Here is a 115343-nt window from a genome sequence, read left to right as displayed (position 1 = left end):
GGCGCATCCCGTTCGTGGCCAGCTTCGCCTTGGTGGGACTGGGTTTCTGGGTCCGCAGGCAGATGCCGGAGACCCCGGAGTTCGAGCGGGCGGCGCGGGAGGCCAGCTCCCGCAAGAAGACCCAGCCGCTGCGCTCGCTGATCCGCTCCGACTGGCGCGGGCTGGCCGTGGTGCTCGCGATCACCGTCGGCTACAACGGCGTCAGCTACGTGTTCAAGACCTTCTCGCTGTCCTACCTGACCGAGTTCCGCGACGTCCCGGCCAACATCGGCTCGTTCGGCATCACGCTGGCCAGCGCCTGCGCCATCATCACGGTGCCGATCGCAGGCCGCCTCTGCGACCGGGTGGGGGCGAAGACCGTCGTGCTGGTGGGCGCGGTGGCCACCGCCGCGCTGGCCTTCCCGTTCTTCTGGATGCTCGACTCCGGGCGCAGCGCGCTGATCTGGACCGCGCTGGTGCTGGCCACCGGCGTCGTGGTGCCCGCCATGCTCAGCGCCCAGGGCGCGTTCCTCGCCCAGCAGTTCCCGACCGCGACCCGCGCGTCCGGCCTGGGCACCGGGCGCGAGGTCGGCGGCGCGTTCTCCGGCGGCCTGGCGCCGCTGGCCGCGCTCGCCCTGGTCACCGCGACCCCCGGCAACGGCACCTGGGCGGTGTCGCTGATGTTCGTCGCCGGGGCCGCCTTCATCGGGGTGGGCGCGCTGTTCGACCAGGCCAAGCGGCTCGCCGCGGTCGCCGAACGACCGGTCCCCGAGCGGACCTGACCGGCTCCGGGCGCGACGGCGGCGGTAGGTTCGTCGGGGAAACTCGTGACGACGATGGGGATCGCAGTGCCACCTGCTGGAGCAGCCAAAGCGCACCGCACGGTCTCGCGGGTCACCACGATCCTCGAGCTGGCGGCGGCGAGCCGGTCCGGGGTGCGGTTGGCCGAGCTGGCCACCGCGCTGGACGCCCCGCGCTCGTCGGTGCACGGCCTGGTCAAGGGCCTGGTCGCCACCGGCTACCTGCGCGAGGAGGGCGGTGCCTACCGGATCGGCCCGGCGATCAACTCGCTGCTGGCCGCCGCACCGCCGACCGTCGCCGAAGCCGCCCGCCCGGTGATGGAGCGGCTGCACCGCCAGTTCGACGAGACCGTCATGCTGGCCGCCCCGGTCGGGGACTCGGTCGTCTACACCGACACGATCGAGTCCACCGAACCGATCCGCTACTCGGCCCCGCTGCGCACCCGCCGCCCGATGCACCCGACCAGCTCCGGCAAGTGCATCCTGGCCTTCGGCACCGAGCGGTTCCGCGAGTCCTACCTGACCGGCCACCTGCCCGATGCGGCCCTGCGCGACCAGATCCGCCGCCAGCTCGAAGAGGTCGCCGAAGCCGGGGTGGCGATCAACCGCGGCGAAACCGTCCCGGACCGCAGCGGGGTCGGGGCGCCGATCTTCGAGAAGGGCAAGGTGGTGGCGGCGATCGCGGTGGCGGGCCCCAGCAACCGCCTGGCCGACGAGATCACCGAGATCGCGGAGGCGACGAAGGCCGCGGCCCACGAGATCACCGCGTACCTCGCAGGCCGGATCTGACCCAGACCCCAGCTCAACCCGCCCGGCACGTGGAACCACAGTTTCAGTTGAAACTGCGAATCACCGTGGGCGAGAACCGCAGTTTCAACTGAAACCGTGGTCCAGCCGCCGGGATCTGCGTTCTGCGGCGGGTGCGGCGAAGTAGGTTGGCGGGGAATGGACTCCGATCTTTTCGTTCGGCGGAGGTCAGATGGTGGACACCTCGGCTCGGTTGCGCGTGGGGGTCCTCGAGCCGCTAGAGGTGGTTTCGGGCGGGGTTGGCGTCCGGATCGGTGGGAAGCGGTTGCGGGCCGTCATCCGCCGGCTCGCGCTGAACGCCGGACGGCAGGTTTCGGGCTTCAGCGCACCGCCGATGTTGCCGAACGCGGCGACCGGATCGGCGAAGTACGTGATCCCGCCCCGGCTGATGGCCAGGTCGAAGTGCGCGGCGGGGAAAGCGTGCGCGGCCCGGCGCGCGGCGGGGCGGGTGGTCTTCCCGGTGCCGCAGCCGACGTCCGGCACCCGGTGCCCGCGCTCGATCTCCGCCACCTCGAACAGCGTCCCGGTGCTGTCGTCCAGCACCCGGTCGTAGCGGTGCCGGTTGTCCGCCCAGTGCTGGCCCTCGTAGCCGTTCCAGGCCTCGGCCTGGTGCTCGTTCGCGATCTGCATGCGCGCAGGCTGCCGCCCCGCGCACACAACCCGCACACACCGTCGTGTAGATGTTTGTGCATGGCACGACCAGCGCTGATGGTGGGCATCGATGTGGGCACGACCGCCGTGAAGGTGGCCGCCTTCGAACTGGACGGGACCCCCGTCGCGGCGCACACCACCGCCTACCCGATCCACCGCCCGCGCCCGGGTTGGGCCGAGCAGGACCCCGTGGACTGGTGGCGCGGCTGCGGCGAAGGCATCCGCGCGGTGCTCGCCGGGCTGGACGCGAGCGCGGTGCGCTCGGTCGGCGTGGTCAGCCAGGTCAACACCCACGTGTTCGTCGACGACGAGCTGCGCCCGCTCGCCCCGGCGATCATCTGGCAGGACCAGCGCTGCGCCGAGGTCGCGCGGGAGCTGGACGCCCGGCTGACCCCGGCGGACAAGGAGCGCATCTGGGGCGGTCCGATCGTGCTCGACGCGTCGTTCGCGGGTTCCCGCGCGGAGTGGTTCGCCCGCGCCGAGCCCGAGCTGTGGGCGCGGACGCGCTGGGTGCTGAGCCCGAAGGACTTCGTGATCGCCAAGCTGACCGGGCGGATCGCCACCGACCAGCTGTCCGCGGTCCGCGTCGCCGGTCCGACCGGCTACCTCCGGGAAGCGGTCGAGCTGGTGGACGGACTGCCCGGCAAGCTGCCGGAGATCGCCGCGCCCGAGGTCGTGCTCGGGCCAGCGACGGAGCTCGGTGCCGACGTCGTCGTGGGCACGATGGACGCCTACGGCGCGGTGTTCGGCACCCGCACCACCGAGCCGGGGCGCGGCATGGTGTCGTGCGGAACGTCGCTGGTGGTGGCGGGTGCGTCCGCCGAGGCGGTGCCGACGCCGGAGGTCGTGACCTTCCCGCCCAAGGACGGGCTTTTCGTGCACGCCGGGCCCACCCAGGCCGCCGGTGACGCCCTGCGCTGGTGGTGCCGCGCTTCCGGGCTGGACGTCCAGCAGGTGCTGGCCTTGGCCGGAGCGGGCGAGCCCGGCGTGGTCTTCACCCCGCACCTGATGGGCGAGCGGGCTCCGCTGTGGGACTCCGAGGTGCGCGGGAGCTTCTTCGGGCTCAGCTCAGCGACCTCGCAGGCGGACCTGTCCCGCGCGGTCCTGCAGGGCGTGGCGATGTCCGCCCGCCACGTGCTGGACCCGGTGGAACGCGCGTGCGGGTTCGCGCTGCCGTCGTTGGCCTTCTCCGGCGGCGGCGCCCGCAGCGACCTGTGGACCCAGATCCACGCCGACGTGCTGCAACGCCCGATCGAACGCCTGCGGATCCACGACAGCGCGGTCCTGGGCGCGGCCCTGCTGGGCGCGGTCGGCACCGGCGCCTACCCGGACATCGCGACCGCGGCCGCGGCGACCGTCGCGGTGGACCGGGTCTTCACCCCGGCCGCCGACGCCGACCGCTTGAACCCGCTGTTCGAGGCCTACCGCGAGTCCCACGAGGCCCTGCGCGGCATCCACGCCCACCTCGCCACCTGGCGCAGCGCAGAAACTTGCTGATCGCGCATTTTTGCGCGGCACGCAACTTCTAGCTACGGTGGTCGCCGTGACCACCGAGCGACCGGGCCTGCGCGAGCGCAAGAAGCAGGAGACCCGCGACGCGCTGAGCTGGGCGACCATCCGCTTGGTGGTGGAGCGCGGACTCGACGCGGTGCGGGTGGAGGACATCGCCGCCGAGGTCGGTGTTTCGCCGCGCACCTTCAACAACTACTTCGCCAGCAAGGGCGAGGCGATAGCCGCGCGCCACCTGGAACGGGCGCGCCAGATCGCGGTGGAGCTGCGCGCCCGGCCCGAGTCCGAACCGCTGTGGGAGGCCATCACCAACGCCGCGCTGGCGCGCTTCGGGCTGGCGGAGGGCACCGGCGAGCACGAACCGGAGCGGCAGTGGGTCGACGGCGTCCGGCTGATGGTCTCGGAACCGGCGCTGCAGGGCGAGTTCTTCAAGGCCGGGGCGGCGGCCGAAGCCGAGTTCGCCGCGGCCGTCGCCGAGCGCACCGGCGCCGACGCCGAGCGCGACCTGTACCCGCGGCTGGTCGCCGCCGCGGTCGGGGCCGCGATGACGACGGCCATCGGGCACTGGCTGCGGGCCGCCGACCCCACCCCGATCGCTCCGCTGCTGCGCGACGCGCTCGACCAGCTCGCCGCCGGGCTCCCCGTGCCCTGACCCGTCCTTTCCTTCCACCGCAGGGGAGAGCTCCATGTCGGAAGATGTCGTCATCGCAGGTGGCGGACCCAACGGGCTGATGCTCGCCGTCGAGCTCGGCCTGGCCGGGGTCCGCGCCCTGGTGCTGGAGCGGGAGCCGGAGCTCGTGCCCCGGAACCGCGCCAACGGCCTGATCGGTCAGGTGGTGCGCCTGCTCGATCGGCGCGGCCTGCACCAACGCCTCAGCGGGAGCCCGGAACCGCCGAGCCCGGCGCCGACCTTCGTGTTCGGCGGATTCCCGCTCCCCCTGGGCGAACTCGACGACAACCCGCTCTACGTGCTGGGAGTGCCGCAGCACGAGGTCGAGCAAGTCCTCGAGGAGCGCGCGATCGAGCTGGGCGCCGAGATCCGCCGCGGCCACGAGCTCACCGGTCTCTCGCAGGACGGCGACGCGGTCACCGCCCGGATCAGCGGGCCGACCGGCGACTACCGGCTGGAGGCCCGGTTCCTGGTCGGCGCGGACGGCGGGCGGAGCACCGCGCGCAAGCTGCTCGGCATCGGTTTTCCGGGAGTGTCCCGGGAGAACGTGGTCTCCCGGTTGGCGCACGTGACCGTGCCCCGGGAACTGCTCGACGAGCGGACCGGGGGCCTCGACCTGCCAGGTGCGGGTCTCGTCCCGCCCTTCGTCCACCACCGGACCGAGCGCGGGGTGTTCGCCTTCGCCCCGTTCCCCGACCGGCCGTGGGTGGTGTCCACGATGGAGTGGGATCCGGACGCCGACGACTGGTCGCCGATGACGCTGGACGAGCTGCGCGCGAGCGCGCGCCGGGTGCTCGGCACCGACGTCCCGCTCCGGCCGCCGACCGGCGACGGCCACCTGCGCCGCTTGATCGGCGGCAACACCCGGCTGGCCGAGCGCTACCGCGACCGCCGGGTGCTGCTGGTCGGCGACGCCGCCCACGTCCACTCGGCGATCGGCGGGCCGGGGCTGAACCTGGGCCTGCAGGACGCGGTGAACCTGGGCTGGAAGCTCGCCGCGGAACTGCACGGCTGGGCCCCGCCCGGCCTGCTGGACACCTACGAGTCGGAGCGCCGCCCGGTCGCCGAGCGCGTGGTCATGCACACCCAGGCCCAGTCCGCGCTGCTCTCCCCCGGACCCGAGATCACCGCGCTGCGCGAGCTGTTCGGCGAACTCCTGCAGAACCCCCACAACGTCCAGCACATCGCGGACACCATGTCCGGCGCGGACGTCCGCTACGACCTCGGCGGTGCACACCCGCTGGTCGGCGGTTGGGCACCTGACCTGGACCTCGACGTGGACGGGCGGGCGCGCCGCCTCGCCGACCTGACCGCGAGCGCCCGACCGCTGCTGCTGGACACGACGGCCACGCTGGCCGCGGCGGCTTCCGGCTGGACGGACCGCGTGGACGTCGTCGCGGTCCGAGCCGACGCACCCGCGATGCTCCTGCGCCCGGACGGCTACGTGGTCTGGGCGGCCGACGCCGACCCGGACCCCGCCGCCCTCCGCGAAGCCCTGACCAGGTGGTTCGGCGTCAGCCGCGGATCTTGACGTTCTCGATCTCCACCGGGAGGGCCGGTTCGCCGTCGCCCGGGTCGCCGTTCTCACCGGGGACGATGCCGCCCGCCACGATCGCGTCCAGGACCTCCATGCCGCGCACCACGCGGCCCAGGACCGTGTACGCGGGCTTGATGTTGGCGTGCGAGTGGACGATGAAGAACTGGCTGCCGTTGGTGTCCGGGCCCTGGTTGCCCATCGCGATCGTGCCGCGCGGGTAGGTCTCGGCGCCGGTCACCTCGTCGGCGAACCGGTAGCCGGGGCCGCCCTTCTCCACCGACCAGATGTCGCCGCACTGCAGCACGCCCAGCCGCTCGGAGTTGGTCAGCCGCCAGCAGCGGGACCGGTCGTAGAAGTCGCTGCGCGCCAGGTGCACGAGGTTGTGCACCGCGCACGGCGCGTTCTCGCGGTCCAGCTCCACCACGATGTCGCCGTGGTTGGTCTCGATCTTCGCCCGGACCGTGCCCCTGGTCTTCGCCTCGGGCTTGGGCAGGGCCACCTCGCGGGCCGCCGGGTTCTCCGGGGTCGGGATGTACTCGCACGTCGTGCGGTGCGGCGGTCGCGGCGACTCGGCGTGCGCGACGGCGACGGGGGTGGCGGCGAGGACCACCGCGAGGATTCCAGCGAACCAGCGCAACTTCATGCGACGAACCTAATCACCCGAGCGGACCCGCCACACCGGCGAACGGAGGAGTCAGCGCAGCACCGAGACGTCCAGTTCCGGGCGGAAGCGGTACGGGCGGTGCTGGAGCAGGTCGCCGAAGCGCTTGCGCAGCCGCGACATCTCCGCCCGGACCGTGACCGTGCGCGTCGGATCGGCGAACAGGTGCTCGGCGAGGTCGGCGGCGCTGCAGCCCGCCGGGCGCTCGGCGAGGCACGCGAGGACGTCGGCGTGCCGGGCGCTGACCTGGTAGGACCAGCTGCCCGAGGCGCGGTGCACGGACAGCTGCGGCCGCGCGCCCCGGAGGTCGAGCACCACCCGTGCGGATGCCGCGGTCCCGAGCCCGCCCGGGCGCAGCAGCACGCCTTCGGGCAGCGGCTCCAGCACGCAGTCGCCGAACGCGGGCACCCACACCCGCTGGGAGTCGAGCTGCGCGGGCAGCGCGACGCGGTCGATCGGCGGCAGCCCGGTCGACGCGGCGACCCAGCCGTTGCGGTCGACGACCAGCGCCTGCCCGGGCATCCGCGCGAGCAGCGGCGCGGCGATGGCCCGCAGGCGGTCCAGCTGGTCGCGGTGCGCCTCGCGCAACCGGGCTTCGGCCATCTCCGCGACCGCGCTGACCAGCGCGAGCATGCTCGGGTGGGCGGTGTCCCGCGGGCCGCTGATGTCGACCGCGCCAAGCAGCCGACCGTCGCGGGGATCGTGCACGGGTGCGGCGGCGCAGGTCCAGAGGTGGTGCGTGCCCACGTAGTGCTCGGTGGCGTGGACGTGCAGCGGACGGCCCTCGACGAGCGCGGTGCCGATCGCGTTGGTCCCGACCGAGCCCTCGCCCCAGCTGGCGCCCTCGACGAACCCGAGCCGGTCGGCGCGGCGCAGCACCGCCCGGTTTCCCTCGCGCCACAACAACCTGCCGTCGCTGTCGACCACGACCACGATGTGCCCGGCGCTGTCGGCCGCGGGCAGCAGACCGGTGCGCAGCGTCCGCACCGGGTCACCGGCCAGGCCGCACCGCTGGCGGCGCCGCTCCACCTCGGTCAGCGGAACCGGGTCGACGTCCCGCCCGCGGTCGGGGTCGAGCCCGTGGCCGCGCACCCGTTGCCAGGAGTCGATGATCGGCGATCGGACCGGGACCGGTGGGCGCTGGCCGGACAGGACGGCGTCCCGCGCCGAAGCCAGCGCGCGCGTGTAGCGCTGCCGGTCCGCTGGTTCCGGCACCGCTTCGTCGAGGTGCTCGGGCCGCATCGCCGCCCCCCTGGCTCTCCCGGGTGGACCATGTGAGCGCCACCACGATACGGGGCCGAAGGCTCTGCCGGAATCACCGTGCCTCGGGTGGGGGGTGTGGTGGGGGTTGGTGCCGGGGGATCGGTGGTGATAGTCGGGTGGGGTTGGTGGGGAGAGGTGCCGTTGCGTGGGGGGGTTGCGTTGGGTTCAAAGCGGTAGGGGGTCGCCTTGGGGGATGCAATTTCAATCGAAATTGGCGCCGTCACCTTCTCGACGGAACCTCCAGTGGCGACATACGCCAATTTCAATCGAAATCGCAGCCCTCACCACCCCTCCGACGGCGGTGATATCGGGCGGGTACCGGGGGCCGTTCCGAACCAACGTCAGAGACACAACGCCCCACGAAGAACACAGGAAACCCACCACCACCCCTCCGACGGCAGTCATACCGGGTAGGTACCGCGCTGGCGTTCCGAGCCACGGCCGCAGACACAACGCGCGTCGAGGAGCACAGGAAACCCGTCACCGCCCCTCGGATGGCTGTGGTGCAGCTGTGGGGTGGTCAGGCTGTCTTTCGGGGTTGGGTTTGGTGGGGTGTTGGGGGGTTCTGGGGTTCGAGGGTTCTGGCTTGCCAGAGGGCTTCGGCCGGGGGTTGGTTCCAGCGGGCCAGGCCCAGCACCGCGTAGGTCTCGTCCAGGGTTCGGTAGGTCTCTTCCAGGAGGGTTGCCGCTAGTGCGCAGGTGAGGGACTCCGGGGCCGGGTGCAGGGCCGTCGGCGGGGCGGTCGTGCCTCGGGGTTGCGCCGGTCTTATCGGGTTCTGGTCCCGGACTGCCACCCTCACCACCCCCTGGTCTTCCGACTCGTGCCGACCGGATGTCGGCATCGCTTCTGATCTGCACGGTAGCCGCGAACGGGTGCCGAGGTCAACGGTCAAGTGACTCCAAGATAGCTCAGTTCAGCGCCCACGATGGCGTCTTTACCTGCGTAGATTCTCCATAAGTGAATACTCGGTAGATATCACGGACGGCTGATCGAGCGTGGCGCGAAGCTCGATCAGCTGGGGGCGGCCGTCGCGGCAGTACCTCCGCCGCGCGGCAGCTGCGCTCGGGCTTGTTCTAGCGCACAACGCGGGCGGGGAACTTCGTCGTTCACCACAACCTCTGCGCGCCGACCGCGGCCGTACCGTTCCCGGCAACACCGAGTTCAGCGAAGGGACGAGCCGTGTCGCTGCAGACCGCGCAACGTCGGACCAATCCGCAGGAGCAGGGCCGGTCGGAGGTGGAGGTCCCGCGGCAGCCCGGCGAACCGCACGACGAGGACCACCTCGTCCGCGGTTACGACTAGGGCGGTTTCGCGCGGAATCGCCACGAACCTCTTCCAGCGCAACGACATCTGCGCTGCTGGGCGGACTGCCCGTGCTGGGAGGCACCGACCGTCCGGCCGGATTCCCCTTGCGGGGAAAGCGGTCCGGCATGTGGGACGGCCCCATCGCGGGCCGTCGTCCGCGTAGCATCCCCCGCCGTGGCTCCGAGATCAGTGCTCCTGGTGGCTCGTCGGCACGTCGACACGTGCCGGATCACCAGCGCCGCGTGTCGCGCGTGACGCCCCGCGACACCCGCTCCCGCACCTCGAGGAACCACGCATGTCTTCGCAGCACGCCCCCGAAATCGAAACCGCAGGCCTGGCCCAGGGCCTGAAACGCAGGCACATGAGCCTGATCGCCCTCGGCGGGGTGATCGGCGCCGGGCTGTTCGTCGGCAGCGGCGTGGTGATCCGCTCCACCGGCCCGGCGGCGGTGATCTCGTTCCTCGTCGCCGGTGCGCTGACCGTGCTGATCATGCGGATGCTGGCCGAGATGACCGTGGCCCGCCCCGCGCTCGGCTCGTTCTACGCCTACGCCCGCGAAGCCCTGGGCGAGCGCGCCGGTTTCGCGGTCGGCTGGATGTACTGGTACTTCTTCGTGATCGTGGTGGCCGTCGAAGCCGTCGCCGGGGGCAAGCTGGTGCAGCTGTGGCTGCCGGAGGTGCCGCTGTGGGTGATCAGCCTGGTGCTGCTGACCTCGCTGACCCTGACCAACCTCGTGTCGGCGCGCTCCTACGGCGAGTTCGAGTACTGGTTCTCGTCCATCAAGGTCGCCGCGATCGTGGTCTTCCTGTTCCTCGGCGCACTGGCCGTCACGGGCCTGTGGCCGAGCGCGCCGGGCGGGCTGGGCAACCTCACCGCGCACGGCGGGTTCGCCCCGCACGGAGTCGGGGCCGTGCTGGTCGCGGTGGTGCCCTGCGTCGCGTTCTACACCGGGGCCGAGATCGTCACCATCGCCGCCGCCGAGTCGGCCGAACCGCGCCGCGCGGTGGCCAACGCGATGCGCTCGATCATCCTGCGGGTGGTCGCCTTCTACGTGCTCTCGGTGCTGGTGGTGGTCGCGCTGGTGCCGTGGAACTCCCCGGAGATCGAGGTCAGCCCGTACGCGGCGGTGCTGCAGGCGCTGCACGTCCCGGGCGCCAGCACGATCATGAACGCCATCGTGCTCACCGCCGTGCTGTCCTGCCTGAACTCCGCGCTCTACACCTCCTCGCGCATGCTGTTCGCGCTGACCCAGCGGGGCGATGCGCCGAGCGGGCTCACCAAGCTCAGCCGCAGCGGGGTGCCGCGCCGCGCGCTGCTGGCCGGGACCGTCGTCGGCTACCTGTCGGTGATCGCCGCGTACGTCTCCCCCGACCTGATCTTCGCGTTCCTGGTCAACTCCTACGGCGCGGTGGCGCTGTTCGTGTACCTGGTCATCGCGATCTCCCAGGTGCGGCTGCGGCGCCGGGTGGACGCCGCGCAGCTGCCGCTCAAGATGTGGCTGTTCCCGTGGCTGAGCTACCTGACCATCGCGCTGATGCTCGTGGTGATCGCGGCGATGGCCGTCCTGCCGGACACGCGGTCGCAGTTCTGGCTGAGCCTGGTCACCCTGGTGGTGGTGCTCGTCGGCTACGAGGTCCGCCGGCGCCGGGCACCGGGAACAACGCAGCCGACCGGAGGTGTTGAGCAACCATGACTTCCACGTTCGCAGTCACGTGGGACTACCGGTGCCCGTTCGCCCGCAACGCGCACGAGCACCTGCTCACCGGCCTGGCCGCAGGCGCCGACTGGCAGGTCCGCTACCTGCCGTTCTCGCTCGGCCAGGCGCACGTCGAGGAGGGGCAGCCCAGCGTCTGGGACGAACCCGGGCAGGACAGCGGGATCACCGCGCTGCAGGCGGGCGTCGTGGTCCGCGACGAGTACCCGGAGCAGTTCCCGGCCGTGCACCGCGCGCTGTTCGCGGCCCGCCACGACGACGGCCTGCACCTGGAGGACCGGTCGGTGGTGGCCCGCGTCCTCACCGACCACGACGTCCCGGCCGACGCGGTGTTCGAGCACATCGACAACGGCTCCGCGCTGGCGAAGGTCCGGGCCGAGCACGAGCAGTTCGTGGCCTCCCACGACGTCTGGGGCGTGCCGACCTTCATCGCCGACGACCAGGCGGTCTTCGTGCGCCTCATGAACCGCGCCCCGCTCGGCGCCGACCCGCAGCCGTCGATCGAAGCGGTGGAGCGGGTGGTGGACCTGCTGACCGGCTGGCCGGACCTCAACGAGTTCAAGCACACGGCGATCCCCCGCTGACTCAGAAGCCCAGGTGGAACCGCAGCAGCCGCGACTGCTCCGGACCGAGAACCGCTTCGACAGCGGTGAGCAGCGCGGACAGCTCGGCCGCGCGTGGTCCGCACGGGAACGCGTAGGTCGTTGCGGCGTCGCGCGCGAGCCAGTTGGCGAGGTCCGCCCGCGCGTCGGCGCGGACCTCCTGCGCCGGGTCGTCGATCAGGAGCAGGTCGACGTCGATCCGCGTCCACGTGCCGTGTGCGCGGAGCAGGCGGCCGACGGCTCTTCGGACGTGACGCGGGTTCCTCGGGTGGAGCCGAGGTCGCAGTGCTTGCTCGTCGAGAGTTCCCGCTTGTGGGAGCAGGGAGATCACGACCTGTCGGGCCACCGACGACACCGGGTCGGTGAGCAGCGGCAGAAGCATGTCCGGTGAGGTCCGGCCGAGTCGGCGCAGCGCGCGGACCGCTTCGGCGCGACCGCGCGACGACGGGTGGGCCAGCTGCGGTCGGAGCAGGTCGGCGTCCGCGCTGGATCCGGTTTCGCCGAGACCTGCGATCGCCGACGGGGTGGGGTTCTCGCTCAGCAGCACGCGGTAGTGCGCTGCCGGGTCCGTGCCTGCACGGTGCACGATGGCCTGCGCGGTCGCGCGCACGAGCGCGCTGCGGTCGACGAGTGCGTCGATGGCCGGATCGACGGCACCGTTCGTGCCCAGGACTCGTACTGCCTCTGCACGAACCGCGGCGGTTCCGCTGGCGAGGAGCCTGCGGGGAACATCGCCGTTGCCGCGCCGGATGGCGGCCTCCGCGCACATGATTCGGATCGGCAGGTCGCTGTCCGTGCGGGCTGCGCGCACCAGCTGGTCTACGTCGAGCCGGTTCGCGGCCAGGGCGATGCGGTGCGCGGTTCTCCTGGTGATCCTGTCCGGCGAGGCAAGCGCAGTGGTCAGGGCTCGGGGTGGGCCGTCTCGGAGGAGAGCTTCGATCGCTTCGGCGAGCCAGCCGCCGGATTGCCTTGCGCGGAGGGCGAAAGCGACCGGGGCCAAGTGGGTGACCGCGTCGGCTGGGGCGCGGTCGAAGCGGTGCCTGCAGGCCTGGCGGGTGCGGTCGCGGACGGCAGGTACCCAGTCCGCTGCGCGCAGGGCCAGCACGGGTAGCGCGACGGTGTCGTCGCGTTCGGAGATCGCGGCCACCGCTGCTTCTCGGACGAAGCCGTCCGGGTGGCAGGCCGCGAGCAGGAGGTCCAGCGGGCCTGGGGTGGCGAGAAGGCGGCGGATGACGGTGTTGGTCCACCGGGGCTCGTACCAGCGGATTCGTCGGGCGGCGGCGTCCAGCGCGAGCCACGTGCGGGGTCGGGCGGAGAGGAGGGCTCGTGCGGTGTGGGCGTTCAGGTCGGCGTTTCCGCCGGAGCTGACCGCGAGCAGCAGTGCTGGTAGGTCGTCGGCGCGTCCGCGTTCGGCATCGGCGACGGAGCGGTGGATCTGTTCCGGGGTGGGCGGCGACGGCGTTTCGGGTACCGAGGACGACCAGCGGTCGAGGCGCGTGCGCAGGCGCCTGATCAGACCGTCGGCGATCGTGCCCATCGTTCCCCCTCTGCCTTGCTCGATCTTGCCCGTGCGGGTCTTTGCGGGCACCTGGTTTTCGGGGAGTTCTGGCGGTATCAATGCCGTGCATTCGGTGGCGGTACCGGGTGGGGGTTCGGAGGAGAGGTGCGGTGGGGTTCGGGGTTGCGTTGGGGTTCGAAGCGGTGGGTGGTTGCGTTGGGGTGCCGCAATTTCCATCGAAATTGCGCCGTTGTCGACGGGGCCTGCGGTGGCGAGGTGGGCAATTTCAATCGAAATTGCGGTCGTCGGCACCGGGGGTTCGGTGGTGGCGTGATCCGTCCGGGGGCAGTGCCGGGTTTCGGGGTCAGCGCTTGGTTCTGCGGGTTGGGGTGGCCGTGGTGGGGTCTTCCGGCCAGGGGTGTTTCGGGTAGCGGCCTCGGAGTTCTGCTCGGACTTGGTGGTAGCCGTTGCGCCAGAAGGAGTTCAGGTCCGAGGTGACCGCTGCTGGGCGGCCTGCCGGGGAGAGCAGGTGCAGCACGAGGGGGACTCGGCCTTCTGCGATGCGCGGGGCTTCGGTCCAGCCGAAGACCTCTTGGAGCTTGACCGGGAGGACCGGTTGGTCGGTGTAGTCGACCTTGATCCGGGAGCCGGAGGGGACCTCGATGCGGTCCGGGGCCAGTTCGTCCAGTCGTCCGGCCAGCGACCAGGGCAGCAGGCGGCGCAGGGCGGTGGCCGCCGGGATCCGCAGGTCCGCGCGGCGGCGGGCGCTGCTGAGCTCGGGTTCCAGCCAGCTGTCCACTTGGGACAGCAGGGATTCGTCGTCGGTGGCTGGCCAGGGGTCGCCGAGCGCGCTGTGCAGGAAGCCGAGGCGTTGGCGCAGCCGCCGGGCGTCGTCGCTCCAGTCCAGCAGCTCCAGGCCTTCCGCGCGCAGGCCGTCCAGCAGCGCGCGGCGCACCTCGGCCGGGTCGGGGTCGCGGATCTGCCGCTGTGCCAACGTGATCGCGCCGAGCCGTTCGACGCGGACCGCTCGCACGTCGCCGTCCACCCAGCCGATCTCGTCGGTGGTGCCGACCAGCGCGGGCGCTGCGGTTCGGGCCAGCTCCTCGTCCGCCGGAGCGGCCAGGCGAACCGTGCCGTGGGCGCTGCCGGGCGATCGGTCGGCGACCGCGATGGCGAGCCACTCCGAACCGCGCACGCTCGCGTTCGGCGGCAGCTGCACCGCAGTCCCCGAAGCCATCAGGTACACCGGGGACTCCGCGTCGCGGCGCCGCGCCAGGCGTTCCGGCTGTGCGAGGGCGACGACCAGCGCGGCATCACCGTTGCCGGGGTGCGACGGCACCAGCGACCGGAGCCTGCGGACCTCGCTGCGCCACCGGTCGCTGCCCGGCCCGCCGCGCCGCAGCCCGGCGAGCGCGGTGGTCACGTCGATGTCGTTGGTCAGCGCGTCGTTGTCGAGCAGCGCGACCACCTCGGCCGCGATGTCGGTGCCCGCCCGCTCGGCCCCGTCGAGCAGCGCGCGGGCCAGTCGCGGGTGCAGGCCGAGCTCGGCCATCCGGCGGCCCCGGTCGGTCACCGCCCCGGACCCGTCCAGGGCGCCGAGGCCGCGCAGGACCTCCCGCCCGGCGGCGAGCGCACCTGTCGGCGGCTCGTCCCACCACTCCAGCGCGGAACCGTCCGGGGTGCCCCAGCACGCCAGCTCCAGCGCCAGACGGGTCAGCTCGGCGGTGCGGATCTCCGGCTCCGGGTAGGCCGGGAGCGTGCTGTGCTCGTGCTCCGGCCAGCAGCGGTACACCACGCCCGGCCCCTGCCGCCCGGCGCGACCGGCGCGCTGGTCGGCGACCGCCGCCGACACCCGCACCGTGGCCAGGCCGGACAGCCCGCGCCGGTTGTCCACCCGCGACACCCGGGCCAACCCGGAATCGACCACCGCCCGCACGCCCGGCACCGTCAAGCTCGACTCGGCGACCGCCGTCGCCAGCACCACCCGGCGCCGGTCGCCCGCACGCAGCGCCGAATCCTGTTGCGCGCGGGGCAGTCTCCCGTGCAGCGGCAGGACGTCCACATCGGACCCGGCCAGCTGCCCGGCGACCCGGCGGATCTCGGCGGCGCCGGGCAGGAAGGCCAGCACATCGCCGTCCTGCTCCGCGAGGGCCGTGCGCACCGCCCGCGCCACGCAGGCCTCGATCCGCTCACCGCGGTTCGGCGGCACGTGCGCGGTGCGCACCGGGTGCGTCCGCACGTGCGCTTCCAGCACCGGGGCGTCCCCGAGGAGTTCGGCGATCCGCCCGGCGGCGACCGTCGCCGAAGTCGCCAGCAGCCGGAGGTCCGGGCGCAGCCCGTCGCGCGCGTCGAGCAGCAGCGAGAGCAGCAGGTCGGCGTCCAGGTGCCGCTCGTGGCACTCGTCGAGCATCACCACGTCGACACCGGGCAGCTCGGGATCGCCCTGCAAGCGCCGCACCAGCAGACCCGAGGTGACCACCTCGACCACCGTGCGCTTGCTCCGGCGGCGATCACCGCGCACCGAGTAGCCCACGCGCTGCCCCACGTCCTCGCCGAGCAGCGCCGCCATCCGCTCCGCCGCGGCGCGCGCGGCCAACCGGCGGGGCTCGGCGACCACGACCCGCAAGCCCTGCTCGGCCAGCGCGAGCGGAACCAGCGTCGTCTTCCCCGTGCCGGGCGGAGCGACCAGCACCGCAGTACCGCGCTCGGCCAGCGCCCCGGTGACGTCGTCGAGCACCGCCCGCACCGGCAGCTCGGGAAGCCCCCGCTCCATCACAGCTCCGAACTCCTCGTACCCCGCGCCGGAGGGTGCGGTCAGACGATCTCGTCGTCCTCGGGGACCCGGGTGTAGATCGTCTCGCCGCGCAGGACCGTGCGCAGGCAGCGCGGCATCGGCGCCTGCGGCGAGAGGTCCGGCAGCGGCGGCACCCCGGAGCGCGGGTCGGTCGACCAGCGCTGCACCCGCGAGTCCGGCGCCGCCACGACGAGCTCCCCGGCGTCCCACACCGCGTAGGTCGCGGGCGCCCCGGGCACGAGCGTTCCGGTCACACCGTCGTCCACGCCCGCAGCTCGCCAACCCCCGCGCGTGTGCGCGGTGAACGCGGCGCGCGGCGAGATGCCGAAACCGTCGGTGCGGTGGTGCACAGCGGCCTGCACGGCGCGCCACGGATCCACCGGGGTCACCGGAGCGTCCGAGCCGAACGCGAGCAGCGCGCCGCTCGCGGCCAGCTTCGAGAACGGGTTGAGCAAAGTGCCGCGCGGCACGCCGAGGCGGCGCGCGTACATCGCGGCGGAGCCGCCCCAGGCCGCGTCGAACGCGGGCTGCACCGACGCCACGACGCCGTACTGGCCCAGCTCGGCGGCCTGCTGCTCGTCCACCATCTCCAGGTGCTCCAGCCGGTGGCGCAGGCTCGCCAGCGCCGGAACGCCGACCACCTCGGCGGCCTTGCGGAAGCCCGCGCAGACCTCGGCCACCCCGGCGTCGCCGATGACGTGGAACCCGGCCTGCAGACCGGCCCGGGTGCACTCGACCAAGTGCTCGGCCACCGCGTTCGCGTCCAGGTAGAGCACACCGGACGTGCTCGGGTCGTCGACGTAGGGCTCGCGCAGCGCCGCGGTGCGCGAACCGACCGCACCGTCGACGAACAGGTCACCGGCCAGGCCGCGCACCCCGAGCTCCGCCGCGCGGTCCACCGCGCCGAGCTCGCCCCAGTAGCCGATGACCTCGGGAACCCCGCCCTGCGCCGAGAGCGCCAGCAGGTCGGCCAGGTCGTCGGCCCCGGAGATGTCCGGCCCGCCGCACTCGTGCACGCTGGCCACGCCCTGCGACGCGGCGTGGCGGAGGAACGCCAGCTGGGCCTCCTTGCGCTGCCCGGAACCGAGGCACTCCCGCGCGGCCCGGCGCACGTGGTGGTGCGCCACGCGCGTCAGCGGACCGGAGTCGCTCCAGCCCTCCGCGCCCCGCGCCAGCGGCGTGCGGTCCACCAGCGCGGTGGACACCAGCGCGGAGTGCACGTCGATCCGGGACAGGTACACCGGTGCACCCGCTGCGGCCCGGTCGATCTCCTCCCGCGTGGGCGGGCGGCGCTCCGGCCACCAGGTCTCGTCCCAGCCGTGCCCCCACACCAGCGCGCCCGGGTACTCGGCCACGTGGTCGCGCAGCGCGTGCAGGAACTCGGTCAGCGAGGCGCAGCCGGTCAGGTCCAGTCCGTTGAGCAGCAGGCCGGTGGAGGTCGCGTGCACGTGCGCGTCGACGAACGCCGGTGCGACGAACGCCCCCTCCAGGTCCACCACCTCGGCGTCGGGGTGCAGCGCGCGGCCGACCTCGTCCGAGCCGAGCCAGGAGATGGTGCCATCGGTCACGGCCATCGCCGTGGCGGCGGCGTCGACGGGCGAGTGGATTCGTCCGCCGAGCAGCAACGTGGTCTCGGACATGTCCTTCGTGCTTCCCCGTCTCGGGTTTCGCTGCGGTGCTGACCGGCGCGCGGCGCCGCCGGAATGGGCTGGTTCGGGCGAGCTTACCCGCCACCGCGAAGCTCCCGACGGACCGCCGACCCGATCAGCCCCGCGGCTGCTCGTCCGACCGTTCTGCCTGCGCAGACCGCTGTGGCGGCAGCAGCCTAGGCCCGTCGTCGGGAGTGCGCACGTCGTCCTCGGTGACCGAGACCACCTCTCCGTCGATCACATCGCTGCCCGGCGCGGCGGCACCCCGCTCCCGGTACACCCGCTGGGTGTGCAACCACACCTGGTCCTGCATCTCCTTCGACCGCCGCTCCGCCGCGCGCACCATCCGCTTGCGCAGCACCGACCGGACCGGCGGGAACAGCAGCAGCAGGCCCGCGACGTCGCTGATCAGGCCCGGGAGGATGATCAGGATGCCCGCGGCGGCGATGAGCACGCCGTCGGAGATCTCCCGGTCCGGCGACCGCCGCAGCCTTGCGGCCTCCCGGAACTCCAGCATCGTGCGGCGCCCCTCGCGGCGCAGCAGCCAGGAGCCCAGCACCGCACCGGCCACCAGCAGGCCGAGGGTGGGCAGCACCCCGATCGCCTGGCCGAGCCCGACCAGCACGGCGATCTCGGCCACCACGGCGAGCAGGAGCACAACGAAGATCGGCACGGCGGAGGCCCTCCTGTCGACTGCAGTCACCGGGTACAACGAACCAGACCCGACAAATGCTCCCGCACCGGGCAGAGGTGATGGAGATCCTCCCCCGCGGGCCCCATAGAATTCGTCCCGATGCGGGCGCACAGAACGAAAACACTCCTCTTCGTGGTCGTCAGCGGGGTGCTGGCGCTCGCGCTGCTGATCAGCGACCAGTACCTGCCCGGGCTCCCGCTGCAGCCCAAGCAGCTCCCGTCCGCGGTGGTCACCATGGGCGACAGCACGCTGTCCGGCGAGGGCGGCGGCGACTACCTGGCGGGCACCAACGGCGAGCGCGGGAACTGGTGCCACCGCTCCGCCGCGGCCCCGATCAACCAGCTCCGCCTGCCGCCCGAGGTGACCCGCATCAACCTGGCCTGCTCGGGCGCGGGCGCGGAGGTCGTCGGCGCCGACCCGGAACCCGGCCACGCGGAGGGCTCGCAGTCCGCGCAGCTGGCCGAGCTGGCCAAGCGCTACCGCATCACCGACGTCGTGGTGCAGGTCGGCGCGAACGACGACGTGGGCTTCACCGACGTGGTCAACCAGTGCGTGGAGGCCTGGGTGCGCCGCGCCGAGGAGGGGTGCGCCGGACCGCTGCGCGCCGACTGGCCGAAGCGCATCGAGCGGATGAAGCCGAAGGTGCGCAGCGCGCTCGAGGACGTCCGCGCCGCGATGGACAGCGCCGGGTACACCCCGAGCAGCTACTCGCTGGTCGTGCAGTCCTACGCCTCCCCGGTGGGCCCCGAGATCCGCCCGGAGCTGCAGAACCTGTCCGGCTGCCCGTTCCTGACCAGCGACCTGCAGTGGATCCGGGACACCGGGGTGCCCCAGCTGTCGGACGGCCTGCACGAGGTCGCGAAGCAGACGGGCGCGCGCTTCCTCGACTTATCCCGCGCGGGCTTAGGCCGCGAAGCCTGCACCGGAGATCCGAGGACGGGCGAGGGCGAGTGGTTCACCCGCCTCTCGGTGGACTGGGCGAGCCTGCAGGACGAGAGCCGCGCCGCGCACGCGATGCAGGAGTCCTACCACGCGAACGCCGCGGGCCACCGCCAGCTGGGCCGCTGCCTGAGCGAGTTCCTCAGCACCGAAGAACCCACGGCGGCCTGCCTCCCGGACGCCCAGGGCAACCTCCACCCGGTCCCCGACCACGTCGCCGCCCTCCGCGCCAACCCATGACCCCGACCGGCATTCAGCTCCCCGCACCGCCCCGGAGCCCCGAGGCGCACCCAGACGCGAAGGCCCGGCGGAAGGTGCGGAACCCCGGCACCACCGCAGTTTCAGTGAGGTTTTTCCAACCTCGTTCTGCGTGGCGGTGCCGGTAGCGGAACCTCAGCGCCCGCCTGGACTCCGGGGTCCCTGACTGATGTATGCCAAATACACGGCGTCAGGGCCGTCCTCGCCAGGCGAACGCTGAGAACCCGCGGCGGTGCAAGCTGCGAGGGTGGGTTATGCGCCTAGCGGCGCATGCGACACCTGCCGACCGGTGCCGGTCGCCCTTCGCAGCTGCGGTCCACGGACAGGATGAAAAAGGCTCAACGGAAACTGCGATCCCCACCCACGCCGAACCGCAGTTTCAATTGAAACTGCGGTTCGCCCGACGTCCCCCAGCCGCATCCGACCACCACGTGATCCCGCGCGGGGACCGGTACCAGTCGCTCCGCCCTGGCAGGGCTGTCGGGGCACGACATGCCGGTGTGCGTCGGGGGATTCCGGTCAGATCGCCGGGGGGCGGTTCTCGAACGGGGTGGACAGGACCACCGTCGTGCGGGTGGAGACCTTCGCCGCCTCGCGGATCTGGCGGAGCAGTTCTTCCAGCCCCAGCGGGGAGGCCACCCGGACCTGGAGGATGTAGGACTCGTCGCCGGCCACCGAGTAGCACGACTCGATCTGCGGCAGGTGCTCCAGGCGCTGCGGGTAGTCGTCCGGGGCCGCCGGGTCGATCGGGGTCAGCGAGATGAACGCGGTCAGCGGCAACCCGATCTGGTCACCGTCCACTTTGGCCGTGTAGCCCTGCAGCGCACCGCGCTGCTCCAGCCGCCGAACCCGCTGGTGCACCGCGGAAACGCTCAACCCGACGCGTTCGGCCAGGTCGGTGAAGCTGCAGCGGCCGTCGCGGGCCAGCTCGCGCAGGATGGCCCGGTCGGTCGCCTCCAGCACGGCCGGAGTTGCGGTTCGGTCGCTCACGCCGGCAGCACCACCAACTCGTGCGGCTGGTTGTTCACGCTCTCCACCCCGTCCTCGGTGACGATGACGATGTCCTCGATCCGCGCACCCCAGCGGCCCGGCTGGTAGATGCCCGGCTCGACGCTGAAGGCCATGCCCGCCTCCAGCTCGATCGCGTTGCCGCCGACGACGTAGGGCTCCTCGTGCACGTCGAGCCCGATGCCGTGGCCGGTGCGGTGCACGAAGAACTCGCCGAACCCGGCGGCGGCGATCGGCTCGCGGGCGGCGGCGTCGATGGACTCGGCGGTCGCGCCCGGCCGCACGGCCTGCACCGCGGCTCGCTGCGCGGCCTCCAGCACCGCGTAGGTCTCGCGGACGTCGGCCTGCGCGGGTTCGCCGACCGCGTAGGTGCGGGTGCAGTCGGAGTTGTAGCCCTCCGGGATCGGGCCGCCGATGTCCACCACGACCACGTCGCCGCGCTCGATCACCCGGTCCGAGACGTCGTGGTGCGGGCTGGCGCCGTTGGGACCGGAGCCGACGATGACGAACGCCGCCTCGGTGTGGCCCTCCTCGATGATCGCGGCGGTGAGGTCGGCGCCGACCTCGGCCTCGGTGCGGCCCGGCTTGAGGAACTCGGCCATCCGGTTGTGCACCCGGTCGATGGCGGCCCCGGCCTTGCGCAGCGCCTCGATCTCGGCGGCGTCCTTGCGCATCCGCAGCTCCCGCAGCACGCGGTTGGCGAGCACCTGCTCGGCGTCGGGCAGCGCGCTGCGCAGCGGCAGGACGTGCAGGGCGGGCATGGCGTCGGCGACCGCCAGCCGGTTCGGCTTCCCGCCGCGCCGCGCCAGGTCGGCCACCAAGGCGTGCGGGTCCTGGCCGTCGACCCAGGTGACGACCTCGATGCCGAGCTCGGCCAGCGGGATGTCGGCGAAGCCGAGCTCCTCCAGCTTCGGCAGCACCAGCGCGGGGCGGCCGTCGGCGGGCAGCACCAGGCAGGTGAGCCGCTCGTGCGACTCCCCACCGGCACCCAGGAGGTAGCGCAGGTCGGAACCGGGCGTGATCAGCAGCGCGTCGAGGTCAGCCGCGGCTGCGGTTTCGGCCGCCCGGGTCAGGCGGGCGGCGAGCACGGACGGATCCTGCTTGAACGAGTCGGTGGCCATAGCTCCCCAGCCTAATCCGGAGGTGAAGTCCCGCCGCCCGGACGGTCCGGCCCGTGCGCACCTGGGTCCGGGTGATGCGATTTCAATGGAAATCGAATGTCCGATTTCCATTGAAATCGCGGGTCACCCCACCGCAGCAGCGCGACCGCCGTGGCGAACGCCGACACCCCGGTCGACAGCCACAGCAGGGCGACCGGCCTCACGGCTTCGAGCGCGGGAAGGCCTGGAACTGCACGACGACCTGCTCGTCACCGTCCTCGGGCGGGCGACGGTACTCGGCGAGCAGTTCGTGCAGCCGCCGGGTCAGCTCGCCGAGCTCGTCGGGCCGGAGCGAGAGCAGGGTGTCCGACAGGGAAGCCGCCCCGGTCCACTCCGCGGACCACTGGTGCCGTTCGGCCAGGAACGCCGTGCTCTGCCGGTAGTGCGCGCTGGCGACCTCGTACAGGTACGACGCGAGCGGTCCCTGCTCGTCCGGGCCGAAGTCCCCGGTGGTGACCACGGTGTGCTCGTGCACGGCGCGCCACCAGCGTTCGCGGCGGTTGCCCCGCTCGGCGTCCTCCTCGACGAACCCGTGCTCGGCGAGCTGCCGGAGGTGCCAGCTCGTCGTCCCGCTGCTCTCCCCCACCCGCGCGGCCAGCTGGGTCGCCGTCGCGGGCCCGTCGCTGCGCAGCAGGCCCAGCAGCTGCACCCGCAGCGGGTGCGCCAATCCGCGCAGGCTCTTGGCGTCCAACTTCCGGTCCATGCGGGCACGGTACGACCGCCAAGAACCCTTTGCAAAGAGTTCTTGGCGGTCGAACCTCACGGGATCAGGTCGAAGACCTCCACCTCGACCTGGGCGTTGCCGCCGTCGGCGAACAGGTGCACCCGGTCGCTGCCCCGGTCCGGGAACACCAGGTCGGTCAGCACCGCCCGGCCGCCCGCGGCGAAGACCTCCACCCCGGAGCGGTCCGCGATGATGCGCAGCGGCAGGCGGTCGCCGGTCAGCGCCAGCGGCGTGGTGTGGCGGGCCGGGAACGCCGGGCTGACGTGCGCGGTGCCGGACCCGGTGCGGTCGACGAACAGCTCCTGCGCCGCGACGTCGTAGCCGATCCGGGTGCGGTGACCGCCACCGGCGAAGACGTCCACGCCGAACGACCGGGCCGCACCCGGCCGGAAGTCCGCGACGACGTCCAGCGAGGTCCCGGAGAACTCCGGGCTCCGCCCGATCATCCCGTGCCAGGCGCGCCGGTTCGACCGCACCGCGGCGAGTTCGCCGACCGGTTGCTGCACCAGCCGCACCCCGTCGCCGGTGTCGGTGAGGCCGAGCTGCCTCGGTGTGGTCATCGAACCCCGCCACGGGTCGGTGGGGATCTCCTTCGCGTAGTCCCAGTTGCTCATCCAGCCCAGCCACAGACGACGCCCGTCCGGCACGTCCGAGAACGACTGGGGCGCGTAGAAGTCCGCACCGCGGTCCACCCAGCGGATCTCGTCCGGCGCGCCGTCGCTGGTGAAGGTGGTGCCGTCGAAGTCGCCGAGGAAGTACTGCGTCGCCGAGCCCCCGGCCGGTCCGCCCGGGTTGATGCTCACGATCAGCACCCACTTCGTGCGCGCGGGATCGCCGTCGACCGGGAGCTCGAAGAGGTCCGGGCACTCCCACACCCCGCCGTGCGAACCGTGCTCGGCGCCGAACTCGCTGAGCAGCTCCCAGTCGCGCAGGTTCGGCGAGCCGTAGACGTGGATGCGGTCCCCGACCGCCAGCAGCAGCACCCAGCGGCCGGTCGGCGCGTGCCAGAACACCTTGGGGTCTCGGAAGTCGTGGACCCCGGGGTTCGGGATCACCGGGTTGCCCGCGTACTTGGTCCAGGTGCGCCCGCGGTCGCTGCTGTGCGCGAGGCACTGCTGCTGGGTGTCGCCCGCGCTGGTGTAGATCGCCACCAATCCCGGCTGCCCGCCGAAGAACCCGCTCGTGTCGTGGTGGTCGACCACCGCGCTGCCGGAGTAGATCTCGCCGAGCTCGTCGGGTTCCAGGGCCACCGGGAGTTCCTGCCAGCGCACCAGGTCGGGGCTCACCGCGTGGCCCCAGGACATGTTGCCCCACTGATCGCCATACGGGTTGTGCTGGAAGAACAGGTGGTATTCGCCCTGGAAGTGCACCAGGCCGTTGGGGTCGTTGATCCAGTTGCGGGCGGGTGCGAATCGCACCCCCGGACGCCACTGCGGCGTCTCGGCCGCCGAGGCGGCGGGGCCGGTGAGGGCGTGCAGTGCGCCGAGGCCGAGCACCGCGCCGGACGCGGCGAGGAAACGACGGCGCGGTAACGGGTGGGGACGGTCATCTGGTGTGCTCACTGGCGCTCCTCCTGCTCCGTTGCATGGACCGTCGTGGGCAGCCGCCCCGCGGCGAGGCGGGGCGGCTGGTGAACTCAGGCCGGGGTCTTGTCCAGGTCCTGCTCCAGGAGGGCGGCGAGTTCGGCCAGGGCCGCCTCGTCGGGGCCGGAGAGCTCGACCTCCTCGCCGTGCTGGGCGCCGAGGGACATCAGGCCCAGGACGCTGGCCGCGTCGACCGGGGCACCGGCTTCGCCGTCGACGACCTTGGCGATGGTCACCGGGTGGGTCTGCGCGGCGGCGGCTTGGGCGAGCAGGGCGGCCGGGCGGGCGTGGAGGCCGACCGAGGCGGCGATGCGGACTCGTCGTTGCATCTCGTCGTTCCTTTCGAGCGGGGTCAGGCCGGGACGGCGGTCTTCTCGGGTGCGGCTTCGGCGGTTTCGGGGCGGCGGCCGATCTGCTTGGCGAACAGGACCGCGATCGCGGCGACCACGACCCCGGCGGCGATCGCGCCCAGGTACGGCAGCGCGTTGCCCACCAGCGGCAGGACGAAGGCGCCGCCGTGCGGCGCGCGCAGGGTCGCGCCGAAGGTCATCGACAGCGCCCCGGTGGTCGCCGAGCCGAGCACGATGGACGGGATCACCCGCAGCGGATCGCCCGCGGCGAACGGGATCGCGCCCTCGGTGATGAACGAGGCGCCGAGCAGCCAGGCGGTGCGGCCGCTGGCCCGCTCCGCCGGGGTGAACAGCTTGCCGCGCACCGCGGACGCCAGCGCCAGGGCCAGCGGCGGCACCATCCCGGCGGCCATCACCGCGGCCATGATCTCCAGCGAGGCCGTGGTGGCGATGCTCAGCCCGCCGACCGCGAAGGTGTAGGCGACCTTGTTGATCGGCCCGCCCATGTCGAAGGCGATCATCGCGCCGAGCAGCGCGCCCAGCAGCGCCGCGTTGGCCCCGGACAGCCCGGTCAGCCAGGCGGTCAGCGCGGCCATGACCAGCGCGATCGGCTTGCCGATGACCACGAACATCAGCACCCCGACGATCAGCGTGCCCAGCAGCGGCAGCACCACCACCGGCATGATCCCGGCGATGCCGCGCGGCACCTTGACCTTCTTGAGCGCGAAGAGCACCGCACCGGCCAGCAGACCGGCGATCAGCCCGCCGAGGAAGCCCGCGCCGACGGTCACCGCGATCGCGCCGCCGACGAAACCGGGCGCGATCGCGGGCCGGTCGGCGATGGCGAAGGCGATGAACCCGGCCAGCACCGGCACCAGGAACTCGAAGGCGGTGGAGCCGACCTGGTTGAACAGCGCCGCCCAGCTGACCAGGCTCGCCGCGTCGAACTGCTCGGTGACCGGCGGCGCCTCGGTGATCTGGTAGCCGCCGAGCGCGAAGCTCAGCGCGATCAGCAGACCGCCCGCGGCCACGAACGGGATCATGTAGCTGACGCCGGTCATCAGCCACTGCCGCAGCCGGGTGCCGAACCCGGCCCCGGCGACGACCTTGCTGCCGAGCTCCGGCTCGTCCGCGGCGGGCTCGGGTGCGGCGGCGGGCTGCTGCTCGGCGGCGTCCGCAGCGCGCTGCAGGAGCCCGGCCGCGTCGTTGATCGCCTGCTTGACCGAGGCCTCGACGACCGGTTTGCCCGCGAAGCGGTCCCGGTCTCGCACGCCCACGTCGGCGGCCAGGATCACCGCGTCGGCGGCCTGGATGTCCTCAGTGGACAGCGGGGTGGAACCGGCCGAACCCTGGGTCTCCACCAGCATTTCGTGCCCGGCGTCCTTGGCGGCCTGCTCCAGGGCCTCGGCCGCCATGTAGGTGTGCGCGATGCCCGTCGGGCAGGCGGTGACGGCTACGTACTTCACGGCGCGACCTCCCCGCGCACGTACTCGGCCAGCTGCGCCGGGTCGGTGGCGTCGCGGAGGTTCTGCTTGAACTCCGCGCGCACCAGGCGGCGGGCCAGCGCGGCGAGCACCGTCATGTGGTCGGCGCCGCCGCCCTCCGGGGCGGCGATCAGGAAGATGAGGTCGGCGGGGCCGTCCTCGGCGCCGAAGTCGACGCCGGTCGCGCTGCGGCCGAAGGCCAACGTCGGCGCGGTCACCGCGGCGGAGCGGCAGTGCGGGATGCCGATGCCGCCCTCCAGGCCGGTCGGCATCTGCTGCTCGCGGGCTTCGATGTCGGCCAGGAACTGCTCGACGTCGGTGACGCGCCCGGCGGCGGCCAGCCGCTCGGCCAGGCTTCGCACCACGGTCTTGCGGTCGGTGCCCGCCAGGTCCAGGTCGACGAGTTCGGGGGTGATCAGTTCGGTAGTCATGCCGCCACTCCGCTGAGGCTCACTGAGTTGTCCACTGCGCCCACCCGCACCCGCTGCGGGTGGACGTCGTCCGGTGCGGGCATCCGGCTGCCGGCCAGGCCGACCGCCGCCCCGCCGTAGGCGACCGCGACGCGCAACGCGTCGGGGCCGCTGCCGCCCGCCCGCAGGAAGCCGGCGAGCATCGCGTCACCTGCGCCGACGGTGCTCAGCACCGCCGACACCTCGCTGGTGGCGTGCCAGGTGCCGGACTCCGCGACCAGCACCGCGCCCAGCTGCCCGAGGCTGACCAGCACGGCACCGACGCCACCGGCGCGCAGCCGGTCCGCGACGTCCAGCACGTCGCCGAGGTCGCGCAGCGGGGTCCCGGCCAGCTCCGCGAGTTCGGCGAGGTTCGGTTTGACCAGGTCCGGCCCTGCCTTGCAGGCCAGCTCCAGGGGTTGCCCGGAGCTGTCGACGGCCACCTTCGCCCCGGCGCGGCGGGCCGCGGCGGCGATGCGGGCGTGCAGGTCGTCCGGGCATCCGGCGGGCAGGCTGCCGCAGGTCACCAGCCACTCGGCGCGACCGGCCAGCTCGGCGACCGCCCGCTCCAGCGCGGCGACCTCGGCCGCGGTGAGCTCCGGGCCCGGTTCGTTGAACTTGCTGGTGGTGCCGTCGGATTCGACCACCGCGATGTTGCTGCGGGTCGGCGCCTGCACCGGCACCTCCACCACCGGCACCGCTTCCGGGGCCAGCAGCTCGGCCAGGCGCGCGCCGTCGGCGCCGCCGGAGGGCAGCACGGCCAGCGTCGGCACGTCCGCCGCGGCCAGCGCGCGGGCGACGTTGACGCCCTTGCCGCCCGGGTCCAGCCGGGTCCGGACGGCGCGGTGCACGGCACCGGGCCGCAGCCGGTCCACCTGCACGGTGCGGTCCAGGCTGGGGTTGGGGGTCACGGTCACGATCACGCCAGCACCACTTCCGCTTCGACCTGCTCGAGCTCGTCGAGCGCCGCCTCGTCGAGGCCGTCGTCGGTGACCACCACGTCGATCTCGGCGAGCTCGGCGAACCGGCTGAACTGGTCGTCGCCGTACTTGCTGTGATCGGCCAGCAGGACGCGCTTGCGGCTGGCCGCCACCATCGCCGCCTTGACCGCCGACTCGGCCGGGTCCGGGGTGGTGCAGCCGCGCACCGCGGAGAACCCGTTGGTGCCGAAGAAGCCGATGTCCACGGTGAGCCCGCGCAGCACGTCCAACGCCCAGGATTCCACCGTCGCCAGCGTGGTGCCGCGGATCCGGCCGCCGAGGATGTGCACGTTGTAGTTGTTGCGGGTGGCCAGCTGGGTGGCCACCGTCAGCGAGTTGGTCACCACGGTCAGCTCGCGGTCGGCGGGCAGCAGACCGGCCAGCCGGGAGGTGGTGGTGCCCGCGTCGAGCAGCACCGTGCCCCGGCTGGGCACCAGGTCCAGCGCGGCGCGCGCGATGCGCTCCTTCTCCGCGGCGTTGGTCTGGTCGCGCAACGAGACGCCGGGTTCGAAGTCCAGCCGCTCGACCGGGATCGCGCCGCCGTAGACGCGCCGGACCAGGCCCTGGCGTTCGAGCGCGGCCAGATCGCGGCGGATCGTCTCGGGTGCCACCTCGAACTCGGCCGCCGCGGCGGTGACGTCGATGCGCCCGTCGCGTCGTGCCCGCTGCGCCAGCAGCTGTTGGCGCTCCGCCCCGTACATGCCCGTTGTCCTCCGGTTAATGTTTGGTGTTGCCTGATTGTGCCCTGTGTTGCCATATTGTCAAGCCTCTGGGAACGCCGGGAAAACTTCGGCCACGACGAGGAGTGCGCATGTCCACCAGCACCTTGCCCGCGAGCACGCACCGCGGTGTCGGCGTCAGCCCTGGTCGGGCGGCCGGCCCGGTGGTGTGGGTTCATGACCGGTTGCCCGATCCGCTGCCCGGTCCGGCACCGGCCGACCCGGCGGCCGAAGCCGCCCGCATCCGCCCCGCCGCCGAGGCCGTGTCGCAGCGCCTGATCGCGCGTGCCGCCGCAGCCGACGGCGCGGCGCGGGAGGTGCTGGAGATGACCGCGACGATGGCCACCGACCCGTCGCTGCTCGGCAAGGCGGAGCAGGCCGTCACCGAGCGGGGGCTGCCCGCACCGCGGGCGGTCTTCGAAGCGGCGGGCGAGTTCGCGGAGCTGCTGGCCGCGACCGGCGGCTACCTGGCCGAGCGGGCGCGCGACGTGCTCGACGTGCGGGACCGCCTGGTCGCCGAGCTGACCGGCACCGAACCGCCCGGCGTCCCGGCGCTGACCGGCCCGAGCGTGCTGGTGGCGCGCGATCTGGCCCCGGCCGACACGGCGGACCTGGACCCGCAGCTGGTGCTGGCGCTGGTGACCGAGGAGGGCGGCCCCACCAGCCACACCGCGATCCTGGCGCGCTCGCTGGGAATTCCGGCGGTGGTGGCCGCGCGCGGCGTGCTGGCGGCCGAGGCCGCGGGGGCGCGGGTCGACGGCGCGGCGGGCACCGTCGAGCTGCTCGACCGGGCGGTGGAGCCGGAAGCGGCGACCCGCGACCGGGCGGAGTGGAACGGCGTCGGCGCCACCGCGGACGGGCACCGGGTCAAGCTGCTGGCCAACATCGGCTCGGCCGCCGACGCCCGAGCCGGGATCGCCGCGGACGCGGAAGGATCGGGCCTGTTCCGCACGGAGTTCTGCTTCCTGGACGCGGCAGCAGAACCCGACGTCGAAGCGCAGCGCAACGCCTACGCGTCGGTGCTGGAACCGTTCGCGGGCAAGCCAGTGGTGGTGCGCACGCTCGACGCCGGGGCGGACAAACCGCTGCCGTTCCTGACGATCGGCGAAGAGCCCAACCCGGCGCTGGGGGTGCGCGGCCTCCGCGTGGCCTTCGACCGGCCCGACCTGCTCGACCGCCAGCTCACCGCGATCGCCGCTGCCGCAGCGGAAACCGGCGCCGAGGTGTCGGTCATGGCGCCGATGGTCGCGACCGCCGCGGAAGCGGCGTGGTTCGCCGAACGCGCCCGCGCCGCGGGGATCGACCGGGTCGGCGTGATGGTGGAGACCCCGGCGGCGGCGTTGACGGCGGACGCGCTCCTCGAAGCGGTCGACTTCGTCAGCATCGGCACCAACGACCTCGCGCAGTACACCTTCGCGGCGGACCGCATGATCGGCGCGCTCGCCACCCTCAACGACCCGTGGCAACCGGCACTGCTGCGCCTGATCGCCCACCTGGCACGAGCGGGCCAAGAGCGCGACAAGCCGGTCGGCGTCTGCGGCGAAGCCGCGGCCGACCCCCAACTCGCCGGCGTCCTGACCGGCCTCGGCGTCACAAGCCTGTCCATGAACCCCGCAGCCCTACCCGCAGTCGGCGCCGCCCTGGCCCAACGCACGCTGGCGGATTGGCAGCAAGCAGCGCAAAGTGCCCTGTCCGCAACGGATCCCACCGAAGCACGCCGCGCAGCCGGGCGGGACTGACACTCGTGAGCGGCGATGGTCGCCCGCACGACCATCGCCGCTCACGACCACGGCCGTCCGATGAGCGGTGTCGACTGCAATTTCGGACTCTTGCGTTGTGCTCGTGGGTGTGCCGGGTATGACGGCAGGAATCGGTCACCCTTACGTGCCGAAGCATGCGGTTTTGGCAGTGAGCGAGACTTGACCTTAGGATCCTCGGCTCCCTCCGGAGGCGGATCCACCTTGTGGTCGGGCGCGATTTCCCACCAAATCAGCACCGTCCCCGACGAAACCTCCAGCTGGCACCGCAGCCGATTTCGAGAGAAATCTCTGCACTCACCACCAGAACGACGGCCGTGCGACCAACATCCTCGCTCCGCCACCGCAGCTCACCGTCGTCCGCGCCCTGCATCACGACCTCGGGCGCAGCGGTGAGGGTCGCGATTTCGATTGAAATTGGCGCACCTCGCCACCGCAGGCTCCGTCAAAAACCGCAACGCAGCCAATTTCGATTGAAATTGCATCACCCAACGCAACCACCCACAGCTTTGAACCCAAACCCAACCCACACCCCACCGCACCAATCCTCCCCAACCCAACCCGGATATCACCACCGATCCCCCAGTCCTCCACTCGATCGGCCGGGAGACCCGGTTCGAGGAGCTGCCCCCGGAACAGGGGTGGGCCGAGCTGCTGCGGCAGCTGCCCGAGGACGTCGTCGACATGCTCCTCGGCTACTGGGCCGAAGCCGTCGACCAGGCAGCGGGCGGCCGACCACGCCGCGGACTTCCGCTGAGCGGGGGCCGTCGCGGACCCGCCGAGCCGGACCGCCGGATGTCGCCGGGACGTGACAAGCTGGGGCGGTGACTGGTCCTCTGATGCTCGTCGACTCGGCCGGGTTGTGGTTCCGCTCGTTCTACGCCCTGCCCGACTCGCTGACCGCGCCGGACGGGACGCCGGTGAACTCCGTGCGCGGCTTCTGCGACATGCTCGCCAAGCTGATCACCGACCGGCGCCCGGCCCGCCTGGTCGCCTGCCTGGACAACGACTGGCGCCCGCAGTTCCGGGTCGACGCGCTGCCGTCCTACAAGGCGCACCGCGTGGCCGAGGAGGCCCCGGACGCCGAGGAGGTGCCGGACGCGCTGTCCCCGCAGGTCCCGGTGATCCTCGAAGTGCTCGACGCGGCGGGCGTGGCCACCGCCGAAGCCGAGGGCTACGAAGCCGACGACGTCATCGGCACGCTGGCCGCGCGGGAGGACCGGGACCCGGTGGAGGTCGTCACCGGCGACCGCGACCTGTTCCAGCTGGTGCGCTCCGCGCCCTCCCCGGTGCGGGTGATCTACATCGGCGCGGGCCTGGCCAAGGCGCAGGACTACGGTCCCGCCGAGCTGGCCGAGAAGTACGCGCTCTCCCCGGACCGCGCCGGGGACGACTACGCCGACATGGCGGTGCTGCGCGGCGACCCGTCGGACGGCCTGCCCGGGGTGGCGGGCATCGGCGAGAAGACGGCCGCGAAGCTGATCACCCAGTTCGGCTCCCTGGAGGCGCTGCTGGCGGCGGCCGAGACCGGCGCCACCGGCCTGACCCCGCGGGTGCGCGGCAAGCTCGCCGACGCCGCGGACTACCTCGCCGCGGCACCGTCGGTGGTCCGCGTGGTGCGGGACGCACCGGTGGTCGCCGACCGCCCGGACCCGATGCCGAAGTCCGAAGTGGACGTCGACCGGCTGCGCGAGCTGCAGCGGACCTGGGGCCTGGGCGCCAGCATCGACCGCCTCATCACCGCGCTCGAGCTCTGAACCGCCGATGGCCGAGCAATACCTGCGCTCGGTGGAGCGGACGCTGGCCGTGCTGCGGGCGTTCACACCGGAGCAGCCGGAGATGACGCTGACCGAGGTGGCCCAGGCGAGCGGGCTGGACCGGGCCGGGGCCCGGCGGATCCTGCTCACCCTGGTCCACCTCGGCTACGTGCGGCACGACGAGCGGCACTTCGCGCTGACGCCGCAGGTGCTGGAGTTCGGCCACGCGTACCTGTCGAGCCGGTCGCTGCCGCAGATCGCCGAACCGCACCTGCGGCGGCTCACCCGGGAGCTGCGCGAGATGACCGCGCTGGCCGTGCTGGACGGCGCCGAGATCTGCTACGTGGCGCAGGTCCCGAGCCCGAAGCTGCTGTCGGTGACGATCCCGGTCGGCACCCGCTTCCCGGCGCACGCCACCTCGATGGGCAAGGTGCTGCTGGCCGCCATGCCGCCGGAGCTGCTGGAGGTGCGGCTGCGGGCGGCGGAGCTCAAGCCGCTGACCCCGCACACCGTCACCACCCGCGAGGGCCTGCTCGCCGACCTCGCCGAGATCCGCAAGCAGGGCTTCGCGATCTCCGACAGCGAGCTGGAGGAAGGCCTGCGCGGGGTCGCCGCACCGGTGCGCGACGCGGACGGGAAGGTCGTCGCCGCGGTCAACGTCTCGCTGGACGCGCACCGCGCTTCCGAGGAAGGCGTGCGGCGGGAGATCGTGCCGCTGCTGGTGACGACCGCGGCCCGTATCGAAGTCGATCTGCGGCTCAAGCCCGGCGGCCACCAGGGCTGAGAACTCACCGCCGATCAATTCCGCTTCGTTTCTCGATCCAGCGGAATTCCCGCCGCGCGAGAAGTTCGCCCAGCGACCGCCGGTGTCGCCGCGCGAACGGACCGCGATCCACCGGGACCCGTCGACCCCGCCCGCCCGCTCCCCCGCAGAACCCCGCGTTTCCCCTCGTCAACGGGCATCTGCGGCGACCGCGGAACCGATCCGATCAGCACGCCCGAACCTACTCGTGTCGTGCATCACAAACATTTCCGCCCGGTTTCGCGCCTACGATCCCCGTCACACATGGCCCAGTGATCCCCTTTTTCGATTCCCGAACGGGGACGCCAGCGGAAGGCGGGTGGAGATGACCGGCAGGATCCGGAACCGGCAGTTCGCCGCGAAAGTCGTCGAGGCCGCGGAAGCCGTCGAGCTGATCGAGCCGGGCGCCAACATCGGCATGAGCGGGTTCACCGGCGCCGGGTACCCCAAGGAGGTGCCGGGCGCGCTGGCCAAGCGGGTCGCCGAGGCGCACTCGCGGGGCCTGCCGATGAAGTTCGGCCTGTGGACCGGCGCATCCACCGCGCCGGAGCTGGACGGGGCGCTGGCCGACGTGGAGGGCATCGACCTGCGGCTGCCGTACCAGTCCGACCCGGTCACCCGGGAGAAGATCAACAGCGGTCGGATGGACTACACCGACATCCACCTCTCGCACGTCGCGCAGCGCGTGTGGCAGGGCGCCTTCGGCGAGCTCGACGTCGCCGTGGTGGAGGTCAGCGGCATCACCGAGGACGGCCGCCTGATCCCGTCCTCCTCGGTGGGCAACAACAAGACCTGGCTGGAGCGGGCCGACCAGGTGATCCTCGAGGTCAACTCGTGGCAGAGCGAGCACCTGGAGGGCATGCACGACATCTACTACGGCACCGCGCTGCCGCCCCGGCGCGTCCCCATCCCGATCACCGGCCCGGCCGACCGGATCGGCACGCCGTACCTGGAGTGCCCGCCGGAGAAGGTGATCGCGGTCGTGGAGACCGAATCCCCCGACCGCAACACGGTTTTCACGCCCCCGGACGAGACCTCCGAGCGGATCGCCGGGCACGTGCTGGACTTCCTGGCCGCGGAGGTGCGCGCCGGTCGGCTGCCCCGCGAGCTGCTCCCGCTGCAGTCCGGGGTGGGCAACGTGGCCAACGCGGTCCTGGCCGGGCTCGACGCCGGGCCGTTCGACGGGCTGACCGCCTACACCGAGGTGATCCAGGACGGCATGCTGCAGCTGATCGAGTCGGGGAAGCTGCGGACGGCCTCCGCGACGGCGTTCTCGCTCAGCCCCGCCGCGATCGACCGGTTCAACCGCGACGCCGCCGCGTACCGGGACCGGATCCTGCTGCGCCCGCAGGAGATCAGCAACCACCCCGAGGTGGTGCGCCGGCTCGGCTGCCTGGCGATGAACGGCATCGTGGAGGCCGACATCTACGGCAACATCAACTCGACGCACCTGATGGGCAGCCGGATCCAGAACGGCATCGGCGGCTCGGGCGACTTCGCGCGCAACGCGCACGTGTCGATCTTCGTCACGCCCTCGGTCGCCAAGGGCGGCGCGATCTCGGCGATCGTGCCGATGGTCTCGCACGTCGACCACACCGAGCACGACGTGGACGTCATCGTGACCGAGCAGGGGCTGGCCGACCTGCGCGGCCTGTCGCCCCGGAAACGGGCCGAGCGGATCATCGCCACCTGCGCCCACCCCGACTTCCGCCCCGCGCTGCAGGACTACTACGACCGGGCGCTGCAGTCGTCGTTCGGCCTGCACACCCCGCACCTGCTGGGCGAGGCGCTGTCCTGGCACCAGCGCTACGTCGAGGAGGGCTCGATGTAGCGGTCCAGCTCCACCGGGTCGTGCGCGCAGAAGACCTCGATCTGGTCGCGGTGGGCGGTGAGCAGGTCGCGCAGCCGCTCCTGGGTGCGCCGCCGCAGCGCGCCGTCGACCTGCACGTGGTTCTCGAAGAAGCGCAACCCCGGCGGGCAGTGCGGTTGCTCGGCCATCTCGCCGTGGTGGAAGTACGCGTCCCCGGCGTTGAGCAGCCACTTCCCGTCGGGGCGCCGCACCGCGACCCCGGTGTGGCCGCGGGTGTGGCCGGGCAGCGGCACGAGCAGGATGTCCGGCGGCAGGCCGGGCAGGTCGCGCACCGCTTCGAAGCCGAACCACCGCTCCCCGCCGGCACTTCCGTGCACCCTCCACTTCGGACCGTGCCGGAACTGGTGGTGCAGGTACCGGTCCTGCGCCAGGTCGCGCCGCATCGCCTGGTACTCCACGTCGTGGACGTGCACCTCGGCGTTCGGGAAGTCCGGCAGCCCGCCCGCGTGGTCGAGGTCCAGGTGGGTCGGCACGACGTGCCGCACGTCCTCCGCCCGGAACCCGAGCCGTTCCAGCTGGGACACCGCGGTTTCCGCGACGTCGAGCACCGGGCGACCCACCCGCAGCCGCCGCTTCATCAGCTTCGCGTGCGTGGTGACGTCGGGGACGCCCATGCCGGTGTCGACGAGCACCAGCCCCTGCTCGGTCTCGACGAGCAGGCAGTGGCAGACCATGCGCGCGGTGCCGAACCGGCTGCCGCCCTCGTTGACCAGCCGTCCGCCGAACGGCCGCAGCGTCCCGCAGTTCAGGTGGTGGATCCGCATCAGTTCGCCTCCGTCCGCGCGGCTTCCAGCAACGCGGTCAGTTGTTCGCCGGTCGTGCGCAGGGGCGCGACGTCCCGCCGCACCTTGCACAGCAGCAGCGCGCCTTCGATCAGCGACAGGGCGACGACGGCCAGCTCGTCGGCCCGAGCCTCCGTGATCCCCCAGCCGCGGAACCGCTCGGCCAGCTGCTCCTGCCACAGCCCGTAGGCCCCGCCGCACGCGGACCGCACCTCCGGGCTCTCCGCGCTGGCCTCCAGCGCGACCGTGGCCACCGGGCAGCCGCGGCGGAAGTCCGACTCGACCAGCGCCCGCTCGAAGTGCCCGACGATCGCCGCGACCGCCTCGCGCGGCTCGGCCACGTCCGCCAGCACCAGCGCCAGCAGCTCCCCCACCTGCCGCCCGGACGCGGCGACCGCCTCGGCGGCGAGCTGCTGCTTGCCGCCGGGGAAGTGGAAGTACAGCGACCCCCGCGGGGCCGCGGACTCCGAGAGCACCTGGTTGACGCCGGTGCCGTGGTAGCCCTGCTGGTTGAACAGCTCCATCGCGGTCTCGAGCATCTGCTGCCGCGTGCGCGCACCCTTCTTCACACCAAAAATATGACAGTCGGTCTACTTATTTTCAACCCCTGGTCGTCCGCGCGGCCGTGAGTGCGCAACACCGTTGCGCACTCACGGCCGCGGTCAGAACCCGGTGCCGCACCAAGGGGTTTCGAGGGTGGCGAACAACCGGTCCGCCGCGGCCACCGCCGCCGGGTCGCGCACCTCGATGCGCCCCGCCGCCACCAGCGTCGACGCCAGCTGGTCGCCCAGGTACAGCGCGGCGAGCGCCGACACGTCGAGGCGCAGCTGCGGCTCGTCCGCCGAGCGCTCGACGCCGTCCGGCCCGATGCGGTAGCCGCCTTCGTTGTCCGGCAGGAACGCGTCGCGCACCTCGACCACCACCGGCTCCGCCGCGCCGTAGGTCCGGGCCCGCAGCGCGGCGAGCACGTCCACCAGGCGCACCCACAGGTCGTCCTCGACCTCGGTCACCCGGCACTGGCGGCGGTCGGTCACCCACCACTCCAGCGGCTCGTCCAGCGGCCGCACGTGCCCCACCACGCGGTCCACCAGGTCCACGCCGAGCAGGAACCGCCACAGCTGCGCCACCGCGGTGGCATCGGCGCCCTTGAGGTCGTGGACGTCCAGCGCGGTCCCGCGCTCGCCGTGGTTCGGCCCGTACACGGCGAACCCGTCGTCCACCCCGTCCTCGCCGGTGTGCACCGCCACCAGGACGTCCTCGCCGAGGTACTGCCAGAACCCCGACCACCACGGCTCGTCCCGGCCGATCCACCCCGCCCGGTCGACCGCGCAGCGCCGGTAGATCTCCGGCAGCAGCGGATCGGCCGCCTTCCGGTCCAGCACCCGCACCTGCCCGCCCCGCGGCGCGTCGTCGCGGAACGCCACCCGCGCGCGCTCCAGCTCCACCTTCCGGTGGCGGGAGGCCACGCCGTAGCCGAACCGCTCGTAGATCGTCGCCTCCGAGGCGTGCAGCATCGCCACCGGCTCACCGCGCTGCCGCACGTCGTCGAACTGGACCCGCATCAGCTCGCGGAGCACGCCGCGCCGGGTCCGGTCCGCGCGGACGCCGACGCCGGTCACCGCGCCAGCGGCGACCCGCCCGCCGGGCACCGCGAGCTCGTTGCTCGTGGCCCGGGCCGTGCCGACCAGCTCACCGCCGTCGAACGCGCCCAGCACGCGCCCGACCTCCAGGCACCCGCGGACGCGCGCCCAGTCCTCGTCGTTCGCGGGTTTGCGCAGCAGGGCCCGGCGGAACAGGTCCTGCGAAGCTCGGAACTCGGACTCGGCCAGCGCGCGCACGTCGATCACGGCGCGATTCTCCCGGTCGCCCGCACTCCGGGGCGACCGGTTTTTCTCACCGGGGGTGGCCGACCTCGTACACGCCCTTGTCGGTCTTGACCGTGACGGTCACCGACTTGGTCTCCGACCCGATCCGCACCTGGCAGTCGAACCGGTTGCCGACCTGCACCGCCTGCCCGCCCGGGCAGGACACCGAACCGACCCCGGCCAGCCCGTAGGAACCCTTCAGCGTCTGCTCCACGCCCTTCTCGACGCTGGTCGCGTCGAACACCGAGCGCACGAACCAGCCCGGCACCACGAACCCGAGCACCAGCACCGCGGCCACCACGACCACGCCGGCCCCGCTGAGCACCCACGGCAGCGCGGAGCGCTTCTTCTTCGGCGGCGGGCCGAAGCCGCCCGGCGGCGGGAACTGCCCACCGGGCTGCTGGTACTGCGGGGCGGGCTGCTGGTACTGCTGCTGGCCGTAGCCGTACTGCTGCTGCGGAGGCGGTGGCTGCGGCGGATAACCGGGCTGCGGCGGGTAGCCCGGTCCGCCCTGCGGCATCCCGGTGTTCGGGGGCAGCTGCCCCCAGTGGGGATAACCCCCTGGCGGCGGGCCGTAGGGGGACGACATCAGCACCTCCGGACGATGTTGCACACGGCCATCACGGCATCGCGAAGAGATCCAACCACAACCGCCCAACCCTCCGAATCGGCCGTGCGGTCGTCACGCATCGGCGAACCCGACCAAAGTCCCCCGCGGAACCCGCAACAGACCCGACGGATGCAAAACACCCCTGTCCCAACCCGAGTGCTGCGCAACCGCACCCCAGGGGACCGTGACGCGACCCAGCCACAAGAAACCCCGAAAACGCAAGATCACCCCCACCCGCAACCACCACTGAAAATCGCGGAGAGGCGGGACAGAGAGGCGGGACAGTCAGACCGCACCGGCCGCGACCACGCCGCGCCGGATCGCGGTGACCGCCTTCGCCGCGGCCGCGCCCACCGGGTCGGACACCCCGACCACCTCGCGGATCTGGTCCAGCAGGTCGATGACCTGGCGGCACCACCGCACGAAGTCGCCCGCGGACAGCTCGTGCCCGCTGGACTCCGCCGCGGTGAGCACCTTCTCCAGCGACTCGCCGCGCGCCCAGCGGAACACCGGCCAGGCGAAGCCCGCGTCGGGCTCGCGGGTGCGGTTCAGCTTGTGCCGCCGCTCGTCGTCCTCCAGCTCCGCCCAGAGCCGCCAGGTCGCCTCCAGCGCGTCGCTGACCGCCCCGGCCGGGACCTGCGGGGCCAGCCCCTCCCGCCGCGACTCGTACACCAGCGAGGACACCACCGCGGCCAGTTCCGGCGCGCCGAGCCCGCGCCAGGTCCCGACCCGCAGGCACTCCGCCGCCAGCAGGTCGGACTCGCTGTAGAGCCGGGACAACCGCCGCCCGTGCCGGGTGACCTGGCCGTCCTCCCCCGCCTCCGCGGGCAGGTAGCCGCGCTCGGTCAGCAGCGCGACGATCCGGTCGAAGGCGCGGGCCAGCGAGTGCGTGGTGGCGTTGACCTTGCGGCGCAGGTTCTCGTTCTCCCCGCGCAGCCGCTCGTAGCGCTCCGCCCAGCGCGCGTGGCTCTCCCGCTCGTCGCAGCCGTGGCACGGGTGCGCCTTCAGCGCGCGGCGCAGCGTCGCCAGCTCGGCGTCGTCGGTGGCGTCCGAGCGCCGCCTGCCGCGCCCGCCGGAGGGCGCCAGCCCGGTGTTGCGCAGCGACGACGCCAGGTCGCGGCGGGACTTCGGGGACCGGGTGTCGACGTGCTTGGGCAGCTTGAGCTTGCCCAGCGGCTCCACCGGCGAGGTGAAGTCGGCCACCGACAGCCGCCCCGACCACCGGTCCTCGGTGACCACCAGCGGCCGCGGCTCACCCATCGGCTCCAGCCCCGGGTCGATCACCACCGCCAGCCCCGACCGGCGACCGGCGGGCACCGAGATCACGTCGCCCTTGCGCAGCTTCTCCAGCGACTTGGCCGCCTCCGCGCGCCGCGACTGCCGGTTCTGCCGGGCCAGCTGCTTCTCCCGCTCCGAGATCCGGCGGCGCAGCTGGAAGTACTCGTCGAAGTCGCCCAGGTGGCAGTGCATCGCCTCGGAGTAGCCGGACAGCGCCTCGGTGTTGCGCTCCACCCGCCGCGACAGCCCCACCACCGACCGGTCGGCCTGGAACTGCGCGAAGGACTGCTCCAGCAGGTCCCGCGCCGCGTCCTGCCCGACGCGCTGCACCAGGTTGACGGCCATGTTGTAGCCGGGCCGGAACGACGAGCGCAGCGGGTAGGTGCGGGTGGAGGCCAGCCCGGCGACCTGCTTGGGGTCCACCCCGGGCTGCCAGAGCACCACCGCGTGGCCCTCGACGTCGATGCCGCGCCGCCCCGCCCGGCCGGTGAGCTGCGTGTACTCGCCGGGGCTGAGGTCCACGTGCGACTCGCCGTTGAACTTCACCAGCCGCTCCAGGACCACCGTGCGGGCGGGCATGTTGATGCCCAGCGCCAGCGTCTCGGTGGCGAACACGGCCTTGACCAAGCCGCGCACGAACAGCTCCTCGACGGTCTCCTTGAACGCCGGGAGCAGCCCGGCGTGGTGCGCGGCCAGCCCGCGCTCCAGCGCCTCCCGCCACTCCCAGAAGCCCAGGACCGACAGGTCGCTCTCCGGCAGGTTCGCGGTGTGCTCGTCGATCACCTCGCGGATCTCGGCGACCTCGGCCTCGCTGGTCAACCGCAGCCCGGCGCGCACGCACTGCGAGACGGCCTGGTCGCAGCCGTTGCGGCTGAAGATGAACACGATCGCCGGCAGCAGCCCGGCGGCGTCCAGCCCGGTCAGCACCTCCACCCGCGACGGCGGGGAGAACCGGGGCGGGCGCGGGCCCTTGCGCTTGCCGTTGTTGGGCCCGCCGCGGCGGCCGCCGTAGGGCAGGTGCACCCGGGCCAGCTGCTGGGTGTGGCGCAGCAGGTTCGGGTTGATCTGCAGCTCGCGGTCGGCGGTCTCCCCGCCGAACAGGTCGAACATCCGCGGCCCGACCAGCATGTGCTGCCACAGCGGCACCGGCCGGTGCTCGTCGACCACCACCGTGGTGTCGCCGCGCACCTCCTGCAGCCACTCGCCGAACTCCTCGGCGTTGCTCACCGTCGCGGACAGGCTGGCGACCTGCACGTGGTCCGGCAGGTGCAGGATCACCTCCTCCCACACCGCGCCCCGGAACCGGTCGGCGAGGTAGTGCACCTCGTCCATCACCACGTAGCCGAGCTGGTCCAGGCTGCTGGACCCGGCGTAGAGCATGTTGCGCAGCACCTCGGTGGTCATCACGACCACCTGGGCGTCGCCGTTGATCGAGGTGTCGCCGGTCAGCAACCCGACCGCCTCGCTGCCGTGCCGCTCGCACAGGTCGGCGTACTTCTGGTTCGACAGCGCCTTGATCGGCGTGGTGTAGAAGCACTTGCGGCCCTCGGTCAGGGCCAGGTGCACTGCGAACTCGCCGACCACGGTCTTGCCCGCGCCGGTGGGCGCGCACACCAGCACGCCGCGCCCGGCCTCCAGCGCCTGGCACGCCGTGCGCTGGAAGGGGTCGAGCTCGAAGGACAGCTGCCCGGCGAACTCGGTCAGCTTCGGGTGCACACCGCGGCGGGAGTGCCTGGCGAAGGACTCGGCCGGGGACAGCTCGGTGGGGTTGGAACGGCTAGCAGCCACCCCCCAAGGCTTTCACATCCCACCGACCACCGTCGCAACCGAGCCCGCACCGGCGGTGCGCACCTCGTCACAATCCGCCCGTTTCCGCAGGTGGGGACCCCGTGAGCACTTCGTGGCGCCAGGGCACCAGAAAGTACTCACGGGACCTGACCAGGCGAAACGTCAGCCGACGACGCGCAGCGCGCCCGGCGCGCAGCGGATGGTCAGCGGCAGCCGGGCCTGCGGTTCGCCGTCGGCGTAGGCCAGCCAGCCGTTGTCCCCGCCCAACCGGATCCGCCGGGCCCGCAGCGTGGTCACCGCCGGGTGCTCCACGTGCCGACCGGACCGCAGCGTCGGCAGGATCCCGATGAAGTCGCGCCGCGACACCTCGCCGACCACCGTCACGTCGAGCAGACCGTCCGCCGGGTCGGCGCCCGGGCAGACCGGGATGCCCCCGCCGTAGCAGGCGGAGTTGCCCACCGCGACCAGCGTCGCGTCCAGCTCGATGACCCCGGACTCGGTCTCCACCCGCAGCGGCATCGCGTGCAGCCCCAGCAGCTCCCGGACCACCGCCACGTCATAACGCCGCTGCCCGCGCGGCCAGCGCATCCGGTTCGCCCGCGCGTTGACCCGCGAGTCGAACCCGGCGCACAGCACGGTCGCGAACCAGCCCGCCCCGGCCGCCTTGCCGAGGTCGATGCGCCGCTGCTCCCCCGCCTTCAGCGCCCGGGCGACGGCCCGAGCGGCGGCGACCGCGTCGAGCGGCACTTCGAGGCCCCGCGCCAGGTCGTTGCCGGTACCGGCCGGGATCAGCGCGAGCGCGGTGCCGGACTCCGCGCACGCCTGCACCGCGAGGTGCGCGATGCCGTCACCACCGACCACGGCGAGCACGTCGGCACCGTCGGACACCGCGCGCCTGGCGGCCTCGGCGGCACCACCGGCATCGGTGGCGATCACCGTCCGGACGTCGCAGACAGCGCGAAGGTGGCCGACGATCTCGCCGACCACCTTCGCCGAGAGCCGACCACCGGCCGCGGGGTTGATCAACAGGACACAGCGCACGAGGCAAGATCCTCACCCACGCGGGGCCGCCTTGGCTAGTGCCCGCTCACGAGTCTCAGGTGACGTCGTCGTGGTGCTGCTTGGGCAGCTGCGAGGGCCGCACGTCGATGTCGGAGCCCCGGAAGTCGATCTCGGACGCCTCGTCCAGCCCGACCTCGGTCAGCCCCTGAGCGGCGAGCTTCTTGGCCTTGCGCTTGTCGTTGGCCCGGCAGATCGCCATCGCGATGGTGAACAGCACGCACAGCGCCGCGGCCAGCGCGAGCATCGAGAACGGGTCCTGCCCCGGGGTGGCGATCGCGGCGAACACGAACAGCGCGAACACGATGCCCCGCCACCAGCTCTTCAGCTTCTCGTAGCTGACGATCCCGGCGAAGTTGAGCATCACCAGGATCAGCGGCAGCTCGAAGCTGACGCCGAAGATCACCAGCAGGAGCAGCATGAAGCTGATGTACTTGCCACCGGTGAGCGCGGTGAAGAACGCGTCCCCGCCGAACCCGGCCATGAACGACAGCGCCACCGGCAGGATGTAGTACGCCAGCACCGCACCGGCGAGGAACAGCACGGTCGCGCAGCCGACGAACAGCCGCGCGAACTTGCGCTCCTTGGCGTACAGACCGGGCGTGATGAACGCCCACAGCTGGTACAGCCACACCGGGCTGAACAGCAGCGCACCGACCGCGACGCCGACCTTCAGGGTCAGCATGAAGATCTCGAACGGCTCGGTCTGCAGCAGCTGGCAGTGCCCGTTCGGGGACAGCCGCTGGGTGTCGGGCAGCTGGCAGTACGGCTCGAGCAGGAAGTCGCTGAGCGTGGGCAACCCGAAGGCCGAGTGGGAGAACCACCAGATCCCGAAGATCGCACCCACGACCACGGCCGCCAAGGCCACGCCCAACCGGTACCGCAGCTCGTAGAGGTGATCGACGAGCGTCATGGTGCCGTCCGGGTTGTGCCTGCGGCCCCACCGGCGGCGGTCCTTGCGGAACGGGTTCAGGCGACGCAGTGGATTACCCACCGTGTTGTCCCGTCCTCAGTCAGTTCTTGGAGTCGTTGCGCTGCTTCTCGTCGGCCGGCGACGGCGACGCGACCGGGGGCGTGCTGGACTCACCGGCGGTCAGCTCCGGCTTCGCCTTCTCCTCCTCGGCCTTCTTCGCGGCTTCCTCGTCGGCCTTCATGCCGCGGGCCTCGGCCTTGAACACGCGCGCGGACTGGCCGAGCGAGCGGGCCATCTGCGGGAGCTTGGTGGCGCCGAAGAGCAGCACCAGAACCAAGACGATGAGGATCAGCTCCCAGCCACCTGGCAAACCCATCCGAACACAACCTTTCGTGATGTCCCTGCTGGGCGACATCGTACGCGCGGCAGGGCGGGACAAATAGGGCCGTTGCGCGTCACCTGCGGCGGCGTTCGGAGAACGCCACCTTCAGCCCGGCGACGCGCGCCTTCACCAGGCCGCTGCGGTCCGCGAGGTCGTGGGCGACCTGCCGCTGCACGGATTTGAACCGCCCGACCTCCCGGAGCACCCGGACCAGCAGCAGCACGAGCAGGACCAGACCCGCCCCCAGCAGCACAAGACTCCACACGTACGGCACGCAGTCACCGTATCGGGCTCAGGTGGACGGCAGGTGACGTGCCCGCGTCAACGCGTCTTCCGCGCGTTGACGCACGTCACAGGCCAGGTCCCGGGGGCTGAGCACCCGCACCTGCCCGCCCAGCCCGAGCAGCAGGCGGCTCATCCAGCTCCGGTCGGCGTAGCGCATCCGCACCCGCGCCCGCCCGTGCGGCAGCTCGACGACCTCGTCCACCTGGTAGTACTCGGCGACCCAGCGCGCGTCGGGCTCCAGCTCCAGCTCCGCCACCGACTGGTCGGGCGCGGGCCGGAACAGCCCCTCGGACACGTCGGTGGGCTCGGCCTCCGAGGGCGGCTGCGCGGGTTCGTCCAGCACCTCGACCTCGTCGATGCGGTCCAGCCGGAACATCCGCACGCCCTGCGCGCTGCGGCACCAGGCCTCCAGGTAGCTGCGCCCGTCGATGAGCAGCAGCCGCATCGGGTCCACGGTCCGCTCGCTGATCTCGTCCCGGGAGGGCGTGTAGTAGCGGATCCGGAGCGCCCGGCGCCGCGTCGTGGCGTCCTGCACGGACCCGCGCACGCCCGGCCGCACCGCGCCCTCGCGGCCTTCCAGCCCGACGACCACCCCGGCCGGGCGGGCCTGCCCGACCGCGTTCTCCACCTTCGCCAGGGTCCGCTGCACCGCATCGGTGTCGGTGATGCCCGGCGTCTCGGCCAGCGCCCGCAGGGCCACCAGCAGCGCGGTGGCCTCGGACGCGGTCAGCCGCAGCGGCCGCCGCATGCCCGCGTCGTAGGTGACGGTGATGGTGTCGCTCTCGAAGGACAGGTCGATCAGGTCGCCGGGCCCGTAGCCGGGCAGCCCGCACATCCACAGCAGCTCCAGGTCCTTGCGCAGCTGCTGCTCGGTGACGCCGAAGTCCGCCGCGGCGTCGGCGACCGGGATGCCCGGTCGGCTCAGCAGGTACGGCACCAGCGCCAGCAGGCGCGGCAGCCGCTCGGTCGCACTCGTCACCGCGTCCCCCAACCGCTCACGACGCCGCCCCCGGCTCCTCGCCCTGGTCCACCACGTCGAGGTGGATCTCGTGGATCGTCTTGCGCAGCGTGTCCGGCTCCAGCACCGCCACGTCCGCCCCGTACCCGGCCAGCCACCCGGCCGCGGACTCCGGGTAGCGCAGGTCGAGCTCGACCACGTCGCCCCAGTCGCCGCCGAGCTTCATCCGGTCGACCACCTTCGCCCGCCGCCGCGCGCCCTGCGCGCGCCCGTCCGCGACCCACACGCGGGCGAGCGTGCTCGGCGGCGCCTCGCGCTGCTCGCCGGCGACGAAGCTCAGCAGGTCGATGTCCGGCGGGCGCTGGACCTGCCCGGCCCGCCCGACCGCCTTGACCTTCCCCTGGATCCGGGACAGCCGGAAGCAGCGCGGCGCCTGCCGGTCGCGGTCGTGCCCGACGACGTACCAGCGGCCGCGCCAGGACACCACGCCCCACGGCTCGACGGTCCGCCGGTGCACGTCGGGGCTGCTCGGGCGCCGGTAGTCGAACTCCACCACCCGGCCGCTCTGCACCGCCGCCAGCAGCGGCGCGAACGCGGGCTCGGTGGTGCGCACCTTGGGCTCGACCGTCGACGACGCGTGCTCGTCGACGTCCACACCGGCCGCGCGCAGCTTCAGCAGCGCGCCGCGGGCCGCCGCGGTGAGCTCCGGGGCGTCCCACAACCGCACCGCCAGAGCCACCGCGGCCGCCTCGTCGGGTTCGAGGTCGATGTCGCCGAGCTCGTAGTCGCGGCGCGCGATGCGGTAGCCGTCGGTGGCGTCGAAGGCCGAGTTGCGACCGGTCTCCAGCGGGATGCCCAGATCGCGCAGCTCCGCCTTGTCCCGTTCGAAGGTCCGGAAGAAGGCCTCGTCGGTGGGCGCGCCGGAATAGCCCGGCACGATCGCCCGGATCCGCTCCGCGGTGAGGTACTGGCGGGTCGACAGCAGACACAGCACCAGGTTCACCAAGCGTTCAGCACGCACAGTGGCCACCGGAAAACTCTAGCCCGCCCGGATTCGATCATGTGTTTGGGTCGGGGCGTGTTGCGACCAGTGGGGCCCACGTGGCGGACGGGGCGTTGATTTCGGTCAGCACTGAAGTCACGATCAACGCGAAAATATTTCGCGACGCAGCGTGATCACCGGCTCCGGCTGATCGCGCGCCCCTACCCTGGGACCATGTCCGATCGCGTCCTGATGATCACCGGTGCCTCCCGCGGCATCGGCGCCGCGACCGCGCGGGCCGCCGCCGCAGCCGGTTTCCGCCTGGTCCTGACCGCCCGCTCCACCGAAGCCCTGTCCGCGCTGGTCGACGAGCTCGGCCCGGAGACCGCCCTCGCCCTGCCCTGCGACGTCACCGACTACGCGAGCCTCACCGCCGCCGTGCAGCGCGCGGAGGAGCACTTCGGCCGCCTGGACGCGGTGTTCGCCAACGCGGGCATGAGCGTGCAGACCTCGTTCCTCGGCAACGGCGGCGCCGCCCCCGAGCAGTGGCGCGAGATGGTCCTGACCAACGTCTACGGCGCCGCGATCACCGCCCGCGCGGCGCTGCCCGCGCTCACCCGCACCGAGGGCCACCTGCTGCTGACCGGCTCGAACGCGGGCCGCAACCTCCGCCCCGGCAACCTCTACTCGGCGACGAAGTGGGCGGTCACCGGCATGGCCCAGAACATCCGCGCGGAGTGCGTCGGCACCGGCGTCCGCGTCACCCTCATCCAGCCCGGCATGGTCGAGACCGAGATGACCGCGGACACCCCGAACGTCCCGAAGCTGCGCGCCGAGGACATCGCCAACGCCGCCCTCTACGCCCTCCAGCAGCCCCCGACGGTCGACGTCAACGAGCTCATCATCCGCCCCACCGGCCAGGAGCGCTGATCACCACGAGGTGAGGGGCGCGGGCGCCCCTCACCTCGTGGTTCACAGGGAGCTGATGAGCCGCTCCACGCGGTCGTCGACGGCGCGGAACGGGTCCTTGCACAGGACGGTCCGCTGGGCCTGGTCGTTGAGCTTCAGGTGCACCCAGTCGACCGTGAAGTCGCGGCCCGCCGCCTGCGCGGCGGCGATGAAGTCGCCGCGCAGCTTGGCCCGGGTGCTCTGTGGCGGGGTGTCCTTGGCCGCCTCGATCTCGCCGTCCTCGGTGGCCCGGTCCACCAGGTCCTTGCGCTGCAGCATGTCGAACAGCCCGCGGCCCCGGCGGATGTCGTGGTAGGCCAGGTCCAGCTGGGCGATCCGCGGGCTGGACAGCTCCAATCCGTGCTTGCCGCGGTAGCGCTCCAGCAGCCGGTGCTTGATCGCCCAGTCGACCTCCCGGTCGATCAGCGAGAAGTCCTGCTGCTCGATGGCGTCCAGCGCCCGGCCCCACAGCTCCAGGATCCGGTCGGTCATCGGGTCCGAACCGCGCCGCGCCACGTGGTCCACCGCCCGGCCGTAGTACTCCCGCTGGATGTCCAGCGCCGAGGCCTCCCGGCCGCCGGCCAGCCGGACGGTGCGCCGCCCGGTCAGGTCGTGGCTGATCTCGCGGATCGCGCGGATCGGGTTGTCCAGGCTGAAGTCCCGGAACTGCACGCCCTGCTCGACCATCTCCAGCACCAGGTTCGCCGAGCCGACCTTGAGCAGCGTGGTCACCTCGGACATGTTGGAGTCGCCGACGATGACGTGCAGCCGGCGGTAGCGCTCGGCGTCGGCGTGCGGCTCGTCGCGGGTGTTGATGATCGGCCGCGAGCGGGTCGTCGCGCTGGACACGCCCTCCCAGATGTGCTCGGCGCGCTGCGACAGGCAGTACACCGCGCCGCGCGGGGTCTGCAGCACCTTCCCCGCACCGCAGATGAGCTGGCGGGTCACCAGGAACGGTAGCAGCACGTCGGCGATCCGGGAGAACTCCCCGGACCGGCCGACCAGGTAGTTCTCGTGGCAGCCGTAGGAGTTGCCCGCCGAGTCGGTGTTGTTCTTGAACAGGAAGATGTCGCCGCCGATGCCCTCGTCGGCCAGCCGCCGCTCGGCGTCGATGAGCAGGTCCTCGAGGATCCGCTCACCGGCCTTGTCGTGCGTGACGAGCTGGACGAGGTCGTCGCACTCGGCCGTGGCGTACTCCGGGTGGGAGCCCACGTCCAGGTAGAGCCTGGCCCCGTTGCGGAGGAAGACGTTGGACGACCGCCCCCACGACACGACCCGTCGGAACAGGTATCTGGCCACCTCGTCCGGGGACAGTCGACGCTGCCCGTGGAACGTGCAGGTGACCCCGAACTCGGTTTCGATGCCGAAGATCCGCCGCTGCATGACTCCACACTAGGCGCAAACACCGCTTCGCGGCGGTCCGCCGTTCGGGCACCTGTGCCGCGTTCTTCGCGCGAAATCGGTTGCACCGCGTCATCGTGCGCGCCGGGCGGGCCGCTGACCAGCGCGCACGGCAACCCGCCGCCACGCCACCGGAGGTGTTCGGCCTCCTCCCGGACCACAGCATGTTGTGACGGTTGGGGAAGCTGCGACCGGACAACGCTTGGCGGGCAGCCGTTCGGGGAACCCCGGACGCACGAGTGCGGGGCACCCGCGATCGGTGCCCCGCACTCGGGAAGTCGGCGATGCCGCGCGCTACTCGCCGGACGGCTCCCCGCCCTCGGAGTCGGACCCGGACTCGTCCGAAGTCGACTCCCGCTCCGGGAGCAGCGCCCGCAGCGCGGCCCCCTGGATCCGGCGGAACGTCCGGTTCGGCCGGGCGCGGTCCAGGACCGCGACCTCCAGCTGGGCCTCGCCCAGCTCCCGGTTGCCGTCCCCGCCGGAGGACAGCGCCTCGATCGCCAGCTTCGCCGCGTCGGCCAGCTCCAGCCCGTCGCTGAAGGAGTCCTTGAGCGTGCTGGTGATCGCGTCGGCCTGGCCGCCCATCACCACGTACTGCGGTTCGTCCACGATGGACCCGTCGTAGGTCAGCCGGTACAGCTGGTCGGTCTCCGCGGTGAAACCCACCTCGGCGACGCAGATCTCCACCTCGAACGGCTTGATCTGCTCGGTGAAGATGGCGCCCAGGTGCTGGGCGTAGGTGTTGGCCAGCGACCGGCCGGTGACGTCACGCCGGTCGTAGGAGTACCCGCGCACGTCGGCGATGCGCACCCCGGCCACCCGCAGCGCCTCGAACTCGCTGTAGCGGCCCACCGCGGCGAACCCGATGCGGTCGTAGATCTCGGCGACCTTGTGCAGCGTCGGCGACGGGTTCTCGGCGACGAACAGCACGCCACCGGCGTACTTGAGCACCACCACGCTGCGCCCCCGCGCAATGCCCTTGCGGGCCAGCTCGGAACGCTCCCGCATCAACTGCTCGGGGGAGGTGTAGAACGGCATCGTCACGGCTGTGCACTCCTGGTTCGAATCTGCTCGCGAGTCGGATCGGGGCGGGTGTCAGCCGCCGGGGTTCTCCAACCGGCCGTTGACGACCTCGGTGGCGACCTCGGAAGCGCGCTCCTCGGGCAGCCGCACGGCACCGTCCGCGGCGGTGATGGTGATGACCGACGGGAAGATGCGCCGCGACAGGTCCGGGCCACCGGTGGCCGAGTCGTCGTCGGCGGCGTCGTAGAGCGCCTCGACCGCGGTGTGCACCGCGGTGTCCAGGTCGGCGTCCGGGTCGAAGCGCTTCTTCAGCGCGGACTTCGCGAACAGCGAACCGGAACCCACCGCGTGGTAGCCGGCGATCTCGTCGTACCGGCCGCCGACCACGTCGTAGGACACGATCCGGCCGGCGCGGTCGGGGTCCTCGGCCTCGGTGTCGTAACCGGCGAACAGCGGCACCACGGCCAGGCCCTGCATGGCGGCCTGGAGGTTGCCGCGCAGCATGTTGGCCAGCCGGTTCGCCTTGCCGTCCAACGACAGCGAGATGCCTTCCAGCTTCTCGTAGTGCTCCAGCTCGACCGCGTACAGCTTGACCAGCTCCTGCGCCACGCCCGCGGTACCGGCGATGCCGACCGCCGAGTACGCGTCGGTGACGAACAGCTTCTCCATGTCCCGCTGGGCGATCAGGTTGCCCATGGTGGCGCGGCGGTCACCGGCCAGCAGCACGCCGCCGCGGAAAGTCACCGCGACGATGGTGGTGCCGTGCGGGGCCTCCACGACGCCGTCGGCCAGCTTCCGCCCGCCGGGCAGCAGCTCCGGCGCGGTGGACCGGAGGAAGTCGGTGAACGACGACGACCCCGGGGTGAGGTAGGCGGCGGGCAGTGCCTGACCCGGAAACCGGGTCGAGCTCGATTCCATCAGCGACATCGTCTCCCGATCGAAGGGCCTGCGACTGGTACGCACTCTAGTCAAGATCCGGCGCGCAGCGGACGGTGCCGGGCCGCGTTTCCCGCGGCCCGGGACCGGGTCCGGTCACTGCCCGCCCTTCTGGACGTAGGCGCGGACGAAGTCCTCGGCGTTCTCCTCCAGGACGTCGTCGATCTCGTCCAGGATGGCGTCCACGTCCTCGCCGAGCTTTTCGCGGCGCTCCTGGCCGGCGGCCTCCGGACCCTGCTCTTCGTCGCCGTCGCCGCCACCGTGCCGCTGAACCTTTTCCTGGGACATCTCGCCTCCCGGTGATCGCCCTCTCGGACCTCCCCCGCGCTGGGGACGTCCTGCTGTGAACACTACCCATCCGAACACCCGTTGGCCCACGGCCAGCCGGGGGTCTTTGCGATCTTCGCACCCGGCTGACGTGCACGTAACGTGGTCGCCGGGCCCGTCACCCCTTGGTCAACGAGTCGACCAGCTCCTCGGCGCTGGCCGCGGCCTCCAGCAGGGCCCCGACGTGGGCCTTGGTGCCGCGCAGCGGTTCCAACGTCGGGATGCGCACCAGCGATTCCCGGCCGAGGTCGAAGATGACCGAGTCCCAGGACGCCGCCGCCACCTCCGCCGGGTAGCGCTCCAGGCAGCGGCCGCGGAAGTAGGCGCGGGTGTCCTCCGGCGGCGTGAGCACCGCGTCGCGGACCTCGTCCTCGCTGACCAGGCGCTTCATCGAGCCGCGCGCGACCAGCCGGTTGTAGAGGCCCTTGTCCAGCCGGACGTCGGAGTACTGCAGGTCGATCATGTGCAGCCGCGGCGAGGCCCAGCCCAGGCTGTCGCGGCTGCGGTAGCTCTCCAGCAGCCGCAGCTTGGCGGGCCAGTCCAGCCGGTCGGCGCAGTCCATCGGGTCGCCGCTGAGCAGGTCCAGCACCTCGCCCCAGGTGTCCAGCACGTCCCGCGCGGCCCGCTCGCCGCCGTGCTCGTCGAGGAAGCGGGCGGCGCGCTCGTGGTAGGCGCGCTGCAGGTCCAGCCCGGTGAACCGGCGCCCGTCGGCCAGCTCCACGGTCTGCTTCAGCGTCGGGTCGTGGCTGATCAGGTGCACGGCCTGCACCGGGTCGGACAGCTTCAGGTCGTCGAAGCGCTGCCCGGACTCGATCATGTCCAGCACCAGCGCGGTGGCGCCGAGCTTGAGGTAGGTGGAGGTCTCCGCCAGGTTGGCGTCGCCGATGATGACGTGCAGCCGGCGGTACTTGTCGGCGTCGGCGTGCGGTTCGTCGCGGGTGTTGATGATGCCGCGCTTGAGGGTGGTCTCCAGGCCGACCTCGACCTCGATGTAGTCCGAGCGCTGGGAGAGCTGGAACCCGGCCTTCTCCCCCGCCTGCCCGATGCCGACCCGGCCCGAACCGCAGACCACCTGCCGGGAGGCGAAGAACGGCGTCAGGCCGCCGATCACCGCGGTGAACGGGGTGCTGCGCGACATCAGGTAGTTCTCGTGGGTGCCGTAGCTGGCGCCCTTGCCGTCGACGTTGTTCTTGTACAGCTGGATGGGCGCGGTGCCGGGCACGCTGGCCGCCCGGATCGCCGCCTCCTCCATGACCCGCTCGCCCGCCTTGTCCCAGATGACCGCGTCGCGCGGGTTGGTCACCTCCGGGGCGGAGTACTCCGGGTGCGCGTGGTCGACGTAGAGCCGCGCACCGTTGGTGAGGATGACGTTGGCCGCCCCGAGGTCGTCGCCGTCCGAGCCGTTGTTCTGCTGCGCCGCGGCGCTCAGGTCGAAGCCGCGGGCGTCGCGCAGGGGCGATTCGACCTCGTAGTCCCAGCGCGCGCGCCTGGCCCGCGGGATGTCGGCCGCCGCCGCGTAGGCGAGCACGATGTGCGTGGAGGTCAGCACCGGGTTGGCGCTGGAATCGCCCGGCACGACGATGCCGTACTCCACCTCGGTTCCCATGATCCGCCGCATACCTCGCAGCGTACGGGGTATCACCGACCGTGCGGAGTGCTGCACGCCACAGGATGTCGAATCGTGGGAACGGCGGCGGTGCCGGTGCGCTGGGAGAGGTGCGCCGGGCGGCTGCGACGATCGGGGCATGATGGCTGGCGAGGAACTGGTGGCCGTGTACGACGCGGCCGGGCGTGTCGTGGGCAGCGCGACGCGGCGGCGGATGCGCGCGGAGGGCTTGTGGCACGCCTCGTCGGCGGTGCTGGTCCGCTCCCCCGACGGCAGCAGCATCTACGTGCACCGCCGCACCGACACCAAGGACGTCTTCCCGGGCATGCACGACTGCGCGGCCGGTGGCGTCGTCGCGGCGGGCGAGGACCCGGCCACCACGGCGGAGCGGGAGCTGGCCGAGGAGCTTGGCGTGCGCGGCGCGCCGGTGCGCTTCCTGTTCCGCTCCACCTTCGACCAGGGCACCGTGCGCTACCACGGGTTCCTCTACGAGGTCCGCTGGGACGGCCCGATCGTCCACCAGCCGGAGGAGGTCGCCGCGGGCTGGTGGATGCCCCTGGCGGAGCTCCGCGAACGCCTGGACGACCCGGACTGGCCGTTCGTCCCGGACGGCCGCAAGTTCGCCCTGGAGTGGTTCGCCCGGATGTGACCCCCGAAGTGCCCCCAGGGCCGGTCCCGTGCGCGGGGACTCACAGTTTCAACTGAAACTGTAGGTCTCGGGGCTGTGCGCCGCCGCGCCTGGCCGTGGTCGGCCGAAGTCAGCGCCAGGGGAGCTCCGCGCGCTCGCCCCAGTAGGTCGCCGCGTCGCGGGCCAGGGTTTCCAGGGCGTGCAAGTCTCGGTCGGTCAGCTCCACCCGGCAGGCTGCCAGGTTCGCCTCCAGCTGCTCGACGCTGGCCGGGCCGAGCAGCACCACGTCCGCCCACGGCTGGTGCAGCACGTGCGCGATGGCCACCGCGTCCGACGACACCCCGTGCCGGTCGGCGATCTCGGCCAGCTCGCGCGGCGGGTCGACCGCCAGGCGCCCGTTGGCCAGCGTCTCCTTGACCAGCACCCGCCAGCCGCCGGTGTGCACCTCGGTCAGCGCCCGCCCCGCGGACGGCTCCATCGAGTTCCAGGTGGACTGCACCGCGGAGAACAGCTGCCGCCCGCCCACCTCGATCTCCCAGGCCCGCTCGATGGTCTCGGCCTGCGCCGCGCCGCTGGTGGAGAAGCCCAGGTGCACCCCGGAGTCGCGGATGCGGGCGAGCTCGTGCTGCAGCGCCATGTCCTCGAACAGCGGGCTGCCCGAGGTCAGCGAGTGCACCTGGTAGAGGTCGACCCGGTCACCCAGCAGGGTGCGGGTCTCCGCCCACTGGGTGCGCAGCCGCTCCAGCGAGTGCTCCTTGACCTCGTGCACCTCGGTCTCGATCCGCCACTGCGCGACGTAGGCGTACCCCCACTTGCTGGACACCGCCACGTCGCCGTGGCCGCGCTCCCGCAACCAGTCGGCGAGGAACTGCTCCGCGCTGCCGTAGGACCGCGCGGTGTCCACCCACCGGATGCCGTTGGCGTAGGCGGCGTCGAGCACCGAGCGGGTGCGCTCCCGCATGGCCTGCGCGGTGCGCTGCACGGGCAGCACGTCGGGACGACCGACGTTGATGTAGGCCGGGCGGCCGAGCGCGGCCAGGCCGAGCCCGAGCCGCTCCACCGGTGTCTGCGCGGGGATCATGCCTGGAAACGTAACCGCAACCCGCGCCCGGCACAGCTCGGGGCCGCCACCCCGGAGGGACGGCGGCCCCGAGACCGCTCAGAACACGCAAGCGAGGCGAATCTCCGCCGCGACGCCCTGCTGGCACCGCCCGAGAGCTGTCGCATGCGCCGCAGGCGCATAACCCACCCTCGCAACCGGCACCGCCGCGGGTTCTCAGCGGTCGCCTGGCGAGGACAGCCCGTTCGCCGTGTATTGGACATACATCAGAACGGGATCCCGCAGCCAGGCGACCGCTGAGGTTCCGCTACCCGCACCGTCACGCAGACCAGCCCCGTGCTGCTCTCACTACAGGTATTGGCCCGTGTTGGTGGCCGTGTCGATCGCTCGGCCGGATTCCTGGTTCTTCCCGCTGACCAGGGTGCGGATGTAGACGATCCGCTCGCCCTTCTTGCCGGAGATGCGGGCCCAGTCGTCCGGGTTCGTGGTGTTGGGCAGGTCCTCGTTCTCGGCGAACTCGTCGATGATGGCGTCCTGCAGGTGCTGCACCCGCAGGCCCGGCTGGCCGGTGTCCAGCACCGCCTTGATCGCCGCCTTCTTCGCCCGGTCCACGATGTTCTGGATCATCGCGCCCGAGTTGAAGTCCTTGAAGTACAGGACCTCCTTGTCCCCGTTGGCGTAGGTGACCTCCAGGAACCGGTTCTCCTCGGTCTCGGCGTACATCCGCTCGACCGTGGTCTGGATCATCGCCTCCACGCACGCGGCCTTGTCCCCGCCGAACTCCTTGAGGTCCTCCTCGTGGATCGGCAGCTGCGAGGTCAGGTACTTGGAGAAGATGTCCTTGGCCGACTCGGCGTCCGGCCGCTCGATCTTGATCTTCACGTCCAGCCGGCCCGGCCGCAGGATCGCCGGGTCGATCATGTCCTCGCGGTTGGAGGCGCCGATGACGATGACGTTCTCCAGGCCCTCGACACCGTCGATCTCGCTGAGCAGCTGCGGGACGATGGTGGTCTCCACGTCGGAGGACACCCCGCTGCCGCGGGTCCGGAAGATCGAGTCCATCTCGTCGAAGAACACGATCACCGGGGTGCCCTCGGAGGCCTTCTCCCGCGCCCGCTGGAAGATCAGCCGGATGTGCCGCTCGGTCTCGCCGACGAACTTGTTGAGCAGCTCGGGGCCCTTGATGTTCAGGAAGTAGGACTTCGCCTGACCGTCGTCGTCCCCGCGCGCGGCGGCCACCTGCTTGGCCAGCGAGTTGGCCACCGCCTTGGCGATCAGCGTCTTGCCGCAGCCCGGCGGGCCGTACAGCAGGACGCCCTTCGGCGGTCGCAGCTGGTACTCGATGTACAGGTCGGAGTGCAGGAACGGCAGCTCCACGGCGTCGCGGATCTGCTCGATCTGCCCGGACAGGCCACCGATGTCCTGGTAGCCGACGTCCGGCACCTCCTCGAGCACGAGGTCCTCGACCTCGGCCTTGGGCACCACGTCGTAGGCGTACCCGGCCTTGCTGTCGACCAGCACCGAATCGCCGGCCTTCAGCCCGGCGGTGACCAGCGGTTCGGTCACCCACACCACGCGTTCCTCGTCGGTGTGGCCCAGCACGAGCGCGCGGGGGCTCTCCCCGGCGCCGCTGGACAGGAGCTCCCGGAAGGTGCAGACCTCACCGGTTTGCTCGAACGCGCCAGCCTCCACCACGGTCAGGGCCTCGTTGAGGCGCACTGACTGGCCCAGTCTCAGTTCCTCCGTCTCGACGTTGGGCGACACCGCCACCCGCATCTTGCGACCAGACGTGAACACGTCGACCGTGCCGTCCTCGAAGCGGTGCAGGAACACCCCGTAGCCGCTGGGCGGTTGGGCGAGTCGGTCGACTTCCTCGCGCAGCGCCATCAGCTGGCTCCGCGCTTCCTTCAGGGTCTCGGTGAGCTTGGCGTTCCGTTCGGTGAGCTGACTCACTCTCTCGGATGCCTCGGCCAGCCGCTTTTCCAGCAACCGGGCCTGTTGGGGCGACTCGTTGAGCCTGCGGCGCAGCAGTGCAACCTCGTCCTCCAGGAGACGGATCTGGCTGCGGAGCTCTGCATTGCCACCGCTGTACTGCTCGCCGCCCTCCTCTGGCCGGCTGCCGGGACGGTCGTGCTGCATGTCGGCACCCTCCTCCCGTGCTCGTACCACCACGGTACCGGCGATCACCGACGACGGCGGCGTCGTGAATGTCCGCCGGATCGCCCAGCGTGCCACAAAAATCCGCGAATACCCACGAACCGGGGCAGGTTGGTGCCAGCGGGTCGCGCCGGGGCGGGATCGGGCGGACACGGTGCGTCGACGATCATGGTCCGATCGATACGTTGCGCAGCGGGCCGCGCGGTGCTCCCGCGCGCCGACCAGCACCGGTTTCCCGTTGCGCCGCACGGATCGCGGCCGTGCACCGGCATCCGGGTTAACGACTCCGGCAACCGGGTGGCGTTGCTCCCGGGGTCCGATCGGAACACGCGGAACTTCTCCCATCATTTGGAACAACTGCCCCCGGGGTCCACCACGCGGAGACGAATCCCCCGTGACGATTCGGTGCCGAATGCTCCACTCCGTGCACGTCGCCCCGCGCGCTCTGATCTACTTACGGCCGCCGCGCAGACGGCGAGGAGCACGACGCACACCTCCGGGGAGGAGTTCATGACCTATCCGCCGCAGCAGCCTGGACCGGGCGGGTGGGGCCAGCAGCAACCCACGGGCAACGGATTCCCGCCACCGGGACCATCGGAAACCCCGCAGCAGCAGCCCGCCTTCTACGGCAACCAGCACACCGGTTGGGGCCAGCAGGGGCCGGAGCAGCCGCAGCAGGCGCCCATGCCCCCGCAGTGGGGCAGCGAGTTCGGCCCCGGTTCCTGGCTCCAGGAGCCCAACGGTTTCGCCGACGTCGAACCACCCCAGCAGAAGAAGTCGAAGCTGCCGCTGATCCTCGGCCTGGTCGGGGCGCTGGTCGTCCTCGCCGGAGCGGGCGTCGGCGTGTACTTCTGGCTGGCCAGCGGGCCCGGCGAGGCCAAGCCGGTGGCCCAGGAGCTGGTGACCAAGGTCAACGCCCACGACTTCAACAGCGTCCGCGGTCTGCTGTGCGAGTCCAACAAGGCCGAGCTGAACAAGGCACTCGACCAGCTCGAGCAGTGGAAGTTCGACGTCGAGCTCGGCCAGGTGACCGAACGTGACGATTCGGCCACGGCGAAGTTGACGGGAACCTACGTGGCCGACGGGAAGTCCCACCCGGTGGACCAGACGATGGTGCTGAAGGTCGAGGACGGGACCTGGAAGGTCTGCCAGCTCGACCAGTGAGCCCGCAACAGAACTTTTCCGACGAGGGGGAGAGAAAGTGACGTACCCACCGCAGCAGCCCGGCCAGGGCGGCTGGGGCCAGCAGCCGGGCGGCCAGCCGGGCTTCGGCGGCCAGCAGCCCGGCGGCCAGTACCCGCAGCAGCCGGGCGGCCAGTACCCGCCGAGCGGCCCCCAGCAGGGCTTCGGCCAGCAGCCGGGCGGCGCCTACCCGCCCAGCGGCCCCCAGCAGCAGGCGGGCTTCGGCGGCCAGCCCCCGTACCCGCCGACCTCCCCGTACGGCCAGCCGGGCTTCGAACCCCCGAAGAAGAAGTCCCCCCTCCCCTGGATCCTCGGCGGCGTCGGCGGCGTGGTGGTGATCGCCCTGATCATCACCCTCGTCGTCGTCTTCACCGGCGGCCCCGGCGACCCACGCTCGGTCGCGCAGAAGGGCATCGACGCGATCAACGCCAAGGACTTCGCCACGCTCCAGACCATGGCCTGCCAGAAGGAAAAGGAGCAGTTCCAGGAGATCATCGACACCATGGAGGGCAAGGGCGGCGAGCTCGGCGACCTCAAGAACATGGGCATGACGGACGCCGACATCAAGAAGATGCTCGACGGCCTGAAGATCGAGATGACCCTGGGCGACGTCAAGGACAACGGCGACAACACGGCAAACGCCAAGGTCACTGGCCAGATGACCTTCAACATGGAGTACATGGGCCAGCAGATCAACCAGTCCCAGCCGATCGACGAAGAGTTCAAGATGGTCGTCGAAGAAGGCGAGTGGAAGCTCTGCTGATCACCACCTGAGCAGCCGAAAACGGCCCGCCCCGGGGTTCGGGGCGGGCCGTTTCGCGTTTCAGCCCTTGCTGGGGCGGCGTTGGACTCGGGGTGGGGTTACTCCGTCGGCGAGGCGGCGGGTTACCAGGAGGAAGGCCGTGTGGGCGACCATCCGGTGTTCCGGGCGGACCGCCATGCCGACCACGTGCCAGGGGCGGATGAGGGTTTCCCAGGCCTGGGGTTCGGTCCAGTTCTGCTGTTCGCGGATCGCTTCCGTGACTCGGGAGAGCTGGGTCGTGGTCGCCACGTAGACCACCAGCACGCCGCCGGGGATCAGCTTCTCGTGGACCTTGTCCAGGACGTCCCAGGGGGCCAGCATGTCCAGGATCACGCGGTCGACCGGGTCGCCGTCGTAGTCCTGGACGTCGCCCAGGTGCAGCGACCAGTTGTCCGGCTTCTCGCCGAAGAAGCGCTTCACGTTGCGCTCGGCGTGCTCGGCGTGGTCCTCGCGGACCTCGTAGGAGGTCACGCTGCCCTCGGGACCGACCGCGCGCAGCAGCGAGCAGCTCAGCGCGCCGGAGCCCGCTCCGGCCTCCAGCACCCGCGCGCCCGGGCGGATGTCGCCCCACATGAGGATCTGCGCGGCGTCCTTGGGGTAGATGACCTGGGCGCCGCGGGGCATGGACAGCACGTAGTCGGCCAGCAGCGGGCGCAGGGCCAGGAACGACGTGCCGCCGACCGAGGTCACCACCGAGCCCTCGGGCTGGCCGATCAGGTCGTCGTGCGCCAGCGCGCCGCGGTGCGTGTGGTACTCCCCTCCCGGCTCCAGCACGACCGTGTACTTCCGCCCCTTGGGGTCGGTCAACTGGACCCGGTCTCCGGGCTGGAACTCACCGCTGACGGTGCTGCTCAACTGCTGCCTACCTTCTCGACGCTGGTACAGCGCACCATCGTCGCAGAGGCTCCGGCAGCTCCTGGGGTCGGCTTCCAACGTTCCGTTTCCGCTGGTCAGGACCCGTGAGCATGTTGCGGGGCCATGGCGCCACGAAGTGCTCACGGGCCACTACCAGCACGAACGGAGCCTCTCCGGAGACCGGACGACCCGTGCGGCGGCTCAGCCGCGGCGGGCGCGGATGGCGGCGCGGAGGTCCTCGCGGCGCAGCACGCCGCTCGGGCGGCCCTCCTCGTCGATGACCAGGAACTGCCAGGCCAGCACGGTCTGGACGCGTTCGAGGATCGCCTCGTGCGACTCGCTGTCGAGCAGGATCGTGTCCGGGTCGACCGGCTCGGCGGCTCGCTCGGCGGGCTCGTTCGGGGTGTGGGTGGCCAGCCGCTCGGCCGCGGTCTGGTCCAGCAGGCCCACCGCGATGCCGTCGGCGCGCACCAGCACGACGCCGCGACCGGCCGCGGCCATCAGCGCGTCGCCCACCGGGCTCTCCGCCGGGAGCTGCAGGACCGGGCGCACGAGCTCCTGCAGCGTCAGCCCGGGCGGCCAGCTCCGGCGCTGGTCGGCGGTGCGCTCGGCGTTGGCACCCGCCACCACGAACCACGCCATCAGCACGCACACGCCCAGCCGCAACCACTGGTCCTGGGAGTTCTGGATCAGCCCCAGCAGCGCCCAGACGATCAGCGCCGCCGCCACCACCGCCGCGCCGATCACACCCGCCGTGGTGCCGGTGCCGCGCCTGCCGGTGATCCGCCAGGTCAGCGCACGCAGCATCCGGCCGCCGTCCAGCGGCAGCCCGGGCAGCAGGTTGAACACCGCGACCGCGAGGTTCGCCACGCAGGTCTGCACCACCAGCAGCCAGATCGCGCCGCCCGGCACCATGGCGAACCAGCCGACCCCGGCGGCCACCGCGAGCACCAGCGACACCGCTGGTCCGGCGGCCGCGATCAGCCCCTCCTGGACGGGCTTGGGCGGTGTGCGGGAGATCTCGGTCAGGCCGCCGAGCAGGAACAACCGGACCCGGCGCACGGGTAGGCCGAGCCGCAGCGCGACGATGCAGTGCCCCAGCTCGTGCAGCAGCACCGAGACCGCGAGGAACACCGTGAACACCGCGGCGAGCACCGCGCTCTCCCAGACGCCCGCACCGGGCAGGATCCGGCCCACCAGCGGCGTGTAGAGCAGCACGATCAGCGCCGCGCCCAGCCACCAGGACGGGGAGAGCAGCACGGGTACCCCAGCGACCCGGCACAGCAGCAGACCACCGTCGTTGAGCTTGGGCCGAGCGGGCTGGGATGCGGTCGGTGGCATGCGCGCAGGGTAGTCCCCCCGCTGTGAGCCGGTGGTGATCCGCACGGGCCTGATCGCGTGTCGGACGGCTCGATTAGGGTTGCTGCCCATGGCCGAACCGGTGGGAGCAGCAGCAGGCGGCGCGATCCAGGACCGCGGGACGAGACGTCCGGCGCTGTCCCCGTCGCGCGCCAGCGACTTCAAGCAGTGCCCGCTGCTCTACCGGTTCCGCGCGGTGGACCGGCTGCCGGAGACCCCGACCCGGGCGCAGGTGCGCGGCACCGTGGTGCACTCGGTGCTGGAGCGGCTGTTCGGCCTGCCGACCGACCAGCGCGACCCGGAGCGGGCGCGGGCGCTGCTGGCCCCGGCCTGGGCGGAGCTGCAGGAGCAGCAGCCCGAGCTGGCCGAGCTGTTCGACGGGCCCGACGACCCCGAGCTGGCGCGCTGGCTCGAGTCGGCGAGCGCGCTGCTGGAGTCCTACTTCGAGCTGGAGGACCCGCGGCGGCTGGAGCCCGAGGCCTGCGAGCTGCGGGTGGAGACCGAGCTGGACTCCGGGGTGCTGCTGCGCGGGTTCATCGACCGGGTGGACGTCGCGCCGACCGGGGAGATCCGGCTGGTCGACTACAAGACCGGGGCCGCGCCGCGGGAGATCGGCGAGGCCAAGGCGATGTTCCAGATGAAGTTCTACGCCCTGGTGCTGTGGCGCACCCGCGGCGAGATCCCGCGCCAGCTGCTGCTGATGTACCTGGCCAGCAAGCAGCGCTTGGCCTACGCCCCGGACGAGACCGAGCTGCGCCGCTTCGAGCGGACGCTGGAGGCCATCTGGCAGGCGATCCTGCGCGCGGGCAGGACCGGCGACTTCCGGCCGAACCCGAGCAAGCTGTGCGACTACTGCGACCACAAGCCGCTGTGCCCGGCCTTCGGCGGCACCCCGCCGCCCTACCCGGGCTGGCCGGAACCCGACCCCGGCGAGGAGTCCGTCCTCGACCGCACCGACTGAGCTCCCGATTCACGACCTGCAGTTTCAGTTGAAACTGTGAACGGCCGTGGGTGGAGATCGCAGTTTCAACTGAAACCGCGATCTCCCGGCCGGAGGCGGTCAGTCCTCGTAGGGGTCGTAGTTGGCCGCCGTGCCGTACTCACCGGCCTGGGTCTGGTCGATCACCGCGAAGCGGGCGCCGGTGGGGTCCCGCAGGACGGCGACGCGGCCGATGCTGGAGTCGTAGGGGTCCACGCGGACCCGGCCGCCGAGCGCGATCGCGTTGCGGACCAGCTCGTCGGTGCCGATGGTCTCGTCCACGCCGAGGTAGAGCAGCCAGTGCGGGTGGGTGCTCGCGGTGATGTGCTCGCGGATCATGCTCACCCGCGCCAGCACCGACTCGTCGCCGAGGTACCAGACCGAGTAGTCCGAGCGGTGCTCGGTGCCGAACTTCTCGGCGGTGTAGCCGAAGAGCTCGTGGAAGAAGTTGTCGGCCGTCTGCGCCTTGATGGTGACCAGCTCGGCCCACATCAGGGTGCCCGGCAGCCCGACGTCGAACTGCCAGGACTCCTCGGGCTGCAGCAGGCCGAACTCGGCGTCGGCCGGACCGACCAGCACCGCCTTGGTGCCCACGTCGGGGACGTGGTTGTGCGGCACCGTCAGCACCGCCCCCAGCTCCTGCGCCTGGGCGGCGGTCGCCGCGCAGTCCGCGCTGGCCAGGTACAGCCGCCAGGTGGAGTGGTCGCCGGAGGCGGCGCGCAGGCTCGCCACCGGGAAGCCCTCCCGCAGCGCGATCACGTGCTCGCCCGAGACCGGGTCGCGGTGCGTCCGGTACTCCCAGTCGAACAGGCCCGCGTAGAACTCGCGGGCCCGCTCCAGGTCCGTGGTGATCAGCTCTATCCAGCAGGGCATCCCCTCGTACAGCTCCCACCGCGGCGGCGTCTTCCCCGGTACCACGACGGCCATGCGCTCACCCCCATCGTCTCGCCCAAGATCGTTTGCCCGGTTCATTATCCGCGCTCACCAGCCGCACCAGATCAGCGCGGGGCCCGGAGCGGATTACGATCCGGCGGCACTTCAGGGCATTCCGGGCAAAAGGAAAACCGCCCACTCGGGGCGGTTCTCCGGTGGAGCTGCAGCCGTCAGAGGCGGCAGGCGCGGATGTCGGAGGACAGGATCGCCTTGGCGCCGACCGCGACGAGCCGGTCCATGATCGCCGGGGCCTCCTTGCGGGAGACCATCGCGCGCACCGCCACCCAGCTCTCGTCGGCCAGCGGCGCCATGGTCGGCGACCCCAGGCCGGGGGTCATCTTGGTGGCCTCGTCGAGCAGCTCGCGCGGGCAGTTGTAGTCCAGCATCACGTACTGCTGGGCGAACACCACGCCCTGCAGGCGCGCGATCAGCTGGTCCTTGACCTGGTCGGCGTCCGAACCGCGGCGCTGGATCACCACCGCCTCGGACTTGCAGATCGGGTCGCCGAAGGCGACCAGCCCGTGCTGGCGCAGGGTGCGGCCGGAGCCGACCACGTCGGCGATCGCGTCGGCGACGCCGAGCTGGATGGAGATCTCCACCGCCCCGTCGAGCCGGATGACCTCGGCGGTGACCCCGTGCCGGGCCAGGTCGTCGGTGACCAGCTTCGGGTAGGAGGTGGCGATCCGCTTGCCCTGCAGGTCCGCCGCGGTCCACTCGTGCGGACCGGCCGGTGCGGCGTAGCGGAAGGTGGAGCCGCCGAAGCCCAGCGCCAACCGCTCCTCGACGGGCGCGCCGGAGTCCAGCGCCAGGTCGCGGCCGGTCAGCCCCAGGTCCAGCTCGCCGGAACCGACGTAGATGGCGATGTCCTTGGGCCGCAGGAAGAAGAACTCGACGTCGTTGGCGGCGTCGAGCACCGTCAGGTCCCGCTGCTCATGGCGCTGCCGGTACCCGGCTTCCGCGAGCATCTCGGATGCGGGCCCGGCCAGCGTGCCCTTGTTGGGCACAGCCACACGCAGCATTGCAGCGATCTCCCTTTTTCAGAACGGTGGTCGACTTGGTTGGCGGTGCAGGTAGCGGAACCTCGGACGCCCTCTCGGTCCGGGATCCCCGACTCATGTGTGTCCAGATCAGAGGTAGCGGTAGACGTCCTGCAGGGACAGCCCGCGCCCCAGCATGATGACCTGGAGGCGGTACAGCAGCTGCGAGATCTCCTCGGCGAGCTGCTCGTCGGATTCGTGCTCGGCGGCCAGCCACACCTCACCGGCCTCTTCGAGCACCTTCTTGCCCTGCGCGTGCACCCCGGCGTCGAGCGCCGCCACCGTCGACGAGCCCTCGGGGCGGGTGCGGGCGCGTTCCTGCAGTTCGGCGAACAACTCGTCGAAGGTCTTCACAGTGCACGATCCTTGCATCTCAGGTCAGCGGGCCGAACGGCGGACCGCTGGTTTCCAGACTCTGGTACGGCGCGTCACCGCAAGCCCGCGGTGGCTTCCAGCGCAGCGCCGATGGTGTCCTTGATCATCGCTCGGGCAGCACCCCGCGGGCTGGACCGACCACCGGAAACGGTGACCGACCCGGCGTCGCCGCAGTCGTAGGTCACCGCCTTCTCCGGGCCGACCAGCGAGCCGAGCGGGCTGCCGACCGGTTCGGGCCGCACGGTCACCCGCACCACCCCGGGCTCGTCGCGCGCGGCGCTGGCGACCTGCCGGATCCGATGCCCGGCGTCGGCCCGCGCTTCGCGGACCGGCTCCAGCTCCACCTGCACGTCCGCCACGTCCCAGCCCCACAGCAGGCCGGTGAGCAGGCGCATCTTGGTGGCGGCGTCGGCGCCGGAGAGGTCGGCGGCCGGGTCGGCCTCGGCGATGCCGCGCCGCTGCGCCTCGGCGACCGCGTCGTCCAGCGGATGGCCCGCGGCGAGCTGGTCGAGCACGAAGGTCGCGGTGCCGTTGAGGCAGCCGTGCACGGCCTCCACGTCGAAGCCGCGCAGCACCGAGCGCGCCAGATCTCCGGCGGGCATCGCCGCGCCCGTCGCCCCGGAGATCCGCACCGAGCGCCCCGCGCGGCGAGCCACCTCGTCGAGCCGGGTCCAATGCGTGAGCAGGTGCGACTTGGTGGCGGTGACGACGTGCGCGCCGTGTTCGAGCGCCTGCAGCGCGTCCAGGCCGGGCTGGTCGCTGCCGTCGGAGGGGACGGCCTGCGCCAGGACGCGGGCTCCGGTTCGGGCGAGCAGGTCCGCGAGCGGTTCGGCCGCCGCCCACCGGTCGCGCGGCGGCACCGCGCCGTCGACCTCCACCTGCGCGCTGCGACCGCGGACCGCGACCACGCGCAGGTCGACCCCGTGCTGGTCGCGCCACTGCGCGCGGTGCTGGTGGACGAGTGCGGCGTACTCCCGGCCGACCGGGCCGAACCCGGCCAGCACGATCGGGACGTCGATCATCACGCTGCTCGGGCGAACAACTCGCCGAGCGCGTCGAAGTCGACGTCGGTCAGCGAGTCGCGCAGCACCCGGTGCGGGCCGGGCGGCAGCGGCACCTCGCACGGGATGGCGATCACCAGGCAGCCAGCGGCTTCCGCGCTGGCCACGCCGGTCGGCGAGTCCTCGACGGCGACGCAGGCGGCCGGGTCCACGCCCAGCAGCCGCGCGGCCTTCAGGTACGGCTCCGGGTCGGGCTTGTTGCGCCCGTCGACCTCGTCGCCGCACACGGTGAGGTCGAAGGTGTCGCGGCCCAGCGTCTCCAGCGCCATCTCGGTGAGCGAGCGGATCGTGGAGGTCACCAGCGCGACCGGCACGCCGAGCGCGCGGGCCCGGCGCAGCGCCTCCTGCGCGCCCGGCCGCCACGGCAGGCCGTCGGCGAACAGCTCCGCCATCCGCTCGGCGACCCAGCTGGCGGCCGCGTCGATCTCGGCCTCGGTGGCCGGGACCCCGACGTCGGTCAGCAGCATCCGCATGCTGCGGGTCATGTTCGAGCCGACCATGGCTTCCCTGGTGGCGTCGGTCAGCGCGCCCCCGCGATGCGCCGCGTAGTCGTCCAGCGCGATCGTCCACAGCTTCTCGGAGTCGACGAGCGTCCCGTCCATGTCGAACAGGACGGCGGCGGGCGAGTTCGGACCGGCGTCGCGGGTCACGCGGAGATCTCCTCCAGGCTGGTTCGGACCAAAGTCACCACCCAGTACAACACCGCGACCCCCACCGACCCCACCAAAAGTGTCCAATCCCTCCCCACCCGCACCGGGAGGTGTTCACCCGGGTGGTGGAGCGGTCAGGTGTTGAAGTACTTGGCCTCCGGGTGGTGGGCGACGATGGCGTCGGTGGACTGCTCGGGGTGGAGCTGGAACTCCTCGGAGAGGGTGACGCCGATGCGTCCCGGCTTGAGCAGGTCGACGATCTTGGCCCGGTCCTCCAGGTTCGGGCAGGCGCCGTAGCCGAGGGAGAAGCGGGCGCCGCGGTAGCCCAGGCGGAAGAAGTCCGCCACCTCCGACGGGTCCTCGGCGGCGACCGGGGTTCCCGAGGCGAAGCGCAGCTCCTCGCGGACGCGGCGGTGCCAGTACTCGGCCAGCGCCTCGGTGAGCTGCACGCCCAGGCCGTGGACCTCCAGGTAGTCGCGGTAGGCGTTCGTCGCGAACAGCTCGTTGGCGAAGTCCGCGATCGGCTGGCCCATGGTGACCAGCTGCAGCGGCAGCACGTCCACCGCACCGGTGCGCTCGGCGTGCTCTCGGGAGCGGAAGAAGTCCGCCAGGCACAGGTGCCGGTCGCGGGCCTGGCGCGGGAAGGTGAAGCGGCAGCGCTCCGCGGCGCCGGGCTCGGGCTCGGCCAGCACCACCAGGTCGTCGCCCTCGGAGACGCACGGGAAGTAGCCGTGGACCACCGCCGCGTGCTGCAGGATCCCCTCGGTGGCCAACCGCTCCAGCCAGTACCGCAGGCGCGGGCGCCCCTCGGTCTCGACGAGATCCTCGTAGGAGGGGCCCTGCTTGGCGCCGCGCAGCCCCCACTGGCCGAAGAACGTCGCGCGCTCGTCCAGGAACGGGGCGTACTCGCCCACCGGGATGCCGCGCACTTCGCGGTCGCCCCAGAACGGCGGCGCGGGCACCGGCACGTCCTCGGCGACGTCCGACCGGCCGACCGGCTGCACCGGTTCGGCCGCGCGGCGCTTCTCGGCGATGCGCAGCGAACGCTCGCGGCGGGCCTTGCGCTCGGCCTTCTTCGCCTCGGCCGCCGCGTCGGGCACCACCGCGCCGCCGCGCTTGCGCTCCATGATCGAGTCCATCAACCGCAGGCCTTCGAAGGCGTCCCGCGCGTAGCGGACCTCGCCCTCGTAGAGCTCGTCCAGGTCGTTCTCCACATAGGACCGGGTCAGCGCCGCACCGCCGAGCAGCACCGGGAACTCCTGCGCCACTCCCCTGGCGTTGAGCTCGGCCAGGTTCTCCTTCATGATCACCGTCGACTTCACCAGCAGCCCGGACATGCCGATGGCGTCGGCGCCGTGCTGGCGCGCGCTGTCCAGGATGGCGCCGATCGGCTGCTTGATGCCGAGGTTGACCACGTCGTAGCCGTTGTTGGACACGATGATGTCGACCAGGTTCTTGCCGATGTCGTGCACGTCGCCCTTGACCGTGGCCAGCACGAGAGTTCCCTTGCCCGCGGCGGAATCCTTCTCCAGGTGCGGTTCCAGGTGCGCCACCGCGGCCTTCATCACCTCCGCCGACTGCAGCACGAACGGCAGCTGCATCTGCCCGGAGCCGAACAGCTCGCCGACGACCTTCATCCCGGCGAGCAGGTTCTCGTTGATGATCTGCAGCGGTGGTTTCTCCGCCATCGCGGCGTCCAGATCGGCTTCCAGGCCGTTGCGCTCGCCGTCGACGATCCGCCGCTCCAGCCGCTCGAACAGCGGCAGCGCGGCGAGCTCCTCGGCGCGCGAAGCCCGGCTGGACTTCGCGGTCTGCCCCTCGAACAGCTCCATCAACCGCTGCAGCGGGTCGTAGCCCTCGCGGCGGCGGTCGTGCACCAGGTCCAGCGCGACCTGCCGCGGCTCGTCCGGGATCCGGTTCATCGGCAGGATCTTCGAGGCGTGCACGATCGCGGTGTCCAGCCCGGCCGCCCGGCACTCGTGCAGGAACACCGAGTTGAGCACCTGCCGCGCCGCCGCGTTCAGTCCGAAGGAGACGTTGGAGATGCCCAGCGTGGTGCGGACTTCCGGGTGGGCGCGCTTGAGCTCGCGGATCGCCTCGATGGTCTCGATGCCGTCCCGGCGCACCTCCTCCTGACCGGTGGAGATCGGGAAGGTCAGGCAGTCCACGATGATGTCGGACTCGGCCAGCCCCCAGTTCCCGGTCAGGTCGGCGATCGCCCGCTCGGCCACCCGCAGCTTCCAGTCCTTGGTGCGGGCCTGGCCGTCCTCGTCGATGCACATCACCACGACGGCCGCGCCGTGCTCGCGGACCAGCTCCATCACCCGCCGGTAGCGGGAGTCCGGGCCGTCGCCGTCCTCGTAGTTGACCGAGTTCACCACGCAGCGACCGCCGAGCCGCTCCAGCCCGGCGCGCAGCACGGGCGGTTCGGTCGAGTCCAGCACCACCGGCAGCGTGGTGGCGGTGGCCAGCCGCGAGGCCAGCTCGGCCATGTCGGCCGTGCCGTCGCGGCCGACGTAGTCCACGCACAGGTCGATCAGGTGCGCCCCGTCGCGGGTCTGGGCCTTGGCGATCTCGACGCAGGTGTCGTGGTCTCCGGCCAGCATCGCCTCGCGGAAGGCCTTGGAGCCGTTGGCGTTCGTGCGCTCGCCGATGACCAGCACCGAGGCGTCCTGGTCGAACGGCACCGCCTGGTACAGAGAGCTGGCGCCCGGCTCCGGCCGCGGCTGGCGCGGTGGCGGGTCCAGGTGCCGCACCGCCTCGCCGACCTGGCGGATGTGCTCGGGGGTGGTGCCGCAGCAGCCGCCGACCAGGCGGGCGCCGTACTGCACGACGAACTCGGCGAGCGACTCGGCCAGCTCCTCCGGCGTCAGCGGGTAGACCGCGCCGTTCGGGCCGAGTTCGGGCAGCCCGGCGTTGGGCATCACCGACAGCGGCACCCGCGCCTGCTTGGCCAGCTGCCGCAGGTGTTCGCCCATCTCCGCGGGCCCGGTCGCGCAGTTCATCCCGATCAGGTCGATGCCCAGCGGTTCCAGCGCGGTGAGCGCGGCGGTGATCTCCGTGCCGAGCAGCATGGTCCCGGTGGTCTCCACGGTGACCTGGGCGAGGATCGGCACCCGGCGCCCGGTGCGCGCCATGCCGCGCTTGGCCGCCAGCACCGAGGCCTTGGTCTGCAGCAGGTCTTGGGAGGTCTCCACCAGCACCGCGTCGACGCCGCCGTCGAGCAGGCCGACGGTCTGCTCCTCGTAGGCGTCGCGCAGCTCCTCGAAGGTGATGTGCCCGAGCGTCGGCAGCTTGGTGCCCGGCCCCACCGAGCCGAGCACGAACCGCGGCTGCCCGGCGGTGGTGAACTCGTCGGCGCACTCCCGCGCCAGCTGCGCGCCGCGCTCGGCCAGCTCGCGGATGCGGTCGGCGATGCCGTACTCGCCGAGGTTGGCCAGGTTCGCGCCGAAGGTGTTGGTCCCGATCGCGTCCGCCCCGGCTTCGAGGTAACTGCGGTGCACCTCGCGCACCACGTCGGGCCGGGTGACGTTGAGGATCTCGTTGCAGCCCTCCAGCCCGGCGAAGTCGTCCGGGGTCAGCGGCACTTCCTGCAGCATGGTGCCCATCGCCCCGTCGGCCGCGAGAACGCGGCGCTCCAGCGCCGTCAGCAGCGGTGACCAGGCAGAATGCGACATGGACCCAGCGTACGGAGCAGGTCGCGCCCATTTCCCACATCGTGGTACCGGCGGTCTCAGATGACGCCCTTGTGCTGGAGGTAGCGGAACATCGCGATGCCGGGCAGGACCGGGAGCCAGTAGGTCAGCAGGCGGGAGAGCAGGACCGCGGTCACCGCCGCCGTCGCCGGGACCCCCATCGCGCCCAGGCCCGCGAGCAGGACGGCCTCCACCGCGCCGAGCCCGCCGGGCGAGGGCACCAGGTGCCCGAGGGTGTTGCCGATGATGAACACCACGGTCACCGCCGCCCAGGAGAACTCCGGGTGCAGCGCGGCCAGCGAGGCGGCCAGCCCCAGCCCCGACACCACCAGGTAGCCCAGCGCCCCGCCGAACAGCTGCACCGCCCGCACCGGGTGGCGCAGCGTGTCCAGCAGCTCGCGGCCGACCTCCAACGAGGGTGCCACGATCCGCCGCCGCCCGAACGGCGACGCGAGCACCGCGGCGGCCAGCACCAGCACCGCAGCCGCGCCGACCAGCACCGGCCACCCGGTCGGGATCGACAGGTGGGTGAACGTGCCGGACAGGCCGACCGCGAACACCCCGACCACGGCCACCGCGAAGGCCACCGCCCCGGTCCCGGCCTGGTTCAGCAGCGTCACCCCGACCGCGAGCGGTCGGCGCAGGCCCAGCCGCTCCAGGTAGACCACGTTGATCCCGAAGAACCCCGCCCCGCCGGGCGTGGTGCGGCCGGTGAACGCGGCGGCCACCTGCACCGCCAGGGTCCGCCAGAACGGCAGCGGGGTGGAGCTGGAGCCCTGCACCGAGATCGACGACAGCACGATCGCCAGGAACCCGGTCAGCACCGCCACCGCCAGCCAGCCCCAGTTTGCGTGCCGGGCGGCCAGGAGCACCTCGTCCATGCTGGACAGCTCCGGCAGCAGCAGGTAGACGGCGGCGCCGATGAGCAGCAGCCCGATCACGGTGACCGGGCGGACCGGCGACCGGAACCCCGGGATCGGCTGCCCGAGCCCGTCGGCCAGCGCCTCCCGCACCTCGGCCATCAGGAAGCGCCCGTGCGGCGACTGCGCGCGGATGCGCCTGGGCAGCGCCATCGGCAGCAGGTTGCGCAGCGCCCCTTCCAGCTGTTCGGCGGGCAGGGCGCGGATCGCCGAGCTCACCGCCCGCTCCGCGCCCACCACCGACGCGATCGACACCAGCGCCTCGGCCAGGTCCCGCGCGCAGCGCGCCGCACCGGCCCCGGCGTGGCTGAAGGTGAAGCTCAGCAGCCAGGGCCGGTTCTGCGCGTCGACCAGGAAGTTCTTCGCCCGCAGGTCGTGGTGGGCGATGCGGGCCCGGGCCAGCGCGGCGATCTGCGCCCAGATCTCGGCCAGCAGCTCGTCGTCGACCTCCACCGCGCGCAGCTGCGAGAGGCGGCGCCCGGCCACCTGGCGCACCACCAGCAGCGCGGGCGCGTGCTCGACGTCGCAGGCCAGCACGACCGGCGGGGTGCGCACCCCCGCGCGCTCGGCCAGCAGCGTCACGTAGGCCTCGTGCTCGACCTCGTGGTGCGGGGTCGACAGCCGCGGCTCGTCCTGGACGTCCAGCAGCGCGAGCAGCCGCTTGAGCTTGTACCAGGCTCCGGCCCGGCGGCTCATCCGCCGCACCACCTTGACCCGCAGCGTCGCCCCGTCCGCCGTCCGCACCGCGAACTCGCGCGGCTCCATGAACCGGTGCCGCAGCGCGAGGATCGACCGCGGGGCCAGCCCGGCCTGCTCCAGCTCGTCCCGCACGACCAGGTCGGAGACCCGCCGCCCCGGCGCGCCCCACACCACGTGGAACAGCGTGCCGACACCCCAGCCCAGCAGCGCCCCGCCCACCGCCGCCAGCGGCAGGTGCCCGCCCAGGTGCACCACGGCGACGCCGACGAGCACCGCCAGCGCCCACCCGGCGTAGCGGGCGTACCCGCCCACGTAGGGCGCGATGATCACGGCCAGCACCGTCACGACGGCCACTTCCTCGGCCGGGAAGGGGAACGCGCCGGTCGGCGCCACCTGGCGCAGCCCGAGCACCTGGTGCATGACCAGCGCCAGCGCCCAGGTCGCCGACCCCGCCGCCGCGCACAGCAGCGCCACCCGGATCCAGCCGGAGTAGGCCGCGACCGCGGTCGCCGCGGCGATGCCCGCCCACGTGCCGCACCAGCGCAGCACCACCCACACCGGGTCCGACACCGCCGGGATCCGGCCGAGCTGGTCGTAGATCGCCAGCTCCACCGGGTTCACCGGCACCAGCACGAGCAGCACGCTGAGCACCAGCAGGCCGCCGACCAGGCCGAGCTGGGCGAGGTCGCGCGGCCGCCGTCCGATGGACAGCCGCAGCCGGGACCGCGGGGAGATCCCCCGCTCCCCGTTCGGCGACGGCCGGGTGTGGTCCACTGGGCATCCGCTCCGCAGGCGATCGAACGCCCGCCGCTCACCCCGCCCCGGCTTCCGCTGGGCTGGGGTTCCGCCGCGCGCGGTCGGGTTCGCCGGGCGGGCTCTGCGGTCAAGGGTCTGGCCTGGTGCTGCGGGCGTCAAACCGACCGCTGATCACGATCCAGGGGCGTTGATCGCCGGGCCCGGTACGTCCGGCGCTCGCGTCGGCGCGGCGTCGTAGGCTGGGTCAGTGACCGATCGCGACGCACACACCAACCAACAATCGCGCGCCGAACTGCCCGATTTGACCGATCCGATCGTCATCGCCGGTTTCGAGGGGTGGAACGACGCCGGGGACGCAGCCAGTTCCGCGATCGAGCACCTGCAGCTCATCTGGGACGCCGAACCGCTGAGCGAGCTCGACCCGGACCCGTACTACGACTTCCAGGTCACCCGCCCCACGGTCAAGCTGGTCGACGGCATCACCCGCCAGGTCTCGTGGCCGACCACGCGGTTGTCGGTCTGCCGCCCGCCGGGCTGCGCGCACGACGTGGTGCTGGTGCACGGCATCGAACCGAACATGCGGTGGCGGGCGTTCTGCACCGAGCTCGTCGAGCAGATCGAGCGGATCGGCGCGCGCACGGTGGTGACGCTGGGCGCGCTGCTCGCCGACGCCCCGCACACCCGGCCGGTCCCGGTCAGCGGCGCCGCCTACGACGCCGAGTCGGCGGCCCGGTACGGCCTGGAGCGCTCCCGCTACGAGGGGCCGACGGGCATCGTCGGGGTGTTCCAGGACGCCTGCGTGCAGGCCGGGATCCCGGCGATCTCGTTCTGGGCGGCCGTGCCGCACTACGTCTCGCAGCCGCCGTCGCCGAAGGCGACGCTGGCACTGCTGCACCGGGTGGAGGACGCCCTCGACGTCGAGGTGCCGCTGGGCAACCTGCCCGAGCAGGCCGAGGAGTGGGAGCAGACGGTCAGCGAGATGGCCGAGGAGGACGAGGACGTCCGCAACTACGTCCGAGCGCTGGAGGAGCGCGGGGACGCCGAGGTCAAGCTGACCGAGACCAGCGGCGATGCCATCGCCGCTGAGTTCGAGCGCTACCTGCGCCGCCGCGGCCCGGGCGGCAAGGGCCCGCTGGGCCCCGGCCCGGGCTGACCGCACCGGTCCGTCGGCGGTGACCGCGGTTTCAATTGAAACTGCGGTCACCGTGGGGGCCGGTTCACAGTTTCAATTGAAACTGCAACCCCGCAGCGCCCCAGGCCGACGCACCCGGGCTCGGGGTCAGTGGTGCGATTTCAATGGAAATCGGACATCTGATTTCCATTGAAATCGCGGCCGGGGACCCGGGCGCGCGTGGCGACAAATGGACTGGACCTTGACCTCGGTCAGTGGTCTAGTCCATTTTTTGTGCTCCGGCTCACTCCCTCCGGATCGGAGCACCCATGTCACGGATCCGCACCGCTCTCGCCGCGCTGGCCGGGCTCGTCCTCGCCGCCGCACCGGCCTCCGCCGCCCCCGAACCCGCCGCCGTCCCCGAGCACGCCCTGGTCGGCTACCTGCACGCCAGCTTCGCCAACGGCTCCGGCTACGTGCGGATGGCCGACGTGCCCGCCGAGTGGGACGTCATCGACCTGGCCTTCGCCGAACCGACCTCCCCCACCTCCGGACAGCTGGAGTTCACCCGCTGCCAGGCCGCCGAGTGCCCGGGCGTGGAGAGCGACGAGGAGTTCCTCGCCGGGATCCGCGCCAAGCAGGCCGAGGGCAAGAAGGTGCTGCTGTCGGTCGGCGGCGCCAACGGTCAGGTCCGGCTGGAGACCGCCGCCGCGCGCGACGCGTTCGTGGCGTCGGCCTCGGAGATCATCGACCGCTGGGGCCTGGACGGCATCGACATCGACTTCGAGGGCCACTCGCTGGAGCTGGCACCCGGCGACACCGACCTGAAGAACCCGACCACCCCGGTGGTGGTCAACCTGATCGACGCGCTGCGCGCTCTCAACGACCGCTACGGCGCGGACTTCGTGCTGACCATGGCGCCGGAGACGTTCTTCGTGCAGGTCGGCTACCAGCACTACGGCGGCGGCACCGGCGCCGACCCGCGCGCGGGCGCGTACCTGCCGGTGATCGACGCGCTGCGCGCGGACCTGGACCTGCTGCACGTGCAGAACTACAACTCCGGTCCGGTGATGGGCCTGGACGACCAGTACCACACGATGGGCAACGCGGACTTCCACGTCGCGATGATCGACATGCTGCTGACCGGCTTCCCGCTGGCGGGGAACCCGAACAACACCTTCGCCCCGCTGGCCCCCGAGCAGGTCGCGATCGGCCTGCCCGCGGCCAACCCGGCGGGCAACGGGTTCACCCCGGTCCCGGAGGTCCACAAGGCGCTCGACTGCCTGCGCTCCGGCACGAACTGCGGCCCCTACCAGCCGCACGGCACCTACCCGAAGCTGCGCGGCCTGATGGCCTGGTCCATCAACTGGGACGTCTACCACGGCAACGAGTTCGCCAAGTCCCACGACGCCTACGCGGCCAGGTGACGCGCGCAGGGCGCCTTTCGACCGGCGAAAGGCGCCCTTCGGAAACTACACCCGCACAACCGCTTTCGCGGATCAGCTGGCGCGGCGGCGGGCCAGGAGCACCGCTCCGGCTCCGATCACCAGGCCACCGAGCGCTGCGATGCTGACCGGCAGCCACGGGAAGGACCCGCCGGTGCGGGCCGAGGCGTGGTAGTCCGGGACCGCGTCGGGGTCTCCCAGCTGCCCCTTGCGGTCCACTGTGGATCCTTCGGCCCAGCCGTTGCCGAGGTCGCAGTTCACCCGGTCGCGGGCCGAGATCGAGCCCTCCGGCAGCGACATGTCCAGGCTCTCCGCCTTCGCCGTCACACCGGGCGGCGGTTCGACCGCGGGGCGGCGGATGCCGAACTGCTCCTTGGTGCGCGCTTCGACGTCCTCCACCAGGTACTCGGTGAGGTCGACGCCCTCCATCGCCCAGCCGTTGCTCCAGTCGGTCAGCAGCGCTCGCGCCCGCTGGACGTCACCGGCCGCGTAGGCCGCGGCCGCCTGCTTCTCGGTGTCACCGATCTCGGCCATGATGCGGGCCTCGAAGCCCTCCAGCGCCTTGGTGACGTCGGTGAGGAACACCTCGGGCCGGTCGCAGGTGTAGTACATCAGTCGCTTCGACAGGTACGTCGCCGAGCGCGTCGCCTCCTGCGCCGCGTACTCCGGGCTCAGGTAGTTCGCCGCCGCGCCGGAGGTCAGGTAGCGGTGCTGGCTGTACTCCGGCGGGACGGTCTCGGCGCCGATGTGGAACGGGATGTAGGGCGCGGTGACCGCAGCGGTGTTCGCCACCCACAGCGTGGCCAGCTCGGGGTGCGGCAGGTCGGACTTCAGCTCGGCGACCTGCCCGTAGCCGGAGCGGTCGTCGGACCAGCGGGGGTCGCGGACCATGCGCTGCATGTCCACCAGGGACACCTTGCCCAGCTGCCGCAGCTCGTCCTCCAGGGTCGGCGGGTGCCGCCACGGCGCTTCGTCGTCCGGGGTGGACCGGCCGGGGTGCCCGGGGAACGGCGTGCCGTAGACCTCCTGGAGGTTGAAGGGCTTGCCGCTGGCCGGGTCCCACCAGCCCTGCTCGACGGCGAAGTCCACCAGGTTCGGCGAGCCCGCGTAGTCCGGGTTGTCCTGGTAGTCCAGCGGGAAGTCTCCGATGTAGCCGGGGTAGGACACCCGCACGTCGTCCGGGCCGAGCCGCTCGGCGGCCCAGAGCCCCTTGCCACCGGCGAACTCGATGAACACCCAGCCCTCGTCGGCGTCGGCGAACAGGTGCGAGTTGCCGCCGTAGGTGGTGTACCCGTGCTCGTCGATCAGCTCGCCGAGGATCTCCACCGCCTCGCGCGCGCTGTGCGCCCGCTCCATCGCGATGCGCGAGAGGTCGCTGTAGTTGGGGCCGGTCTGGCCGGGCGGGGTCATCTCGACCAGCTCGGGCCGCGAGTCCGACCACACGTCGCGCGCCGCCACCTGGAACTCGTTGAGCCCGCCGTTGGTCAGCGGCGCCGGGAACCCGGCGAACTCCGAGTAGTTGGAGGTGATGTACTTCGCGGTCTCCGCCACCTGCGGGATCTGCGTGAGCCGACCGGGCAGGTCGGCCTCCTCGGTGGCGCCGACGGTGATCGTCGAGCCCGGCTCGTGCTGCTGGCGCGGCACGATCTCCAGCCAGTGGCTGGACGGCTCGTGCCCGAACCCGCCGAGCAGCGTCGCGCCGTTCTCGGTGCGGTTCTTGCCGACGTAGAAGGCGATGCTCTTGTCCGGCATCGGGCGGGTCGGCGGCGGCGCGGCGGGTGCGGCCGCGGCGGCGGGCGCGGTGAGCACCACGACCGCCGCCGCCAGCGCGAGCGCGCCGGGTCGGCGGAACCGGGACACGTGAGCCTCCTACCTCCGAGTGATCAACGCATCCCTTCTTAACCCAATTGGGTGAAATAGTACAGTCCGCCCGGCGCAATCAGGCCTGATCACGGCTTCCGGCCGGTGATCGCCACGATGCGGTCCAGCACCGGGGCGCCCGCCGGGACGTCGACCGGCTCGCCCCAGAGCTCCGGGATCGGGGCCTTCGGCACGAACTCCTCGACGTGCTCCAGGCAGGCGCGCAACGTCTCCTCCGGCAGCGCGAACGGCTGCCCCGTCGCGCGGGCCAGGTCCCAGCCGTGCACCACCACCTCGGTCAGCGCGATGCGCCCCCACACCTCGTTGGACAGCTCCACCCCGGCCGCGTCCGCGCTGCCGCGCCACGCGGCCTCGTCGTCCCACGCGACGCCCAGATCCCGGACGTGCCCGGCCACGGTGCTCCGCCAGTCCGCGCCGAGCTCCGGCACCGGCGGCTGCTCCAGGTCCCCGCGCGCGACGGAGGCGAATCCCCGGGCCACCTCGTCCACGTGCGCGACCAGGTCGCGCACCGCGTACTCGGTGCACGGCGTGGAGAGGTCCAGCTGCTCGTCGGCGATGCCCGCCACCAGCTCGGTCATCCGCAGGCAGGCGGGCTTCAGGTCGATCATCGGTGCTCCTCCGCGTGACGAATCGTCGGTCACCGGCTTGGACCGCCGCGGACGCGAGGAATCATCGGTTCACCCGAAGCTGCGCAGGTACTCCTCGGCCCCGTCCGGGTCCAGGAACCAGGTCCGGAAGTCCGCCGGGTCGTCGAAGCCGTTCGCGAAGCGGTCGCGGATCTCCCGGTGCTCCGCCGCCGCGGCCATGATCCGCTGCACGTGCGGCTGGGCCGGGCGCAGCGACGTGTTGGTCCAGGCCACCACGTGCTGCGCGTGCTGCCAGAACCGGTCGAAGCTCTGCTGCATCCAGGCCCGGTCGAACGGCTGCTCGCCGCGCGCCACGATGCTGTCCAAGTAGGACTCGGCGCAGCGGTTGGCGACGTTGGCGCCCTGCCCGGTGATCGGGTCGTTGGCCACCACCGCGTCCCCCATGCCCAGCACCACCGCGCCGGAGGGGAGTTCGGCCACCGGCTTGCGCACGACCGGGGTCACGCCACCGGCCAGGGTGGCGCGCTCGTCGGTCAGCTCCGCGCCGGTGAACCGCGCGTGCTCCGAGGGCAGGTGCTCGCGCATCAGCTCCCGCATCCGGGCCCACTGCTGGTCCGCTCCGGGGCGGTCCGACCAGCAGTCCAGCGGGCCGCCCGGGATGCCCTCGAACAGCAGGACGTCGCACGCCCCGCCGAAGGTGCAGCCGGGGATGACGTAGATGTCGCCGACGCCGGGCACCGAGTTCGCCCGGAGCAGACCGGTGTCGGGCTCGTCCGGGGACGGCGCGGCACCGCGCACGTAGGCCACCGCCAGCGCGCGCTGCGGCTCGGTGAACGGCGAGCGCCGCGGATCGCGCTCGAAGATCCGGCCCAGCTCCCCGGCCCCCGTCGCGACCACCACGAGGTCGTACCCCGGTGCCATCGCGTCCAGCTCGGACGCGGTGATGGTGCGGGGTTCGACCGCGCCTCCGCGCTCGGCGAACAGCTCCAGCCAGCGCGCCATCTTCACCCGCTGGTCCACCGACTGCGCGGGCCGGGAGAACTCGCCCCGCCAGTCCAGCAGCCGCCCCTCCCCCGGCTTCTCGACGGTCTTGCGCAGGCCGGTGATGGGCGGTGCTTCGGCGTCCCAGAAGTTCAGGCCGTGCGCGCGTTCGTTGGCCAGCGCGGTGGCGAACATCGCCTGCGTGGACATCACCCGCCCGCCGCGGATCTGCTCCGGCGTCCGCCCGGACACCAAGGTCACCTCGTACTGCCGGGCCTGCAGGCCCAAGGCCAGCTGCAGCCCGGCCTGCCCCGCTCCGACGATCAGGACCTTCCGCATCCCGGCGACCACCCTTCCGTCCTGCGCGCGCTCACGCGCCCACCAGCATTCCCGACGCGCCCCGGCGCGTCGGTCCGGGTGTCAGCCCTGCCCGAACCGGACGCCGCAGGGGCACCAGTCCAGGCAGAACTGGCACCCCCTGCGGTCGGACCGCGGTTCAGAGCTCGACGCCGAGCAGGGCGTCGACGGCGGTGCGGATCAGCTGCGGCGCCTCGCGGTCGGAGCCGCCGGTGGTCAGCGCCTCCTCCACCCAGGCGTCGACGGCCCGCAGCGCCTGCGGGGTGTCGAGGTCGTCGGACAGCCGCTCGCGCAGCTGGGCGACCGCCGACTCCGCCGCCGGGGCAGACTCCAGCGCGACGGCCTGGCGCCAGCGCGCCAGCCGGGCCGTGCCCGCGGTCAGCGCGTCGGCCGTCCAGGACCGGTCGGTGCGGTAGTGGCCGTCCAGCAGCGCCAGCCGGATGGCCATCGGGTCCACCCGGTCGCCGCGCAGCCGGGAGACGAACACCAGGTTGCCCTTGGACTTGGACATCTTCTCGCCGTCCAGCCCGATCATCCCGGCGTGCACGTAGTGCCGGGCGAACGGGAACTCGCCGGTCAGCGACTCGGCGTGCGCGGCGCTGAACTCGTGGTGCGGGAAGATCAGGTCCGAGCCGCCGCCCTGCACGTCGAAGCCCAGGCCCAGCCGGTTCAGCGCGATGACCGAGCACTCCAGGTGCCAGCCCGGACGGCCCGGCCCCAGCTCGGACTCCCAGGACGGCTCGCCGTCGCGGGCGGCCCGCCACAGCAGCGCGTCCAGCGGGTGCTCCTTGCCCGCCCGGTCCGGGTCGCCGCCGCGCTCGGCGAAGAAGGCGCGCATGGTCTCGTCGTCGTAGTTGGACTCGTAGCCGAAGCGGCCGCTGGCCCGGTGGCGGAAGTAGATGTCCGGGTGCTCGTCGTCGACCCGGTAGGCCGCGCCGGAGGCCAGCAGCTTGCCGACCGCCTCGACGATCTCCGGGATGGACTCGACCGCGCCGACGAAGTCCGCGGGCGGGACCACCCGCAGCGCCTCCATGTCCTCGCGGAACAGCGCGGTCTCGCGCATCGCGAGCACCACCCAGTCCTCGTTGTCGCGCTCGGCGCGCTCCAGCAGCGGGTCGTCGATGTCGGTGACGTTCTGCACGTAGTGCACCTGGTGACCGTTGTCCAGCCACACCCGGTGGACCAGGTCGAACGCCAGGTAGGTGGCGGCGTGACCGAGGTGGGTGGCGTCGTACGGCGTGATGCCGCACACGTACATCCGCGCGACCGGACCGGGTTCGGTGGGCTTGACCGCACCGGCCGCGGTGTCGAAGAGGTGCAGCGGACGTGGCGTGCCCGGCACGCGAGGCACGGGAACCGATGACCAGGGTTGCATGCACCCGACCTTAAACGTCCCCCTCGGGTGGATGCCGCCGTCCGGGTGATAGCCCGTATCACATCGTGGGAGCTCCGGATCGCCCCGAACGCCCGACCGCGCCGTGCGCCCATTACGGGAACAATCGGATTCCGATCAACAAACTGCTTGGTTCCCGATCTTCCCGCGAGTCGGCGCAAATCGGTCGTACCGACACTTCGCGAAGCGACTTGATCCTTTCCGAGAACCACTTCGCCATACCGCCGCCAAAGTGGGATCATTAGGACGAAAAATCAGCGTAATTGCACGTCAAAGCACCAGATAACGCCTGGTCAGCGACCTCGGAAGGCAGCCGGGAAACATCTCGATCGAAATAAGATCTTCACCCGATCGGCTGGACACGGCCTTTCCGCGACGTATGATCGGCGAACTGGACCGAAAGGGTTGTGACGCGAATCCGGGCACCGTGGGTTGATCGGTCGGTTCGACAATTCACGCTGCCCCGGCACCGGGTGCGGACCGCGCCCGGGTCGGCGAAGCGGGCGGAGGCGATTCGGTGACATCGGTACGCGTGGAACGGCTCTACAAGATCTTCGGGCCGCAGCCGACGGAGCTGGTTCGCCGACTGGAGGCCGGGGCCGACCAAGACGAGATCAAGGAGGCGGGCGGCACCGCCGCGGTGGTGGACGCGTCGTTCGAGGTGGCCGAGGGCGAGACGTTCGTCGTCATGGGCCTGTCCGGCTCCGGCAAGTCCACCCTGATCCGGATGCTCAACGGGCTGCTCACGCCCACCTCCGGCCGGGTGCTCGTCGACGGCGAGGACATCACCGCGATGTCCGGCAAGGCGCTGCGCGCGATGCGCCAGGAGAAGATGAGCATGGTCTTCCAGCACTTCGCGCTCTTCCCGCACCGGACCGTGCTGGACAACGTCGCCTACGGGTTGAAGATCCGGGGCGCGAGCAAGCAGGAGCTCGCCGAGAAGGCAGACGAGGCGCTGAACCTGGTGGGCCTGGAGGGCTGGGGCGACCGCTACCCGCAGCAGCTCTCCGGCGGGATGCGGCAGCGCGTCGGGCTGGCGCGCGCCCTGGCCGCGCAGACCGACGTGCTGCTGATGGACGAGGCGTTCAGCGCGCTGGACCCGCTGATCAAGCGCGAGATGCAGGACCAGCTGCTCAACCTCAACGCCAAGCTGGGCAAGACGATCATCTTCATCACCCACGACCTCAACGAGGCGATGCGCCTGGGCGACCGGATCGCGATGATGCGGGCCGGGCGGATCGTGCAGATCGGCACCGCCGAGCAGATCCTGCGGGAACCGGCCGACGACTACGTGGCCAAGTTCGTCCAGGACGTCGACCGCAGCCGGGTGCTCACCGCGGCGGCGCTGGCGGACCCGCAGGTCGACGCCCCGTCGGGCGCGGAGCCGGTGCCCGCCGACACGCCCATGCGGGAGCTGTTCCTGCGGCTGGGCGACCAGCCGGAGCCGGTGCCGGTGATCGACGACCGGCAGCAGCTGCTCGGCGCGGTGACACCGGCCGCGATCTTCGAGGCGTTGAGCCGCGAGGCCGAGGCGCCCGCGGCGGTCAAGGAGGCCTCCGATGCGTGACGCGCTCCCCCTCCCCGGCCAGTACGAAGTGCCGCGCATCCCGGTCGGCGACTGGTTCGCGGCGGCCGTCGAGTGGCTGAACAACAACGTCGGCCCGCTGTTCGACTTCATCGACCTGGTCCTGCGCTCCGCGGTCACCGGGCTGGCCGACGCGCTGACCTTCCTGCCCGTCCTGGTCATGGTGCTGGTGTTCGCCGCCCTCGGGCTGTGGTTGCGCAGCTGGCGGTTCGGCCTGTTCAGCCTGATCGGCTTCGGCCTGATCGCCAGCATGCAGCAGTTCCAGGCGGCGATGCAGACCCTGTCGCTGGTGCTGGTCGCCACCGTCATCGCGGTGGCCATCGGCATCCCGCTGGGCATCCTGATGGCCCGCAGCAGCAAGGTCAGCGCGGTGCTGCGACCGGTGCTGGACCTGATGCAGACCATGCCCGCGTTCGTCTACCTCGTCCCGGTGATCGTGTTCTTCAACATCGGCGAGGTCCCGGGTGTGGTGGCCACCGTGATCTTCTCGCTGCCGCCGGGCGTGCGGCTCACCGAGCTGGGCATCCGCCAGGTGGACACCGAGGTGGTCGAGGCGGGCGAGGCCTTCGGCGCGCCCACCCGCAAGATCCTCACCGGGATCCAGCTGCCGCTGGCCATGCCGTCGATCATGGCGGGCATCAACCAGGTGATCATGCTCGCCCTGTCGATGGTAGTCATCGCGGGCATGGTCGGCGCCCCGGGACTGGGCGTGAACATCTACGAGGCGGTCACCAGGGTCCGGCTCGCCCAGGGGTTCGAGGCCGGGCTGGCGGTGGTGATCCTGGCGGTCTACCTGGACCGGATCACCGCCGTGCTCTCGGACCGCTCGCCGGTGGCGCGGGCGGAGCGCAAAGCGGCCAAGACCGGGTGAGCCCGGTTCCGCGGCCGTCGCAGAAAGGCAGGTAGCACATGTTGTCCAGCAGAAGATCACGGAGACTCACCGCGCTCGTCGCCGCGCTGGCCGCGCTGGTCCTGCTCGCCTCCGGGTGCGGCGGCCGCGGGGCCCAGACCGGCCAGGAGTCCAAGACGATCAACATCGGCTACATCGCCTGGGACGAGGACATCGCCGTCACCTACCTCTACAAGGAACTGCTGGAGCGCAAGGGCTACACGGTGAACACCACCGAGCTGGAGGTCGGCCCGATCTACGCCGGGCTCGCCCAGCGCAACCCGGACCTCTTCCTGGACGCCTGGCTGCCGCAGACCCACGGCGACTACTGGAAGCAGTACGGACCGCAGCTGGAGGACCTCGGCGTCTGGTACGACCAGGGCACGCTGAACATCGCGGTGCCGAAGTACCTCACCGACATCAACTCGATCGAGGACCTCAAGGGCAGGGGCGCGGAGTTCAACGGCGTGATCACCGGCATCGACCCCGGCGCCGGGCTCAGCCGCACCACCAAGGACAGCGCGATCCCGGCCTACGGCCTGGGCGGCGAGTACACCCTGCAGACCTCCTCGACCACGGCGATGCTGGCCGCCCTGGACAAGGCGACCAAGGACCAGAAGCCGATCGTGGTGACCCTGTGGCACCCGCACTGGGCCTACGCGCGCTACCCGCTGAAGGACCTGCAGGACCCGAAGGGCGCGATGGGCAAGGCCGAGGAGCTGCACGCGATCGGCCGCGCCGGGTTCAGCCAGGACTTCCCCGAGGTCACCCAGATGATCAAGAAGTTCAAGCTGACCGACGACCAGCTGGCCTCGCTGGAGAACGAGATCAACAGCGCCCAGAAGGGCCAGGAGCAGCAGGCGGCCAAGAAGTGGGCCGACGCGCACCCGGAGGTGATCAACTCCTTCGCCGGGCAGTGACCGGTGCGGGCGGAGGCCGGTGGGCGGGTTCCCACCGGCCTCCGCGGCGCTGTTACCGGGGGTTGCGGATACCGTCGACCAGGCGGGTCCAGTTGTCGCCGCCGTTGCCCGCGGCGATGGTCCGGTCGTAGTGCGCCTTGATCGCGCGCGGCAGGTCGAGGTCGATGCCCGCCTCCTCGCTGGCGGCCAGGACGTGGTCGGCGGTCGCGCCCATCATCCGCACCGTGCTCAGGTCCCCGGGGTGCTCGTCGGCGTCGACCCGCTCGGCGGACTCCGGCAGGAAGTGGATCACCAACTGCATGACCTGAGCCGCCCACGGCGCGAAGTCCTTCGCGGGCACCCCGGCCGAGCCGAGCAGCGCCGCCCCGTGCAGGAAGGCCGACAGCGCGGTCAGGAAGACGTCCAGGTTGGCCTGGTAGAACAGCTGCGCCAGGCCGGGGTCGGCGCCCACGTGGTGCGGTTCGCCGATGATCCCCAGCGTCTTCTCGTGCGCGTCGAAGACGTCCCGAGGCCCGCTGTAGTACACGTAGGACGCCTCGGTGCCGACCATCGGCGCGGGCACCATGACACCGCCGGTGAGGAACCGGGCACCGCGCCCCTCGGCCCACCCGGCCGCCTCGCGGGTCTTCGCCGGGCTGTCCGAGCTGAGGTTGACCAGCACCTTGCCGCTCAGGTCCTCGACCTGGCCGAGGATGTCGTACATCGCCTGGTAATCGGTGAGGCTGAGCACGACCAGCTCGCTCGCGCCCACCGCCTCGGCCGGGGTGGCGGCGCGAACGGCACCGCGCGCGACCACGCCGTCGGCGCGGCTGGCGGTCCGGTTCCACACCGTCACCGGGTGCCCGGCGTCGAGCAGCGAGTTGACCATGGCCTGCCCCATCGGCCCCAGGCCGATCAGGGTGACTGGCTGATTCACGTTTCCCTCCGGGGGGTTTCGCCGGAACGTCACCGCGGGTCGCGGATGACGTCGATGAGCCCGGTCCAGCTGTCGCCGCCCCGACCGGCGGCGATGGCGCGGTCGTAGTGCGCCTTGATCGCCTTCGGCAGCTCGGTGTCGATGCCCACCGCGCGGCTGGCTTGCAGGAGGTGCTCGGCGCTGGCGGCCATCATCCGGGTGGTGCCCAGGTCACCGGGGTGCTCGCCGCTGTCGATCTGCGCCGCGGCCGCCGGGAGCACCTGCGGGTTGGTGGTCAGGTTGTCCACCGCCCAGGGCAGGAACTCCTGCGCGGACACCCCGGCCGAGCCGACCAGCGCGGTGGCGTGCAGGTACGCCGCCAGGCCGACCAGGAACAGGTCGATGTGCGCCAGGTAGTACAGCTGGGCCAGTCCGTGGTCCGCGCCCACGTGGTGCGGCTCGCCGATCAGCCGCAGCGTCTGCTCGTGGGCTCCCAGCAGCTCCGCCGGGCCGCTGTAGAACACCTTGGCCGGTTCCGCGCCGACGAGCTCCGCGGAGGCCAGCACGCCGCCGGTGAGGAACTTCCCGCCGCGCTGGTCGATCCAGGCCGCCGCCTCGCGGGACGCGTCCGGGGTGTCCGAGCTGAGGTTGACGACCACCTTGCCGGTCAGATCCGGCACCGGGCCGAGGATCTCGTACATCGCCGCGTAGTCGGTGAGGCTGAGCAGCACCAGCTCGCTGGCCGCCACCGCCTCCGCCGGGGTGGCGGCGCGAACGGCACCGCGCGCGACCACCTCGTCAGCGCGGCTCGCGGTCCGGTTCCACACCGTCACCGGGTGCCCGGCGTCGAGCAGAACCCGGACCATCGCCTGCCCCATCGGCCCCAGGCCGATCAGGGTGACTGGCTGATTCACGTTGTCCTCCAATGCCTTTCAGCGCTTGAGCAGTTCGACGACGCCGACGACGTCCTCGTGGCCGTGGCCGTCGGCGACCCGGCGCTGCATCAGCTCGTGCAGCGGCCGCAGCAGCTCGGCGCTGATGCCCTGCTCCTCCGCCGCGATGAAGTGGTTGGCGAACCCCGCCGCTTGCATGCCGAGGTTGGAGACCACGTTCTCGCCGTAGTCACCGGCGTCGATCTGCTCGGCCGCCGCAACGGGCCAGGTGACCATGCCCTGCAACCACTCGCTGAGCAGCGGAGCGAACTCCCGCGTCGAACCGCCGGTCGAGCGGACCAGCGCGAAGGCGTGCAGCGCGCCCGCGATCACCCCGTACATGCCGGAGAGCAGGGCGAGGTCCTGCAACGCCGCAGCACCCGCGTCGTCGCCGAGGTACCGGCTCTCGCCGAAGACGTCCAGCACAGTCCGCCAGGTCTCGAAGGCCCCGCTCGGGCCGCTGTAGAGCACGAACGCCGACGGAGTGGCGATCATCGGCGGAACCGCCATGATGCCGCCGTCGAGGTAGTCGGCACCGTGATCGGCCGCCCAGGCGGCCATCTCGCGAGCCTGCCCCGGCGTCCCGTTGGTCAGGTTGACCAGCGTGCGCCCGGCCAGCACATCGGTGTGCGGGGCGAGCACCTGGCCGACCGAGTCGTAGTCGAGCAGGCAGACCACCACCAGCTCGCTGGCCACGATCGCGTCCGCGGCGGTGTCCGCGCTGGTCGCGCCCCTGGCCACCAGCGGCTCGGCCTTGGCCGCCGTCCGGTTCCAGACCGTCACCCGGTGGCCCGCCGCGAGCAGAGCGCCCGCCAGCGCGGCTCCCATGTCACCGAGCCCGAGGACGCTCACGGCTTTCTGGTTCATCAGCTCTCCTTCCGCTGGCATCCACCCTGCTGGGGGCCGCGCACGGTCCGCGCACGATCGGCTGGGGGTGTCGGGTGCGCGGACTAGGGTGGGACCGTGCGTTTCGGAGTTCTCGGCCCGCTGGGGGTGTGGACCGCCGAGGGCGAACCGGTCGTGGTCCCCGAGGCGAAGGTCCGCGCGCTGCTCGCGGCGCTGCTGGCGCACGACGGCCCGGTGTCGGCCGATCGCCTGGTCGACGACCTGTGGGGCGCCGAGCCGCCCGGCAACCCGACCAACACGCTGCAGACCAAGGTCTCCCAGCTGCGCCGGGCCATCGGCCGCGAGCTGGTGACCTACCGCGCAGCCGGGTACGCGCTGGACGTCGACCAGGACTCCGTCGACGCGCACCGCTTCCGCCGTCTCGTCGCGCATGCCCGCACGACGGCGACACCGGATGCGCGGCGGGCGCTGCTGGCCGATGCCCTGGCGCTGTGGCGGGGGCCCGCGTTCGCCGACTTCGCCGACGAGCCGTTCGTCCAGGCCGCCCGGCAGCGGTTGGCCGAGGAGCACCTCGACGCGCTGGAGGAGTTCGCCGAGACCCGGCTGGAGCTGGGCGAGCACGCCGCTCTCGTCGGCGAGCTCGGTGAGCTGGTGGCCGCCAACCCGCTGCGCGAGCGGCTGCGGGCGCTGCACGTCCGAGCGCTCTACCGGGCCGGGCGGCAGAGCGAGGCGTTGGCCGGTCTGGCGGACCTGCGCGAGCGGTTGGCCGACGAGCTGGGCATCGACCCGAGCCCGGAGCTGGTCGAGCTCCAGCAGGCGATCCTGACCCAGGACACCTCGCTGGCTCCCCCGGCCACCGCCCCGCACAACCTGCCGGTGCCGGTCACCGACCTGGTCGGCCGGGACGGCGAGAGCGCCGAGGTGCTGGCGCTGCTGGGCTCGTCGCGGCTGGTCACGCTGACCGGTCCGGGCGGCGTGGGCAAGACGCGCCTGGCGATCGAATCCGCGCGCAGCGCGGTGTTCCGGGACGGCGTGCGGCTGGTCGAGCTGGCCGGTATCCAGCCCGGGGAGGACGCCACCTGCTCGCTGGAGCACGCCGTGCTCGCCGCGCTGGACGTGCAGGAGGCAACCCCTTCACCCACCGATCCGCTCGTGGACGCGTTGCGCGCGAAGGAGATCCTGCTGGTGCTCGACAACTGCGAGCACGTGATCACCTCCGCCGCGGCGGTGGTCGCGCGGCTGCTGCGGGCGGTGCCGGGGCTGCGGGTCCTCGCCACCAGCCGGGAGGCGCTGGGCATCGCGGGCGAGGTGCTGCTGCCGGTGCCGCCGCTGGCCGTGCCCGAGGCCGGTGCCGAGCTCGACGCCGTGCGCGCCTCGGCCGCGGTGCAGCTGTTCACCGCTCGCGCTGCCGCCACGACGCCGGGATTCGCCGTCACCGCCGACAACTCGGCCTCGGTGGCGGCGATCTGCCGACGGTTGGACGGCATCCCGCTGGCGCTGGAGCTGGCCGCCACGCGGGTCCGGGTCCTCGGTGCGGCGACGCTGGAGTCCAGGTTGGACGATCGCTTCGCGCTGCTGACCTCCGGCCACCGCGACGCGCCGGAGCGGCAGCGGACCCTGCAGGCGGTGATCGACTGGAGCTGGCAGCTGCTGCCGACCGCGGAGCGGATCGTGCTGCGCCGCTTGGCGATCCACCGCGACGGCTGCACCCTCGCCGCGGCCGAGGCGGTGTGCTCCGGCGACGGCGTCCGCCCGGTCGAGGTGCTCGACCTGCTGTCGCGGCTGGTGGACCGGTCCCTGGTGGTCGCCGCGGAGACCAGGACCGGTGAGCGCCGCTACCGGCTGCTGGACAGCGTCGCCGCCTACTGCCTGCAGCGGCTGCAGGAGGCCGAGGAGCACGACGTGCTGCGCCAGCGGCGCAACGACTACTACACCGCCTTCGCCGAGCGCGCCGAAGCCCAGCTGCGCGGCCCCGACCAGCGGCGCTGGCTCGAACTGCTGGACGCCGAGGCGGCCAACCTGCGCGCGGTGCTCGACGACGCCACCCCGGAAGTGGCGTTGCGGCTGGTCACCGCGCTGTGCTGGTACTGGTTCCTGCGGGGCAGGCTCAGCGAGGCCCGGCAGTCCCTCGCGGCGGCGCTGACCGGCTCCGGCCCGGCACGGGCCGAGGCGGCCGCGTGGTACGCGGGGATCGCGCTGCTGACCGGTGAACCGGTGGACCACGTCGAGGCGTGGCGGGGCATCCCCGACCGCGCGCGGCGCGCCCGAGCCCGCTGGTTCTTGGCGCACGCGCAGTACACGATCGCGGACCTGGCCGCGTCCGAGCCCGCAGTCGACGAGATGGTCGCGGAGTTCACCGAGCTGGAGGACCGCTGGGGGCTGGCTGCCGCGCTGGGCGACCGCTCGATGCACCTCATGGCCCGAGGCGACCTCGCCGCGGCGTCGAGCGCCGCGCAGCGGAGCGCCGAGCTCTTCCGGACCACCGGTGATCGCTGGGGGCTGGCGCAGGCGTCCTACGCGCTGGGCACGATCGCCGGGATCACCGGCGATTACGCCGCCGCCAAGCGCCACCACACCGAAGCCCTGCACGGCGCGGAAAGCATCGGCCTGTGGGCCGAGGTCGCCTACCAGACGGCCTGGCTCGGCCGGGTGGCGCTGCTCGAGCACGACTACCCGCGAGCGCGCGAGCTGCACGAACGGGCGATGACCGTGGCCGCCGAGCGCGGCTTCACCCCCGCCGAGATGTACGCCGAAACCGGATTGGCGCTGGGCGCGCGCCGCGAAGGCCGCTTCACCGACGCCGAGCGGCACCTGCGCCGCGTCCAGGAGTGGCACCGCCTGGTGGAGTTCGAGCCGGGCAACACGCTGATCCTGGTCGAGCTCGGCTTCCTCGCCGAGCAGCGGGGCGGTCTCGAAGCGGCCCGCGAGCACCACCTGGCGGCGCACCGGATCGCGCGCCACGTCGACGACCCGCGCGCGATCGCCCTGACCCTCGAAGGCCTGGCCGGTGCGGAAGCCGCGACCGCCCCGGAACGAGCGGCCCGCCTGCTCGGCGCGGCCGCAGCAGCACGCGCCTCGGTGGGCACACCCCTCCCCCGAGCCGAGCGAGGCGACGTGGACCGAATCACCGCCGAAGCGCGAAAAAGCTTGACCGACAACGACTTCGACCACGCCTTCGACCAGGGCGCGACCCACTTCCCGGCCGACCTGGACGCCCTGGTCGCTCCCCGGTGAACAACGCAGTGGTGCGGACTCCGCCAACGCCCCCTGGCCGATCGCCCACGGCACGTCGGACTCCGCAGTCGGCACGTCCCCGGGACCGACGCGATTTCAATGAGGTTTTTCCAACCTCGTTCTGAGTGGCGGTGCCGGTAGCGGAACCTCAGCGCCCGCCTGGACTCCGGGTGTCCAACTTTATGTATGCCAATACACGGCAGTTGGGCCGTCCTCGCCAGGCGAACGCTGAGAACCCGCGGCGGTGCAAGCTGCGAGGGTGGGCTATGCGCCTGCGGCGCATGCGACACCTGCCGACCGGTGCCGGTCGCCCTTCGCAGCTGCGGTCCACGGACAGGATGAACAAGTTCAATGGAAATCAGACATCCGATTTCCATTGAAATCGCGGGACCCCGGACCGAGCGCGTTGTCCACCGCCGTCGGTGTGTCGGGGCCCCGACACACCGCAGAACCGCAGTTTCAATATGGAACTGCGAATCCGCACGACCTCGGACCCCGCCGCAAAGGCGGACGGGCTTGGCGGCGGGTACCCGGGAGGGCGACCGTATAGTTGGGCTCCGTGTCAAGCGTTCACCTGCTGCCCATCAAGACAGCAGCGCTCATCTTCCCGTTGCTCGCGCTAGTCCTGTTCCTGCCCGCCGCGGTGGTCACCTACCGCAGGCACGGCATCATGTCGAGCTGGCGCACGCTGTCGTTCTACAGCTTCCTGTTCTACTCGCTGACCGCGTTCTTCATGACGCTGATCCCGCTGCCCTCGCAGGCGGTGGACGTGTGCGCGAAGTACCCGAAGATGGCGCACCCGGCGCTGACACCCGGCAACACCTTCGGCGACATCTGGAAGGAGGCCGGTGGTGAGGTCAGCTTCGGCGCCCTCGTGCTGCACAACCCGGCGGTGTGGCAGGCGACGCTGAACGTGGCGCTGCTGGTGCCGCTGGGCATGTACCTGCGCTACCACTTCAAGCGCGGCTTCCTCACCGCGGCCGCGATCGGCTTCGGCGTGTCGCTGTTCTTCGAGCTCACCCAGTACACCGGTGTGTGGGGCCTGTACGAGTGCCCGTACCGGCTGGCCGACGTGGACGACCTGATCACCAACACCTGCGGCGCGATGCTGGGCTGGTGGCTCGCCGGGCCGGTGACCCGCTTGCTGCCCACTTTGGACTCCATCGACGACGAGGCGCTGGCGAAGCGACCGGTGCCGCTCGGGCGGCGGCTGGTGGCGCTGCTGGTGGACCTGTGCGTCCTGCCGTTCGCAATGCTGTTCTGCGGACTGGTGTTCGCGCTCCTCGGCGTCGGCCCCCTCACCGGTCAGCTGCTGACGCTGCTGGTGTACTTCGTCCTGCTGCCCTGGGCGTTCGGCGGCACGCCGGGCAAGAAGCTGCTGCTGCTGAACCTGGTCGGCCCCGACGACGAGCGGCCCGCGCCGTGGCGGCTGCTGGTCCGGGCGATGCTGCTCGGAATCGCGGTGGTGCCCCTCGTGCTGATGCTGATGTCGGGCGTGCTGGCGGCCCTCAGCCTGCCGGGGGCGATCCTGGCCAGCGGCGCCAACGCGCTGATCAGCCAGCCGGGGGAACTGCTCGGCGCGCTGGCATCGCTCCCGAAATCCCTGCTGCTCGGCTTCCTGGTCGTCGCGGCGGGCGCCCTGCTGGTCGTGATCTTCTGGGTGGCCCTCTGGCGCCACCCGAAGCACTACGGCGTCCACGAGCTCCTGTCCGGGGTGCACAACAAGGCGCTCCCCCACAAGCGCGCCCGCCGCGCTGAACCCCCGGCGGAGGAACCCACCGCCTCGGCCTCGGCCGAGTGATTCAGCGGCGGCGCTTGGTGCGGAGGTAGTCCCCGACGACCGCGGCCCCCAGCCCGTCGGCGGAGGGGGCCAGCACCCGGCCGCCGCCGCGGCGGGCCAGCAGGTCCACGAACGCCGCCAGGCTCGGGTCCTCGCCCAGCATGAACACGCTCAGCGTCGTGCCCAACCGGGTCAGGGCGTCCACTTCGGACAGCGTCACCGCGAGGGTGTGCGGGTCCGGCGGGTACTGGAAGACGGCTTCGCCGTCGGGTTCCAGGTGGGCGGTCGGCTCGCCGTCGGTGACCACCAGCACCACCGGCTTGGCGTCCGGGTGGCGGCGCAGGTGGCGACCGGCCAGCAGCAGCGCGTGGTGCAGGTTGGTGCCCTGCTCCCAAACGCCTTCCAGCGCCGCGAGCTCACCGATGTCCACAGTGGATGCGTACCGGCCGAAGGTGACCAGCTGCAGGGCGTCGGAGCGGAACCGGGTGGCCACCAGGTGGTGCAGCGCCAGCGCGGTGCGCTTCATCGGCACCCAGCGCCCGTCCTGCACCATCGACCACGACGTGTCCACGCACAGCACCACGGCCGCCCGCGAGCGCTGCTCCGTCTCGGCGACCTCCAGGTCCGAGATGTCCAGCAGCGGCGAGTCGGCGCCTTCAGCCGCGCGGCGCAGAACCGCGTTGCGCACCGTCCGGGAGGCGTCCCACGGCTCGGAGTCGCCGTAGCTCCACGGCCGCGTGGTCCCGGTGAGCTCCCCCGCCGCCCCCGCGCGGTCGGTGTCGCGCTCCCCGCGCCGCGAGCGCAGCTGCGAGATCACCGAGCGCAGCGCGGTCTCGCCGAGCCGTCGCATCGCGCGCGGGCTCAGCCGCAGGCTGCCGTCGGGCGCGCGTTGCAGCATGCCCTGCCGACGCAGCTGCCGCTCGATCTCCGACAACCGCTGGGCGTCCACGACGGCCTGCGGGCCCAGCTGCCGCTCCAGCGCCTCCAGGTCGATGTCGGCCAGGCTCGCCCCGGGGTAGGACTGCCCGAGCTGCTCGGCCAACCGGTCCATCTCCCCGAGCTCGGCCATCGCCGCGGTCGCCTCCGCCAGCCCCATCGGCTGGTCGCCGCGGAACCGCGCCCGACCGGTCCAGTCCTCGCCCGGCCGCAGCTGCTGCAGCTGCCGGTCCAAGCGCTGCAACGCCTGCGCGATCCGCAGGTCGCCGAAGGCCTGCTGGGACAGCGCCAGCAGCTCGTCGCGCTGCTGCGCGCTCATCGAGTTCAGCAGCCGCTGGGCCGCGGCCGACCGCGCCGCGAGCGCGTCGATCAGCTCGTCGACGTTGCGCGGGTTCTCCGGGAAGAACTCGCCGTGCCGCGCCATGAACTGCTCGAACTTCTGCGGCACGTCCGAATCTCCGCGGGCGTGCGCGGCCAGCAGCGCCGACAGGTCGTCGAGCATCTCCCGCACCCGCTCGACGTCCTCGGGCCCGACCTGCTGCATCGCCTGCTTCATGCCCTGGAAGCGCTGCTCGAGGACCTCCGAGCCCAGCATCTGCTGGATCTCCTCGAAGGTCTCCCGCGCCTCCGGGGAGCGCCAGTCGTAGGTGGCCAGCTCGGCGACCTGCCCGGCCACGTCCGGCGGCAGCGCGTCCAGCTGCAGCTCGCGGAACCGCGCGTCCTCACCGGTGTCGGCGGCGAGCGCGAGCCGCTCCTGCTCCAGCGCCCGGTCCAGCAGCCGCCGCACCTCGGCGATCGTGCCGTCCAAGCGGTGGCGCCGCTGCAGCTCGCTGCGCCGCTGCCACAACCGGCGGCTGAGCTCGTCCAAGCCCGGGACGTCGCGGGTTCCGGTGCGCAGCAGCTCCTCCAGCGCGGCGCGCGGCGAAGCGCCCTCCATGACGTCGCGGCCGAGCTGGTCCAGCGCGGCGCGCAGGTCCACCGGCGGTTCCAGCGGGTCGGCCCCGCCGTGCCACGCGTCGTACCGGAACCGCCGGGACATCAGCTGTACACCGACCTGTCGTCCTCGGCGTCCTTGCCCAGCTTCTTGGCCAGGAACAGCGATTCCAGCGCCAGCTCCACCGCGCTGGCGATGCGCCCGGGCGGATCACCGGCCCGCACCTCGAGCCGCTCGGCGACCTGGTGCAGCACCGGCAGCTCCGGCAGCGCGGTCAGCACGTCGTGCCCGGACACCCGCTCCCCGGTGGCCACCGGGTGGCCGTCGGCCACCGCCTGGGCCAGCGACTGCAGGTCCAGCCCGGCGAACAGGCCGCGCGCGGTGTCGGCCACCGAGCGGCGCAGCAGGTAGCCGAGCAGCTCGTCCTCGCGCCCCTCCTCACCGGCCTCGAACTCGATCTTGCCGCGCAGCACCGCGGGCACCGCCGCCAGGTCGACCGGGCGCGCCACCGCCGGGTGCTCGCCGGTCACCGCGGCGCGGTGCAGCGCGGCGGCCGAGACGGTCTCGGCGGCGGCGATGGCGAACCGGGCCGACACCCCGGAGCGCTGGTCCACCGCGCTGGACTCGCGCAGGTGGCCGACGAACCGGGCGAGCACCTCCAGCAGGTGGTCGCCGACCTCGGCGGGCAGGTCCGCCTCCTGGCGCACCAGCGCCACCTCGTCGTCGACGTCCAGCGGGTAGTGGGTGCGGATCTCGGCGCCGAAGCGGTCCTTCAGCGGGGTAATGATCCGGCCCCGGTTGGTGTAGTCCTCGGGGTTGGCGGTGGCGACCACCAGCACGTCCAGCGGCAGCCGCAGGCTGTAGCCGCGGATCTGGATGTCGCGCTCCTCCATCACGTTCAGCAGCGCGACCTGGATGCGCTCGGCCAGGTCCGGCAGCTCGTTGACGGTCACGATGCCGCGGTGCGCGCGGGGCACGAGTCCGAAGTGGATGGTCTCCGGATCGCCCAGCGAGCGGCCCTCGGCGACCTTGACCGGGTCGACGTCGCCGACCAGGTCGCCGACCGAGGTGTCCGGGGTGGCCAGCTTCTCCGCGTAGCGCTCGCTGCGGTGCCGCCAGGCCACCGGCAGCTCGTCGCCGAGCTCGGCGGCCCGCCGCCGGGAGGCCGGGGTGATCGGCTGCAGCGGGTGCTCGCCGAGCTCCGAGCCGTCGATGACCGGGGTCCACTCGTCCAGCAGTTCGGTGAGGCCGCGCAGCAGCCGGGTCTTGCCCTGCCCGCGCTCGCCGAGCAGCACCACGTCGTGCCCGGCGATCAGCGCGCGCTCCAGCTGCGGCAGCACGGTCCGGTCGAAGCCGACGATGCCGGGCCACAGCGCGCGGCCGGAGCGCAGCGCGGTCAGCAGGTTCGCGCGCAGCTCGGCCTTCACGCTGCGCGGAGCGTGGCCGCTGGCCCGCAGCTCCCCCGCGGTGCGGGGCAGGCCAGGGGGTGGGGTCGGGTTCGTCACCCTCCCGACGCTACCCGGCGGGACCGACGCACGCCGGGATAGCAGAAGGGTTTTCGCATCCCGGACAGCTGGGCGACGCCTACGACGTGTAGAAACACCAGGTACCCGATGAGCGCGAGGAGGGATCCCGGTGGAGATCGAGGTGGACCCCGGCGAAGTCGGCTTCGACGCGGCCCGGCTGCGGCGCATCGACCGGCACTTCGCCCAGTACGTCGAAGCGGGCGAGCTGCCCGGCTGGCTGGTCCTGGTCGCCCGCGGCGGCAAGATCGCGCACCTGGCCACCCACGGCATGCGCGACGTCGAGAGCGGCGCCCCGGTGCGGCCGGACACCCTGTTCCGGATCTACTCGATGACCAAGCCGATCACCTCGACGGCGATCATGATGCTGCACGAGGAGGGCGCCTTCGAGCTCACCGACCCGGTCAGCGACTTCATCCCGTCCTTCGCCGACCTGCGCGTCTACACCGGCGGCACCGCCCGCGCCCCGCAGACCCGCCCGGCGGGCGAGGAGATGCGGATCTGGCACCTGCTGACCCACACCTCGGGGCTCACCTACGCGTTCCACTACCTGCACCCGGTGGACGAGCTCTACCGGCGCGCCGGTTTCGAGTACGGCATGGCCGCGGACCTGGACCTGGCCGGTTGCTGCGACGAGTGGGCGTCGCTGCCGCTGCTGTTCGACCCCGGCACGGCCTGGAACTACTCGGTGGCCACCGACGTGCTCGGCCGGATCGTCGAGGTGGCCTCCGGGCAGACCCTCGACGAGTTCTTCCGCACCCGCATCTTCGAACCGCTGGGCATGACCGACACCGGGTTCGCGGTGGACCGCGCGGACGCCGACCGGCTGGCCACCCTGTACGTGGCCGACCCGCAGGGCCGGGCCCGGCGCCACCCCCGGCACGACGAGGCGTTCGAGGCGGCCTTCGAGCTGCCCAAGGCGCTCTCCGGCGGCGGCGGGCTGTTCTCCTCGGCGAACGACTACCACCGGTTCACCCAGATGCTGCTGCGCCGCGGCGAGCTGGACGGCGCCCGGCTGCTGGGCAGCCGCACGGTCGACTACATGACCCGCAACCACCTGCCCGGCGGGGCCGACCTGGAGACCCTGGCGCTCGGCGCGTTCTCCGAGGCGGCCAACGCGGGCAAGGGCTTCGGCCTGGGCTTCTCGGTGCTGGAGGACCCGGTGGCGGGCAAGGTGCTCGGCTCGGCGGGCGAGTTCGCCTGGGGCGGCCTGGCCAGCACGGCGTTCTGGGTCGACCCGGCGGAGGACCTGACGGTCCTGTTCCTGACCCAGCTGATGCCCTCCAGCACCCACCCGATCCGCTCCCAGCTCCACCAGCTCGTCTACCAGGCCCTGGTGGACTGAAGGCGCTGTCCCGCCTCTCCGCGATTCACAGTTGTGGTTGCGATCGGGGGCGATCTCGCGTTTTCGGGGTTTCTTGTGGCGGGGTTGCGTCACGGTCCCCTGAGGTGCGGTTGGGCGGGGCTCGGGACTGGGCAGGGCAGAGGCGTCCCGGGGCGGCTGTGTGCCAGCTTTGCCCACAACTGACCGGCCGTTCCGGGGGCGGTGGGGTGTCAGCTTTGGGCAAAACTGACACCCCACGCCGGGCTCGCCGAAGCCCTGCGTCAGGCGGTCAGGACGCGGGATTCGCCGACGGCGAGGTCCCAGAGCTGCTCCGGGTCGCGGCCCGCTTCGCGCCAGGCCTTGCGGACCCGGACCAGCGGCTCCACGACCGGTTCGCGGGTCAGCACGAAGGTGCCCCAGTGCATCGTCGCCGCGTAGGTCGCCCCCAGGTCCGCGACGGCCTGGACGGCCTCCTCCGGGTCCATGTGCACCGGCTTCATGAACCAGCGCGGGTCGTACGCGCCGATCGGCACCATCGCCACGTCGATGCCCGGGTACCGCTGCGCGATCTCGGCGAAGTGCGGTCCGTAGCCGGTGTCCCCGGCGAAGTAGACGCGGTGCCGCGGCCCGGTGATCACCCAGCTGCCCCACAGGCTCCGGCAGGTGTCGCGGGGCCCGCGACGGCTCCAGTGCCGGGCCGGGGCGAAGTCGAAGGTCAGCCCGGCCACCTCCGCGGACTGCCACCAGTCCAGCTCGACGACCTCGGTGAAGCCGCGCCGCCGGAACCAGCGGCCCAGCCCGGCGGGCACCAGCACCGGCGTCGACCGCGGCAGCCGCTGGATCGTCGGGGCGTCCAGGTGGTCGTAGTGGTTGTGGCTGATCACCACCGCGTCGATCGGCGGCAGCTCGCTGAACGCCACGCCGGGCGGGGTCAACCGCCGCGGCACGCCGGGGATCCGCGCCGACCACACCGGGTCGGTGAGCACCGCGGCCCCGCCCGTCCGCAGCACGTACGTCGAGTGCCCGACCCAGCTCAGCGCGGTGTCCTGCGCGGCCACCGGGGCCAGCCCGCTGCGCAGCACCGGGATCCGGTCGGCGTCCTCCACCCGCCCCCGGAACCCGCCGGTCCACATCAGCCGCATCACGTCCCGGAAGCTGGGCAGCGGGGCGTGCAGACGATCTGCGTAGGAGGGCTGGACCTTCACCGGCTGGTACTGGGTTCGCACCACCCCAGATTGCCCTGCGCGCCCCAGCCGCCGCACCCGCAGCGCTCGGCGATCACAGTTTCAACGGAAACTGCGGCGGGCGTCCGGCTCACCCGGGAAGGCCCGTCCCGCTACGCCGCCGGGGTTTCGCCGTGCGCCCCGGTGAACATGGCGATGATGTTCTCCGGGGCGCTCATGCAGAGTTCGAGGACGCGGTCCGCCTCGTCGGCCGTCGTGGCGCTGCGGTGGAACATGGTCCGCTCGAACTCGGCCAGCGCGCCTTCGACGTCGTCCGGCCGGGCGGCCAGGGCCTTGCCCAGTTCCGCACCGTCGAGCATGGCGAGGTTGGCGCCCTCACCGGCTGGCACCATGAGGTGCGCCGCATCGCCGATCAGGGTGACACCTGCGGTGCGCTCCCAGCGGTGGTCGCCGGGCAGGGTGTGCAGGGGCCGCAGCACCGGCGCGGTCTCGCCGTCGGTGATCAACGCGCGCAACTGCGGTGCCCACCCGTCGAACTCGGCGGCCACCCGGGCCCGCACGGCTTCGGGATCGGCGGGGTCGAGGGAGTCGATCCACTCCTGGGGTTTGCGCAGCTGGGCGTAGGTGTGCAGGGTGCCGCCGGGTTCCCGGTGCGCGGCGATGCCCTTGCCGGGCGCGGGGACGAAGAGCGAGCCGTCGCCGACGGCCCTGGCCGCGGCGGGGTGGCGGGTGTCGCCGTCGAACAGGTACGTCTCGACGAACACCGCGTCGGCGTAGGCGGGTTTCGCCGCCGACAGCAGGGGTCGCACGCGCGACCACGCGCCGTCCGCGCCGACCAGCAGCTCGGTGGTCGCGGTCGCGCCGTTGGCGAAGGTGAGTTCGTGCCGACCGCCGCCGAGGGAGCGGGCTTCGACGAGCTTGTGCCCCCAGCGGACGGTCCCGGCGGGCAGCGAGTCGAGCAGCGTCCTGCGCAGCGCGCCGCGACGCACCTCGGGGCGCCTGCCCAGCCCGTCGTCGGGTTGGTCGAACAGCACGCTGCCGTCGGTGCCGAGCACCCGGGTCGCCTCCGCGCCCGCGAGGATCAGGTCTTGGAACTCCTCGAACAGCCCGGCGTCTTTGAGCGCGAGCTGTCCGTCGGTGTCGTGGATGTCGAGCATGCCGCCCTGCGTGCGGGCGGTGGGTGATTCCTCCCCCTCGTAGACGGTGACGGGGATCTGGTGGAGGTGCAGGACGCGGGCGAGCACGAGCCCGCCGAGCCCCGCCCCGACGATGGTGGTTGTCATGACCAACTCCTTTGGAACGCTGTTCCACTCAGATTGGAACGTCGTTCCACCGTGTGTCAAGATGACCCCATGCCGGGAAGCACACGTCACACCGGGCGCCGCGCGGACGCCCTGACCAAGCAGCGCATCGTCGAGGTGGCGGTGGCGATCCTCGACGCCGACGGCGAGCGCGGCTTGAACTTCCGCAGGCTCGGCCGGGAGCTGCGCACCGGCCCCGGCGCGATCTACCACCACGTGGCCAACAAGGACGAGCTGCTCAGCGCGGCGACCGAGGTGGTGCTGGAACCGGCGGTGACCGCCGCCGACAGCGCGCGCGGCCGGGACGCGGTCCGCACGGTCGCGCTCGCCGTGTTCGACGCGATCGACGCGCACCCGTGGGCGGGCACGCACCTCTCGCTCACCCCGACGCACTCGGCGTTGCTGCGGATCTTCGAATGCATCGGCGGGCACGTCCGAACCCTCGGCATTCCGCGCTCCGCCGAGTTCGCCTCCGCATCGGCGCTGCTCAACTACATCCTGGGCGTGGGTGGGCAGAACGCCGCCAACGCCCGGCTGGCACCGGCCGATTCCGACCGCGGGGACTTCCTGACGGCGACCGCGGCGAGTTGGGCCGATCTGGACGCCGAGCGCTTCCCGTTCACCCGCGATGTCGCCGACCAGCTGCGGGAGCACGACGACCGGGAGCAGTTCCTGGCGGGCATCGATCTCATCCTCGACGGCATCCGCGCACTCGGCGCGAAGCGTTGAGCGGTCCGGACGGACACGCGCGCGAGGTCAGAAGGCGGGCCAGGGGATCGCGGGCCAGTCGCCGGAGGGCGCCGGGAACACCCCGGCCTCCAGCAGGCGTTCGATCCGGGCGCTGATCGCCTGGATCTCCTTCGGCGTGATGTGCTCGGCCAACCGCACCGCCAGGTCGCCCTCCAGCAGGGCGCGCAGCTCGCCGAGGCGGTCGACGGCGTCGTCCGGCAGCGGCTGGCCGATCCAGCCCCACAGCACGGTGCGCAGCTTGTCGTCGGTGTTCAGGCTGACGCCGTGGTCCACGCCCAGCACCCGGCCGTCCGGGGCGTGCAGGATGTGCCCGCCCTTCCGGTCGGCGTTGTTGATCACCACGTCGAGCACCGCCAGGCGCCGCAGCTGCTCGTGGTTGGCGTGCGCCAGCACGACGGGATCACCGTGGTGGTCCTGGGCGCGCAGCACCGGCAACCAGCCGTCCGGCACCTCGCCCGGGGCGACGATGTCGACCAGCCCGGAGTCCTCCTCGACGTCCACCCACAGCTGCACCATGCCCGGCCCGAACGGGCCGTCGCGCAGCACCGTGGGCGGGATCAGGTCCCAGCCGGTGGCCTCGGCGAGCAGGTAGGAGCCGACCTCGCGACCGGCCAGCGTCCCGTCCGGGAAGTCCCACAGCGGGCGCTCCCCGCGCACCGGCTTGTAGACGCACTCGGCGGACAGCCCGTCGATCTCGATCCCGCAGAACAGCGTCGCGTTCGACGCCTCCACCAGCCGCCCCTGGACGTCCAGCTCACCGCGCCGGAGCAGCTCGTGGACCGCCGGATCACCGGCGCGCACGCTCGTCAGTCCTCTTCCGAACGGCGGTAGCCGTTCTGGCGCGGGCAGATGTGGCCGCTGGGGTCCAGCGGCTCGGCGCACAGCGGGCACGGCTTGCGACCGGCGTTGATGACGCGCTCGGCGCGCTCGGCGAACGCCCGCGCGTGCACGGGGCTGAGGAACACCCGCAGCGCGTCCGGGCCCTCCTCGGTGTCGTCGAGCACCACCGACTCGTCGATCTCCTCGTCGGTGACGGCGAGCAGCTCGACCACCACCGCCTCGGTCTCGGCGTCCCAGCCCAGCCCCATGGTCCCGACCCGGAACTCCTCGTCGACCGGCACCTGCAGCGGGTCGGTGTCGACGAGCTCGTCCGGGGTCTGGTCGGGCAGGTCGGCGTGGAAGCGCCGCTGCACCTCCTCCAGCAGCGCGCCGATGCGTTCGGCCAGCACCGACACCTGCTGCTTCTCGAGCTGCACGCTCACCGTGCGGACGTCCTCGGACGCCTGCAGGTAGAAGGTGCGCTCACCGGGTTCCCCGACCGTTCCGGCGACGAATCGGTCGGGTTGACGGAAGACGTGGATGACACGAGCCATGACCCCTCCGACACTAGGCCACCGAGCGCACGCGGTGCGCGGCTGGCCCCCGTTTTGTTCATCACCGCCGCACCACGTGCCGGTCTACCCGCAGGACCCGCCCGCCGACCACCTGTTTCGGCGATGTTCGCCGTTGGCGAACTGCGGCGGGCCGGGCCCGGTGCCGATACTCTCGCGGCAGTGGTCAAGATCGCGGGATGGAGCACGCCGATGAGCATGCGCGAACTGCGCCGCCCGCCGAGGCTGCGCAGCGGTGACACGGTAGCGCTGGTCGCCCCGGCCGGGCCGGTGCCCGAGGACCTGCTCGACGCCGGGCTGGCCCACCTGCGCTCCTGGGGCCTGCAGGTGCGCGTCGGCAAGCACGTCCGCGACCGCCACCCGCGGCTGGACTACCTGGCGGGCACCGACGCCGACCGCGCCGCCGACCTGCAGGAGGCGTGGTGCGACCCGGAGGTGACCGCGGTGTTCTGCGCGCGCGGCGGCTACGGCAGCATGCGGGTCCTGGACCACCTGGACTGGACCGAGATGGCCGCGGCCGGGCCGAAGGTGTTCACCGGCTCCAGCGACATCACCGCCCTGCACGACGCCGTCGCCACCCAGCTCGGCCTGGTCACGGTGTTCGGCCCGATGGTCGCCACGAAGGCGTTCGCGGAGGACGCGGCGGCGCGGGAGCACCTGCGCCGCACCCTGTTCCAGCCCGAGTCGGTCACCATCCTGACCCGCTCCACCGCGGGCGCCCTCGTGCGCGGGCGCGCCCGCGGCACCACCTACGGCGGCAACCTCAGCATCGTCGCGGCTTCGCTCGGCGCCCCCGACGCGCCCACCCCGCCGGAGCGCGGCATCGCGCTGCTGGAGGACATCACCGAATCCCCCTACCAGCTGGACCGGTTCGTCACCCAGCTGCTGCGCGCGGGCTGGTTCGACCACGCAGCGGGCATCGCGCTCGGCTCGTGGACCGAGTGCGGCCCGCTCGAAGAGGTCCGCGCGGTGATGTCGGACCTGCTGGGCGGCCTGGGCGTGCCGATCCTGTGGGAGCTCGGCTTCGGCCACTGCGCCGCGCAGCGCACCATCCCGCTCGGCGTCGCCGCCGAGCTCGACACCGACGCCCAACGCCTCTCCGTCCTGCAACCGGCCCTGCTCTGAACGACCCCGCGATTTCAATGGAAATCGGAGGTCCGATTTCCATTGAAATTGTTCATCCTGCCCGTGGACCGCAGCTGCGAAGGGCGACCGGCACCGATCGGCGAGGGGCGCACGCGCCGCAGGCGCATAGCCCACCCTCGCAGCTTGCACCGCCGCGGGTTCTCAGCGTTCGCCTGGCGAGGACGGCCCTGACGCCGTGTATCGGTCATACACAAGTCAGGGCACCCGGAGTCCAGGCGGGCGCTGAGGTTCCGCCACCGGCACCGCCACGCAGAACGAGGCTGGAAAAACCTCAATGAAATCGCGTTGGACCTGTCTCCGGTCACGCCCCGGCCTTGCGCCGGGCGTAGTGCTGGCGGGCCTTGGCCCGGTTGCCGCAGCGCGCCATCGAGCACCACTGCCGGTTGCGGGCCGGCGAGGTGTCCAGGAAGCGGAGCCCGCAGCGGTGGAACGCGCAGACCGCCACGCGCGGGAACGGCTCGGTGGCCAGCAGCTCGATCGCGTCGACGGCCACCGCCGCCAGCGCCGCCCGCACCGGGTCGCGCGGCTCCGGCCGGAACGCCGCGACGGAGCCGTCCCGGCCCACGCGCAGCTGGACCGCCTCGCGGTTCTCCCCGCGGGCCGCTTCGTTGATCAGCTCCACGTCGGCTCCGGCGATGGCCGCGCCCTCCGCGCGGGCCCGCACCGCCCGGTCGATCGCCTCCCGGAGCTCCACCGCGCTCGCCACGTGCGCCTCCGAGGGCTGGCCGTCGGCGCCGAGCCCGACCTCGCGCAGCCATTCGGCCAGCAGGTCCGGGGACACCAGCAGCTCGCGGCCGCCGCGGTAGCGGTCGCGCAGCGTGTTGACCAGGTCGAGGCAGAGCCGACCGCCGTCGCGCACCCAGTCGCTCATCCTTGCCCTTCCCGCTGCTCCCGATCTAGCATCCTAGTCTCTAACCCCCTTAGACAGTTAGAAACGGAGCCGATCGATGCCGTCCCAGGAAGTCGCCCAGGTCAACGGGCTGCGCATGCACTACGCGCGGGCGGGCAGCGGGCCCGGGCTGGTGCTGCTGCACGGCTGGCCGCAGACCAGCCACTGCTGGCGCAAGCTGATCCCGGAGCTGGCCCGCACGCACACCGTGATCGCGCCGGACCTGCGCGGCTACGGCCGCACCGACAAGCCGCGCGGCGGCTACGACAAGCGCACGATGGCCTCCGACGTGTCCGAGCTGGTGGCCTCGCTGGGCTTCGAGTCGGTCGGCGTGGTCGGCCACGACCGCGGCGCGCGGGTGGCGCACCGCTGGGGCCTGGACCGCCCGGACCAGGTCGAACGGGTGGCCCTGCTGGACATCGTGCCGACCCGCGAGATGTGGCGGCGGATGGACGCCGAGGCGGGCACGGCCTACTGGCACTGGCTGTTCCACCTGCAGCCGGACCTGCCGGAGCTCCTGGCAGGCAAGGACGTCGCGGGCTACCTCGGGTACTTCTTCGAGCGCTGGACGGTCAACCGGCACGGCCTGGAGCCCGAGGCGATCGACGAGTACGTCCGCGCGTTCTCCGCGCCGGGAGCGCTGCGCGCCGGTTTCGACGACTACCGCGCGTCGTTCCCGCTCGACAGCGAGCACGACGACGCCGACGCCGCAGCGGGCCGCAAGCTGACCATGCCGGTGCTCGCGCTCTGGGGCTCGGCGGGCCTGCCCGCGAAGCTGCCGATGCGCGACATCTGGCGCGAGTACGCCGAGGACGTCTCCTGCGCCGAGATCGCCGACTGCGGGCACTTCCTGCCCGAGGAGCGCCCGGAGCAGGTCCTGGCGCACCTGCGGGAATTCCTGGCACCCGCGGCGTAGTTGATAGCGTCGTCGGCGAACCGAGAGGGGGCCCATGCGAGTCCGACCCGTCACGCCCGAGCTGCTGGCGACGGAGCTGGTCGACCGCATCGAGGCGCTCTCCGGCCGCTGGGCGAGGATCGCGGTGGACGGCGCCCCGGCCGCCGACACCGGCGACTTCGCCGACGCCCTGGTCGAACCGCTGCGGGCCCGCGGCCGCGAGGTCGTCCGCGTCCGCACGGCCGATTACCTGCGCCCGGCGTCGCTGCGCCTGGAGCACGGCCACCACGACCCGGACTCGTACTACGAGAGCTGGTACGACCTGCGCGGCCTGACCCGCGAAGTCCTGGACCCGCTGTCGGACGGCGGCAACGGCCAAGTCCTGCCCGCGCTCTGGGACGCCGAGGCCGACCGCTCACCCCGCCTGCCCCGCGTCCAGCTCCCGGACCGCGGCGTGGCCGTGGTGGACGGTCCGCTCCTGCTCGGCGCGGGCCTGCCGTTCGACTTCACCGTCCACCTCTGGCTCCCCGAAGCGGCCCTGCACCGCCGGACCCCGGAACCGGACCGCTGGACCCTCCCGGCCTTCCACCGCTACGCCGAAGAGGTCTCCCCGCAGCACCTCGCGGACTGCGTCATCCGAGCCGACCGCCCGGGCCGCCCCGCCGTCGTCGACAGCCTGGACTGACCCACAGCGAACCAACTGTTCGCGCTGGTCAGGCCTACGCCACGCGGCGTTCGACGGAGGGGACTGCGGCCAAGAGGGTTCTGGTGTAGTCGTGCTGGGGATCGAGGAGGACCTGCTCCACCGGGCCGACCTCCACCAGCTCACCGCGGTACATCACCGCCACCCGGTCCGCGATGTTCCACGCCAGGCCCAGGTCGTGGGTGATCACCAGCGTCGACAGGCCGCGCTCCACCCGCAGGCGCAGCAGCAGCGCCAGGATCTCGCCGCGCACGGTCGCGTCCAGCGACGCCACCGGCTCGTCCGCGACCAGCACCTTCGGCTCCAGCACCAGCGCACCCGCGATCACCACGCGCTGCCGCTGACCGCCCGAGAGCTCCTGCGGCAGGCGGCCGAAGAACTTCTCCGCGGGGCGCAGCTCCGCCGCCTCCAGCGCCGCCGCCACCCGGCCTCGCTCGTCGTCGGTGATGCCGTGGATGCGCAGACCTTCGGCCACCGCCTCGTACACGGTGTGCCGCGGGTTGAGCGCCCCGGTCGGGTCCTGCAGCACCAGCTGCACCTGCCTGCGGTACTCGCGCAACCCCGCGGTGCTGGTCGGCAGCGGCACCCCGTCGTAGCGGACCGCTCCCCTGGTCGGCTGCTGCAGGCCCAGCAGCGTGCGCGCGAGCGTCGTCTTGCCGGAACCGGACTGCCCGACCAGCGCGACGATCTCCTGCTCCTCCACCGCCAGGTCCACCCCGCGCACCGCGTGCACGACCTGCCCGGAACGCCCCCGGAAGTCGACCGCGATGTCCTCCGCGGCCAGCAGCGCGGGCCCCCGGGACGCGCTCTCGGTGAGCCGGAACTCCGGGTCGCCGACGGTGGGGAACGCATCGGCCAGCGCCTTGCTGTGCTCGTGCTGCGGCCGGGTCATCACCTGCCGGGCCGGGCCGTGCTCCACCACCCGCCCCTGGTACATCACCGCCAGCTGCGCGCAGCTGGCCGACAGCACGGACAGGTCGTGGCTGATCATCACCAGCGCGATGCCGCGTTCGGCGACCAACCGGCGCATCAGCTCCAGGATCTGCGCCTGCACCACGACGTCCAGCGCGGTGGTGGGTTCGTCGGCGATCACCAGCCGCGGCTCGCACGCCAGCGCCATCGCGATCATGACGCGCTGCTTCTGCCCGCCGGAGAGCTCGTGCGGGTAGGCGTTGGCCCGGTCCGCGGGCAGCTCCACCTGCGCCAGCAGCTCCGCGACCCGCTCCCGCAGGTCCTCGCCCCCGCGACCGTGCAGCTTGATCGGCTCGGCGATCTGGTCGCCGATCGTGCGCACCGGGTTCAGCGCGTGCATCGCGCCCTGGAACACCACCGACGCGCTCGCCCAGCGCACCGCGCGCAGCTGCCCGAAGGTCATCTCGCGGACGTCCTCGCCGTCCAGCAGGATCTGCCCCTCGATGTGCGCCGACTTCGGCAGCAGCCGCAGCACCGACATCGCCAGGGTGGTCTTCCCGCAGCCGGATTCACCGGCCAGCCCGAGGGTTTCGCCCTCGCCGAGGCTCAGGCTCACGCCCCGCACCGCGGATTCCCCGCCGCCCCGGTAGGTCACCGACACGTCGCGCAGTTCCAGGATCGGACTCACCGCCGCCCCCGCAGCCTCGGGTTGAACACCGTCTCCAACGCCCGCCCGCACAGGGTGAAGGCGAGCACCACCACCACGATCCCGAGACCCGGCGGCAGCAGGTACCACCAAGCGCCGCCGGTGACCGCGCCGGTGTCCATCGCCGACTTCAGCATCGAACCCCACGACACCAGGCTCGGGTCGCCGAGCCCCAGGAACGACAGCGTGGACTCGGCGATGATCGCGCTGGCCACCGACAGCGTGGTGTTGGCGAACACCAGCGGCACCACGGCGGGCAGCACGTGCCGACCGATGACGTGCCCGTGGCCCGCGCCCAGCGCCCGCGCCCGCTCGATGTACGGCCGCGTTTCGATCGTCAGCGTCTGCGCCCGCACCATGCGCGCCGTGGGCGGCCACGAGGTCACCCCGATCGCCAGCACGATCGTCCACAACCCGCGCTCGAGCACCGTGGACAGCGCGATGGCCAGCACCAGGGAGGGCAGCACCAGGAAGAAGTCGGTGAACCGCAGCAGGATTCGCGAGGTCCAGCCGCCGAAGTGCGCCGCGAGCACCCCGACCAGGGTGCCGATGAGCACCGACAGCAGCGCCGCCGCCAGCCCGACGACCAGCGACACCCGCGCACCCCACCAGGTCAGCAGCAGCACGGAACGCCCGGATTCGTCGGTGCCGAGCCAGTACTCACCGCTGGGCGCCTGCAGCGGCTCGCCGGTCGCCCGCGTGACGTCCAGGCCGCTGGCGTCGCTGAGCAGCGGCGCCAGCAGGGCCAGCACCGCGACGACGGCCAGCACCACCAGGCCGACCAGCCCGGCCCGGTCCGCCCGGAACACCCGCCACGCCTCGCCCAGCCGCGCCCGGCGGCGCGCCCGGACGATCTGGCCCGCGGTGGCCGTCATGATTCCCGCACCCTCGGGTCCAGCACCCGGTAGAGCAGCTCGGCCAGCACGTTCATCACCACCACACTCCCCGCCAGCACGATGAAGATCCCCTGCAGCAGCGGCAGGTCCGGCACCCGCAGCGCCTCGAAGGTCAGCAGCCCCAGCCCGGGCCAGGAGAACACCGTCTCCACCGTGATCGCCCCGCCGACCACCAGCCCCAGCCGCAGGAAGATCAGCGTGACCGTCGGCAGCATCGCGTTGGGCACCGCGTGGCGGCGGCGCACCAGGTCCTCGCGCAGCCCCTTCGCGCGGGCGGTGGTCAGGTAGTCCTCGCCCATCTCCTCCAGCAGCGAGGACCGCATCACCATCAGGTACTCGGCGTAGATCACCGCCACCATGGTCAGCGCGGGCAGCACCAGGTGGTGCGCCACGTCGAGCAGCTGCGGCAGGAACTCCGGCGGGGTGTCCGGGGAGGAGATCCCGCCGACCGGGAACAGCCCCGGGATTGGGCCGACCCCGACGCCGAAGGCCATCAGCACGATCAGCCCGAGCCAGAACGTCGGCACCGACCACAGCGTCAGCGCCACCGAGGTCGAGGTCTTGTCGAACGCGCTCCCGTGCCGCCACGCCGCGCGGGACCCGATCCACAGCCCCAGCACCACGGCGAGCGCGGTCGCGGTGCCCACCAGCAGCACGGTCGGCCCGATCCGCTCGACGATCAGGTCCCCGACCGGGCGGCTGTAGGTGTAGGAGGTGCCGAGGTCACCGCGCAGCAGGTTGCCCAGGAAGTCCAGGAACTGCTTCCACAGCGGCTGGTCCAGGCCGAACCGCTCGCGCAGCACCTGGATCTGCTGCTCGCTGACCGGCGCCCCGCGGGTCATGGTGCGCACCGGGTCGCCCGGGATCACCCGGAACAGGAAGAACCCCAGCACCGCCACCAGGAACAGGCTGACCAGGCCGCCGCCGACCTTGCCGCCCAGGTAGCGGGCGAACCGACGGCGGCCGCCGCGCGACGGCGCCTGTTCCGGGACGGTGGCGAGCAGATCGGACACGGTTCACTCCCTGGTGTCGGCGGTCGCCCGCCGGCGGACGATCACCAGCGCCACCACGACGCCGACCAGCACCACGGCCCCGCCGAGCACCCACGCCACGGTGCTGTAGTCGGTGCCCGAGGACCCGCTGACCGCCGCCTCGGTGGGCTGCGCGCCGTAGTAGCCCCAGTAGCCCTGCTGCGCCACGATGACCCCGTTGTCCGCGGGCTGCAGGGTGAACCCGGCGTAGCGGTCGGTGCGGTAGGCCTCCAGGGAGTTCTGGTAGAAGAGGATCAGCCCGGCGGCCTGGTCGTAGAACCGCGCCTGCGCCTGGTTGACCAGCTCGACCCGCTTGGCCTTGTCGAACTCGCCGAGCTGCCGGTTGTACAGGTCGTCGTACTGCTGGTCGCACAGGAACGTGTCGGCGTTCCCGCCGCCGCCCGGGCTGGGCCGCGCGCCGCAGGTCTGCAGCCGCAGCACGTAGTCCGGGTCGGGGTTGGCCGACCAGCCGCTGATCACCATGTCGAAGTCGCCGCCGGTGGTGCGGTCGTTGAGCTGGTTGTCCGACACCGGCTGCAGCTCCACGCCGATGCCCACGTCGGCCAGCCACCGCTTGACGAACTCACCGACCTGGATGTCCTCCGAACGGTTGCCGTGCAGCACGAAGTCGAAGTTGAGCGGCTCGCCCTGCGGGGTACGCCGGATGCCGTCCTCGCCGCGCGGGTAGCCCGCCTCGTCGAGCAGCCGGTTGGCCTCGGCCAGGTCGAAGGCGCGCGGCTGCGGCGGGTTCCAGTGGTAGTCGCTGAAGATGGGCGGCAGGTAGCCGCCGCCGACCTGCGCGTAGCCGCCCATCACCCGGTCGACCAGCGCCTGCCGGTCGATCGCGTGGTCGATGGCCTGCCGCACCCGCACGTCCTTCAGCGCCGGGTGCCCGGTGCCGATCGGCTCGTTCTCGCTGTTGGCCGCGCCCGGGTTGAGGATCATCTCGAAGAAGCGGCGCCCCTGGCCCTTGACCTGCTGGATGTCGGACTCCCCGGCCAGCGCGTCGAACTGCGCGGGGGTGAGCTTCTGCACCACGTCGACGTCGCCCTTGCGCAGCGCCTGCACCGCGGCGTCGCTGTTCTTGAACTGGATGAACTGCAGCTGCGCGATCTTCGGCGGGCCGCGCCAGAAGTCCGGGTTGGCGGTCAGCGTGACGTCCTGCTCCGGGCGGTAGCCGGTGAGCACGAACGGACCGCTGCCCACCACCGGCATCTGGTCGTTGGTGAAGCTGGCGACGTCGGGGACCTTCGACCACACGTGCTCGGGCACGATCGGCGCGTCGATGGCCAGCATCGTCGCCTGCGGGGTCTTGGTGCGGACGACCAGGGTGCGGTCGTCCGGCGCGGTGACGGTGTCGAAGTTCTCCACGAAGTTGCCGTTGGCGGTGCTGGCCGCCGGATCGGTCATCATCCGGTTGAAGGTGTAGGCCGCGTCGCGGGCGGTCACCGGCTGCCCGTCGGACCACTTGACGCCGGGCCGGATGTGGAAGGTCCAGGTGAGCTTGTCCGGCGAGGTGTCCCACCTCTCGGCCAGCTCCGGCTCCACCGCGAAGTCCTCGGCGCGGTAGGTGGTCAGCGTCGGGTAGATGTTCCGGAAGATGTCGGTGGCGGCGAGCGTGTAGCCCAAGAAGGGGTTCAGCGAGTCGATCTGCTGCTGCAGCCCGATCCGCAGCGTGGCGCCCTGCGGCCGCGCGCCGTCCTCCTGCGCGGACGCGGGCGCCGGAACCAGCAACCCGACCAGCAGCACAGCACAGAGCGCGACGAATCGTCTGCCCACTTGTGACCCCTCCTTCGCGGCGAGTGAGAGAAAGGAACCACCTTCGGACGCTGTTCGTCAATGCTTAACCACGAGTTGTCGCCGCCGGACGTCACGCAGTGGAACCGAACCGTTACCCGATCGGCGCGCCGAACCCCGAAAGCCTGGACAGCGCGCCTAGATTGGCGGTCGTGCGGATCTTGATCTCAGCTGACATGGAAGGCGTCACCGGCGTCACCTGGACCGACGACGTGGTGCCCGGGACCGAGCAGTGGCAGCGCTTCCGGAAGTTGTTCACCGGTGACGTCAACGCCTGCGTCGAAGGCCTGTGCGCCGCCGGGGCGACCGGCGTGCTGGTCAACGAGGCGCACTCCTCGCAGCGCAACCTGCTGCTGGAGGACCTCGACGAGCGGGCGGTGCTGCTGACCGGTCGGCACAAGCCGCTGTCCATGATGCAGGGCATCGAGTCCGATGTGGACGGTGTGGTGTTCCTCGGCTACCACGCGCGGGCGGGCGCGGAGGGCGTCCTGTCGCACACCTACCTGGAGAACTCCATCACCGGCGTGTGGCTGGACGGCCGCCCGGCGGGCGAGGGCGGGCTGAACGCGGCGCTGGCCGCCGAGCACGGGGTGCCCGTCCTGCTGGTCACCGGGGACGACCGCGCCTGCGCGGAGGCCGCCGACTACGCGCCGTCGGCGCACACCGTCGTGGTCAAGGAGTGCGTCAGCCGCTACGCGGCCATCTGCCGCCCACCGGCCCGCACCGCGGCCGACATCCGCAGCGCGGCGACCGAGAGCGTGCGCCTGGCCGGACGCACTGCGGGCGACGCGCGCCCGCACCGCATCGAGGTGGAGTTCGACGCCGCGCACCTGGCCGCCGCCGCGGCGGTGATCCCGACCGTGGAGCAGGTGGACGTGCGCCGGGTCGGCTTCGACGCGCCGGACATGACCGAGGCGATGAAGGCCTTCAAGATCGTCACGACCATCGCCGGACGATCGGTCCAGGGGATCTACGGTTGATCAAACACTGTCGGCGAAGCCGTCCGCGCTCGTGCAAGCGGCGCCAACCGCTTGGAGTGGCTGTGCAGGGCGACCACCGGCGGGTTCTGAGAGCTTTCCCGGCGAGGACGGCCCCTCCGCCGTGTGTTGGGCATACATCAGGAGGGGCACCCGCAGTCCGGGGAAGCTCTCAGGTTCCGCCAAGCGACCACCTGAGCAAAGCAACCACAAACAGGTTTCTCCTCAGAGGTCGCCCCAGCGCGCGGTCTGCCACTGCACTGCCTCCGGTCGCTGCCCGGTCCGGGTGAATTCGTCCAGCGCGGCGCGGAGTTCCCGGAACGGCAGCACCGCGTTGCGCGGGAACTTCAGCGTGCTGCCCGCGTCGAACGGCAGCGCCGGGGCCTCCGGCGAGGGATCCGGGTTGAGGGTGTGCCAGGACGTCATCTCGCCGTCCTCGGACTCCTCGGTGAAGTTCAGGACGCCGACCTCCTGCTCGGGGTCGGTGACGATCCGGACCTGCAGGTAGGGCCCGGGCGCCTCGGGGTCCTGGTGCGGCCGGTCCCAGACGTAGAGGTGGCAGGCCCCCGGCCGCGGCGGGCGCAGCACCTTGTCCACCAGTTCGGCCTTGTCGTCCTCGGTCTGCGCGTAGAACCGCTCCCCGCAGACGACGGCGGTGGTGACGGTGACCCCCAGCTCGGTGTTGCGCGCGCCGACGGCTTCCGCGCGCAACCCCTCCAAGCAGATCCGCGCTTCCTTCAGCGCCTTCATCGCCGCGCCCTGGTGGTAGACCAGATCGCCCCAGTAGGGGTGGCCGAGCACCTTGTTCAGGTCGTCGTAGACCTCGTGGGTGGCCTCGATCAGCTTGTCCAGGGCGTCCACCGGGACATCGGCGAGGCGGGCGAACACCACCGCGGGTGGTTCGAGCGGGCCGGGCTCGACTTGTGCTGGATTCGACATGCGTTCCCTGCATCCACTTCGATCGTGGGCGACCCCCAGGACGCCCCTGCCCAGATCTCGTTCCCCAGCAGGCTACCGTGCGTCAGTGCACGGCCCCGAAGCGCCACCGGCTCAACCGGCCGCGTCCCGCAGCACCCCGATCGCCGGCCCGCCGTGCGGCGAGCCGAGGGCCAATAACGCCCGCGCCAGCCCGTCGGCGTCGTCCAGGCCGAGGTCGGAGACCAGGTCCTCGGGCAGGCTCAGCATCGACAGCGCCACGCCGAGCATCCCGGCGTCCAGCAACCCGGCCCCGCGGCGGCTGATCCGCCGCCCGACCGCGCTGTGCAGCTGCACTGCGGTGTCGACGTTGGCCTCGGTGATCGCGCTCAGCGCCTCGCGGACATCGGGGTTGCGAACGGCTTCGAGGTGCAGTTCGAACAGCGCCAGGAACTGCGACCGCGCGCTGGTGGCCATCCGGCGCAGCATCGCCGCGTACAGCGCGGTGATGTCCTCGGAGCTGACGTCGGCGGGGATCTCGGCGCACAGCGCGTCCAGCGCCTCGGTGTGCCGGGCGGCCAGGTAGCGCGCGACGGCCAGGAACAACGCGCTTCGCGTCGGGAAGTAGTTCTTCGTGGTGCCCTCGGGAACCTCGGCCTCGCGATCGATCGCGCGGTGGGTGAGCCCACGACCTCCCTCGCGCGCCAACACCTCGATGGCGGCATCGGCGAGCAGTTCTCTGCGGTTGCCTCGCTGCGGCATGCATCCCCTCGATCTTGGTCGCTGATCAACAGCGTACCCGTCCACCACACCAGTGGTGGAAGCGGTCCTTGACCGGCGCGTCACCAAATTGGTATAGACCTTACGTCCCTTCCGCTCGCCCACAGGAGCCGTCGAATGTCGGAGACCGCGCCCGGCCACGCCGAGCACACGCTGGAACACCTGCGGAAGATCGGCGCGCACAACGCCGCGAACCTGCGCACCGCCGCCGAGCGGCTGCTCGCCGCGATCCGCGCGGACGGCCTGGTGTGCACCGCGGGCGCGGGGCACTCGCTGGCCGGGGTGATGGAGTCCTTCTACCGGGCGGGCGGGCTGGCCGCGGTCCGGCCGCTCTACCACCACGACCTGCTGCCGCTGCACGGCGCGGTGCCCAGCACCCGGACCGAGCGGCGCACCGGTCTGGCCGAGGAGATCCTTACCGGGGCGGGCTTCCGCGGCGGGGTGGACGCGCTGGTGGTGTTCTCCAACTCCGGGGTGAACCCCTACCCGGTGGAACTGGCCCGCACCGCCCGCGCGGCGGGCTCGTCGGTCATCGCGATCACCTCGCCGACGGCCAGCGCCGAAGCCCCCAAGCGCGCCGGGACCACCTTGGCCGAGGAGGCCGAGATCGTGCTGGACACCCTGGTGCCCGGCGGCGACGCCAGCTACCCGACCGCCGCGCCGGTGACCGCCCCGCTGTCCTCCCTGGCCAACGCGTTCCTGTGGAACATGCTGCTGGTCGAGCTGTTCGACCTGGCCGCAGCCGGGGGAATCGACCTCCCGGTCTGGCGCAGCTCCAACACCATCGGCGGCGACGAGGCCAACGCGGCGAACCTCGCCCACTACGGCGAACGGGTCCCGGGCCTGCTCTGAACCGCCAGCCAAGCGCGGGTGCCGCGGCGATTTCGCGTGAAAGCGGCGCATCGCGCGCCTCAAGACCGGCGATCTCGCGCGAAATCGCCGTCACTCGGTGCCGGGCCGCGCGGCCATCTCGGCGATGCGGCGCAACTGCGCGGCTCGTTCGGCGGCCAGCTGCTGCTCCGGGTCGACGGCCTCGTCGGCCTGCACCAGCAGGGCCAGCGTTTCGCGGACCGCACCGAGCGGCGGTCGCGCGACGACTTCGGCCAGCTCATCGGTGGCCGCGTCCAGCCGGTCCGGTTCGACGACCGCGTTGACCAGCCCGAGCCGCAGCGCCTCGTCCGCGAGGATCTCGCGCCCGGTCAGGCAGATCTCCACCGCCCGGGCGTATCCGACGGTTCTGACCAGCGGCAACGTGCCACCGAGGTCGGGCACCAGACCCAGCCCGGTCTCGGCCATGCGGAAGCTGGCGCCGGCGGCGACCACTCTGAGGTCGCACGCCAACGCCAGCTGGAATCCGGCGCCTATCGCATGCCCCCGCACTGACGCGATGGTCACCCTGTCGGGTTCGCGCAACCAGCTGAACCCCTGTTGAAAGCCGGCGATCTCGGCGTCGGCCTGTTCGGTGGGACGCTGGGCCAGCGACACCAGGCCCGGTGCCCCGTCCACCTCGGCGGCGGTGAACAGCCGCCGGTCCAGCCCGGCCGAGAACGCCCGACCGGCGCCGCGCAGCACCACGACCCGGACCTCCGCGCCCAGGCATCGACCGATCTCCCGGAGCGCCTGCCAGGTGTGCGGCGTCTGCGCGTTGAGCTTGTCCGGGCGGTTCAACGTGATCGTGGCCCGCCGACCCCGGATCGTGAGCCCCACACCGCCACGATCCAGCAGGTCGGCGTCCACCATCGACTCCGCCAAGCGGACCTCCTCGCTGAGAGCCCGTCGGCGACTGCCGTCCGCACGGCCGCAAGCGGCGTCAGCGGCACCCTCCAACAGGCTCTGCGGCCGGTGGCCGCCGAGCTCACTTCTTCTTGGAACGCGTCGCGCCCCCACGACCGCGCAGCTGCACACCTGATTCGCTCAGCACCCGGTGCACGAAGCCGTACGACCGGCCGGTCGCCTCCGCGAGAGCGCGGATGCTAGCCCCCTTCTCGTACTTCTTCCGTAGGTCACTGGCAAGCTTGTCCCGCGCACTCCCTGTGATGCGCGCACCTTTCTTCAGCTCAGCCACGGTGTCCCCGCCTTCCCTCTGAGCAGGTCGGGCCTCGCGACCCCTGTCAGCGCAATGATCGAACAGGAAAGGCGGGAACGCCAGGCGATCATGGAAAAAAGATCGGCCAACGGCCGAGATGACCGCCCGGCGATCACCGGAATGCACTAATCCATCTGTAGTAGCGCAGGCTGGCCGTACGGCGGTTGCTAAGCCAGCTGGACGAGATCCAGGTAGTCCTCCGACCAGTGGTCCTCGGTGCCGTCGGGCAGCAGGATGACCCGTTCCGGTTCCAGCGCCTGCACCGCGCCCGGGTCGTGCGTGACCAGCACGACCGCGCCGGTGAAGCTGCGCAGCGCGTCGAGCACCTGCTCGCGGCTGGCCGGGTCCAGGTTGTTGGTCGGCTCGTCCAGCAGCAGCACGTTGGCCGCGCTGGAGACCAGCCCGGCAAGCGCCAACCGCGTCTTCTCACCGCCGGAGAGAGTTCCGGCGGGCTGCTGCAGCTGCTCGCCCTGGAACAGGAACGCGCCCAGCAGGGTGCGCAGCTGCTGCTCCGGGGCGTCCGGGGCGGCGCTGCGGATGTTCTCCCAGACCGAGGCGTCGTGGTCCAGCGTCTCGTGCTCCTGCGCGAAGTAGCCGATCCGCAGCCCGTGACCTGGGACGATCTTGCCCGAGTCGGCCTTCTCGATACCGCCCAGCAGGCGCAGCAGAGTCGTCTTGCCAGCGCCGTTGAGGCCGAGCACGACGACCCGCGAACCGCGGTCCACGGCGAGGTCGACACCGCTGAAGATCTCCAGCGAACCGTAGGACTTGGACAGCCCGTCGGCGGTCAGCGGGGTCCGCCCGCACGCGGCCGGTTCCGGGAAGCGGATCTTGGCGACCTTCTCCTGGGCCTGCTCGGTCTCGGCTTCGGCCAGCAGCTTCTCCGCGCGGCGGGCCATGTTCTGCGCGGCGACCGCCTTGGTGGCCTTGGCCCGCATCTTGTCCGCCTGCGCCATCAGCGCGGAGGCCTTCTTCTCCGCGTTGGCGCGCTCGCGGCGGCGGCGCTTCTCGTCGGCCGCGCGGGCGTCCTGGTAGCGGGCCCAGTCCATGTTGTAGACGTCGGCCTCGCCGCGGATCGCGTCCAGGAACCACACCTTGTTGACCACCGCGGCCAGCAGGTCGACGTCGTGGCTGATCACCACCAGCCCGCCGTCGTGGTTCTTGAGGAAGTCGCGCAGCCAGTTGATCGAGTCGGCGTCGAGGTGGTTGGTCGGCTCGTCGAGCAGCAGCGTGCTGGCGGAACGACCGCCCGGACCGGCCTCGGAGGCGGCGAACAGGATCCGCGCCAGCTCGACGCGGCGGCGCTGACCGCCGGAGAGGGTGCTCAGCGGCTGTTCGAGCACCCGGTCGGGCAGGCCGAGGTTGCTGCAGATCCGCCCGGCCTCGCTCTCGGCCGCGTACCCGCCGCGCGCGGCGAAGCGCTCCTCCAACCGGCCGTAGCGGGCGATCGCCTTGTCCCGCTCGCGCTCGTCGGCCAGCTCGGCCATCGCCGTCTGGGTCTTCTCCATGTCGTGGACCAGCTGGTCGAGGCCGCGCGCGGACAGCACCCGGTCCTTGGCCGACACGGTGAGGTCGCCCTCGCGCGGGTCCTGCGGCAGGTAGCCGAGCTCGCCGCGGCGGACCACGTCACCGGCGTAGGGCTGGCCCTCCCCGGCCAGCACCCGCAGCGTGGTCGTCTTGCCCGCGCCGTTGCGGCCGACCAGGCCGATCCGGTCGCCGGGCTGGACGCGCAGCGTGGCTTCGGAGAGCAGGATGCGGGAACCGGCGCGCAGCTCCAGGCCGGTGGCAGAAATCAAGGGGAACTCCGGGAAGTAGTGGTCGAGCGATTCCACGAACACGCCCACCGACCGAGGGGTGGGCGCGGGGGCTGGGCGGCCCGGCGGCTAAGCGACGACCGGGCGGATCAGCGACGGAGTGGCGCGGGGAACGCGGACCACGAAACGCTTGGTGACCACGGAACCAGTGTAACGGGCGATGTCCACCGAATTGATCGCGGATCACATTCCGTCGGTCACACCGCGTCGTGGACCTGGATCTCCACCCCGGTGGCCCGCTCGGCGGCCTCGTCGAGCACCGCGCGGCGCGGTTCCGGCACGTCCAGCACCCGGGGCTCGGCCGCGGCCAGCAGCCCGGTCAACCGCCGGTCCTCCCCCAGCGCCGCGAGCGCCTGCCGGTCCCCGCCCAGCACCACGGCGTCGAGCTCGTCGCGCACCGGCAGCAGGACCCGGGCCACCGCATCGGCCGCCGCCTCCAACGACCGCCGCGACTGGCCCTCGCGACGGCGGGCGAAGCGCTGCTGCGACCAGCCGCCCGCCTTGTGCCTGCCGTGCACCAGGTGCTGGCCGGTGGTCGACCGCTCGACCCGGCCACCGCGGGCGATGCCGACGCTGTGCGCACCGAGCCGGACCAGCACCAGGCCGATCCGGCGCGGCTGCGCCAGGTGCTCGACCAGCGGTCGCACCACCAGCCCCGGCTGCTCGCCGTGCGGCGGGGGCAGCGGACCGAACGGCACGTCGACGATCGCGCGCGCACCGTCGGCGGCGCCGACCTCGATCCGCCGGGGAGCCAGGACGGTCCGCTCGACACCGCCGTGGGTCGTCGCGAACCGCTCGAACCAGCCCGGCACGCGCTCCCGGGCCACCTCGACGGCACGCCCGCCACCGGCGAGCTCGCGCACCCGGCTCACAGCACGAACGTGTCGTTCCAGAGCTGCGTCGTGCGACCGGACAAGGCCTCCAGCAGGGCGGCGGCCTGGTCGTCGGTGAGCGAGGCGACGAAGTCGATCACAGCCCGGCCGCGCGCCATCCGCTCCAGGTGCGCGGCGTCGATCGCGACCGGCTCCCCCGGCTGCACCAGCAGTTCCGGGGCGTCGCGGTGCAGCAGCGCGAACTCGGCGCGGGCCCGGTCGAACAGGTCGCGCAGCCGGTGCGGCAGGCGGGCCGCCTCGCTGCGGTCGATCAGCCAGTTGTCCAGCGCTTCGACCAGCTTGCTCAGCAGCCGGTCCTGGCCGCGCTGGTGCAGCGCGAGGTCCGGGCGCTGCAGCACGAACCGGCGGTGCACGAACTTCAGCACCTGCACCTCGTGCCACTGCTCCACCGCCAGCGCGACGTGCCCGGAGCGCGTCGGGGGCTCCTCGACGACCTGGATGCCCTCCACCAACCGCTGGG

Annotated in this window: 100 protein-coding genes (2 of these 100 cut by a window edge); 32 read left to right on the top strand and 68 right to left on the bottom strand. The window is 72.2% G+C overall.

Annotation, left to right across the window (positions count from 1 at the left end; genetic code table 11):
- Positions 1 to 761: the 3' portion of an MFS transporter gene (locus F1721_RS19950; protein WP_150068215.1), read on the top strand. Its footprint begins 577 nt before the window's first position; 761 of the gene's 1338 nt are visible here — the last part of the coding sequence; the start codon falls outside the window, past its left edge; it ends in the stop codon at positions 759 to 761.
- Positions 762 to 815: 54 nt separating this feature from the next.
- Positions 816 to 1568: an IclR family transcriptional regulator gene (locus tag F1721_RS19945; RefSeq protein ID WP_150068214.1), complete on the top strand. Its 753-nt coding sequence runs from the start codon at positions 816 to 818 to the stop codon at positions 1566 to 1568.
- Positions 1569 to 1754: 186 nt separating this feature from the next.
- On the opposite strand, the gene F1721_RS19940 is transcribed toward F1721_RS19945, so the two are convergent.
- Positions 1755 to 2216: a hypothetical protein gene (locus F1721_RS19940; RefSeq protein ID WP_150068213.1), complete on the bottom strand. Its 462-nt coding sequence runs from the start codon at positions 2214 to 2216 to the stop codon at positions 1755 to 1757.
- 60 nt (positions 2217 to 2276) lie between these two features.
- On the opposite strand from F1721_RS19940, the gene F1721_RS19935 reads away from it, so the two are divergent.
- The 3 genes from F1721_RS19935 to F1721_RS19925 are packed head-to-tail and all read left to right on the top strand — an operon-like array spanning position 2277 to position 5947.
- Complete coding sequence (locus F1721_RS19935) at positions 2277 to 3734, top strand: xylulokinase (RefSeq protein WP_150068212.1); 1458 nt, start codon at positions 2277 to 2279, stop codon at positions 3732 to 3734.
- Positions 3735 to 3780: 46 nt separating this feature from the next.
- Entirely contained in the window at positions 3781 to 4398 is a 618-nt protein-coding gene (locus F1721_RS19930; protein ID WP_150068211.1) for a TetR/AcrR family transcriptional regulator, read from the top strand.
- Positions 4399 to 4432: 34 nt separating this feature from the next.
- Positions 4433 to 5947: an FAD-dependent monooxygenase gene (locus tag F1721_RS19925; RefSeq protein ID WP_150068210.1), complete on the top strand. Its 1515-nt coding sequence runs from the start codon at positions 4433 to 4435 to the stop codon at positions 5945 to 5947.
- Here the strand turns inward: F1721_RS19925 and F1721_RS19920 are convergent.
- A complete protein-coding gene (locus tag F1721_RS19920; RefSeq protein WP_150068209.1) occupies positions 5931 to 6596 on the bottom strand; it encodes a peptidylprolyl isomerase in 666 nt (221 codons plus the stop codon). The genes F1721_RS19925 and F1721_RS19920 overlap by 17 nt on opposite strands.
- A 51-nt stretch (positions 6597 to 6647) precedes the next feature.
- A complete protein-coding gene (locus F1721_RS19915; protein ID WP_150068208.1) occupies positions 6648 to 7856 on the bottom strand; it encodes a helix-turn-helix domain-containing protein in 1209 nt (402 codons plus the stop codon).
- A 1200-nt stretch (positions 7857 to 9056) separates the two neighbouring features.
- Here F1721_RS19915 and F1721_RS35375 point away from each other — a divergent pair.
- The 3 genes from F1721_RS35375 to F1721_RS19905 all read left to right on the top strand — a co-directional run bounded on the left by F1721_RS35375 (position 9057) and on the right by F1721_RS19905 (position 11480).
- Positions 9057 to 9179, top strand: coding sequence for a hypothetical protein (locus F1721_RS35375; protein WP_281288789.1), 123 nt, complete (start codon positions 9057 to 9059; stop codon positions 9177 to 9179).
- Between the two features lie 364 nt (positions 9180 to 9543).
- The gene (locus tag F1721_RS19910) at positions 9544 to 10875 is read left to right on the top strand and encodes an amino acid permease (protein ID WP_211840540.1); all 1332 of its coding nucleotides are present in this window, start codon (positions 9544 to 9546) and stop codon (positions 10873 to 10875) included.
- On the top strand, positions 10872 to 11480 hold the full coding sequence (locus tag F1721_RS19905) for a DsbA family oxidoreductase (RefSeq protein ID WP_150068206.1): 609 nt from the start codon (positions 10872 to 10874) through the stop codon (positions 11478 to 11480). Before F1721_RS19910 ends, F1721_RS19905 begins: the two co-directional genes overlap by 4 nt.
- Position 11481: 1 nt before the next feature.
- Here F1721_RS19905 and F1721_RS19900 read toward each other — a convergent pair whose 3' ends face one another.
- The 4 genes from F1721_RS19900 to F1721_RS19885 form a co-directional block, all read right to left on the bottom strand.
- Positions 11482 to 13035 carry a hypothetical protein gene (locus tag F1721_RS19900; protein WP_150068205.1) on the bottom strand — a complete coding sequence of 518 codons (1554 nt, stop codon included), beginning with the start codon at positions 13033 to 13035 and terminating at the stop codon, positions 11482 to 11484.
- Positions 13036 to 13360: 325 nt separating this feature from the next.
- Entirely contained in the window at positions 13361 to 15769 is a 2409-nt protein-coding gene (hrpB, locus tag F1721_RS19895) for an ATP-dependent helicase HrpB (protein WP_150068204.1), read from the bottom strand.
- Between the two features lie 41 nt (positions 15770 to 15810).
- Positions 15811 to 17430, bottom strand: coding sequence for an amidohydrolase (locus F1721_RS19890; RefSeq protein ID WP_150068203.1), 1620 nt, complete (start codon positions 17428 to 17430; stop codon positions 15811 to 15813).
- Between the two features lie 124 nt (positions 17431 to 17554).
- Positions 17555 to 18112 (bottom strand): FxsA family protein, encoded by a 558-nt coding sequence (locus tag F1721_RS19885; protein WP_150068202.1) that lies wholly within the window; start codon positions 18110 to 18112, stop codon positions 17555 to 17557.
- A 120-nt stretch (positions 18113 to 18232) separates the two neighbouring features.
- Here F1721_RS19885 and F1721_RS19880 point away from each other — a divergent pair, with 120 nt between their 5' ends.
- A complete protein-coding gene (locus F1721_RS19880; protein ID WP_150068201.1) occupies positions 18233 to 19312 on the top strand; it encodes a GDSL-type esterase/lipase family protein in 1080 nt (359 codons plus the stop codon).
- 537 nt (positions 19313 to 19849) lie between these two features.
- Here F1721_RS19880 and F1721_RS19875 read toward each other — a convergent pair.
- The 9 genes from F1721_RS19875 to F1721_RS19835 all read right to left on the bottom strand — a co-directional run bounded on the left by F1721_RS19875 (position 19850) and on the right by F1721_RS19835 (position 27769).
- The gene (locus F1721_RS19875) at positions 19850 to 20290 is read right to left on the bottom strand and encodes an Lrp/AsnC family transcriptional regulator (RefSeq protein ID WP_093155725.1); all 441 of its coding nucleotides are present in this window, start codon (positions 20288 to 20290) and stop codon (positions 19850 to 19852) included.
- A gap of 26 nt (positions 20291 to 20316) precedes the next feature.
- On the bottom strand, positions 20317 to 21459 hold the full coding sequence (locus F1721_RS19870) for a M24 family metallopeptidase (protein ID WP_150068200.1): 1143 nt from the start codon (positions 21457 to 21459) through the stop codon (positions 20317 to 20319).
- Positions 21460 to 21658: 199 nt separating this feature from the next.
- Positions 21659 to 22201, bottom strand: a complete 543-nt coding sequence (locus F1721_RS19865; protein WP_150068199.1) for an ArsR/SmtB family transcription factor — start codon at positions 22199 to 22201, stop codon at positions 21659 to 21661.
- Positions 22202 to 22257: 56 nt separating this feature from the next.
- Positions 22258 to 23784, bottom strand: coding sequence for a glycoside hydrolase family 32 protein (locus F1721_RS19860; protein ID WP_150068198.1), 1527 nt, complete (start codon positions 23782 to 23784; stop codon positions 22258 to 22260).
- Positions 23785 to 23858: 74 nt separating this feature from the next.
- On the bottom strand, positions 23859 to 24134 hold the full coding sequence (locus F1721_RS19855) for an HPr family phosphocarrier protein (protein ID WP_150068197.1): 276 nt from the start codon (positions 24132 to 24134) through the stop codon (positions 23859 to 23861).
- Positions 24135 to 24157: 23 nt separating this feature from the next.
- Entirely contained in the window at positions 24158 to 25621 is a 1464-nt protein-coding gene (locus tag F1721_RS19850) for a PTS fructose transporter subunit IIC (RefSeq protein WP_150068196.1), read from the bottom strand.
- Positions 25618 to 26070 (bottom strand): PTS sugar transporter subunit IIA, encoded by a 453-nt coding sequence (locus F1721_RS19845; RefSeq protein WP_150068195.1) that lies wholly within the window; start codon positions 26068 to 26070, stop codon positions 25618 to 25620. The genes F1721_RS19850 and F1721_RS19845 overlap by 4 nt, the downstream gene beginning before the upstream one ends.
- Positions 26067 to 27011: a 1-phosphofructokinase gene (gene pfkB / locus F1721_RS19840; RefSeq protein WP_150068194.1), complete on the bottom strand. Its 945-nt coding sequence runs from the start codon at positions 27009 to 27011 to the stop codon at positions 26067 to 26069. The genes F1721_RS19845 and pfkB overlap by 4 nt, the downstream gene beginning before the upstream one ends.
- Positions 27008 to 27769, bottom strand: a complete 762-nt coding sequence (locus F1721_RS19835; protein ID WP_150068193.1) for a DeoR/GlpR family DNA-binding transcription regulator — start codon at positions 27767 to 27769, stop codon at positions 27008 to 27010. Before F1721_RS19835 ends, pfkB begins: the two co-directional genes overlap by 4 nt.
- Positions 27770 to 27879: 110 nt before the next feature.
- On the opposite strand from F1721_RS19835, the gene F1721_RS19830 reads away from it, so the two are divergent.
- The 4 genes from F1721_RS19830 to scpC all read left to right on the top strand — a co-directional run bounded on the left by F1721_RS19830 (position 27880) and on the right by scpC (position 33934).
- On the top strand, positions 27880 to 29526 hold the full coding sequence (locus F1721_RS19830; RefSeq protein WP_150068192.1) for a phosphoenolpyruvate--protein phosphotransferase: 1647 nt from the start codon (positions 27880 to 27882) through the stop codon (positions 29524 to 29526).
- Between the two features lie 857 nt (positions 29527 to 30383).
- Positions 30384 to 31301, top strand: coding sequence for a 5'-3' exonuclease (locus tag F1721_RS19825; RefSeq protein ID WP_150068266.1), 918 nt, complete (start codon positions 30384 to 30386; stop codon positions 31299 to 31301).
- Between the two features lie 7 nt (positions 31302 to 31308).
- Complete coding sequence (locus F1721_RS19820; protein WP_150068191.1) at positions 31309 to 32085, top strand: IclR family transcriptional regulator domain-containing protein; 777 nt, start codon at positions 31309 to 31311, stop codon at positions 32083 to 32085.
- A 343-nt stretch (positions 32086 to 32428) separates the two neighbouring features.
- On the top strand, positions 32429 to 33934 hold the full coding sequence (gene scpC / locus F1721_RS19815) for a succinyl-CoA:acetate CoA-transferase ScpC (RefSeq protein ID WP_150068190.1): 1506 nt from the start codon (positions 32429 to 32431) through the stop codon (positions 33932 to 33934).
- Here the strand turns inward: scpC and F1721_RS19810 are convergent.
- From F1721_RS19810 to F1721_RS19760, 11 genes are all read right to left on the bottom strand, one after another.
- Positions 33910 to 34737, bottom strand: a complete 828-nt coding sequence (locus F1721_RS19810) for an MBL fold metallo-hydrolase (protein ID WP_150068189.1) — start codon at positions 34735 to 34737, stop codon at positions 33910 to 33912. The two genes, scpC and F1721_RS19810, sit on opposite strands and share 25 nt — an antisense overlap.
- Positions 34737 to 35324 (bottom strand): TetR/AcrR family transcriptional regulator, encoded by a 588-nt coding sequence (locus F1721_RS19805; RefSeq protein WP_246155161.1) that lies wholly within the window; start codon positions 35322 to 35324, stop codon positions 34737 to 34739. Before F1721_RS19805 ends, F1721_RS19810 begins: the two co-directional genes overlap by 1 nt.
- Before the next feature lie 93 nt (positions 35325 to 35417).
- Positions 35418 to 36602 carry a GNAT family N-acetyltransferase gene (locus F1721_RS19800; RefSeq protein ID WP_150068188.1) on the bottom strand — a complete coding sequence of 395 codons (1185 nt, stop codon included), beginning with the start codon at positions 36600 to 36602 and terminating at the stop codon, positions 35418 to 35420.
- 46 nt (positions 36603 to 36648) lie between these two features.
- A complete protein-coding gene (locus F1721_RS19795; RefSeq protein ID WP_150068187.1) occupies positions 36649 to 37209 on the bottom strand; it encodes a DUF4333 domain-containing protein in 561 nt (186 codons plus the stop codon).
- Positions 37210 to 37515: 306 nt separating this feature from the next.
- Positions 37516 to 40296, bottom strand: a complete 2781-nt coding sequence (locus F1721_RS19790) for a DEAD/DEAH box helicase (protein WP_150068186.1) — start codon at positions 40294 to 40296, stop codon at positions 37516 to 37518.
- Between the two features lie 162 nt (positions 40297 to 40458).
- Complete coding sequence (locus F1721_RS19785) at positions 40459 to 41337, bottom strand: diacylglycerol/lipid kinase family protein (protein ID WP_150068185.1); 879 nt, start codon at positions 41335 to 41337, stop codon at positions 40459 to 40461.
- A gap of 55 nt (positions 41338 to 41392) precedes the next feature.
- Positions 41393 to 42349, bottom strand: coding sequence for a twin-arginine translocase subunit TatC (tatC, locus tag F1721_RS19780; RefSeq protein ID WP_170301537.1), 957 nt, complete (start codon positions 42347 to 42349; stop codon positions 41393 to 41395).
- A gap of 19 nt (positions 42350 to 42368) precedes the next feature.
- Complete coding sequence (gene tatA, locus F1721_RS19775; protein ID WP_150068184.1) at positions 42369 to 42644, bottom strand: Sec-independent protein translocase subunit TatA; 276 nt, start codon at positions 42642 to 42644, stop codon at positions 42369 to 42371.
- A gap of 79 nt (positions 42645 to 42723) precedes the next feature.
- Entirely contained in the window at positions 42724 to 42924 is a 201-nt protein-coding gene (locus F1721_RS19770) for a bacteriophage holin (RefSeq protein WP_150068183.1), read from the bottom strand.
- Positions 42925 to 42942: 18 nt separating this feature from the next.
- Positions 42943 to 43914 carry a helix-turn-helix transcriptional regulator gene (locus F1721_RS19765; RefSeq protein WP_150068182.1) on the bottom strand — a complete coding sequence of 324 codons (972 nt, stop codon included), beginning with the start codon at positions 43912 to 43914 and terminating at the stop codon, positions 42943 to 42945.
- Positions 43915 to 43930: 16 nt separating this feature from the next.
- Entirely contained in the window at positions 43931 to 44923 is a 993-nt protein-coding gene (locus tag F1721_RS19760; RefSeq protein ID WP_150068181.1) for a helix-turn-helix transcriptional regulator, read from the bottom strand.
- 186 nt (positions 44924 to 45109) lie between these two features.
- On the opposite strand from F1721_RS19760, the gene F1721_RS19755 reads away from it, so the two are divergent.
- The gene (locus F1721_RS19755) at positions 45110 to 45805 is read left to right on the top strand and encodes an SDR family oxidoreductase (RefSeq protein ID WP_150068180.1); all 696 of its coding nucleotides are present in this window, start codon (positions 45110 to 45112) and stop codon (positions 45803 to 45805) included.
- A 42-nt stretch (positions 45806 to 45847) separates the two neighbouring features.
- On the opposite strand, the gene pafA is transcribed toward F1721_RS19755, so the two are convergent.
- From pafA to dop, 5 genes are all read right to left on the bottom strand, one after another.
- Positions 45848 to 47206: a Pup--protein ligase gene (gene pafA / locus F1721_RS19750; RefSeq protein ID WP_150068179.1), complete on the bottom strand. Its 1359-nt coding sequence runs from the start codon at positions 47204 to 47206 to the stop codon at positions 45848 to 45850.
- A 312-nt stretch (positions 47207 to 47518) separates the two neighbouring features.
- Positions 47519 to 48268: a proteasome subunit alpha gene (gene prcA, locus F1721_RS19745; RefSeq protein ID WP_150068178.1), complete on the bottom strand. Its 750-nt coding sequence runs from the start codon at positions 48266 to 48268 to the stop codon at positions 47519 to 47521.
- A 51-nt stretch (positions 48269 to 48319) separates the two neighbouring features.
- Entirely contained in the window at positions 48320 to 49165 is an 846-nt protein-coding gene (gene prcB, locus F1721_RS19740; RefSeq protein WP_150068177.1) for a proteasome subunit beta, read from the bottom strand.
- 114 nt (positions 49166 to 49279) lie between these two features.
- Entirely contained in the window at positions 49280 to 49471 is a 192-nt protein-coding gene (locus tag F1721_RS19735; RefSeq protein WP_150068176.1) for a ubiquitin-like protein Pup, read from the bottom strand.
- 157 nt (positions 49472 to 49628) lie between these two features.
- Positions 49629 to 51128, bottom strand: a complete 1500-nt coding sequence (dop, locus tag F1721_RS19730; RefSeq protein WP_150068175.1) for a depupylase/deamidase Dop — start codon at positions 51126 to 51128, stop codon at positions 49629 to 49631.
- A gap of 127 nt (positions 51129 to 51255) precedes the next feature.
- Between dop and F1721_RS19725 the strand changes: the two genes are divergently transcribed.
- Positions 51256 to 51765: an NUDIX hydrolase gene (locus tag F1721_RS19725; protein WP_150068174.1), complete on the top strand. Its 510-nt coding sequence runs from the start codon at positions 51256 to 51258 to the stop codon at positions 51763 to 51765.
- Positions 51766 to 51874: 109 nt separating this feature from the next.
- Here the strand turns inward: F1721_RS19725 and F1721_RS19720 are convergent, their stop codons facing one another.
- Together F1721_RS19720 and arc are read right to left on the bottom strand one after the other, a co-directional pair.
- On the bottom strand, positions 51875 to 52825 hold the full coding sequence (locus tag F1721_RS19720; protein WP_150068173.1) for an aldo/keto reductase: 951 nt from the start codon (positions 52823 to 52825) through the stop codon (positions 51875 to 51877).
- Between the two features lie 327 nt (positions 52826 to 53152).
- Complete coding sequence (gene arc, locus F1721_RS19715; protein WP_150068172.1) at positions 53153 to 54943, bottom strand: proteasome ATPase; 1791 nt, start codon at positions 54941 to 54943, stop codon at positions 53153 to 53155.
- A 528-nt stretch (positions 54944 to 55471) separates the two neighbouring features.
- Here arc and F1721_RS19710 point away from each other — a divergent pair.
- Complete coding sequence (locus tag F1721_RS19710; protein WP_150068171.1) at positions 55472 to 56125, top strand: Rv0361 family membrane protein; 654 nt, start codon at positions 55472 to 55474, stop codon at positions 56123 to 56125.
- Positions 56126 to 56162: 37 nt separating this feature from the next.
- Positions 56163 to 56906 (top strand): Rv0361 family membrane protein, encoded by a 744-nt coding sequence (locus F1721_RS19705; protein WP_150068170.1) that lies wholly within the window; start codon positions 56163 to 56165, stop codon positions 56904 to 56906.
- Between the two features lie 60 nt (positions 56907 to 56966).
- Here the strand turns inward: F1721_RS19705 and F1721_RS19700 are convergent, their stop codons facing one another.
- Together F1721_RS19700 and F1721_RS19695 are read right to left on the bottom strand one after the other, a co-directional pair.
- Complete coding sequence (locus tag F1721_RS19700; protein WP_150068169.1) at positions 56967 to 57800, bottom strand: tRNA (adenine-N1)-methyltransferase; 834 nt, start codon at positions 57798 to 57800, stop codon at positions 56967 to 56969.
- A gap of 201 nt (positions 57801 to 58001) precedes the next feature.
- Positions 58002 to 59141 carry a site-2 protease family protein gene (locus F1721_RS19695; RefSeq protein ID WP_150068168.1) on the bottom strand — a complete coding sequence of 380 codons (1140 nt, stop codon included), beginning with the start codon at positions 59139 to 59141 and terminating at the stop codon, positions 58002 to 58004.
- Positions 59142 to 59229: 88 nt separating this feature from the next.
- Here F1721_RS19695 and F1721_RS19690 point away from each other — a divergent pair, with 88 nt between their 5' ends.
- Positions 59230 to 60120, top strand: coding sequence for a RecB family exonuclease (locus F1721_RS19690; RefSeq protein WP_150068167.1), 891 nt, complete (start codon positions 59230 to 59232; stop codon positions 60118 to 60120).
- Between the two features lie 99 nt (positions 60121 to 60219).
- Here the strand turns inward: F1721_RS19690 and F1721_RS19685 are convergent, their stop codons facing one another.
- From F1721_RS19685 to F1721_RS19655, 7 genes are all read right to left on the bottom strand, one after another.
- On the bottom strand, positions 60220 to 61065 hold the full coding sequence (locus tag F1721_RS19685) for a VOC family protein (protein ID WP_150068166.1): 846 nt from the start codon (positions 61063 to 61065) through the stop codon (positions 60220 to 60222).
- Between the two features lie 176 nt (positions 61066 to 61241).
- Positions 61242 to 62090: an ATP phosphoribosyltransferase gene (hisG, locus tag F1721_RS19680; RefSeq protein WP_150068165.1), complete on the bottom strand. Its 849-nt coding sequence runs from the start codon at positions 62088 to 62090 to the stop codon at positions 61242 to 61244.
- Between the two features lie 108 nt (positions 62091 to 62198).
- A complete protein-coding gene (locus F1721_RS19675; RefSeq protein ID WP_150068164.1) occupies positions 62199 to 62462 on the bottom strand; it encodes a phosphoribosyl-ATP diphosphatase in 264 nt (87 codons plus the stop codon).
- A 74-nt stretch (positions 62463 to 62536) separates the two neighbouring features.
- Positions 62537 to 63505 carry a homoserine dehydrogenase gene (locus F1721_RS19670; protein WP_150068163.1) on the bottom strand — a complete coding sequence of 323 codons (969 nt, stop codon included), beginning with the start codon at positions 63503 to 63505 and terminating at the stop codon, positions 62537 to 62539.
- Positions 63505 to 64194 carry an HAD family hydrolase gene (locus F1721_RS19665; RefSeq protein ID WP_281288788.1) on the bottom strand — a complete coding sequence of 230 codons (690 nt, stop codon included), beginning with the start codon at positions 64192 to 64194 and terminating at the stop codon, positions 63505 to 63507. Before F1721_RS19665 ends, F1721_RS19670 begins: the two co-directional genes overlap by 1 nt.
- A 134-nt stretch (positions 64195 to 64328) precedes the next feature.
- Entirely contained in the window at positions 64329 to 67871 is a 3543-nt protein-coding gene (metH, locus tag F1721_RS19660) for a methionine synthase (protein ID WP_150068162.1), read from the bottom strand.
- 56 nt (positions 67872 to 67927) lie between these two features.
- On the bottom strand, positions 67928 to 70282 hold the full coding sequence (locus tag F1721_RS19655) for a lysylphosphatidylglycerol synthase transmembrane domain-containing protein (protein WP_150068161.1): 2355 nt from the start codon (positions 70280 to 70282) through the stop codon (positions 67928 to 67930).
- A gap of 274 nt (positions 70283 to 70556) precedes the next feature.
- On the opposite strand from F1721_RS19655, the gene F1721_RS19650 reads away from it, so the two are divergent.
- Positions 70557 to 71417 carry a PAC2 family protein gene (locus F1721_RS19650; RefSeq protein ID WP_211840539.1) on the top strand — a complete coding sequence of 287 codons (861 nt, stop codon included), beginning with the start codon at positions 70557 to 70559 and terminating at the stop codon, positions 71415 to 71417.
- A gap of 287 nt (positions 71418 to 71704) precedes the next feature.
- Entirely contained in the window at positions 71705 to 72802 is a 1098-nt protein-coding gene (locus F1721_RS19645) for a chitinase (protein WP_150068159.1), read from the top strand.
- A gap of 72 nt (positions 72803 to 72874) precedes the next feature.
- Here the strand turns inward: F1721_RS19645 and F1721_RS19640 are convergent, their stop codons facing one another.
- From F1721_RS19640 to mshC, 4 genes are all read right to left on the bottom strand, one after another.
- Positions 72875 to 74680 (bottom strand): C69 family dipeptidase, encoded by a 1806-nt coding sequence (locus F1721_RS19640; protein WP_211840531.1) that lies wholly within the window; start codon positions 74678 to 74680, stop codon positions 72875 to 72877.
- Positions 74681 to 74769: 89 nt separating this feature from the next.
- The gene (locus tag F1721_RS19635) at positions 74770 to 75309 is read right to left on the bottom strand and encodes a TIGR03086 family metal-binding protein (RefSeq protein WP_150068158.1); all 540 of its coding nucleotides are present in this window, start codon (positions 75307 to 75309) and stop codon (positions 74770 to 74772) included.
- 69 nt (positions 75310 to 75378) lie between these two features.
- Positions 75379 to 76608, bottom strand: a complete 1230-nt coding sequence (locus F1721_RS19630) for a styrene monooxygenase/indole monooxygenase family protein (RefSeq protein ID WP_150068157.1) — start codon at positions 76606 to 76608, stop codon at positions 75379 to 75381.
- A gap of 157 nt (positions 76609 to 76765) precedes the next feature.
- On the bottom strand, positions 76766 to 78001 hold the full coding sequence (mshC, locus tag F1721_RS19625; RefSeq protein ID WP_150068156.1) for a cysteine--1-D-myo-inosityl 2-amino-2-deoxy-alpha-D-glucopyranoside ligase: 1236 nt from the start codon (positions 77999 to 78001) through the stop codon (positions 76766 to 76768).
- A 535-nt stretch (positions 78002 to 78536) separates the two neighbouring features.
- On the opposite strand from mshC, the gene F1721_RS19620 reads away from it, so the two are divergent.
- From F1721_RS19620 to F1721_RS19610, 3 genes are read left to right on the top strand one after another with little or no spacing between them, the layout of a single operon-like run.
- Positions 78537 to 79586: a betaine/proline/choline family ABC transporter ATP-binding protein gene (locus tag F1721_RS19620; protein WP_170301536.1), complete on the top strand. Its 1050-nt coding sequence runs from the start codon at positions 78537 to 78539 to the stop codon at positions 79584 to 79586.
- Entirely contained in the window at positions 79579 to 80475 is an 897-nt protein-coding gene (locus F1721_RS19615; protein WP_150068155.1) for an ABC transporter permease, read from the top strand. The genes F1721_RS19620 and F1721_RS19615 overlap by 8 nt, the downstream gene beginning before the upstream one ends.
- A 38-nt stretch (positions 80476 to 80513) precedes the next feature.
- Positions 80514 to 81413 (top strand): glycine betaine ABC transporter substrate-binding protein, encoded by a 900-nt coding sequence (locus F1721_RS19610; protein ID WP_150068154.1) that lies wholly within the window; start codon positions 80514 to 80516, stop codon positions 81411 to 81413.
- A 52-nt stretch (positions 81414 to 81465) separates the two neighbouring features.
- Here the strand turns inward: F1721_RS19610 and F1721_RS19605 are convergent, their stop codons facing one another.
- From F1721_RS19605 to F1721_RS19595, 3 genes are read right to left on the bottom strand one after another with little or no spacing between them, the layout of a single operon-like run.
- A complete protein-coding gene (locus F1721_RS19605) occupies positions 81466 to 82329 on the bottom strand; it encodes an NAD(P)-dependent oxidoreductase (RefSeq protein WP_281288786.1) in 864 nt (287 codons plus the stop codon).
- A gap of 29 nt (positions 82330 to 82358) precedes the next feature.
- Complete coding sequence (locus tag F1721_RS19600) at positions 82359 to 83222, bottom strand: NAD(P)-dependent oxidoreductase (protein WP_281288785.1); 864 nt, start codon at positions 83220 to 83222, stop codon at positions 82359 to 82361.
- A gap of 18 nt (positions 83223 to 83240) precedes the next feature.
- The gene (locus F1721_RS19595; RefSeq protein WP_150068152.1) at positions 83241 to 84107 is read right to left on the bottom strand and encodes an NAD(P)-dependent oxidoreductase; all 867 of its coding nucleotides are present in this window, start codon (positions 84105 to 84107) and stop codon (positions 83241 to 83243) included.
- A gap of 96 nt (positions 84108 to 84203) precedes the next feature.
- Here F1721_RS19595 and F1721_RS19590 point away from each other — a divergent pair, with 96 nt between their 5' ends.
- Together F1721_RS19590 and F1721_RS19585 are read left to right on the top strand one after the other, a co-directional pair.
- Complete coding sequence (locus F1721_RS19590; protein WP_150068151.1) at positions 84204 to 87320, top strand: AfsR/SARP family transcriptional regulator; 3117 nt, start codon at positions 84204 to 84206, stop codon at positions 87318 to 87320.
- Between the two features lie 559 nt (positions 87321 to 87879).
- Positions 87880 to 89121, top strand: a complete 1242-nt coding sequence (locus F1721_RS19585; RefSeq protein ID WP_150068150.1) for a VanZ family protein — start codon at positions 87880 to 87882, stop codon at positions 89119 to 89121.
- A 1-nt stretch (position 89122) separates the two neighbouring features.
- Here F1721_RS19585 and F1721_RS19580 read toward each other — a convergent pair whose 3' ends face one another.
- Together F1721_RS19580 and F1721_RS19575 are read right to left on the bottom strand one after the other, a co-directional pair.
- Positions 89123 to 91075, bottom strand: coding sequence for a vWA domain-containing protein (locus tag F1721_RS19580; protein WP_150068149.1), 1953 nt, complete (start codon positions 91073 to 91075; stop codon positions 89123 to 89125).
- Positions 91075 to 92475, bottom strand: a complete 1401-nt coding sequence (locus tag F1721_RS19575; protein ID WP_150068148.1) for a sigma 54-interacting transcriptional regulator — start codon at positions 92473 to 92475, stop codon at positions 91075 to 91077. Before F1721_RS19575 ends, F1721_RS19580 begins: the two co-directional genes overlap by 1 nt.
- A gap of 124 nt (positions 92476 to 92599) precedes the next feature.
- On the opposite strand from F1721_RS19575, the gene F1721_RS19570 reads away from it, so the two are divergent.
- The gene (locus F1721_RS19570) at positions 92600 to 93838 is read left to right on the top strand and encodes a serine hydrolase domain-containing protein (RefSeq protein ID WP_150068147.1); all 1239 of its coding nucleotides are present in this window, start codon (positions 92600 to 92602) and stop codon (positions 93836 to 93838) included.
- Positions 93839 to 94098: 260 nt separating this feature from the next.
- Here F1721_RS19570 and F1721_RS19565 read toward each other — a convergent pair whose 3' ends face one another.
- On the bottom strand, positions 94099 to 95043 hold the full coding sequence (locus tag F1721_RS19565; RefSeq protein WP_246155160.1) for an MBL fold metallo-hydrolase: 945 nt from the start codon (positions 95041 to 95043) through the stop codon (positions 94099 to 94101).
- Between the two features lie 110 nt (positions 95044 to 95153).
- Complete coding sequence (locus tag F1721_RS19560) at positions 95154 to 96284, bottom strand: FAD-dependent oxidoreductase (protein ID WP_150068146.1); 1131 nt, start codon at positions 96282 to 96284, stop codon at positions 95154 to 95156.
- Positions 96285 to 96353: 69 nt separating this feature from the next.
- On the opposite strand from F1721_RS19560, the gene F1721_RS19555 reads away from it, so the two are divergent.
- On the top strand, positions 96354 to 97031 hold the full coding sequence (locus tag F1721_RS19555) for a TetR/AcrR family transcriptional regulator (protein WP_150068145.1): 678 nt from the start codon (positions 96354 to 96356) through the stop codon (positions 97029 to 97031).
- A 27-nt stretch (positions 97032 to 97058) separates the two neighbouring features.
- On the opposite strand, the gene F1721_RS19550 is transcribed toward F1721_RS19555, so the two are convergent.
- The gene (locus tag F1721_RS19550) at positions 97059 to 97853 is read right to left on the bottom strand and encodes an SCO1664 family protein (protein ID WP_150068144.1); all 795 of its coding nucleotides are present in this window, start codon (positions 97851 to 97853) and stop codon (positions 97059 to 97061) included.
- Between the two features lie 5 nt (positions 97854 to 97858).
- Positions 97859 to 98425: a DUF3090 domain-containing protein gene (locus tag F1721_RS19545; RefSeq protein ID WP_150068143.1), complete on the bottom strand. Its 567-nt coding sequence runs from the start codon at positions 98423 to 98425 to the stop codon at positions 97859 to 97861.
- A gap of 210 nt (positions 98426 to 98635) precedes the next feature.
- Here F1721_RS19545 and F1721_RS19540 point away from each other — a divergent pair, with 210 nt between their 5' ends.
- Positions 98636 to 99568: a S66 peptidase family protein gene (locus F1721_RS19540; protein WP_150068142.1), complete on the top strand. Its 933-nt coding sequence runs from the start codon at positions 98636 to 98638 to the stop codon at positions 99566 to 99568.
- A 322-nt stretch (positions 99569 to 99890) separates the two neighbouring features.
- On the opposite strand, the gene F1721_RS19535 is transcribed toward F1721_RS19540, so the two are convergent.
- Entirely contained in the window at positions 99891 to 100460 is a 570-nt protein-coding gene (locus F1721_RS19535; protein ID WP_150068141.1) for a CGNR zinc finger domain-containing protein, read from the bottom strand.
- Between the two features lie 76 nt (positions 100461 to 100536).
- On the opposite strand from F1721_RS19535, the gene F1721_RS19530 reads away from it, so the two are divergent.
- Both F1721_RS19530 and F1721_RS19525 read left to right on the top strand, forming a co-directional pair.
- Complete coding sequence (locus F1721_RS19530) at positions 100537 to 101394, top strand: alpha/beta fold hydrolase (RefSeq protein ID WP_150068140.1); 858 nt, start codon at positions 100537 to 100539, stop codon at positions 101392 to 101394.
- Positions 101395 to 101428: 34 nt separating this feature from the next.
- Positions 101429 to 102058: a nucleoside/nucleotide kinase family protein gene (locus F1721_RS19525; protein WP_150068139.1), complete on the top strand. Its 630-nt coding sequence runs from the start codon at positions 101429 to 101431 to the stop codon at positions 102056 to 102058.
- A gap of 34 nt (positions 102059 to 102092) precedes the next feature.
- Here the strand turns inward: F1721_RS19525 and F1721_RS19520 are convergent, their stop codons facing one another.
- Genes F1721_RS19520 through F1721_RS19505 form a run of 4 tightly spaced genes read right to left on the bottom strand, consistent with a single transcriptional unit; the run spans position 102093 to position 107400 of the window.
- On the bottom strand, positions 102093 to 103676 hold the full coding sequence (locus F1721_RS19520) for a dipeptide ABC transporter ATP-binding protein (protein WP_150068138.1): 1584 nt from the start codon (positions 103674 to 103676) through the stop codon (positions 102093 to 102095).
- Positions 103673 to 104569: an ABC transporter permease gene (locus F1721_RS19515; RefSeq protein ID WP_150068137.1), complete on the bottom strand. Its 897-nt coding sequence runs from the start codon at positions 104567 to 104569 to the stop codon at positions 103673 to 103675. The genes F1721_RS19520 and F1721_RS19515 overlap by 4 nt, the downstream gene beginning before the upstream one ends.
- Positions 104566 to 105603, bottom strand: a complete 1038-nt coding sequence (locus tag F1721_RS19510; protein WP_150068136.1) for an ABC transporter permease — start codon at positions 105601 to 105603, stop codon at positions 104566 to 104568. The genes F1721_RS19515 and F1721_RS19510 overlap by 4 nt, the downstream gene beginning before the upstream one ends.
- Before the next feature lie 3 nt (positions 105604 to 105606).
- Positions 105607 to 107400, bottom strand: a complete 1794-nt coding sequence (locus F1721_RS19505; protein ID WP_150068135.1) for an ABC transporter substrate-binding protein — start codon at positions 107398 to 107400, stop codon at positions 105607 to 105609.
- Positions 107401 to 107570: 170 nt separating this feature from the next.
- Between F1721_RS19505 and F1721_RS19500 the strand changes: the two genes are divergently transcribed.
- On the top strand, positions 107571 to 108398 hold the full coding sequence (locus F1721_RS19500) for a M55 family metallopeptidase (protein ID WP_150068134.1): 828 nt from the start codon (positions 107571 to 107573) through the stop codon (positions 108396 to 108398).
- A gap of 222 nt (positions 108399 to 108620) precedes the next feature.
- On the opposite strand, the gene F1721_RS19495 is transcribed toward F1721_RS19500, so the two are convergent.
- Together F1721_RS19495 and F1721_RS19490 are read right to left on the bottom strand one after the other, a co-directional pair.
- Positions 108621 to 109334: an Imm1 family immunity protein gene (locus tag F1721_RS19495; protein ID WP_150068133.1), complete on the bottom strand. Its 714-nt coding sequence runs from the start codon at positions 109332 to 109334 to the stop codon at positions 108621 to 108623.
- Between the two features lie 111 nt (positions 109335 to 109445).
- A complete protein-coding gene (locus F1721_RS19490) occupies positions 109446 to 110072 on the bottom strand; it encodes a TetR/AcrR family transcriptional regulator (RefSeq protein ID WP_150068132.1) in 627 nt (208 codons plus the stop codon).
- Between the two features lie 135 nt (positions 110073 to 110207).
- Between F1721_RS19490 and F1721_RS19485 the strand changes: the two genes are divergently transcribed.
- Complete coding sequence (locus F1721_RS19485; protein WP_150068131.1) at positions 110208 to 110942, top strand: sugar isomerase domain-containing protein; 735 nt, start codon at positions 110208 to 110210, stop codon at positions 110940 to 110942.
- Between the two features lie 90 nt (positions 110943 to 111032).
- Here the strand turns inward: F1721_RS19485 and F1721_RS19480 are convergent, their stop codons facing one another.
- From F1721_RS19480 to F1721_RS19460, 5 genes are all read right to left on the bottom strand, one after another.
- Entirely contained in the window at positions 111033 to 111842 is an 810-nt protein-coding gene (locus F1721_RS19480) for an enoyl-CoA hydratase/isomerase family protein (RefSeq protein ID WP_246155158.1), read from the bottom strand.
- A gap of 103 nt (positions 111843 to 111945) precedes the next feature.
- On the bottom strand, positions 111946 to 112155 hold the full coding sequence (locus F1721_RS19475; protein ID WP_010310662.1) for a helix-turn-helix domain-containing protein: 210 nt from the start codon (positions 112153 to 112155) through the stop codon (positions 111946 to 111948).
- Between the two features lie 188 nt (positions 112156 to 112343).
- Positions 112344 to 113972, bottom strand: a complete 1629-nt coding sequence (locus F1721_RS19470; protein ID WP_150068257.1) for an ABC-F family ATP-binding cassette domain-containing protein — start codon at positions 113970 to 113972, stop codon at positions 112344 to 112346.
- 215 nt (positions 113973 to 114187) lie between these two features.
- Positions 114188 to 114862 carry an acVLRF1 family peptidyl-tRNA hydrolase gene (locus tag F1721_RS19465; protein WP_150068130.1) on the bottom strand — a complete coding sequence of 225 codons (675 nt, stop codon included), beginning with the start codon at positions 114860 to 114862 and terminating at the stop codon, positions 114188 to 114190.
- A protein-coding gene (locus F1721_RS19460; RefSeq protein ID WP_150068129.1) for a deoxyguanosinetriphosphate triphosphohydrolase family protein crosses the window boundary here: on the bottom strand, positions 114859 to 115343 show its 3' portion. It continues 1084 nt past the right edge of the window; 485 of the gene's 1569 nt are visible here — the last part of the coding sequence; its start codon lies off the right edge, out of view — the gene reads right to left on this strand; it ends in the stop codon at positions 114859 to 114861. The genes F1721_RS19465 and F1721_RS19460 overlap by 4 nt, the downstream gene beginning before the upstream one ends.

The organism is Saccharopolyspora hirsuta, from assembly GCF_008630535.1.
GTDB lineage: Bacteria > Actinomycetota > Actinomycetes > Mycobacteriales > Pseudonocardiaceae > Saccharopolyspora > Saccharopolyspora hirsuta.
Note: the sequence above shows the minus strand (reverse complement) of the source record. Positions and strands in the feature narration are given on the sequence as shown.

What these genes read in the sequence shown, in the direction of transcription:
- F1721_RS19945 (WP_150068214.1), top strand. Translation starts at nt 816, where the DNA reads ATGGGGATCGCAGTGCCACCTGCTGGAGCAGCCAAAGCGCACCGCACG.
- F1721_RS19940 (WP_150068213.1), bottom strand. Translation starts at nt 2,216, where the DNA reads ATGCAGATCGCGAACGAGCACCAGGCCGAGGCCTGGAACGGCTACGAG.
- F1721_RS19935 (WP_150068212.1), top strand. Translation starts at nt 2,277, where the DNA reads ATGGCACGACCAGCGCTGATGGTGGGCATCGATGTGGGCACGACCGCC.
- F1721_RS19925 (WP_150068210.1), top strand. Translation starts at nt 4,433, where the DNA reads ATGTCGGAAGATGTCGTCATCGCAGGTGGCGGACCCAACGGGCTGATG.
- F1721_RS19920 (WP_150068209.1), bottom strand. Translation starts at nt 6,596, where the DNA reads ATGAAGTTGCGCTGGTTCGCTGGAATCCTCGCGGTGGTCCTCGCCGCC.
- F1721_RS19915 (WP_150068208.1), bottom strand. Translation starts at nt 7,856, where the DNA reads ATGCGGCCCGAGCACCTCGACGAAGCGGTGCCGGAACCAGCGGACCGG.
- F1721_RS19910 (WP_211840540.1), top strand. Translation starts at nt 9,544, where the DNA reads ATGAGCCTGATCGCCCTCGGCGGGGTGATCGGCGCCGGGCTGTTCGTC.
- F1721_RS19905 (WP_150068206.1), top strand. Translation starts at nt 10,872, where the DNA reads ATGACTTCCACGTTCGCAGTCACGTGGGACTACCGGTGCCCGTTCGCC.
- F1721_RS19900 (WP_150068205.1), bottom strand. Translation starts at nt 13,035, where the DNA reads ATGGGCACGATCGCCGACGGTCTGATCAGGCGCCTGCGCACGCGCCTC.
- hrpB (WP_150068204.1), bottom strand. Translation starts at nt 15,769, where the DNA reads ATGGAGCGGGGGCTTCCCGAGCTGCCGGTGCGGGCGGTGCTCGACGAC.
- F1721_RS19890 (WP_150068203.1), bottom strand. Translation starts at nt 17,430, where the DNA reads ATGTCCGAGACCACGTTGCTGCTCGGCGGACGAATCCACTCGCCCGTC.
- F1721_RS19880 (WP_150068201.1), top strand. Translation starts at nt 18,233, where the DNA reads ATGCGGGCGCACAGAACGAAAACACTCCTCTTCGTGGTCGTCAGCGGG.
- F1721_RS19870 (WP_150068200.1), bottom strand. Translation starts at nt 21,459, where the DNA reads ATGGCCACCGACTCGTTCAAGCAGGATCCGTCCGTGCTCGCCGCCCGC.
- F1721_RS19865 (WP_150068199.1), bottom strand. Translation starts at nt 22,201, where the DNA reads ATGGACCGGAAGTTGGACGCCAAGAGCCTGCGCGGATTGGCGCACCCG.
- F1721_RS19855 (WP_150068197.1), bottom strand. Translation starts at nt 24,134, where the DNA reads ATGCAACGACGAGTCCGCATCGCCGCCTCGGTCGGCCTCCACGCCCGC.
- F1721_RS19845 (WP_150068195.1), bottom strand. Translation starts at nt 26,070, where the DNA reads ATGACTACCGAACTGATCACCCCCGAACTCGTCGACCTGGACCTGGCG.
- F1721_RS19835 (WP_150068193.1), bottom strand. Translation starts at nt 27,769, where the DNA reads ATGTACGGGGCGGAGCGCCAACAGCTGCTGGCGCAGCGGGCACGACGC.
- F1721_RS19830 (WP_150068192.1), top strand. Translation starts at nt 27,880, where the DNA reads ATGTCCACCAGCACCTTGCCCGCGAGCACGCACCGCGGTGTCGGCGTC.
- F1721_RS19825 (WP_150068266.1), top strand. Translation starts at nt 30,384, where the DNA reads ATGCTCGTCGACTCGGCCGGGTTGTGGTTCCGCTCGTTCTACGCCCTG.
- F1721_RS19820 (WP_150068191.1), top strand. Translation starts at nt 31,309, where the DNA reads ATGGCCGAGCAATACCTGCGCTCGGTGGAGCGGACGCTGGCCGTGCTG.
- scpC (WP_150068190.1), top strand. Translation starts at nt 32,429, where the DNA reads ATGACCGGCAGGATCCGGAACCGGCAGTTCGCCGCGAAAGTCGTCGAG.
- F1721_RS19810 (WP_150068189.1), bottom strand. Translation starts at nt 34,737, where the DNA reads ATGCGGATCCACCACCTGAACTGCGGGACGCTGCGGCCGTTCGGCGGA.
- F1721_RS19795 (WP_150068187.1), bottom strand. Translation starts at nt 37,209, where the DNA reads ATGTCGTCCCCCTACGGCCCGCCGCCAGGGGGTTATCCCCACTGGGGG.
- tatA (WP_150068184.1), bottom strand. Translation starts at nt 42,644, where the DNA reads ATGGGTTTGCCAGGTGGCTGGGAGCTGATCCTCATCGTCTTGGTTCTG.
- F1721_RS19755 (WP_150068180.1), top strand. Translation starts at nt 45,110, where the DNA reads ATGTCCGATCGCGTCCTGATGATCACCGGTGCCTCCCGCGGCATCGGC.
- pafA (WP_150068179.1), bottom strand. Translation starts at nt 47,206, where the DNA reads ATGCAGCGGCGGATCTTCGGCATCGAAACCGAGTTCGGGGTCACCTGC.
- prcB (WP_150068177.1), bottom strand. Translation starts at nt 49,165, where the DNA reads ATGGAATCGAGCTCGACCCGGTTTCCGGGTCAGGCACTGCCCGCCGCC.
- F1721_RS19735 (WP_150068176.1), bottom strand. Translation starts at nt 49,471, where the DNA reads ATGTCCCAGGAAAAGGTTCAGCGGCACGGTGGCGGCGACGGCGACGAA.
- dop (WP_150068175.1), bottom strand. Translation starts at nt 51,128, where the DNA reads ATGCGGCGGATCATGGGAACCGAGGTGGAGTACGGCATCGTCGTGCCG.
- F1721_RS19725 (WP_150068174.1), top strand. Translation starts at nt 51,256, where the DNA reads ATGATGGCTGGCGAGGAACTGGTGGCCGTGTACGACGCGGCCGGGCGT.
- F1721_RS19720 (WP_150068173.1), bottom strand. Translation starts at nt 52,825, where the DNA reads ATGATCCCCGCGCAGACACCGGTGGAGCGGCTCGGGCTCGGCCTGGCC.
- arc (WP_150068172.1), bottom strand. Translation starts at nt 54,943, where the DNA reads ATGCAGCACGACCGTCCCGGCAGCCGGCCAGAGGAGGGCGGCGAGCAG.
- F1721_RS19710 (WP_150068171.1), top strand. Translation starts at nt 55,472, where the DNA reads ATGACCTATCCGCCGCAGCAGCCTGGACCGGGCGGGTGGGGCCAGCAG.
- F1721_RS19695 (WP_150068168.1), bottom strand. Translation starts at nt 59,141, where the DNA reads ATGCCACCGACCGCATCCCAGCCCGCTCGGCCCAAGCTCAACGACGGT.
- F1721_RS19690 (WP_150068167.1), top strand. Translation starts at nt 59,230, where the DNA reads ATGGCCGAACCGGTGGGAGCAGCAGCAGGCGGCGCGATCCAGGACCGC.
- F1721_RS19685 (WP_150068166.1), bottom strand. Translation starts at nt 61,065, where the DNA reads ATGGCCGTCGTGGTACCGGGGAAGACGCCGCCGCGGTGGGAGCTGTAC.
- hisG (WP_150068165.1), bottom strand. Translation starts at nt 62,090, where the DNA reads ATGCTGCGTGTGGCTGTGCCCAACAAGGGCACGCTGGCCGGGCCCGCA.
- F1721_RS19670 (WP_150068163.1), bottom strand. Translation starts at nt 63,505, where the DNA reads ATGATCGACGTCCCGATCGTGCTGGCCGGGTTCGGCCCGGTCGGCCGG.
- metH (WP_150068162.1), bottom strand. Translation starts at nt 67,871, where the DNA reads ATGTCGCATTCTGCCTGGTCACCGCTGCTGACGGCGCTGGAGCGCCGC.
- F1721_RS19645 (WP_150068159.1), top strand. Translation starts at nt 71,705, where the DNA reads ATGTCACGGATCCGCACCGCTCTCGCCGCGCTGGCCGGGCTCGTCCTC.
- F1721_RS19635 (WP_150068158.1), bottom strand. Translation starts at nt 75,309, where the DNA reads ATGATCGACCTGAAGCCCGCCTGCCTGCGGATGACCGAGCTGGTGGCG.
- F1721_RS19630 (WP_150068157.1), bottom strand. Translation starts at nt 76,608, where the DNA reads ATGCGGAAGGTCCTGATCGTCGGAGCGGGGCAGGCCGGGCTGCAGCTG.
- mshC (WP_150068156.1), bottom strand. Translation starts at nt 78,001, where the DNA reads ATGCAACCCTGGTCATCGGTTCCCGTGCCTCGCGTGCCGGGCACGCCA.
- F1721_RS19615 (WP_150068155.1), top strand. Translation starts at nt 79,579, where the DNA reads ATGCGTGACGCGCTCCCCCTCCCCGGCCAGTACGAAGTGCCGCGCATC.
- F1721_RS19610 (WP_150068154.1), top strand. Translation starts at nt 80,514, where the DNA reads ATGTTGTCCAGCAGAAGATCACGGAGACTCACCGCGCTCGTCGCCGCG.
- F1721_RS19595 (WP_150068152.1), bottom strand. Translation starts at nt 84,107, where the DNA reads ATGAACCAGAAAGCCGTGAGCGTCCTCGGGCTCGGTGACATGGGAGCC.
- F1721_RS19580 (WP_150068149.1), bottom strand. Translation starts at nt 91,075, where the DNA reads ATGTCCCGGCGGTTCCGGTACGACGCGTGGCACGGCGGGGCCGACCCG.
- F1721_RS19560 (WP_150068146.1), bottom strand. Translation starts at nt 96,284, where the DNA reads ATGACAACCACCATCGTCGGGGCGGGGCTCGGCGGGCTCGTGCTCGCC.
- F1721_RS19555 (WP_150068145.1), top strand. Translation starts at nt 96,354, where the DNA reads ATGCCGGGAAGCACACGTCACACCGGGCGCCGCGCGGACGCCCTGACC.
- F1721_RS19545 (WP_150068143.1), bottom strand. Translation starts at nt 98,425, where the DNA reads ATGGCTCGTGTCATCCACGTCTTCCGTCAACCCGACCGATTCGTCGCC.
- F1721_RS19540 (WP_150068142.1), top strand. Translation starts at nt 98,636, where the DNA reads ATGAGCATGCGCGAACTGCGCCGCCCGCCGAGGCTGCGCAGCGGTGAC.
- F1721_RS19535 (WP_150068141.1), bottom strand. Translation starts at nt 100,460, where the DNA reads ATGAGCGACTGGGTGCGCGACGGCGGTCGGCTCTGCCTCGACCTGGTC.
- F1721_RS19530 (WP_150068140.1), top strand. Translation starts at nt 100,537, where the DNA reads ATGCCGTCCCAGGAAGTCGCCCAGGTCAACGGGCTGCGCATGCACTAC.
- F1721_RS19525 (WP_150068139.1), top strand. Translation starts at nt 101,429, where the DNA reads ATGCGAGTCCGACCCGTCACGCCCGAGCTGCTGGCGACGGAGCTGGTC.
- F1721_RS19515 (WP_150068137.1), bottom strand. Translation starts at nt 104,569, where the DNA reads ATGACGGCCACCGCGGGCCAGATCGTCCGGGCGCGCCGCCGGGCGCGG.
- F1721_RS19495 (WP_150068133.1), bottom strand. Translation starts at nt 109,334, where the DNA reads ATGTCGAATCCAGCACAAGTCGAGCCCGGCCCGCTCGAACCACCCGCG.
- F1721_RS19490 (WP_150068132.1), bottom strand. Translation starts at nt 110,072, where the DNA reads ATGCCGCAGCGAGGCAACCGCAGAGAACTGCTCGCCGATGCCGCCATC.
- F1721_RS19485 (WP_150068131.1), top strand. Translation starts at nt 110,208, where the DNA reads ATGTCGGAGACCGCGCCCGGCCACGCCGAGCACACGCTGGAACACCTG.